The 112,760-nt window shown below is 62.4% G+C and carries 107 protein-coding genes, 2 tRNA genes and 3 pseudogenes (2 of these 112 only partly in view); 81 read left to right on the top strand and 31 right to left on the bottom strand.

Translation table 11 applies throughout. The annotated features are described in order from the left end of the window. A protein-coding gene (gene plsB, locus Q6A47_RS06710) for a glycerol-3-phosphate 1-O-acyltransferase PlsB (RefSeq protein ID WP_304483648.1) crosses the window boundary here: on the bottom strand, positions 1–2,248 show its 5' portion. The gene continues 230 nt to the left of window position 1, outside the view; the window shows 2,248 of its 2,478 coding nt (coding positions 1–2,248); the start codon lies at positions 2,246–2,248; the stop codon falls past the left edge of the window. Positions 2,249–2,479: 231 nt separating this feature from the next. Here plsB and Q6A47_RS06705 point away from each other — a divergent pair, with 231 nt between their 5' ends. Then, entirely contained in the window at positions 2,480–2,689 is a 210-nt protein-coding gene (locus Q6A47_RS06705; RefSeq protein ID WP_029614930.1) for a cold-shock protein, read from the top strand. A gap of 118 nt (positions 2,690–2,807) precedes the next feature. Here Q6A47_RS06705 and Q6A47_RS06700 read toward each other — a convergent pair whose 3' ends face one another. The 4 genes from Q6A47_RS06700 to Q6A47_RS06685 all read right to left on the bottom strand — a co-directional run bounded on the left by Q6A47_RS06700 (position 2,808) and on the right by Q6A47_RS06685 (position 7,860). Beyond that, on the bottom strand, positions 2,808–3,182 hold the full coding sequence (locus Q6A47_RS06700) for a hypothetical protein (RefSeq protein WP_304483646.1): 375 nt from the start codon (positions 3,180–3,182) through the stop codon (positions 2,808–2,810). A gap of 19 nt (positions 3,183–3,201) precedes the next feature. Beyond that, positions 3,202–4,014 carry a putative RNA methyltransferase gene (locus tag Q6A47_RS06695; protein ID WP_295485711.1) on the bottom strand — a complete coding sequence of 271 codons (813 nt, stop codon included), beginning with the start codon at positions 4,012–4,014 and terminating at the stop codon, positions 3,202–3,204. Next, a complete protein-coding gene (gene dapE, locus Q6A47_RS06690; protein WP_039579616.1) occupies positions 4,014–5,165 on the bottom strand; it encodes a succinyl-diaminopimelate desuccinylase in 1,152 nt (383 codons plus the stop codon). The genes Q6A47_RS06695 and dapE overlap by 1 nt, the downstream gene beginning before the upstream one ends. A gap of 103 nt (positions 5,166–5,268) precedes the next feature. Continuing rightward, entirely contained in the window at positions 5,269–7,860 is a 2,592-nt protein-coding gene (locus Q6A47_RS06685) for a glycosyltransferase (protein ID WP_304483643.1), read from the bottom strand. Positions 7,861–8,095: 235 nt separating this feature from the next. Between Q6A47_RS06685 and tcdA the strand changes: the two genes are divergently transcribed. Continuing rightward, positions 8,096–8,905 carry a tRNA cyclic N6-threonylcarbamoyladenosine(37) synthase TcdA gene (tcdA, locus tag Q6A47_RS06680; RefSeq protein ID WP_029614932.1) on the top strand — a complete coding sequence of 270 codons (810 nt, stop codon included), beginning with the start codon at positions 8,096–8,098 and terminating at the stop codon, positions 8,903–8,905. A 24-nt stretch (positions 8,906–8,929) separates the two neighbouring features. Here the strand turns inward: tcdA and Q6A47_RS06675 are convergent, their stop codons facing one another. The 4 genes from Q6A47_RS06675 to Q6A47_RS06660 form a co-directional block, all read right to left on the bottom strand. Continuing rightward, on the bottom strand, positions 8,930–9,340 hold the full coding sequence (locus Q6A47_RS06675; protein WP_304483642.1) for a SufE family protein: 411 nt from the start codon (positions 9,338–9,340) through the stop codon (positions 8,930–8,932). Then, on the bottom strand, positions 9,337–10,542 hold the full coding sequence (locus Q6A47_RS06670; protein WP_304483641.1) for a cysteine desulfurase: 1,206 nt from the start codon (positions 10,540–10,542) through the stop codon (positions 9,337–9,339). The genes Q6A47_RS06675 and Q6A47_RS06670 overlap by 4 nt, the downstream gene beginning before the upstream one ends. Before the next feature lie 96 nt (positions 10,543–10,638). After that, complete coding sequence (gene dapD, locus Q6A47_RS06665; protein WP_039579608.1) at positions 10,639–11,673, bottom strand: 2,3,4,5-tetrahydropyridine-2,6-dicarboxylate N-succinyltransferase; 1,035 nt, start codon at positions 11,671–11,673, stop codon at positions 10,639–10,641. 35 nt (positions 11,674–11,708) lie between these two features. After that, the gene (locus Q6A47_RS06660; protein WP_039579606.1) at positions 11,709–12,056 is read right to left on the bottom strand and encodes an ArsC family reductase; all 348 of its coding nucleotides are present in this window, start codon (positions 12,054–12,056) and stop codon (positions 11,709–11,711) included. Between the two features lie 270 nt (positions 12,057–12,326). Here Q6A47_RS06660 and Q6A47_RS06655 point away from each other — a divergent pair, with 270 nt between their 5' ends. Next, on the top strand, positions 12,327–13,973 hold the full coding sequence (locus tag Q6A47_RS06655; protein ID WP_304483639.1) for a Na+/H+ antiporter: 1,647 nt from the start codon (positions 12,327–12,329) through the stop codon (positions 13,971–13,973). A 9-nt stretch (positions 13,974–13,982) separates the two neighbouring features. On the opposite strand, the gene dapC is transcribed toward Q6A47_RS06655, so the two are convergent. The 3 genes from dapC to map are packed head-to-tail and all read right to left on the bottom strand — an operon-like array spanning position 13,983 to position 18,709. Continuing rightward, positions 13,983–15,182: a succinyldiaminopimelate transaminase gene (gene dapC / locus Q6A47_RS06650; RefSeq protein ID WP_039579601.1), complete on the bottom strand. Its 1,200-nt coding sequence runs from the start codon at positions 15,180–15,182 to the stop codon at positions 13,983–13,985. 21 nt (positions 15,183–15,203) lie between these two features. Continuing rightward, positions 15,204–17,903 (bottom strand): [protein-PII] uridylyltransferase, encoded by a 2,700-nt coding sequence (locus Q6A47_RS06645; protein WP_039579599.1) that lies wholly within the window; start codon positions 17,901–17,903, stop codon positions 15,204–15,206. A gap of 23 nt (positions 17,904–17,926) precedes the next feature. Further along, complete coding sequence (map, locus tag Q6A47_RS06640; protein WP_029613416.1) at positions 17,927–18,709, bottom strand: type I methionyl aminopeptidase; 783 nt, start codon at positions 18,707–18,709, stop codon at positions 17,927–17,929. Positions 18,710–19,063: 354 nt separating this feature from the next. Here map and rpsB point away from each other — a divergent pair, with 354 nt between their 5' ends. The 23 genes from rpsB to ispD all read left to right on the top strand — a co-directional run bounded on the left by rpsB (position 19,064) and on the right by ispD (position 44,942). Then, on the top strand, positions 19,064–19,801 hold the full coding sequence (gene rpsB / locus Q6A47_RS06635) for a 30S ribosomal protein S2 (RefSeq protein WP_039579597.1): 738 nt from the start codon (positions 19,064–19,066) through the stop codon (positions 19,799–19,801). A 186-nt stretch (positions 19,802–19,987) separates the two neighbouring features. Then, positions 19,988–20,851: a translation elongation factor Ts gene (tsf, locus tag Q6A47_RS06630; protein WP_029613418.1), complete on the top strand. Its 864-nt coding sequence runs from the start codon at positions 19,988–19,990 to the stop codon at positions 20,849–20,851. 178 nt (positions 20,852–21,029) lie between these two features. Then, on the top strand, positions 21,030–21,773 hold the full coding sequence (gene pyrH, locus Q6A47_RS06625; protein ID WP_029613419.1) for a UMP kinase: 744 nt from the start codon (positions 21,030–21,032) through the stop codon (positions 21,771–21,773). Beyond that, positions 21,770–22,327, top strand: a complete 558-nt coding sequence (gene frr / locus Q6A47_RS06620; RefSeq protein ID WP_029613420.1) for a ribosome recycling factor — start codon at positions 21,770–21,772, stop codon at positions 22,325–22,327. The genes pyrH and frr overlap by 4 nt, the downstream gene beginning before the upstream one ends. 15 nt (positions 22,328–22,342) lie before the next feature. Next, on the top strand, positions 22,343–23,098 hold the full coding sequence (uppS, locus tag Q6A47_RS06615; protein ID WP_029613421.1) for a polyprenyl diphosphate synthase: 756 nt from the start codon (positions 22,343–22,345) through the stop codon (positions 23,096–23,098). After that, complete coding sequence (locus tag Q6A47_RS06610; RefSeq protein WP_039579592.1) at positions 23,098–23,913, top strand: phosphatidate cytidylyltransferase; 816 nt, start codon at positions 23,098–23,100, stop codon at positions 23,911–23,913. The genes uppS and Q6A47_RS06610 overlap by 1 nt, the downstream gene beginning before the upstream one ends. Further along, on the top strand, positions 23,910–25,100 hold the full coding sequence (gene ispC, locus Q6A47_RS06605; protein WP_304483636.1) for a 1-deoxy-D-xylulose-5-phosphate reductoisomerase: 1,191 nt from the start codon (positions 23,910–23,912) through the stop codon (positions 25,098–25,100). Before Q6A47_RS06610 ends, ispC begins: the two co-directional genes overlap by 4 nt. A 45-nt stretch (positions 25,101–25,145) precedes the next feature. Further along, a complete protein-coding gene (rseP, locus tag Q6A47_RS06600; protein WP_304483635.1) occupies positions 25,146–26,498 on the top strand; it encodes an RIP metalloprotease RseP in 1,353 nt (450 codons plus the stop codon). Positions 26,499–26,574: 76 nt separating this feature from the next. After that, positions 26,575–28,923: an outer membrane protein assembly factor BamA gene (bamA, locus tag Q6A47_RS06595; protein WP_304483634.1), complete on the top strand. Its 2,349-nt coding sequence runs from the start codon at positions 26,575–26,577 to the stop codon at positions 28,921–28,923. A gap of 43 nt (positions 28,924–28,966) precedes the next feature. Continuing rightward, positions 28,967–29,470, top strand: a complete 504-nt coding sequence (locus Q6A47_RS06590; protein ID WP_029613426.1) for an OmpH/Skp family outer membrane protein — start codon at positions 28,967–28,969, stop codon at positions 29,468–29,470. 1 nt (position 29,471) lies between these two features. Then, positions 29,472–30,527, top strand: coding sequence for a UDP-3-O-(3-hydroxymyristoyl)glucosamine N-acyltransferase (gene lpxD / locus Q6A47_RS06585; protein WP_039579583.1), 1,056 nt, complete (start codon positions 29,472–29,474; stop codon positions 30,525–30,527). Between the two features lie 113 nt (positions 30,528–30,640). Beyond that, a complete protein-coding gene (gene fabZ, locus Q6A47_RS06580) occupies positions 30,641–31,081 on the top strand; it encodes a 3-hydroxyacyl-ACP dehydratase FabZ (RefSeq protein ID WP_029613427.1) in 441 nt (146 codons plus the stop codon). Beyond that, positions 31,078–31,854, top strand: a complete 777-nt coding sequence (gene lpxA / locus Q6A47_RS06575; protein ID WP_029613428.1) for an acyl-ACP--UDP-N-acetylglucosamine O-acyltransferase — start codon at positions 31,078–31,080, stop codon at positions 31,852–31,854. Before fabZ ends, lpxA begins: the two co-directional genes overlap by 4 nt. A gap of 1 nt (position 31,855) precedes the next feature. Beyond that, positions 31,856–32,983 carry a lipid-A-disaccharide synthase gene (gene lpxB, locus Q6A47_RS06570; protein WP_304483632.1) on the top strand — a complete coding sequence of 376 codons (1,128 nt, stop codon included), beginning with the start codon at positions 31,856–31,858 and terminating at the stop codon, positions 32,981–32,983. 1 nt (position 32,984) lies between these two features. After that, positions 32,985–33,608: a ribonuclease HII gene (rnhB, locus tag Q6A47_RS06565; RefSeq protein ID WP_304483631.1), complete on the top strand. Its 624-nt coding sequence runs from the start codon at positions 32,985–32,987 to the stop codon at positions 33,606–33,608. Positions 33,609–33,700: 92 nt separating this feature from the next. Continuing rightward, on the top strand, positions 33,701–37,225 hold the full coding sequence (dnaE, locus tag Q6A47_RS06560) for a DNA polymerase III subunit alpha (protein ID WP_304483630.1): 3,525 nt from the start codon (positions 33,701–33,703) through the stop codon (positions 37,223–37,225). A gap of 106 nt (positions 37,226–37,331) precedes the next feature. Further along, positions 37,332–38,279, top strand: a complete 948-nt coding sequence (gene accA / locus Q6A47_RS06555) for an acetyl-CoA carboxylase carboxyl transferase subunit alpha (protein WP_304483628.1) — start codon at positions 37,332–37,334, stop codon at positions 38,277–38,279. Between the two features lie 40 nt (positions 38,280–38,319). Further along, positions 38,320–39,603 (top strand): tRNA lysidine(34) synthetase TilS, encoded by a 1,284-nt coding sequence (tilS, locus tag Q6A47_RS06550; protein WP_304483627.1) that lies wholly within the window; start codon positions 38,320–38,322, stop codon positions 39,601–39,603. Positions 39,604–39,872: 269 nt separating this feature from the next. Continuing rightward, on the top strand, positions 39,873–41,501 hold the full coding sequence (pyrG, locus tag Q6A47_RS06545; RefSeq protein ID WP_295485757.1) for a CTP synthase: 1,629 nt from the start codon (positions 39,873–39,875) through the stop codon (positions 41,499–41,501). A 3-nt stretch (positions 41,502–41,504) separates the two neighbouring features. After that, a complete protein-coding gene (gene kdsA, locus Q6A47_RS06540) occupies positions 41,505–42,350 on the top strand; it encodes a 3-deoxy-8-phosphooctulonate synthase (RefSeq protein WP_039579563.1) in 846 nt (281 codons plus the stop codon). A gap of 153 nt (positions 42,351–42,503) precedes the next feature. Then, the gene (eno, locus tag Q6A47_RS06535) at positions 42,504–43,793 is read left to right on the top strand and encodes a phosphopyruvate hydratase (protein ID WP_304483625.1); all 1,290 of its coding nucleotides are present in this window, start codon (positions 42,504–42,506) and stop codon (positions 43,791–43,793) included. Positions 43,794–43,956: 163 nt separating this feature from the next. Then, complete coding sequence (gene ftsB, locus Q6A47_RS06530; RefSeq protein ID WP_029613437.1) at positions 43,957–44,238, top strand: cell division protein FtsB; 282 nt, start codon at positions 43,957–43,959, stop codon at positions 44,236–44,238. Beyond that, positions 44,235–44,942: a 2-C-methyl-D-erythritol 4-phosphate cytidylyltransferase gene (ispD, locus tag Q6A47_RS06525; RefSeq protein WP_304483624.1), complete on the top strand. Its 708-nt coding sequence runs from the start codon at positions 44,235–44,237 to the stop codon at positions 44,940–44,942. The genes ftsB and ispD overlap by 4 nt, the downstream gene beginning before the upstream one ends. Before the next feature lie 26 nt (positions 44,943–44,968). On the opposite strand, the gene Q6A47_RS06520 is transcribed toward ispD, so the two are convergent. Further along, the gene (locus tag Q6A47_RS06520; RefSeq protein WP_029613439.1) at positions 44,969–45,865 is read right to left on the bottom strand and encodes a LysR family transcriptional regulator; all 897 of its coding nucleotides are present in this window, start codon (positions 45,863–45,865) and stop codon (positions 44,969–44,971) included. Positions 45,866–45,969: 104 nt separating this feature from the next. Here Q6A47_RS06520 and Q6A47_RS06515 point away from each other — a divergent pair, with 104 nt between their 5' ends. From Q6A47_RS06515 to rpoS, 8 genes are all read left to right on the top strand, one after another. After that, positions 45,970–47,082, top strand: a complete 1,113-nt coding sequence (locus tag Q6A47_RS06515) for an S-(hydroxymethyl)glutathione dehydrogenase/class III alcohol dehydrogenase (protein WP_039579556.1) — start codon at positions 45,970–45,972, stop codon at positions 47,080–47,082. An 8-nt stretch (positions 47,083–47,090) separates the two neighbouring features. Further along, a complete protein-coding gene (gene fghA / locus Q6A47_RS06510) occupies positions 47,091–47,936 on the top strand; it encodes an S-formylglutathione hydrolase (RefSeq protein ID WP_039579554.1) in 846 nt (281 codons plus the stop codon). A gap of 169 nt (positions 47,937–48,105) precedes the next feature. Continuing rightward, positions 48,106–48,579: a 2-C-methyl-D-erythritol 2,4-cyclodiphosphate synthase gene (ispF, locus tag Q6A47_RS06505; RefSeq protein WP_039579552.1), complete on the top strand. Its 474-nt coding sequence runs from the start codon at positions 48,106–48,108 to the stop codon at positions 48,577–48,579. Then, complete coding sequence (gene truD / locus Q6A47_RS06500; RefSeq protein ID WP_304483622.1) at positions 48,576–49,634, top strand: tRNA pseudouridine(13) synthase TruD; 1,059 nt, start codon at positions 48,576–48,578, stop codon at positions 49,632–49,634. Before ispF ends, truD begins: the two co-directional genes overlap by 4 nt. Beyond that, positions 49,622–50,371: a 5'/3'-nucleotidase SurE gene (surE, locus tag Q6A47_RS06495; RefSeq protein WP_304483620.1), complete on the top strand. Its 750-nt coding sequence runs from the start codon at positions 49,622–49,624 to the stop codon at positions 50,369–50,371. The genes truD and surE overlap by 13 nt, the downstream gene beginning before the upstream one ends. A gap of 41 nt (positions 50,372–50,412) precedes the next feature. Next, the gene (locus Q6A47_RS06490) at positions 50,413–51,051 is read left to right on the top strand and encodes a protein-L-isoaspartate(D-aspartate) O-methyltransferase (protein WP_162889596.1); all 639 of its coding nucleotides are present in this window, start codon (positions 50,413–50,415) and stop codon (positions 51,049–51,051) included. Between the two features lie 199 nt (positions 51,052–51,250). After that, positions 51,251–52,111 (top strand): peptidoglycan DD-metalloendopeptidase family protein, encoded by an 861-nt coding sequence (locus tag Q6A47_RS06485; RefSeq protein WP_029613444.1) that lies wholly within the window; start codon positions 51,251–51,253, stop codon positions 52,109–52,111. Positions 52,112–52,220: 109 nt separating this feature from the next. Continuing rightward, on the top strand, positions 52,221–53,228 hold the full coding sequence (gene rpoS, locus Q6A47_RS06480) for an RNA polymerase sigma factor RpoS (RefSeq protein WP_029613445.1): 1,008 nt from the start codon (positions 52,221–52,223) through the stop codon (positions 53,226–53,228). A gap of 511 nt (positions 53,229–53,739) precedes the next feature. On the opposite strand, the gene fdxA is transcribed toward rpoS, so the two are convergent. Both fdxA and mutS read right to left on the bottom strand, forming a co-directional pair. Next, entirely contained in the window at positions 53,740–54,063 is a 324-nt protein-coding gene (gene fdxA / locus Q6A47_RS06475; protein ID WP_029613446.1) for a ferredoxin FdxA, read from the bottom strand. Between the two features lie 136 nt (positions 54,064–54,199). Further along, the gene (gene mutS / locus Q6A47_RS06470; protein WP_304483618.1) at positions 54,200–56,770 is read right to left on the bottom strand and encodes a DNA mismatch repair protein MutS; all 2,571 of its coding nucleotides are present in this window, start codon (positions 56,768–56,770) and stop codon (positions 54,200–54,202) included. A 131-nt stretch (positions 56,771–56,901) separates the two neighbouring features. Between mutS and Q6A47_RS06465 the strand changes: the two genes are divergently transcribed. From Q6A47_RS06465 to recX, 24 genes and pseudogenes are all read left to right on the top strand, one after another. After that, positions 56,902–57,636, top strand: a complete 735-nt coding sequence (locus Q6A47_RS06465; RefSeq protein WP_304483781.1) for a LexA family transcriptional regulator — start codon at positions 56,902–56,904, stop codon at positions 57,634–57,636. Positions 57,637–58,170: 534 nt separating this feature from the next. Beyond that, a complete protein-coding gene (locus Q6A47_RS06460; protein ID WP_039579545.1) occupies positions 58,171–58,494 on the top strand; it encodes a phage holin family protein in 324 nt (107 codons plus the stop codon). Between the two features lie 11 nt (positions 58,495–58,505). Further along, positions 58,506–59,003 carry a hypothetical protein gene (locus Q6A47_RS06455; RefSeq protein ID WP_304483617.1) on the top strand — a complete coding sequence of 166 codons (498 nt, stop codon included), beginning with the start codon at positions 58,506–58,508 and terminating at the stop codon, positions 59,001–59,003. Then, entirely contained in the window at positions 59,000–59,560 is a 561-nt protein-coding gene (locus Q6A47_RS06450; RefSeq protein WP_304483616.1) for a phage baseplate assembly protein V, read from the top strand. The genes Q6A47_RS06455 and Q6A47_RS06450 overlap by 4 nt, the downstream gene beginning before the upstream one ends. An 86-nt stretch (positions 59,561–59,646) precedes the next feature. Next, the gene (locus Q6A47_RS06445) at positions 59,647–59,973 is read left to right on the top strand and encodes a GPW/gp25 family protein (protein WP_039579542.1); all 327 of its coding nucleotides are present in this window, start codon (positions 59,647–59,649) and stop codon (positions 59,971–59,973) included. After that, the gene (locus Q6A47_RS06440) at positions 59,970–60,851 is read left to right on the top strand and encodes a baseplate assembly protein (RefSeq protein ID WP_304483614.1); all 882 of its coding nucleotides are present in this window, start codon (positions 59,970–59,972) and stop codon (positions 60,849–60,851) included. The genes Q6A47_RS06445 and Q6A47_RS06440 overlap by 4 nt, the downstream gene beginning before the upstream one ends. A gap of 1 nt (position 60,852) precedes the next feature. Continuing rightward, a complete protein-coding gene (locus Q6A47_RS06435) occupies positions 60,853–61,461 on the top strand; it encodes a phage tail protein I (protein WP_304483612.1) in 609 nt (202 codons plus the stop codon). Continuing rightward, positions 61,454–62,245: pseudogene (locus Q6A47_RS06430) on the top strand (phage tail protein); the annotation flags it as partial. The gene Q6A47_RS06435 and the pseudogene Q6A47_RS06430, both read left to right, overlap by 8 nt. Before the next feature lie 3 nt (positions 62,246–62,248). Beyond that, a complete protein-coding gene (locus Q6A47_RS22945; RefSeq protein ID WP_369811431.1) occupies positions 62,249–65,437 on the top strand; it encodes a tail fiber protein in 3,189 nt (1,062 codons plus the stop codon). A gap of 8 nt (positions 65,438–65,445) precedes the next feature. Continuing rightward, complete coding sequence (locus Q6A47_RS06420; protein ID WP_304483611.1) at positions 65,446–66,177, top strand: tail fiber assembly protein; 732 nt, start codon at positions 65,446–65,448, stop codon at positions 66,175–66,177. An 87-nt stretch (positions 66,178–66,264) separates the two neighbouring features. Beyond that, entirely contained in the window at positions 66,265–67,431 is a 1,167-nt protein-coding gene (locus tag Q6A47_RS06415) for a phage tail sheath subtilisin-like domain-containing protein (RefSeq protein WP_039579537.1), read from the top strand. Between the two features lie 13 nt (positions 67,432–67,444). Then, positions 67,445–67,954 carry a phage major tail tube protein gene (locus Q6A47_RS06410; protein WP_029613455.1) on the top strand — a complete coding sequence of 170 codons (510 nt, stop codon included), beginning with the start codon at positions 67,445–67,447 and terminating at the stop codon, positions 67,952–67,954. 10 nt (positions 67,955–67,964) lie between these two features. Next, complete coding sequence (locus tag Q6A47_RS06405; RefSeq protein WP_039579535.1) at positions 67,965–68,267, top strand: phage tail assembly protein; 303 nt, start codon at positions 67,965–67,967, stop codon at positions 68,265–68,267. A gap of 724 nt (positions 68,268–68,991) precedes the next feature. After that, positions 68,992–70,584: a hypothetical protein gene (locus Q6A47_RS06400; protein WP_304483607.1), complete on the top strand. Its 1,593-nt coding sequence runs from the start codon at positions 68,992–68,994 to the stop codon at positions 70,582–70,584. A 15-nt stretch (positions 70,585–70,599) separates the two neighbouring features. After that, entirely contained in the window at positions 70,600–71,445 is an 846-nt protein-coding gene (locus Q6A47_RS06395; protein WP_304483606.1) for a phage tail protein, read from the top strand. Beyond that, positions 71,420–71,626 carry a tail protein X gene (locus tag Q6A47_RS06390; RefSeq protein WP_029613458.1) on the top strand — a complete coding sequence of 69 codons (207 nt, stop codon included), beginning with the start codon at positions 71,420–71,422 and terminating at the stop codon, positions 71,624–71,626. The genes Q6A47_RS06395 and Q6A47_RS06390 overlap by 26 nt, the downstream gene beginning before the upstream one ends. Before the next feature lie 35 nt (positions 71,627–71,661). Further along, complete coding sequence (locus Q6A47_RS06385; RefSeq protein ID WP_304483603.1) at positions 71,662–72,696, top strand: phage late control D family protein; 1,035 nt, start codon at positions 71,662–71,664, stop codon at positions 72,694–72,696. A gap of 32 nt (positions 72,697–72,728) precedes the next feature. Next, a pseudogene (locus Q6A47_RS06380) lies at positions 72,729–72,872 on the top strand (Com family DNA-binding transcriptional regulator); the annotation flags it as partial. A gap of 52 nt (positions 72,873–72,924) precedes the next feature. Then, the gene (locus Q6A47_RS06375) at positions 72,925–73,281 is read left to right on the top strand and encodes a hypothetical protein (protein ID WP_304483786.1); all 357 of its coding nucleotides are present in this window, start codon (positions 72,925–72,927) and stop codon (positions 73,279–73,281) included. A gap of 73 nt (positions 73,282–73,354) precedes the next feature. Further along, positions 73,355–73,903: a glycoside hydrolase family 19 protein gene (locus Q6A47_RS06370; protein WP_304483602.1), complete on the top strand. Its 549-nt coding sequence runs from the start codon at positions 73,355–73,357 to the stop codon at positions 73,901–73,903. Between the two features lie 32 nt (positions 73,904–73,935). Then, positions 73,936–74,397, top strand: coding sequence for a lysis system i-spanin subunit Rz (locus Q6A47_RS06365; RefSeq protein WP_052192223.1), 462 nt, complete (start codon positions 73,936–73,938; stop codon positions 74,395–74,397). Between the two features lie 58 nt (positions 74,398–74,455). Continuing rightward, positions 74,456–74,938 carry a CinA family protein gene (locus Q6A47_RS06360; protein WP_029613463.1) on the top strand — a complete coding sequence of 161 codons (483 nt, stop codon included), beginning with the start codon at positions 74,456–74,458 and terminating at the stop codon, positions 74,936–74,938. Positions 74,939–75,043: 105 nt separating this feature from the next. Continuing rightward, complete coding sequence (recA, locus tag Q6A47_RS06355; RefSeq protein ID WP_039579520.1) at positions 75,044–76,111, top strand: recombinase RecA; 1,068 nt, start codon at positions 75,044–75,046, stop codon at positions 76,109–76,111. A 19-nt stretch (positions 76,112–76,130) separates the two neighbouring features. Beyond that, positions 76,131–76,598, top strand: a complete 468-nt coding sequence (recX, locus tag Q6A47_RS06350) for a recombination regulator RecX (RefSeq protein ID WP_304483600.1) — start codon at positions 76,131–76,133, stop codon at positions 76,596–76,598. Between the two features lie 58 nt (positions 76,599–76,656). Here the strand turns inward: recX and Q6A47_RS06345 are convergent, their stop codons facing one another. Then, positions 76,657–77,775: an LOG family protein gene (locus Q6A47_RS06345; RefSeq protein ID WP_029613465.1), complete on the bottom strand. Its 1,119-nt coding sequence runs from the start codon at positions 77,773–77,775 to the stop codon at positions 76,657–76,659. Between the two features lie 324 nt (positions 77,776–78,099). Beyond that, positions 78,100–78,522, bottom strand: coding sequence for a quorum-sensing-regulated virulence factor family protein (locus Q6A47_RS06340; protein ID WP_029613466.1), 423 nt, complete (start codon positions 78,520–78,522; stop codon positions 78,100–78,102). Between the two features lie 220 nt (positions 78,523–78,742). Between Q6A47_RS06340 and Q6A47_RS06335 the strand changes: the two genes are divergently transcribed. The 3 genes from Q6A47_RS06335 (at position 78,743) to Q6A47_RS06325 (ending at position 80,731) form a co-directional block, all read left to right on the top strand. Continuing rightward, positions 78,743–79,453 carry a tRNA-uridine aminocarboxypropyltransferase gene (locus tag Q6A47_RS06335; RefSeq protein ID WP_029613467.1) on the top strand — a complete coding sequence of 237 codons (711 nt, stop codon included), beginning with the start codon at positions 78,743–78,745 and terminating at the stop codon, positions 79,451–79,453. 193 nt (positions 79,454–79,646) lie between these two features. Beyond that, positions 79,647–80,297: a response regulator transcription factor ErdR gene (gene erdR, locus Q6A47_RS06330; protein ID WP_029613468.1), complete on the top strand. Its 651-nt coding sequence runs from the start codon at positions 79,647–79,649 to the stop codon at positions 80,295–80,297. Between the two features lie 68 nt (positions 80,298–80,365). Continuing rightward, on the top strand, positions 80,366–80,731 hold the full coding sequence (locus tag Q6A47_RS06325; protein WP_295485820.1) for a diacylglycerol kinase: 366 nt from the start codon (positions 80,366–80,368) through the stop codon (positions 80,729–80,731). Positions 80,732–80,734: 3 nt separating this feature from the next. On the opposite strand, the gene finR is transcribed toward Q6A47_RS06325, so the two are convergent. Further along, positions 80,735–81,661 carry a LysR family transcriptional regulator FinR gene (gene finR / locus Q6A47_RS06320; protein WP_029613470.1) on the bottom strand — a complete coding sequence of 309 codons (927 nt, stop codon included), beginning with the start codon at positions 81,659–81,661 and terminating at the stop codon, positions 80,735–80,737. 120 nt (positions 81,662–81,781) lie between these two features. Between finR and fpr the strand changes: the two genes are divergently transcribed. Next, on the top strand, positions 81,782–82,561 hold the full coding sequence (fpr, locus tag Q6A47_RS06315; RefSeq protein ID WP_029613471.1) for a ferredoxin-NADP reductase: 780 nt from the start codon (positions 81,782–81,784) through the stop codon (positions 82,559–82,561). Positions 82,562–82,667: 106 nt separating this feature from the next. On the opposite strand, the gene tsaA is transcribed toward fpr, so the two are convergent. The 5 genes from tsaA to rimO all read right to left on the bottom strand — a co-directional run bounded on the left by tsaA (position 82,668) and on the right by rimO (position 86,578). After that, the gene (gene tsaA, locus Q6A47_RS06310; RefSeq protein ID WP_029613472.1) at positions 82,668–83,363 is read right to left on the bottom strand and encodes a tRNA (N6-threonylcarbamoyladenosine(37)-N6)-methyltransferase TrmO; all 696 of its coding nucleotides are present in this window, start codon (positions 83,361–83,363) and stop codon (positions 82,668–82,670) included. A 7-nt stretch (positions 83,364–83,370) separates the two neighbouring features. After that, positions 83,371–83,832 carry a YehS family protein gene (locus tag Q6A47_RS06305; RefSeq protein ID WP_029613473.1) on the bottom strand — a complete coding sequence of 154 codons (462 nt, stop codon included), beginning with the start codon at positions 83,830–83,832 and terminating at the stop codon, positions 83,371–83,373. Positions 83,833–83,879: 47 nt separating this feature from the next. Next, positions 83,880–84,590: an rRNA pseudouridine synthase gene (locus Q6A47_RS06300; protein ID WP_039579511.1), complete on the bottom strand. Its 711-nt coding sequence runs from the start codon at positions 84,588–84,590 to the stop codon at positions 83,880–83,882. 111 nt (positions 84,591–84,701) lie between these two features. After that, the gene (locus tag Q6A47_RS06295; protein ID WP_029613474.1) at positions 84,702–85,160 is read right to left on the bottom strand and encodes a GNAT family N-acetyltransferase; all 459 of its coding nucleotides are present in this window, start codon (positions 85,158–85,160) and stop codon (positions 84,702–84,704) included. A gap of 86 nt (positions 85,161–85,246) precedes the next feature. After that, positions 85,247–86,578: a 30S ribosomal protein S12 methylthiotransferase RimO gene (gene rimO / locus Q6A47_RS06290; RefSeq protein WP_304483592.1), complete on the bottom strand. Its 1,332-nt coding sequence runs from the start codon at positions 86,576–86,578 to the stop codon at positions 85,247–85,249. Positions 86,579–86,865: 287 nt separating this feature from the next. Between rimO and Q6A47_RS06285 the strand changes: the two genes are divergently transcribed. Continuing rightward, positions 86,866–88,764, top strand: a complete 1,899-nt coding sequence (locus Q6A47_RS06285) for a potassium transporter Kup (RefSeq protein ID WP_304483590.1) — start codon at positions 86,866–86,868, stop codon at positions 88,762–88,764. 37 nt (positions 88,765–88,801) lie between these two features. Here the strand turns inward: Q6A47_RS06285 and Q6A47_RS06280 are convergent, their stop codons facing one another. The 4 genes and pseudogenes from Q6A47_RS06280 to Q6A47_RS06265 form a co-directional block, all read right to left on the bottom strand. After that, complete coding sequence (locus Q6A47_RS06280) at positions 88,802–90,094, bottom strand: virulence factor family protein (protein WP_304483588.1); 1,293 nt, start codon at positions 90,092–90,094, stop codon at positions 88,802–88,804. Further along, positions 90,094–92,717, bottom strand: a pseudogene (mprF, locus tag Q6A47_RS06275) (bifunctional lysylphosphatidylglycerol flippase/synthetase MprF). Before mprF ends, Q6A47_RS06280 begins: the two are co-directional and overlap by 1 nt. Before the next feature lie 255 nt (positions 92,718–92,972). Continuing rightward, positions 92,973–93,049 (bottom strand) — tRNA-Met (locus Q6A47_RS06270). 121 nt (positions 93,050–93,170) lie between these two features. Then, positions 93,171–93,247: transfer RNA gene (locus Q6A47_RS06265), tRNA-Met, on the bottom strand. 249 nt (positions 93,248–93,496) lie between these two features. Here Q6A47_RS06265 and dinB point away from each other — a divergent pair. After that, complete coding sequence (gene dinB / locus Q6A47_RS06260) at positions 93,497–94,555, top strand: DNA polymerase IV (RefSeq protein WP_304483779.1); 1,059 nt, start codon at positions 93,497–93,499, stop codon at positions 94,553–94,555. 39 nt (positions 94,556–94,594) lie between these two features. On the opposite strand, the gene Q6A47_RS06255 is transcribed toward dinB, so the two are convergent. The 3 genes from Q6A47_RS06255 to Q6A47_RS06245 all read right to left on the bottom strand — a co-directional run bounded on the left by Q6A47_RS06255 (position 94,595) and on the right by Q6A47_RS06245 (position 98,751). Then, the gene (locus tag Q6A47_RS06255; RefSeq protein WP_029611906.1) at positions 94,595–95,548 is read right to left on the bottom strand and encodes a hypothetical protein; all 954 of its coding nucleotides are present in this window, start codon (positions 95,546–95,548) and stop codon (positions 94,595–94,597) included. 20 nt (positions 95,549–95,568) lie between these two features. Beyond that, entirely contained in the window at positions 95,569–97,284 is a 1,716-nt protein-coding gene (locus Q6A47_RS06250; protein ID WP_116888785.1) for a proline--tRNA ligase, read from the bottom strand. Between the two features lie 159 nt (positions 97,285–97,443). Continuing rightward, complete coding sequence (locus Q6A47_RS06245; RefSeq protein WP_304483584.1) at positions 97,444–98,751, bottom strand: OprD family porin; 1,308 nt, start codon at positions 98,749–98,751, stop codon at positions 97,444–97,446. A gap of 736 nt (positions 98,752–99,487) precedes the next feature. On the opposite strand from Q6A47_RS06245, the gene Q6A47_RS06240 reads away from it, so the two are divergent. Together Q6A47_RS06240 and Q6A47_RS06235 are read left to right on the top strand one after the other, a co-directional pair. Continuing rightward, positions 99,488–99,907, top strand: a complete 420-nt coding sequence (locus Q6A47_RS06240; protein WP_304483582.1) for an HIT domain-containing protein — start codon at positions 99,488–99,490, stop codon at positions 99,905–99,907. 2 nt (positions 99,908–99,909) lie between these two features. Beyond that, a complete protein-coding gene (locus Q6A47_RS06235) occupies positions 99,910–100,116 on the top strand; it encodes a SlyX family protein (protein WP_029611904.1) in 207 nt (68 codons plus the stop codon). Between the two features lie 21 nt (positions 100,117–100,137). Here Q6A47_RS06235 and Q6A47_RS06230 read toward each other — a convergent pair whose 3' ends face one another. After that, positions 100,138–100,731 (bottom strand): cold shock domain-containing protein, encoded by a 594-nt coding sequence (locus Q6A47_RS06230; protein ID WP_304483580.1) that lies wholly within the window; start codon positions 100,729–100,731, stop codon positions 100,138–100,140. 276 nt (positions 100,732–101,007) lie between these two features. Between Q6A47_RS06230 and Q6A47_RS06225 the strand changes: the two genes are divergently transcribed. The 15 genes from Q6A47_RS06225 to ybgF all read left to right on the top strand — a co-directional run. Next, complete coding sequence (locus Q6A47_RS06225; protein ID WP_029611902.1) at positions 101,008–101,481, top strand: Dps family protein; 474 nt, start codon at positions 101,008–101,010, stop codon at positions 101,479–101,481. Between the two features lie 175 nt (positions 101,482–101,656). After that, entirely contained in the window at positions 101,657–101,974 is a 318-nt protein-coding gene (locus tag Q6A47_RS06220; protein ID WP_304483578.1) for a ribbon-helix-helix domain-containing protein, read from the top strand. 92 nt (positions 101,975–102,066) lie between these two features. Then, the gene (locus Q6A47_RS06215; RefSeq protein ID WP_304483577.1) at positions 102,067–102,285 is read left to right on the top strand and encodes an FmdB family zinc ribbon protein; all 219 of its coding nucleotides are present in this window, start codon (positions 102,067–102,069) and stop codon (positions 102,283–102,285) included. Positions 102,286–102,379: 94 nt separating this feature from the next. Next, the gene (gene aspS / locus Q6A47_RS06210; RefSeq protein WP_039579485.1) at positions 102,380–104,155 is read left to right on the top strand and encodes an aspartate--tRNA ligase; all 1,776 of its coding nucleotides are present in this window, start codon (positions 102,380–102,382) and stop codon (positions 104,153–104,155) included. Positions 104,156–104,263: 108 nt separating this feature from the next. Then, positions 104,264–105,010: a YebC/PmpR family DNA-binding transcriptional regulator gene (locus Q6A47_RS06205; RefSeq protein WP_039579483.1), complete on the top strand. Its 747-nt coding sequence runs from the start codon at positions 104,264–104,266 to the stop codon at positions 105,008–105,010. Positions 105,011–105,094: 84 nt separating this feature from the next. Continuing rightward, on the top strand, positions 105,095–105,619 hold the full coding sequence (gene ruvC / locus Q6A47_RS06200) for a crossover junction endodeoxyribonuclease RuvC (protein ID WP_029611898.1): 525 nt from the start codon (positions 105,095–105,097) through the stop codon (positions 105,617–105,619). Between the two features lie 109 nt (positions 105,620–105,728). Beyond that, the gene (gene ruvA / locus Q6A47_RS06195) at positions 105,729–106,346 is read left to right on the top strand and encodes a Holliday junction branch migration protein RuvA (RefSeq protein ID WP_029611897.1); all 618 of its coding nucleotides are present in this window, start codon (positions 105,729–105,731) and stop codon (positions 106,344–106,346) included. Continuing rightward, positions 106,343–107,389: a Holliday junction branch migration DNA helicase RuvB gene (gene ruvB, locus Q6A47_RS06190; protein WP_029611896.1), complete on the top strand. Its 1,047-nt coding sequence runs from the start codon at positions 106,343–106,345 to the stop codon at positions 107,387–107,389. Before ruvA ends, ruvB begins: the two co-directional genes overlap by 4 nt. Before the next feature lie 126 nt (positions 107,390–107,515). After that, on the top strand, positions 107,516–107,968 hold the full coding sequence (gene ybgC, locus Q6A47_RS06185) for a tol-pal system-associated acyl-CoA thioesterase (RefSeq protein WP_029611895.1): 453 nt from the start codon (positions 107,516–107,518) through the stop codon (positions 107,966–107,968). Between the two features lie 2 nt (positions 107,969–107,970). Then, the gene (tolQ, locus tag Q6A47_RS06180) at positions 107,971–108,666 is read left to right on the top strand and encodes a protein TolQ (RefSeq protein ID WP_039579479.1); all 696 of its coding nucleotides are present in this window, start codon (positions 107,971–107,973) and stop codon (positions 108,664–108,666) included. A 14-nt stretch (positions 108,667–108,680) separates the two neighbouring features. Beyond that, a complete protein-coding gene (gene tolR / locus Q6A47_RS06175; RefSeq protein ID WP_029611894.1) occupies positions 108,681–109,133 on the top strand; it encodes a protein TolR in 453 nt (150 codons plus the stop codon). Further along, positions 109,130–110,200: a cell envelope integrity protein TolA gene (gene tolA / locus Q6A47_RS06170; protein WP_029611893.1), complete on the top strand. Its 1,071-nt coding sequence runs from the start codon at positions 109,130–109,132 to the stop codon at positions 110,198–110,200. Before tolR ends, tolA begins: the two co-directional genes overlap by 4 nt. Before the next feature lie 47 nt (positions 110,201–110,247). Continuing rightward, positions 110,248–111,498: a Tol-Pal system beta propeller repeat protein TolB gene (tolB, locus tag Q6A47_RS06165; protein WP_304483777.1), complete on the top strand. Its 1,251-nt coding sequence runs from the start codon at positions 110,248–110,250 to the stop codon at positions 111,496–111,498. 53 nt (positions 111,499–111,551) lie between these two features. Continuing rightward, positions 111,552–112,052, top strand: a complete 501-nt coding sequence (gene pal / locus Q6A47_RS06160; protein WP_029611891.1) for a peptidoglycan-associated lipoprotein Pal — start codon at positions 111,552–111,554, stop codon at positions 112,050–112,052. Between the two features lie 6 nt (positions 112,053–112,058). Continuing rightward, a protein-coding gene (gene ybgF / locus Q6A47_RS06155) for a tol-pal system protein YbgF (RefSeq protein WP_039579477.1) crosses the window boundary here: on the top strand, positions 112,059–112,760 show its 5' portion. It continues 111 nt past the right edge of the window; 702 of the gene's 813 nt are visible here — the first part of the coding sequence; its start codon is at positions 112,059–112,061; the stop codon falls past the right edge of the window.

Here is a 112,760-nt window from a genome sequence, read left to right as displayed (position 1 = left end):
TCGACAAGCGCTGGGCCATCATCACGCATAGCGCTTCCAGTTCCTCGGCGTCCAGGCTGTGTTGGCCGCTGTTGAGCAGCAGCGAGGTGGCCATGTAGAAGCGTTGCAGGGTCTGGGTGATGGCGCGGGCCAGCAGGGTAAGCATCACGAACTGCCGCGAGCTCGGCGCCGGACGCAGGTACACCCCGTTCTCTTCGCGCAGCAGCCCCTGCTCCACCAGCGCAGCCAGCCATTGATCGATGGCTTCGTCGAGCGCTTCGGGTGTCCAGCGCAGGAACAGTTCGGCCTGCAGGTACGGATACAGCGCGTGCACGTACTGCCCGAGCAACTCACGGCTCATCCGTGCACTGCTGGTGAAGAAGCTCGCCAACAGCGCCGGCAGGGCGAAGATGTGCAGGATGTTGTTGCGGTAGTAGGTCATCAGCACCGCGTTGGCTTCGTCCAGGTACAGGATACGGCCCAGCGCGTCTTTCTGTTCGGACAGCAGCTCCATGCCTCTGACGTGCTCGATCAGCGTGCGACCGTCGCCCTCCGGCAGGGTGACGTGCGCGGAGTAGGGCACTTGACGCAGCAACGCCAGGTACAGGTCGAGCACGCGGATCAGCGCCCGCTCGTCCAGGGCCAGGCGGCTGGTCGACAGCAGCGCCAAGGCCACCAGGTTGACCGGATTGATCGCCGCCGCGCCGTTCAGGTGCTGGGCCACCTTCGCGCCCAGGTGCGTGGTGGTGTCGTTGAGCCAGGTCGGGCGGAACTGCGGCGCCAGGTCCTGTTCGCGCCACCCCGGTTGTTGCTGGTCGAGGAAGCCGTTCAGGTGAATGGGTTCGCCAAAATTGACGTAGACCTCGCCGAAGCGCTGCCGGAGCGCGCCGATGACCTTGAAGATGTCGAAGATCGACTCCTTCTTCTTGCTTGCCCCGCGCAACTCACCCAGGTAGGTGCGGCCTTCGAGCACGCGCTCGTAGCCGATGTACACCGGTACGAAGACGATCGGCGTGCGCGAGGAGCGCAGGAAGCTGCGCAGGGTGATCGCCAGCATGCCGGGGCGCGGCTGCAGCATGCGCCCGGTGCGCGAGCGTCCGCCCTCGACGAAGTACTCCACCGGGAAGCCCTTGGTGAACAGGGTGTGCAGGTACTCGTTGAAGACGGCGGTGTACAGCGGATTGCCCTTGAAGGTGCGGCGCATGAAGAAGGCGCCGCCACGGCGCAGCAGGCTGCCGATCACCGGCATGTTGAGGTTGATGCCCGCGGCGATGTGCGGGGGCGTCAGGCCGTTGCGGAACAGCAGGTAGGACAACAGCAGATAATCGATATGGCTGCGGTGACAGGGGACATAGATCACCTCATGGCCGGGGGCAAGTTCCTGCACCTGCTCGATGTGGTTGACCTTGATGCCGTCGTAGATCTTGTTCCAGAACCAGCTCAGCACCACTTCAAGGAAGCGAATCGCGGTGTAGGTATAGTCCGAGGCGATTTCGTTGCCATAGTGCAGGGCCTTGGCTTCGGCCTTGGCGTAGGGAATCTTCTCGCGCTCGGCCTCGTCGCTGATGGCTTGGCGAACCAGCGGGTCGTGGACCAGGCCCTTGACCAGATTGCGCCGGTGGGAAATATCCGGGCCGATGACCGCCGTGCGCAGATTGCGAAAATGCACCCGCATCACGCGCTGGGCCATGCGCACCGTGCGTTCATGGCCTTTGTTGTGCTGCACCAGTTCGCGCAGGTGGATGGGAGCGGAGAACTGCACGCGGGTCTTGCGTCCGAGGATGAGCACGGTCAGCAGCCGGCGCAAGCGCCCGGTAACTGCCCAACTGTCGGCAAACAGCAGTTTCCACGGGCTGTTCTCACTCGCGGGCGTCTGCCCCCAGAACACGCTGACCGGGATGATCTGCGCATCTTCCTCGGCGTGTTCGCTGAGGGTGGTCACCAGCCGTTGCAAGGTCGGCGGTGCGCCGCGCTTGTCCTGGCGACCGAGCCAGTCCGGGTCGGGGGTCAAGTAGAAGAACGCCGCAGGCTCGTGCAGCGGGCCGACGGCCACGGGCAGTACCGGGCGGGGCAGCCCCGCCTTGGTGCACTCGCGGTCGATCACCGCCAGGTCGGTGAGCGAGGGTGAAGGCAGGGCGTAGAACACCGGTCGGCTGCGGTCGAGGTTGAGCGTCAGCGAGGACTGGTTGATGGTCTCGGAACGCACCCACAGGTACAGGACGCGACGCAGGGCACCGAAAATCAGGCGGCGCAGGGGAGAACGGGTCATGGGGTGATTGCCCTGGGAAAATGTTTCAGGAGATATACCAGCAAGTTAGGCTGCCGTATCGGCATAAGTTCAGCAAAAATCGGCCATTTGAAGCCATGTCATAAAAATTTTTGTTATCCGACAGATACTCGGTCCGCACCTTGCAGGAAATTTCCGCAAGCTGCGTAGCCAGAGGAAGAAAATCCTCTGTCTGCACGGCAATCTTGAAAATAAAAATCCGGAGTGTTGCAGATGTCGTCTCGTGAGACTGGGAACGTAAAGTGGTTCAACGATGCCAAGGGCTTTGGCTTCATTCAGCGCGAGGGTGGAGCCGATGTCTTCGTCCACTACCGCGCCATCCGCGGTGAGGGTCACCGCACCCTGGTCGAGGGACAGCAGGTGGAATACTCCTTGGTGCAGGGCCAGAAAGGCCTGCAGGCCGAGGACGTCGTCGGCCTCTAAGCCAGCTACGAGTGGCGAGCGACAAGCTGCAAGCTATGCCAATACCGACTTAAGTTCACCGGTCTTGCCGCTTGAAGCTTGAAGCTCGCCGCTGCTTTCCTGAAGCGCGCCGCTGCTTTCACGTGCGCCAGGTGATTTCTTCTTCGCCGTCAGTGCTGATGCGGATCCAGCGGTCGGCGTCTTCTTCGCCGTCTTCTTCGGCCCAACTGCCCGGCGCGCAGCGCACTTCCACGTTGAGCGCGGCGAAGGCGGCGCGGGCGCAGGCGATGTCATCGACCCATGGGGTCTGATTGCTTTCCAGGTAGAGGCTGTTCCATTTCCCTACAGCCTTGGGTAACCAAGTGACCGGGATGTTACCGGCCATGCACTTGAAGGTCTGGCCTTTCTGCTTCCACTCGCTGCACGGGCCCAGGGCCTCGGTCAGCCAGGCGGCAATCTGCTTGTGATCGACGTCTGCGTCCTTGAGGTAGATTTCGATATCGGGTTGGCGCATTTCAGGGCTCCTGGTGTGCTCAGTCTTGGCGCACAAAATAGTCATAACGCATGGATACCGTGACCTCGAGTGGCGCGGGCTGCTCGATCACGCGACTGCGCTTTTCGGCGCTGGCGCGCCAGCCGTGCGGGGTCATGGCCAACAGGTCGGCACGGGCTTGGGCTTCGGGCAAGGTCAGGGTGAATTCCAGGACCTCGCCGTGGGCGTGCTGCATGCCTGCTGGCACCAGAGCCAGGTGCTTGTCGTCGGCGTAAGGGCGCACTTCATCGTAGAGCAGGCGACGCAGTTCCATCAGGTGGCCGTTGGTCGGCCCCACGCGCATCAGTCCGCCGCCCGGCGCCAGCAGGCGTTTCGCTTCCCGCCAGTCCAAGGGGCTGAAGACGCTGGCGATGAAGTCGCAGCTGGCATCGGCCATGGGCACACGGGCCATACTGGCGACCATCCAGGTGAGCTGCGGGGCGCGCCGGCACGCACGCTTGACCGCCTCCCGGGAAATGTCCAGGGCGTAGCCGTCGGCGGCAGGGAGCGCCTCGGCGATTCGTGCGGTGTAGTAGCCTTCGCCACAGCCGATGTCGAGCCACGCGCCGGGTGTGCGTTCGGCAGCCAGTTGCGCCAGTCGCGCGGCCACCGGCGCGTAGTGGCCGGCGTCGAGGAAATCGCGGCGGGCCTGGACCATGGCCTGGTTGTCGCCCGGGTCACGGCTGTTCTTGTGCTGCACCGGCAGCAGGTTCAGGTAGCCCTGGCGAGCGCGGTCGAAACGGTGGCCGGCCGCACAGGCCACGCCGTTGTCGAGCTGCGCCAGTGGCGCCTGGCAGAGGGGGCAGGCCAGCATCAGGCGAGCAACCGCACCAGGGTCTGGTAGTAGATTTCCGTCAACAGGTCCAGGTCACTGGCCAGGATGCGCTCGTCCACTTGGTGGATGGTGGCGTTGACCGGCCCCAGCTCGACCACCTGGGTGCCCAGGGTGGCGATGAAACGGCCATCGGAGGTGCCGCCGCTGGTCGAAGGCTGGGTGTCACGGCCGGTGACGGCCTTGATGCTCGACGACACCGCATCGAGCAACTCGCCCGGCTCGGTGAGAAACGGCAGGCCCGAGAGTGCCCAGTCGATCGACCAGTCCAACTGGTGCTTGTCGAGGATCGCCGCCACGCGCTGCTGCAGGCCTTCTACGGTCGACTCGGTGGAGAAGCGGAAGTTGAACAGCGCGGTCAATTCGCCCGGCACGACATTGGTAGCGCCGGTGCCGGCATTGAGGTTGGAGATCTGGAAGCTGGTCGGCGGGAAAAAGGCATTGCCCTGGTCCCAATGCTCGGCCGCCAGCTCGGCCAGCGCGGGGGCCGCCAGGTGGATCGGGTTGCGCGCCAGGTGTGGATAGGCAACGTGGCCCTGTTTGCCGCGCACGGTGAGGTGCGCCCCGAGCGAGCCGCGCCGGCCGTTCTTCACCACATCGCCGAGCAGGGACGTGCTCGAGGGTTCGCCGACGATGCACCAGTCCAAACGCTGCTGGCGTGCCTTGAGGCGCTCGACCACAGCCTTGGTGCCATGATGCGCCGGCCCTTCTTCGTCGCTGGTGATCAGGAACGTGACCTGCCCGCGGTGATCGGGATAGTCGCGCACGAAGCGTTCGCTGGCGACCACCATCGAGGCCAGGCTGCCCTTCATGTCGGCGGCGCCGCGGCCGCAGAGCATGCCGTCGGCATCGATCAGCGCGTCGAAGGGCTCATGCTGCCATTGCTGCACGGGGCCTGTGGGCACCACGTCGGTGTGACCGGCGAAGCACAGCACCGGACCGTCCTGCTGGCCGTGACTGGCCCAGAAGTTGTCGACATCTTCGATGCGCATCGGCTCGAGCTGGAAGCCGACCGCGCCCAGGCGATTCATCATCTGGGTCTGACAGTCGGCATCGACCGGCGTCACCGAGGGGCGGCGGATCAGGTCGCAGGCCAGTTGAAGGGTAGGCGAGAGCTCGGCTGGGGCCGTCATGGAGAACTCCGGGGGCAAGGCAAGGCGAAAAATCTGGGGGCGTTATCTTATATCAAACGGGCCGGCGCAGGGGACGCGATGCACCCCTGCGCTGCACAGGGCCTCAAGCCTGCTGCGGCTCGACCGCGGCGTGCGCCGGTTTGGGCAGCGAGGACAGGAAAGCCATTATCAAGGCCGCCAGGTACGGCAGCGACTGCACCAGCAGCATCGCCACCCAGAAGCGCATGTCGGAACTGGGCAGGCCTTGCACCAGGCAGATGCCGGCCGCCGCACTCCACAGCAAGAGCATGATGAACAGCTCTTCGCGGGCTTCGGAGATGGCCACCAGCAGACCATGGCTGTCGGCATTCTTTGGTGTGCGGAAGAACGGCATGCTGCTGGTGAAGAAGCCATAGAGCACCGCCTTGGCGATGGTGTGCGACAGCGCCAGGCCCGCCAGGGCGGCGGCGAAGGCATCGCGCAGGTCCACCCCCACCGCGCGGCGGTAGAGGAAGATGATCTTGCCGACCTTGAAGAAGAACAGCGCCAGCGGCGGGATGGCGAAAATCATCAGCGGCGGATCGACGCGGTGCGGCACGATGATCATCGCCGCCGACCACAACAGCGCCCCGACGGTGAAGAAGATGTTCATGCCATCGGCCACCCAGGGCAGCCATCCGGCGAGGAAATGGTAGCGCTGGCCACGGGTCAGTTCGCTGCCCTTGCCGCGCAGCAGGGCGCCGGCATGATGCTTGATGATCTGGATGGCGCCATAGGCCCAGCGGAAGCGCTGTTTCTTGAAATCGATGAAGGTGTCGGGCATCAAGCCCTTGCCGTAGCTGTTGTGGGCATAGGCGGCCGACAAGCCTTTCTCGAACACCCGCAGGCCGAGTTCGGCGTCTTCGCAGATGCACCATTCGGCCCAGCCCAGTTCCTCCAGCACACTACGCCGGGTCATGGTCATGGTGCCGTGCTGGATGATCGCGTCACGGTCGTTGCGAGTGACCATGCCGATGTGGAAGAAGCCCTTGTATTCGCTGTAGCACAGCTTCTTGAAAGCGCTTTCGTGCTGGTCGCGGTAGTCCTGGGGGGACTGCACCACGGCGATCTTCGGATCGGCGAAGTGCGGCACCATGTGCTTGAGCCAGTTGCGATCCACGCAGTAGTCCGAGTCGATCACCGCGATCACCTCGGCATCCTTGGCCGTGTGCGGGATCAGGTAGTTCAGTGCACCGCCCTTGAAGCCGGCCAGCGGCGCGACGTGGAAGAAGCGGAAGCGCTCGCCGAGTTTTTCGCAGTGGGCCTTGAGCGGCTCCCAGACCGCAGGGTCCTTGGTGTTGTTGTCGATCACCAGCACTTCGTAGTCCGGGTAGTCGAGGGCGGCGAGGGCGTCGAGGGTCTGCTTGACCATCTCCGGTGGCTCGTTGTAGCAGGGCACGTGCACCGACACCTTGGGCCGGTAGGCGGTGTCGCCTTGTACCGGCAGGAATTCCCTTCGTCGTTTGTGAGTCCAGACCGCTTCGGCCAGCTCATGGGCCTCGGTGAGCAGCACGATGAACACGCCGATGGCGCCCAGGGCCAGTAACACGCCCACTGTCAGGCTGAACCAGGTGCTGTATTGCTGGCTGTAGTCATAGGCGATCCACACCAGCACCGAGCCGCACAGGAAGGTGATGAAGGTGAGGAACGTGCGACCGCGCTGACGCAACGCCGAGCCGTCGATCAGCAGCACGGCCAGGGCGATCATCGCCAACACCACCGAGGCTACCGCCAAGGCGCGCCATTGCGGGATGGCCACCACGGGCCCCTCGAAGTTGAATTTCTGCTGGCGCTCGGCGTTGAACACGCCCCAGTAGGCGCCGACCGAGCCTTCGTCGCTGGCTTTCCAGGGCTGGTCATAGGCTTCGATCACGAAGTAGTTGAAGCCGCGGCGGTTCAGGGTGTTGACCAGGGTTCGCAGGTAGATCGCCTGATCCGCCTGGGTGGCATCGGCGCCGCCACGCATGCGGCCGTTGCTCGGCCAGCCCACTTCCGACAGCAGCAGGGGCTTGCGGGGGAACTGATGACGCAGGTCGCGGGCGCGGTCCAGGACAAACTGCACCGAGTCGCTCATCGGCACGAACTCCCAGTACGGCAGGATGTGCGCGGCGATCAGGTCGACATGCTTGGCCAGCTCAGGGTGCGCCTTCCAGATGTGCCACTGTTCGCTGGTCGTCACGGGCACCTTCACCGCCGCGCGCACGCGGTCCAGGTACTGGATCAGCGCCTCGGGGGTGATCTCTTCGCGGAACAGCGCTTCGTTGCCTACCACTACCCGCACCACGCTGCGCGAGCTGTTGGCCAAGCCGATGGCTTTCTCGATCTCGCGTTCGTTGCGCTCCAGGTCGGTGCTGATCCAGATGCCCAGGGTCACGCGCAGGCCCAGTTCTTCGGCCAGGTGCGGAATCTCGGCCTGGGTACCCTCGACGGTATAGATACGGATGTTGTCGGTGAACTTGCTCAGTTGCTCCAGGTCCTGGCGCATCTCGTCTTCACTGGGGTATTGGCCCTTCTGCGGGCTCTCCCCGAGGCGGAAGGGTGAATAGGAGAAACCAGAGATCTGTTCCGGCCAGGCCGGCGCCGATACCGGGCGATTGATCAGCGCCCAGAAGCCGGTGAACAGCGCGGCGATGGCCAGGACGATCACCAGGTTGAGACCGAATTTGCGTGATGACATAAGTGCGTGAGCTTCCAGGCAAGGTGCAGGCAAGAGCCAGGGCGAATCCAGGTTCGAGTGTGGGCGGTGCAGAAACAGCCCCGAGCCGGCCACAGCCGACTTACGATTGGACATTAAAGCAGGATTGACAGGCTCTTTCCTAATGCCGGGTTGCCGGGGACGCATCGCGTCGACAAGACCTGGCTGACGGGCGCGCATGGCCTATAATGCGCCCCGGTTTTTTCGGGGTAGCAGCATGAGCACAGAAGATCCACGCTTCGCCGGCGTCGCCCGGCTGTATGGCGACGAAGGGCTGCAGCGCCTGCGCCAGGCCCACGTGGCCGTGGTCGGCATCGGCGGCGTCGGCTCCTGGGCGGCGGAGGCGCTGGCCCGCAGTGGCGTCGGCGAAATCAGCCTGTTCGACCTGGACGACGTCTGCGTCAGCAACACCAACCGTCAGGCCCATGCTCTGGAGGGCCAGGTGGGGCGGCCGAAGGTCGAGGTCATGGCCGAGCGTCTGCGCGCCATCGATCCGGCTTGTACGGTGCATGCGGTGGCTGACTTCGTCACCCGAGAGACCCTGCTCGAACACATCACCGAAGACCTGGACTGCGTGATCGACTGCATCGACAGCGTGCAGGCCAAGGCGGCGCTGATCGCCTGGTGCCGGCGGCGCAAGATTGCCATCGTCACCACCGGTGGTGCAGGCGGGCAGATCGATCCGACGCAGATCCAGATCGGCGACCTCAACAAGACCTTCAACGATCCCCTGGCTTCGCGGGTGCGTTCCACCCTGCGCCGCGACTACAACTTTTCGCGCAATGTCAGCCGCAACTATGGCGTGCCCTGCGTGTTCTCCAGCGAGCAACTGCGTTACCCCAAGGGTGATGGCAGCGTGTGCCTGCAAAAGAGCTTCGTCGGCGACGGCGTACGCCTGAACTGTGCCGGCGGCTTCGGCGCGGTGATGATGGTGACCGCGACCTTCGCCATGGTGGCGGTCAGCAAGGCCGTGGAAAAGCTGGTGGCCGGTGCTCGACGGCCGTCGGAGCGGACCAAGCCCGACTGACCGTTGCGGTGCGCGTAGTGCGCCTCAGGCGTGGGCGCTCAGTTCGGCCATGCGCTGCAACACGGCATACAGCCCGTTGCTGCGCGAGGGCGACAGTTGGCGTTCCAGGCCCAGTTGGGTGAACCACGCGCGCAGGTCCACGTCGGCCAGCGCGTGGTTGCCAAGGCCTTGTACGCGCGCCAGCAGCAAGGCCAGCAGGCCGCGCAACAGGCGGGCGTCGCTGCTGGCCTTGAATTGCCAGCGGTCGTCGACGCGCTCGGCCACCAGCCACACCCGGCTTTCGCAGCCATGCACGCGGTTGGCCTCGACCTTGTGCTCATCGTCCAAGGGTTGCAGCCGATCGCCCCACTGCATCAGCAGCCTGGCACGCTGCTCCCAGCCTTGGCTGCGGGTGAACGCTTCGAGTGCCTCATGGGCCTGTTGCGGCAGACTCATCGCAGCAACTCCAGGCCTTGATCGAGGGCGTCGAAGAAGCGCTGCAGGTCGTCGCTGTCGTTGTACAGCGCCAGTGACACCCGAATCGCGCCTTCCAGTCCCATGCTTTTCAACAGCGGCATGGCGCAGTGATGCCCGGCACGCACGGCGATACCTTGTTCGGTGAGCAGATGGGCGATATCGGCGTTATGCACGCCCTCCACGACGAAACTCGCCAGGGCGACCTGCGGGCTGGCCAGCAGGCGGACACCGTCACGTTCGGTCAGGCCGCGCAGCAGGTGCCGGTGCAGCAGGCCTTCATGGGCGGCCACTGCGGCGGGGTCGAGAGCGCAAAGGTAATCGAGGGACGCGCCCAGCCCGATCACCCCGGCGATCGGCGGGGTGCCGGCTTCGAAGCCCAGTGGCGCCGGGCGGAAACTGGCCTGGTCGTAGTCGGCCACCTGCACCATCTCACCGCCGAATTGCCAATGGCGTACTTGGCGCAAGGCCTCGGTGCGGCCGTAGAGCACGCCGACGCCATCGGGGCCGTAGAGCTTGTGGCTGGAGAATACGTAGAAATCGCAGCCCAGTTGCTGGACGTCGTGACGGCCGTGGACCACCCCTTGAGCGCCGTCGACCACGCTCAACGCACCTTGGGCGCGGGCATGTGCCAGCAGAGCCGGCAGCGGTTGCCAGGTACCGAGTACGTTGGACAACTGGCTGACCGCGAGCAGGCGGGTGCGCGGGCCGATCAGTTGCAGTGCCTGGTTCAGGTCGATCTGGCCTTGGGCGTCCAGCGGCAGGACCACCAAACGCAGGTTGCGACGCTGCGCCAGTTGCTGCCAGGGCAGCAGATTGGCGTGGTGTTCCAGTGCACTGACGGCGATTTCGTCACCCGGCTGCAGGCCATGCTCCAGACCGTAGGCCAGCAGATTGAGCGCGGAGGTGGCGCCGTGGGTGAAGATGATCTGCCCGGCATCGCCCGTATTGAGCCAGGCAGCGACCTTGGCCCGGCTGGACTCGAATGCCTGGGTCGCCAGGGCGCCCGGCAGGTGTTGGGCACGATGAACGTTGGCGGCGCCCTGGGTGTAGTAATGGCTCATGGCGTCGAGCAGCGCCTGGGGCTTTTGCGTGGTGGCAGCGCTGTCCAGGTAGGTCTGGTGCTGGCGTTGCAGGGCGGCGATGGCGGGAAAATCGGCACGCCAGGGGGAGGGCTGGAACATGAGTGCGGGGCCTGGAATGAAAATCGGGTCTGACAGCAATTGCCAGACCCGATCTTAGCACTTCGAACCGCTGGGGGTGGGCGCGCGGCCTGCCACTCAGTTGTGTGCGTGCAGTGCCTCGTTCAGCTCGATCGCCGACTTGTGGGTTTTGCACTCCACGGCGCCGTTGAGCGAGTTGCGGCGGAAAAGCAGGTCGGTTTGCCCAGCCAGGTCACGGGCCTTGACCACCTTGACCAGCTCATTGTGTTCATCCAGCAGGTTCACTTTGGTGCCTGCGGTGATGTACAGACCGGCTTCGACGGTGTTGCGGTCGCCCAGCGGGATACCGATGCCGGCGTTGGCGCCGATCAGGCAGCCTTCGCCGACCTTGATGACGATGTTGCCGCCGCCGGAGAGGGTGCCCATGGTCGAGCAGCCGCCGCCCAGGTCCGAGCCCTTGCCGACGAACACACCGGCCGACACGCGGCCTTCGATCATGCCCGGGCCTTCGGTGCCGGCGTTAAAGTTGACGAAGCCTTCGTGCATGATGGTGGTGCCTTCGCCAATGTAGGCGCCCAGGCGCACGCGGGCGGTGTCGGCGATGCGCACGCCGCTCGGCACCACGTAGTCGGTCATCTTCGGGAACTTGTCCACCGAGATGACTTCCAGCAGTTCGCCTTTCAGGCGTGCTTCGAGTTGCTGCTCGGCCAGTTCGCTCAGGTCGATGGCGCCCAGGTTGGTCCAGGCGACGTTCGGCAGCAGCGGGAAGATGCCGGCCAGGGAAACGCCATGCGGCTTGACCAGGCGATGCGACAGCAGGTGCAGCTTGAGGTACGCCTCGGGGGTGGAGGTGAGCGCGGCGTCTTCGGCGATCAGCGTCGCCACCAGCGGCTTGTGGCTTTCGGCCAGGCGGGTCAGCAATGCATGCTGGTTGGCGTCCACGCTTTTTACGGCGTCAGCCAGTTGCGCGGCCTGGGCCGGGCTGAAGGCGATGGCCTGGTTGCCACCCTCGTAGCCGAGGATCGGGCTGATGGCGGCGACCAGTTCGGCGCTCGGTGCGACCAATGGCTGTGCGTAGAAGACTTCCAGCCAGGTGCCCTGGCGGTTCTGGGTGCCGACACCGAAGGCCAGGCTGAACAAAGTGGTGGACATGCAATTACCTCGTACGAAAAGGGTATGGAGCGAATTCAGGTGAGGGCTGCGGCGTACTGGTCCGGCTTGAAGCCGACCAGCGTGCGCTCGCCCAGATCGAGCACCGGACGCTTGATCATCGACGGTTGCGCCAGCATCAGCTGGACGGCCTTGGCCTGATCCAGATCGGCCTTGCTGGCGTCGTCGAGTTTGCGAAAGGTGGTGCCAGCGCGGTTGAGCACGACCTGCCAGCCATGCTCGTCGCACCAGCGCTCTAGGCTGTCACGGTCGATGCCTTGGGTCTTGTAGTCGTGGAAGGCGTAGTCGATGGCCTGTTCGTCAAGCCAGGTACGGGCCTTCTTCATGGTGTCGCAGGCTTTGATGCCGTAGAGAGTGTATGCCATTGAATGCCTGGGCCGTCGGCGCTGGCCGAGCCGACCCTATACTCCTCGAAGAATGGGTGGGGCGATTATGCGGGATCGATGCCGAGGGCGCCACGGCTGGCTGCCCTGTGCTTTGGAACCCTTTATGTCATGTCCGGTCGAGTAGCATGGGCCATAGCGCGCCATGCGCCTGCGACCATCGTTCAGCGGCAGCGCTGGCCGCGAGCCGGTAACATCGGCCATGGCCGATCCGTTGGTCAGTTCTTCACCCCGCAGTCAGGAAACCTTGCGATGCAATCAGCCTATACCGTCCTCATCCTGCTGATGCTGGTGAGCGTTTCCAAGTTGCTCGGGCGCCTGTTGCCGCTGCCGCTGCCGTTGGTGCAGATCGGCGCCGGAGCGCTGCTGGCCTGGCCGACCCTGGGCCTGCATGTGGCCCTCGATCCCGAGCTGTTCCTGTTTCTGTTCCTGCCCCCGCTGCTGTTCGCCGACGGCTGGCGCATGCCCAAGCGCGAGCTGTGGCGCCTGCGCGGGCCGGTGGTGGGGCTGGCGGTCGGGCTGGTGCTGTTCACCGTGGTGGGCGCGGGCTACTTCATCAACTGGATCCTGCCAAGCATTCCATTGCCTGTGGCCTTCGCCTTGGCCGCCGTGCTGTCGCCCACCGACGCCGTGGCCGTCTCGGCGATCACCCAGGACCGTCTGCCCAAGCCGCTGATGCACATGCTCCAGGGCGAGGCCTTGATGAACGACGCTTCGGGCCTGGTGACCTTCAAGTTCGCCCTGGCGGCGGCCATCACCGGCGTGTTTTCCCTGGCTGACGCCAGCCTGAGCTTCGTCCTGGTGGCCATCGGCGGGCTGGCGGCGGGCGTTGCGCTGAGCTGGCTGGTGGGGCGCTTGCGCGCCTGGATGATCGCCCGTGGCTGGGACGATCCGGCGACCCACGTGGTGTTCATGCTGCTGTTGCCCTTCGCGGCCTATGTGCTGGCCGAGCGCCTGGGCGTGTCGGGTATTCTGTCGGCGGTGGCGGCGGGCATGATGCAGAGCTGGCTCGACCTGCTGCCGCGCCAGACCAGTACACGCCTGCTCAACCGCAGTGTCTGGTCGCTGCTGGAATTCGCCTTCAATGGCTTGATCTTCCTGCTGCTGGGCTTGCAACTGCCGGACATCATCAAGGCGGTCGTCAGCCACGAAACGTCGCTGTGGCCAACCTTGGCCTGGCGTTGCCTGGACGTGGTGGCGATCTTCGTGGCGCTGGTGCTGCTGCGTTACATCTGGGTGCAGAGCGTCTGGCGCGCCATCGGCGCGGTGCGGCGCTGGCGTGGCAAGCCGGCCTTGGTGATGGTGCCCAGTGCACGCTCCTGCTGGCTGTTGACCCTCGGCGGCGTGCGCGGTGCGGTGACCTTGGCCGGTGTCATGTCGGTGCCGCTGCTGATCAGTGCCGGCCAGCCTTTCCCCGAGCGCGACCTGCTGATCTTCATTGCCGCCGGCGTGATCTTGCTGTCGCTGGTCAGTGCCTGCATCGCGCTGCCGCTGCTGTTGCGCGGTGTCACGCTGAGCCCCGACGAGCGCCTGCATGAGGAGGTGAAGGAGGCGTGGCGACGCACCGCCGAGGCCGCTGTGCATGCGCTGGAGGCCGAGGATGTGGTGGACGCCGGTGCCGAGCAGGACGCGGCCCTGGCCACCCAGGCCGTCGAGCTCAAGGCACGGCTGATGGCCGAGTACCGCGACCAGTTGAAAAGCTACAGTGACACGGCCGAAGCCCGCGCCCTGGCCGAGCAGATGGACCTGCTGGAGCGCCGCCTGCGCCTGCGCGCGTTGCGCGCTCAGCGCCTGGAGCTTTACAGCCTGCATCGCCAGCACCTGGTCGGCGATGAAGTGGTGCGTCAGGTGCTGGGCGAGTTGGACATGAGTGAGGCGAATCTGGGAACGGTGCGCTAGCGCAGCATTTCAGCCGCGAGCCTGGAGAAACGCGCGGATCCGCTGCGCCGCCTCGATGCACTCGGCCAGCGGTGCCACCAGCGCCATGCGCACGCGCCCGGCTCCAGGGTTGACGCCGTCCACGTCACGGGACAGATAGGAACCCGGCACTACGGTCACGTGCTCGGCCTGGAACAGGTCGCGGGTGAAGTCGGCATCGCAGCCCGGCACCTTGGCCCACAGGTAGAAGCTGCCATCGGGGCGCTGGACATCCATCACCGGCTGCAGAATCTGCAGCACCGCTTCGTACTTGGCGCGGTACTGGTCGCGGTTGGCACGCACATGGGCTTCGTCCTGCCAGGCGGCGATGCTGGCCAGTTGGGTCTGCACCGGCATGGCGCAGCCATGGTAGGTCCGGTACAGCAGGAAGGGCTTGATGATCTCGGCGTCGCCCGCCACGAAGCCTGAGCGCAGCCCTGGCAGGTTGGAGCGCTTGGACAGGCTGTGGAACACCACGCAACGCTTGAAGTCGTTGCGACCCAACTCCGCGCAGGCGCTGAGCAGACCCGGTGGCGGCGCCTCTTCGTCGAAGTACAGCTCGCTGTAGCATTCGTCGGCGGCGATCACGAAGTCATGCTCGTCGGCCAGCGCGATCAACTGCTTGAGGGTATCCATCGGCACCAGTGCGCCGGTCGGGTTGCCCGGCGAGCACAGGAACAGGATCTGGCAACGCTGCCACACCTCGGCTGGCACGGCGCCGAAGTCCGGGTTGAACCCGTTGCTTTCCAGGCACGGCAAGTAGTGCGGGGTGGCTCCGGCCAGCAACGCTGCGCCTTCGTAGATCTGATAGAAGGGGTTGGGGCTGACCACCAGGCCGTCGTCAGCCCGGTTCACCACCGCCTGGGTGAAGGCGAACAGTGCTTCGCGGGTGCCGTTGACCGGCAGGATGTGCCGCTCGGCGTCCAGCCAGCCAGCCGGTACGCCGAAGCGCCGCTCGCACCATTGGCCGATGGCCTGGCGTAGGGCGGGCAGGCCCAGGGTGCTGGGGTAGACCGCGAGCTTGTCAAGGTTGTCGGCCAGGGCCTTGGCGACGAACGCCGGGGATTCGTGCTTCGGCTCACCGATCGACAGGGCGATGGCGCGTTTGTCCGCCGCAGGCTTCACGCTGCCCAGCAGGGCGCGCAGCTTTTCGAAGGGGTAGGGCTGAAGCTGGGTCAAGGCATGGTTCATCGGCGCAAGGTCTCGTAATCGTCAGAAGGTCACGCGGGTGGCGCTGCTATCGTGGGTCTGGCCGGCCTGCAACTGCTGGACGATGGCTTCCTGCAGGCGGCTGCACAGGTGCGGGTCGGACAAGGGCTGGTTGTCGGCGTCGGTGATGAAGAACACGTCTTCCACGCGCTCGCCGAGTGTGGCGATCTTGGCGTTCTGCAGCGACAGGTCGAACTCCAGGAAGATTCGCCCCAGGCGCGCCAGCAGACCGGGGCGGTCCGGGGCGATGATCTCGAGGATGGTCACCGGCCGCTGGGCGTCGTTGTGGATGGTCACCTGCGGGGCGAAGTTGAAGTGCTTGAGCTGGCGCGGCACGCGACGCTGGATGATGGTCGGATAGTCCTCGGGGTTGCGCAGGGCTTCGGTCAGCCCTTCGCGGATCTGCTTGACCCGCTGCGGGTTGTCGCCGATCGAGCCCCCGTCATTGTCGAGCACGATGTAGGTGTCGAGGGTGAACTGGCTGCTGGAGGTGATGATGCGCGCATCGTGGATGTTCAGGTTGAGCTGGGCCATCGCTGCCACGGTCACGGCGAAGAAATCATGCTGGTCGGGGGCATAGATGAAGATCTGCGTGCCCCCTTCGAATTCGCGCTGGGTGGTTTCCTTGATCAGCACCAACGGGCCACCGTCGGCCGGCTGCTGCAGGATCGCATCGCTGTGCCAGGCCACGTCGGCGGCGGTGTGCTTGAGGAAGTAGTCATCGCCCAGTTGCGACCAGAGCTGTTCCACGTCATCCGGGTCGGTGCCCTCGCGAATCAGGATGTCCAGCGCGGCGCTCTGGGTTTGCCGGATCTGCTCTTCGCGGTCCAGCGGGTTTTCCAGGCCTCGGCGCAGCGCCCGCTTGGTCTCGGTGTAGAGCTGGCGCAGCAGGCTGGCGCGCCAGGAGTTCCACAGGCTCGGGTTGGTGGCGTTGATGTCGGCCACGGTGAGCACGTAGAGGTAGTCCAGGCGCGTTTCGTCGCCCACGTGCAAGGCGAAATCGTGGATGACCTGAGGGTCGGAGAGGTCTTTGCGCTGGGCGGTGGTGGACATCACCAAGTGGTTCTGCACCAGCCAGACGATCAGTCTGGAGTCCCACGCCGGCAACTGGTGGCGTTCGCAGAAAGCTTGGGCGTCGACGGCGCCAAGCTCGGAGTGATCGCCCTGACGGCCCTTGCCGATGTCGTGGTAGAGGCCTGCCAGGTAGATCAGCTCAGGCTTGGGCAGGCGCCCCATGAGCTTGCTGGCCAGCGGGAATTTCTCCGACACCGGGGTGTACTGCAGCTTGCGCAGGTGCTTGATCAGGTTGAGCGTGTGCGCATCGACCGTATAGATGTGGAACAGGTCGTGCTGCATCTGCCCGACGATCAGGCCGAACTCCGGCAGGTAGCGGCCAAGGATGCCGTAGCGGTTCATGCGGCGCAGGTTGCGGTGGATGCCGATCTCGCACTTGAACAGCTCGATGAACAGGCTGGTGTTGCGGATGTCGTGGCGGAACTTGTCGTCGATCAGATGACGATGCTCGCGCAGCAAGCGCACGGTATCGGCGCGAACGCCTTTTATTTCCGGGTGCTGGGCCATCAGCACAAACACTTCGAGCATGGCGAAGGGCGTGCGCTTGAACACGTTGGGGCTGACCGCTTCTATATAGCCATCGTGCACGCGAAAGCGCGCATTGAGCGGCTGAGTGCTACCGCTGTCATCGGCCAGGATCACTTCCTCGAAGTGCTGGATGATCAGGTCGCACAGCTGGCTGATGCTCATCACCACCCGGTAGTACTGCTGCATGAACTGCTCGATGGCGCGCTTGGGGTTGTCGTCGCCATAACCGAGCAGCGTGGCGATGCTGCGCTGGTGGTCGAACAGCAGGCGATCCTCGGCGCGCCCAGCGAGCATGTGCAGGGCATAGCGCACGCGCCAGAGAAAGGCCTGGGAGGAGGCCAGCAGCTCGTTCTCGCTTTCCAGCAGGAAGCCTTCGCCGGCCAGGGCGTTGAGGTTGAGCGTGCCGTATTGACGGCGCGCGACCCAGAGCACGGTCTGGATATCGCGCAGGCCGCCGGGCGAGCCTTTGACGTTGGGCTCGAGGTTATATTCGGTGTCGTTGTATTTGTGGTGCCGGGCCTGAAGTTCGGCGCGCTTGGCCAGGAAGAACGCCTTGCTCGGCCACATGTGCGCCGTACTGGTGACTTCCAGCATGCGCTGACGGAGAGATTCAGGGCCGGCCACGGTGCGACTTTCCATCAGGTTGGTGATCACCGTCAGGTCCGCTTGCGCCTGTTCGGCGCATTCCTCGACCGTGCGAACGCTCTGTCCGACTTCCAGGCCGATGTCCCACAGCAGAGTCAGGAAGCGCTCGATAGCATCGCGGTACTGTTCGTGCTCGGCACAGTCGAGCAGGATCAGCAGGTCGATGTCCGACCAGGGGTGCAGTTCGCCGCGGCCATAGCCGCCCACCGCCACCAGGGCGATGCCGTTCAGGTTGCCCCAGTCGAACTGATTCCAGGCCTGCTGCAGGATGTTGTCGACGAACCAGGCGCGATCCTCGATCAGTTGGCGAATCTCGGCGCCTTCGCGAAAGCGCCTGTCGAACACCTCGCCGGCCTGGCGCAAGGCTTTCTTGAAGGCGGGGATGGGGCTTGCCTTGAGCGCCAGCTCCGCCTGGAACTGGCCGCGATCGAACAACTCGGGATCCACCTGGGGCATCGGGTCGCCTTCCTGAATTGAATTTACGCCGAGGTTCGGGCGATGGTGTCGTCTTTGCGCAGGGTGAAGATTTCGTAGCCTGTGGCGGTCACCACGAGGGTGTGCTCCCACTGTGCCGAGAGCTTGTGGTCCTTGGTCACCGCCGTCCAGCCGTCGCCCAGCACCTTGGTGTCGGCTTTGCCTTGGTTGATCATCGGCTCGATGGTGAAGGTCATGCCTTCCTTGAGTTCCATGCCCGTGCCGGCCTTGCCGTAGTGCACGATCTGCGGCTCTTCATGGAACACTCGGCCAATGCCGTGACCGCAGAACTCGCGCACCACGGAGAAGCCGTTCTTTTCCGCATGCTTCTGGATCACTTCGCCGATGTCGCCCAGGCGGCAGCCTGGCTTGACCAGTTCAATGGCTTTGTACAGGCATTCCTGGGTGACCTTGGACAGCCGCTCGGCCCAGGGCGCGACGCTGCCGACATGGAACATGCGGCTGGTGTCGCCGTGGAAGCCGTCTTTGATCACGGTCACGTCGATGTTCAGCGTATCGCCGTTCTTGAGCGGCTTGTCGTTGGGAATGCCGTGGCAGACGACATGGTTGATCGAGGTGCAGATCGACTTGGGAAAGCCCTTGTAGTCGAGCGGAGCGGGGATCGCTTGCTGGACATCGACGATGTAGTCGTGGCAGAGGCGATTGAGCTCCTCGGTGGTCACACCGGGCTTGACGTGCTCTTCGATCATCTCCAGAACTTCGGCGGCCAGGCGGCCGGCGATGCGCATCTTCTCGATGTCTTCTGCGGTTTTGATGGTAACGGTCATGACAGGCTCTCTACGGCGCCGAGCGGCGCCCAACAAAACGGGAAAACCGGCATTCTATCAGAGCCGCCAGCGGCACGCGGCACGCGATAAGCTGCAAGCGGCAAGCTTCAAGCGGCAAGCCGCTGAGTCATCCTCCACCGCTTCCTCTTGCAGCTTGTAGCTCGAAGCTTGTAGCTCGCAGCTCTTTCTACCCGTGGGAGTCTGTGGTATAACATGCGCCGCTTTCGGGGGTGTCCTCGTCAGCTCTAACCCACACACGTGTCGACACGATGGCCTGGGTGCCCGGGATCTCAGGATCCGTGGGTTGGTCATTGGGATACGTGGAGGCCCAACCCGACTTATCAAGGAACTATCATGTCCCAAGTCAACATGCGCGATATGCTGAAGGCCGGTGTGCACTTCGGCCACCAGACCCGTTACTGGAACCCGAAAATGGGCAAGTACATTTTCGGCGCGCGCAACAAGATCCACATCATCAACCTGGAAAAAACCCTGCCGATGTTCAACGACGCACTGTCGTTCGTCGAGCGCCTGGCTCAGGGCAAGAACAAAATCCTGTTCGTCGGCACCAAGCGTTCGGCCGGCAAACTGGTCGCCGAGCAAGCAGCACGCTGCGGTTCGCCGTATGTCGACCACCGCTGGTTGGGCGGCATGCTGACCAACTACAAAACCATCCGTGCTTCGATCAAGCGTCTGCGCGACCTGGAAACCCAGGCCGACGATGGCACCTTCGCCAAGCTGACCAAGAAAGAAGCCCTGATGCGTTCGCGTGATCTGGAAAAACTGGATCGCAGCCTGGGCGGCATCAAGGACATGGGCGGTCTGCCTGACGCACTGTTCGTCATCGACGTTGATCACGAGCGCATCGCGATCACCGAAGCCAACAAGCTGGGCATCCCGGTCATCGGCGTCGTCGATACCAACAGCAGCCCGGAAGGCGTCGACTACATCATTCCAGGTAACGATGACGCCATTCGCGCTATCGAGCTGTACATGACTTCGATGGCTGACGCTGTCATCCGCGGCCGCAACAACGTTGCTGGCGGCACCGAAGTCTACGCTGAAGAAGCGGCGGCACCAGCGGCCGAGTAATTGACGCCCAGCGTCTACTTGGTACGCGAAAAGGGGGCTTGGCCCCCTTTTTGCCACCTGAAATCCTCCTGTCAGCCGACGGGCGCATCATGTGCCGGGCAGGTGTGAAGACAGTGGATTTGCAGATTTAGAACGCCCGTGATGCACGGGTGGAATGGTTGAAAAACTTTCCAAGAGGATTTTGAAATGGCAGCAATTACTGCAGCGCTGGTCAAAGAACTGCGCGAGCGTACCGGCGAAGGCATGATGGATTGCAAGAAGGCCCTGGAAAAGGCCGGCGGCGACATCGAAAAAGCCATCGACGACATGCGTGCCTCGGGCGCCATCAAGGCCGCCAAGAAAGCCGGCAACGTCGCCGCTGAAGGCGCCATCGCAGTCAAGACCGACGGTAAATCCGCCGTTCTGCTGGAAGTGAACTCGCAGACCGACTTCCTGGCCCTGCAAGACGACTTCAAGCACTTCGTCGCCGAAAGCCTGGAAGAGGCCTTCGCTCAGAAACTGACCGACGCTGCTCCGCTGATCGCTTCGCGTGAGGCTGCTCGTGAGGCCCTGGTCGCCAAGTGTGGCGAAAACGTCAACATCCGTCGCCTGGTGCGCGTTGAAGGTGACGTTGTCGGTGCTTACCTGCACGGCAACAAGATCGGCGCTGTCGTCGTTCTGAAAGGCGGTGACGTTGAGCTGGCGAAGAACATTGCCATGCACGTTGCAGCCTCGAACCCCGAGTTCCTGGATTCGTCGGAAATCTCCGCCGAGGCCATCGAGCGCGAGAAGGGTGTCTTCCTGCAACTCAACGCCGACAAGATCGCCGGTAAGCCGGAAAACATCGTCGAGAACATGATCAACGGCCGTATCACCAAGTTCAAGGCAGAAGCCTCGCTGAAAGAGCAGGCGTTCGTCATGAACCCGGAAGTCAAGGTCGGTGATCTGGCCAAGAAAGCCGGCGCCGAAATCGTTTCCTTCACCTACTTCAAAGTCGGCGAAGGCATCGAGAAGCCGGTCGACAACTTCGCTGAAGAAGTTGCCGCCCAGGTCGCTGCCGCCAAGCAGTAAGACAGCCCCGTCTGTCGCCCCGAAGAGGCTGCCCGCTCACGCGCGCAGCCTCTTTGTCAAAGCGGGCGCGGTTTATCAGGCCGCTGTTCGCTGACGCATACGCTGCGTCACGTTAGAGTTACGCGTAGGCTGATACAGCCCGCCAGATTTTTTACAAACGCCGCAGGAGAGATTCGCAATGGCTCAGCAGGGTAGTGGTCATCAGGCTCGCTATAAACGCATTCTACTCAAACTTAGCGGCGAGGCCCTGATGGGCTCGGAAGAGTTCGGGATCGACCCCAAGGTCCTGGATCGCATGGCGCTGGAAGTCGGCCAGCTGGTCGGCATCGGCGTTCAAGTCGGCCTGGTGATCGGTGGCGGCAACCTGTTCCGTGGTGCAGCCCTCAGTGCTGCCGGCATGGACCGAGTGACTGGCGACCATATGGGCATGCTGGCTACCGTGATGAACGCTCTGGCCATGCGCGATGCCCTGGAGCGGGCGAACATCACCGCCGTCGTCATGTCGGCGATTTCCATGGTGGGCGTGACCGATCATTATGATCGTCGCAAGGCCATGCGCCACTTGAACGCCAAGGAAGTGGTGATCTTCGCCGCCGGCACCGGCAACCCCTTCTTCACCACCGACTCCGCCGCTTGCCTGCGCGCCATCGAAATCGATGCCGACGTGGTATTGAAGGCAACCAAGGTGGATGGCGTATACACTGCAGACCCATTCAAAGACCCGCATGCCGAGAAGTTCGATCATCTGTCTTACGATGAAGTGCTGGATCGCAAGCTGGGCGTGATGGACCTGACGGCAATCTGCCTTTGCCGTGATCACAAGATGCCGCTGCGTGTCTTCAATATGAACAAGCCCGGCGCCCTGCTGAATATCGTGCATGGTGGTGCTGAAGGAACTCTGATCGAGGAAGTTCAAAAATGATCAACGAAATCAAGAAAGACGCTCAGGAGCGGATGAAGAAGTCGCTGGAGTCGCTGGCCCATGCCTTTGGCCAGATCCGTACCGGCAAGGCGCATCCAAGCGTACTCGGTAGCGTGATGGTGCCCTACTATGGCACCGACACCCCGCTGACCGGCGTGGCGAACGTGACCGTCAAGGACAACCAGACGCTGCAAGTGGTGCCTTTCGAGCGCAACATGCTGGCCGCAATCGACAAGGCAATCGGCAGTGCCGGTCTGAACCTCAACCCGACCAACCTGGGCGAGCTGCTGCTGGTCAAGATGGCGCCGCTGACCGAAGAGACCCGCAAGGGCTTCACCAAGCAGGCCCGAGCGGCCGCTGAAGATGCACGTGTGGCAGTGCGCAACATTCGTCGTGATGCGCTGGGCGACTTGAAGAAGCTGTCCAAGGACAAGGCAATCAGCGAGGACGAAGAGCGTCGCGCCAGCGCCGACATCGACAAGCTGATCAAGGATTTCGAGGCGCAGATCGCCAAGGCTACGGAAGACAAGGAAAAGGACCTGATGGCCGTCTGAGGCCGGGGTTTTTTCATGGATAAGACCAAGCTGGCGGCACCGTCTGTGGTGCCGCGTCATGTCGCGATCATCATGGACGGCAATAACCGCTGGGCGAAGAAGCGCCTGTTGCCCGGTGTTGCCGGGCACAAGGCGGGCGTCGATGCGGTACGTGCGGTGATCGAGGTCTGTGCCGAGGCGAAGGTCGAAGTGCTTACGCTCTTCGCCTTCTCCAGCGAGAACTGGCAGCGTCCGGCCGATGAAGTGGGGGCGTTGATGGAGCTGTTCTTTTCGGCCTTGCGCCGCGAAGCCAAGCGCCTGAACGACAACAACATCAGCCTGCGCATCATCGGCGATCGTTCGCGTTTTCATCCGGAATTGCAGGCGGCAATGCGCGAAGCCGAGGCGCTGACAGCCGGCAATGACCGCTTCATTCTTCAGGTCGCGGCCAACTATGGCGGGCAATGGGATATCGCCCAGGCGGCTCAACGTCTCGCACGCGAAGTGCAGGCTGGCCACCTGAGGGCCGATGACATTACCCCTGAGTTGTTGCAGACCTGCCTGGCGACCGGCGATCTGCCGCTGCCCGACCTGTGCATCCGCACCGGTGGCGAGCACCGCATCAGCAATTTCCTCCTTTGGCAGTTGGCGTACGCCGAACTGTATTTCTCCGACCTCTACTGGCCGGACTTCAAACACGAGGCCATGCGCACTGCGCTGGCCGATTTCGCTTCGCGCCAGCGCCGCTTCGGTAAGACCAGCGAGCAGGTCGAAGCTGGAGCCCGTGCTTAATGCTTAAACAACGCATCATTACCGCGCTGATCCTGCTGCCGGTCGCGCTGGGCGGATTCTTCCTGCTCGGCGGCGCCGACTTCGCGCTGTTCATCGGTTTCGTGGTCACCGTCGGCGCTTGGGAATGGGCACGTCTGGCCGGGCTGACCGCCCAGCCGCTGCGTCTGGCCTACGCCGCCGTGGTCGCCGGGGCGCTGATGCTGCTCTACCTCATGCCCGACCTGGCGCCCTGGGTGCTGGGCGCTTCGGTGATCTGGTGGGGGTTGGCGACCTGGCTGGTGCTGACCTATCCACGCAGCAGCGAACTGTGGGGCAGTGCCGCCTGCCGGCTGCTGATCGGCCTGCTGGTGCTGCTGCCGGCCTGGCAAGGCCTGGTGCTGCTCAAGCACTGGCCGCTGGGTAACGGCTTGATCCTGTCGGTGATGGTGCTGGTCTGGGCGGCGGATATTGGCGCTTATTTCTCCGGGCGTGCCTTCGGCAAGCGCAAGCTGGCGCCGCAGGTGAGTCCTGGCAAGAGCTGGGAAGGTGTCTACGGCGGCATGGCGGTGAGCCTGCTGATTACGCTGGTGGTCGGTCTGGTGCGCGACTGGGGCATAGGACAGATTCTGCTCGGCCTGGTCGGCGCGCTGATTGTGGTCATGTCGTCGGTGGTTGGGGATCTGACTGAAAGCATGTTCAAGCGCCGCGAAGGCATCAAGGACAGCAGTAATCTACTACCTGGGCATGGCGGCGTGCTCGACCGTATCGACAGCCTGACAGCGGCGATTCCCATGTTCGCCGTGCTGCTCTGGGCGGCCGAATGGGGTGTGATGTGAGCCAAGTGCAGCGCATCACCGTGCTCGGGGCGACCGGTTCGATCGGCCTGAGCACCCTGGACGTGATCGCCCGTCATCCCGAGCGCTATCAAGTGTTCGCCTTGACTGGCTACTCGCGTCTGGACGAGTTGCTGGCACTCTGCCTGCGACACCGTCCAGCCTATGCGGTCGTGCCCGATGCCCGTTCCGCGTCTCGCCTGCGTGACGGGCTGGCGGCGGCAGGTTGCGACTGCGAAGTGCTGGAAGGGGAGGCTGGGCTCTGTCAGGTCGCCTGCGCCAGCGAAGTGGACGCGGTAATGGCCGCCATCGTCGGTGCAGCGGGATTGCGTCCCACCCTGGCAGCCGTGCGCGCCGGCAAGAAGGTGTTACTGGCCAACAAGGAAGCGCTGGTGATGTCCGGCGCGCTGTTCATGCAAGCGGTGCGCGACAGCGGCGCCGTGCTGCTCCCCATCGACAGCGAGCACAACGCAATTTTTCAGTGCCTGCCTGGGGATTATTCCCGAGGTCTGGCGCAGGTGGGGGTGCGTCGCATCCTGCTGACGGCGTCCGGCGGGCCCTTCCGCGAAACCTCGGCGGGCGCGTTGAGGGATGTCACGCCCGAGCAGGCTTGTGCTCATCCCAATTGGTCGATGGGGCGCAAGATTTCCGTCGATTCGGCCAGCATGATGAACAAGGGGCTCGAGCTGATCGAGGCGTGCTGGCTGTTCGATGCCGCCCCTTCGATTGTGGAAGTGGTGGTGCATCCGCAAAGCGTCATTCATTCGCTGGTCGACTACGTCGACGGCTCGGTACTGGCGCAGTTGGGCAATCCTGACATGCGTACCCCGATCGCCAATGCGCTCGCTTGGCCGCAGCGAATCGATTCGGGTGTCGCGCCGCTGGACCTGTTCGCGATAGCGCGCCTGGATTTCCAGGCGCCCGACGAGCAGCGCTTCCCGTGTTTGCGACTGGCGCGTGCGGCAGCCGAAGCCGGCAATAGCGCTCCGGCCGTGCTCAATGCGGCCAACGAAGTGGCGGTGGAGGCATTCCTCCAGGGGCGTATCCGCTTCCCGGAAATCGCGAGTATGATCGAGCAGGTCCTCGAGCAGGAGCCGGTCGTCGCGCTGGCTTCGCTGGAGGCTGTGTTCGCCGCCGACCAGCGTGCCCGGGAGCATGCCCAGGCATGGTTGAGGCGCCACGGTCGCTGACCCCTGTCGGCCAAAAGCCCGGCTGAACAGCATTCGGAGATGGATATGACAGCGCTCTACATGATCATCGGCACCTTGGTGGCGTTGGGTGTACTGGTCACGTTTCATGAGTTCGGCCACTTCTGGGTGGCGCGCAAATGCGGGGTCAAAGTGCTGCGTTTTTCGGTGGGCTTCGGCACGCCGCTGCTGCGCTGGCATGATCGCCACGGCACTGAGTTCGTCGTCGCGGCGATTCCGCTGGGTGGCTACGTCAAGATGCTCGACGAACGCGAAGGCGACGTTCCACCTGCACTGCTCGGGCAGTCGTTCAATCGCAAGCCGGTGGGGCAGCGTATCGCGATCGTCGCTGCCGGTCCGATCGCCAATTTCCTGCTGGCGATCCTGTTCTTTTCGCTGGTCGCCATGCTCGGCAGTCAACAGGTGCGTCCGGTCATCGGTGCGGTGGAGTCGGGCAGCCTGGCGGCGTCAGCGGGTCTGATGCCTGGGCAGGAAATCGTTTCCATCGATGGCAAGCCGACCAACGGTTGGTCCGCAGTCAACTTGCAGTTGGTTCGGCGCCTCGGCGAGAGCGGAAGCCTGCGCGTCGGTGTGCGCGACGAGGGCGCCACGCTCGAGCGTCAGCATGAGATCAGCCTGGACCATTGGCTCAAAGGGGCCGACGAGCCTGATCCGATCCAGTCACTGGGTTTGCGCCCATGGCGTCCGGTATTGCCGCCGGTGCTGGCCGAGATCGATCCGAAAGGCCCGGCAGCCGCGGCGGGCATGAAGGCCGGTGATCGGCTGCTGGCGCTGGACGGGACGGCCGTGAGCGACTGGCAGCAAGTCGTCGACCGGGTCCGTGCCCATCCCAAGACCCAGGTTCAGGTGCGCCTCGAGCGAGACGGCGCGCAGTTGGAGCTGCCGGTGACCCTTGCCAGCAAGGGCGAGGGCCAGGCGGCAGCAGGCTACCTCGGTGCGGGCGTCAAAGGTGGCGAGTGGCCGGCGAACATGCTCCGCGAGGTCAGCTATGGACCGCTCGAAGCGGTCGGCGAGGGCTTGTCGCGGACCTGGAACATGAGTGTCCTGACCCTCGAATCGCTGAAGAAAATGCTCTTCGGCGAGCTCTCGGTAAAAAACTTGAGCGGACCGATAACCATTGCTAAAGTGGCGGGCGCTTCAGCCCAGTCGGGCGTTGGGGATTTCCTGAATTTCCTGGCCTACCTGAGCATAAGCCTGGGAGTTCTGAACCTGCTGCCCATCCCGGTACTGGATGGGGGGCATTTGCTGTTTTACCTGATCGAGTGGGCGCGCGGTCGTCCGCTTTCCGATCGGGTGCAAGGTTGGGGGGTCCAGATCGGTATCAGTTTGGTCATAGGGGTGATGTTGCTCGCCCTGATCAACGATCTGGGTCGACTTTAACGCTTCGCTCTATTGCGAACCTGCCGCCGTACTGCGGTGGCGGGTTGTTTATTGCCAGTTGGAATAAAAGGACTTCATGAAACGTCTGCTGCTAACTGCGGTGCTCTCCGCACTGATGATCGCTGAAGTTCACGCCGAGTCCTTCACCATCTCCGATATTCGTGTCAACGGCCTGCAGCGGGTTTCCGCCGGCAGCGTGTTCGGCGCGTTGCCGTTGAATGTGGGCGACCAGGTCGATGACCGGCGCTTGGTGGAGTCCACCCGTTCCCTGTTCAAGACCGGGTTCTTCCAGGACATTCAACTGGATCGCGATGGCAATGTCCTGATCATCAACGTGGTCGAGCGCCCATCGGTGTCGAGCATCGAGATCGAAGGCAACAAGGCGATCAGCACCGACGACCTGATGAAAGGCCTCAAGCAGTCCGGTCTGTCCGAAGGCGAGATCTTCCAGCGCGCGACCCTCGAAGGCGTTCGTAATGAACTGCAGCGCCAGTACGTGGCCCAAGGTCGCTACTCGGCTGAGGTGGACGCCGAAGTGGTGCCGCAGCCACGTAACCGCGTCAGCCTGAAGATCAAGATCAACGAAGGTACGGTAGCTGCCATCCAGCACATCAACGTGGTGGGCAACACCGTATTCGGCGATGATGAGCTGTCTCAACTGTTCGAGCTGAAGACCACCAACTGGCTGTCGTTCTTCAAGAACGATGACAAGTATGCACGCGAGAAATTGTCCGGTGACCTGGAACGCCTGCGTTCCTACTACCTGGACCGCGGCTACATCAACATGGACATCGCCTCCACTCAGGTGTCCATCACGCCGGACAAGAAGCACGTCTACATCACCGTCAACGTCAACGAAGGTGAAAAGTACACCGTTCGTGACGTGAAACTGTCCGGCGACCTCAAGGTGCCGGAAGACCAGGTCAAGTCGCTGATGTTGGTCCAGCCCGGTCAGGTGTTCTCGCGCAAGGTCATGACCACCACGTCCGACCTGATTACCCGACGCCTGGGTAACGAAGGCTACACCTTCGCCAACGTCAATGGCGTTCCGCAGCCCAACGATCAGGATCACACCGTCGACATCATGTTCGTCGTCGATCCGGGCAAGCGTGCCTACGTCAACCGCATCAACTACCGCGGCAACACCAAGACCCAAGACGAAGTATTGCGTCGTGAGATGCGTCAGATGGAGGGCGGCTGGGCCTCCACTTACCTCATCGACCAGTCCAAGACCCGTCTCGAGCGCCTGGGCTTCTTCAAGGAAGTCAACGTCGAGACTCCGCCTGTGCCGGGCACCGATGACCAGGTCGACGTCAACTATGCGGTCGAGGAGCAAGCGTCCGGCTCGATCACCGCCAGCGTTGGTTTCGCCCAGAGCGCCGGCCTGATTCTCGGTGGCTCGATCAGCCAGAGCAACTTCCTCGGTACCGGTAACAAGGTCTCCATCGGTTTGACCCGCAGCCAGTACCAGACCCGCTACAACTTCGGTTTCGTCGATCCCTACTTCACGCCAGACGGCGTGAGCCTGGGCTACAACGCCTTCTATCGCAAGACCGACTATGACGACCTCGACGTCGACGTGGCCAGCTATGCGGTGGACAGCCTGGGTGCCGGTGTCAGCCTGGGGTATCCGATCAGCGAAACCTCGCGCCTGACCTACGGCCTGACCGTGCAGCAGGACAAGATCAAAACCGGTCGCTATACCGTGGATGAGATCTTCGACTTCCTCAACAAGGAAGGCGATAGCTTCCTGAACTTCAAGGCGTCGATCGGCTGGTCCGAATCCACCCTGAACAAAGGCGTTCTGGCGACCCGTGGTCACTCTCAAAGCCTGACGTTGGAAACCACCGTTCCGGGCAGCGACCTGTCGTTCTACAAGCTCGACTACCGCGGCCAGGTGTTCAAGCCTCTGAGCAATGACTACACCCTGCGTCTGCACACCGAGCTGGGTTATGGCGATGGATTTGGTGGCACTTCGGGTCTACCGTTCTACGAGAACTACTACGCGGGTGGTTTCAACTCCGTGCGTGGCTTCAAAGACAATACTCTTGGGCCACGAAGCACGCCTAGCTCGGGTCGAAACCCTGGCACCATTCGTGATCCCGATCAGGATCCGTTGGCCTTCGGTGGTAACGTCCTGGTGCAGGGCGGTGTCGAGTTGCTGTTCCCGCTGCCGTTCGTCAAGGATCAGCGCTCGCTGCGCACCTCGGTATTCTGGGATGTGGGTAACGTCTTCGACACCAATTGTGGCTCCAAACCGGACTGCGCCAAGGTCGGCTTCTCGGACATGGCAAGCTCGGTGGGCCTGGGGGTAACCTGGATCACCGCGCTGGGCCCGCTGAGCTTCAGCCTGGCGATGCCGGTCAAGAAGCCGGACAACGCCGAAACCCAGGTATTCCAATTCTCTCTGGGCCAGACTTTCTAAGCAGGCCCTTGCTTAACGACAACGGTTTATCCAGGAGTGCATCGTGCGTAAGTTGACTCAACTGGCCGTAGTGGCCGCGGCGCTGGTCGCCACCCCGGCTTTCGCCGAAATGAAGGTTGCCGTTCTGAACTACCAGATGGCGCTGCTCGAGTCCGATGCGGCTAAGAAGTACGCCGTTGACGCCGAGAAAAAGTTTGGTCCACAGCTCAACCAGCTCAAGACCCTCGAAAGCAGCGCCAAAGGCATTCAAGACCGCTTGATCAAGGGCGGCGACAAGATGCAGCAGCCTGAGCGTGAGCGCCTGGAGCTTGAATTCAAGCAGAAGGCTCGCGACTTCCAGTTCCAGTCCAAGGAACTGAACGAAGCCAAGGCCGTTGCTGACCGCGACATGCTCAAGCAGCTCAAGCCCAAGCTCGATGGTGCTGTGGAAGAAGTCATCAAGAAAGGCGGTTTCGACCTGGTGCTCGAGCGTGGCGCGGTAATCGATGTCAAACCTCAGTACGACATCACCCGCCAGGTTATCGAGCGCATGAATCAAGCGCGTTGATATGACCCTGACCATCACGCTCGGCCAGCTGGCCGACACCCTCGGGGCCACACTCAGTGGCCCCGAGTCGCTTGCGATCACCGGTCTGGCGACCTTGCAGGAAGCCGGGCCCGGGCAGTTGAGCTTCCTGGCCAATCGTCAGTACCGCAAATTCCTCGACGAGAGTCAGGCGGCGGCGGTGTTGATCACGGCCGAGGATGCCGAGGGCTTCACCGGCAACGCAGTGATCGTGCCTGATCCCTATCTGGCTTACGCGCGCATCTCCCACCTGTTCGATCCGAAGCCCAAGGCTGTGGCAGGTATACATCCTAGCGCCGTGGTGGCAGAGGATGCACAGGTGGATGAAAGTGCCAGCGTCGGCGCGTTCGCGGTGATCGAGAGTGGCGCACGCATCGCGGCGAACGTCACCATCGGTGCCCACTGTTTCGTAGGTGCTCGTTGCGTTATCGGTGAGGGCGGCTGGTTGGCGCCGCGGGTCACGCTGTACCACGATGTGACCATCGGCAAGCGCGTCGTGATTCAGTCCGGCGCAGTGATTGGCGGTGAAGGCTTCGGTTTCGCCACTGAGAAAGGCATCTGGCAAAAGATCGCGCAGATTGGTGGTGTCACGCTCGGCGACGATGTAGAAATCGGTGTCAATACTGCGGTGGACCGAGGGGCGCTGTCCGATACGCGCATCGGCAATGGGGTCAAGCTCGACAACCAGATCCAGATCGCTCACAACGTGCAGGTCGGTGACCACACCGCGATGGCTGCCTGTGTCGGTATTTCAGGCAGCACCCGGATCGGCAAGCACTGCATGATCGCAGGTGGCGTCGGGATGGTCGGTCACATCGATGTCTGCGACAACGTCTTCGTCTCCGGCATGACCATGGTGACCCGCTCGATTACCGAGCCCGGTGGCTATTCTTCCGGCACCGCCATGCAGCCGTTGGCCGAATGGCGCAAGAGCGCTGCGCGGATTCGGCAGCTTGACGACATGTCCAAACGGTTGCAGCAACTGGAAAAACGTGTCGACACCGTGACCTCAGGTGGCCAGCCGGCATCAGAAGGCTGATACCATTTCCTGAGCAAGAGTGAACAGTCGCTCGCTGGCTCCTCTTTGGACTGCAAAAGGAGCGTGTGGTCAGCACCTGCGCTCCCTATTCTTATTACAGGCTTCCCCCCGAAATGATGGACATCAACGAGATTCGCGAATACCTGCCTCACCGTTATCCGTTCCTGCTGGTGGACCGGGTCACGGACCTGGACTTCGAGGCCCAGAGCATTCGTGCCTACAAGAATGTCAGCATCAATGAACCGTTCTTCAACGGTCACTTCCCGGCGCATCCGATCATGCCTGGCGTGCTGATCATCGAAGCGATGGCCCAGGCAGCCGGGATTCTCGGGTTCAAGATGCTCGATGCGAAGCCTGCCGATGGCACGCTCTACTACTTCGTCGGCTCCGACAAACTGCGCTTCCGCCAGCCGGTGCTGCCCGGCGATCAGTTGGTACTCGAAGCCACGTTCCTCAGCCGCAAAAGCATGATCTGGAAGTTCGAATGCCGCGCTCTGGTCGACGGCAAGCCGGTCTGCTCGGCCCAGATCACCTGTGCGGAACGCTCCCTATGAGTTCGATTGATCCGCGGGCGATCATCGATCCGTCGGCCAAGGTGGCTGACGGTGTCGAGATTGGCCCCTGGTCGATCGTAGGCCCTGATGTCGAAATCGGGGAGGGCACCGTCATCGGCCCGCACGTAGTGCTCAAGGGGCCGACCCGAATCGGCCGGCACAACCGCATCTACCAGTTCAGTTCCATCGGTGAAGACACTCCGGACCTCAAGTACAAGGGCGAGCCTACCCGTTTGGTGATCGGTGATCACAATGTGATCCGCGAAGGCGTCACCATTCACCGTGGAACCGTTCAGGACCGCTTCGAAACCACGCTGGGCGACCATAACCTGATCATGGCCTATGCCCATATCGGCCACGACAGCGTGATCGGCAATCACTGCATCCTGGTCAATAACACGGCGCTGGCCGGCCACGTCCATGTAGGTGACTGGGCGATCCTGTCTGGCTATACCCTGGTGCATCAGTATTGCCACATCGGCGCCCACGCCTTTTCCGGCATGGGCACGGCCATTGGCAAGGATGTGCCGGCATTCGTCACGGTGTTCGGCAGCCCGGCCGAAGCGCGCAGCATGAACTTCGAAGGCATGCGCCGTCGTGGTTTCAGCGATGACGTGATCCAGAACCTGCGACGCGCCTACAAGATCGTTTACCGTCAGGGCTTGACGGTGGAGGACGCAGTCAAGGAACTGGATGAGTTGGCGGCTCTGAATCCTGAAGTCGAGTTGTTCCGTCAGTCGATCCTCAGTTCCGCCCGCGGCATCACGCGCTGACATGGCCTCACTTTGCGTAGCGCTGGTCGCCGGTGAGGCCAGCGGCGACATCCTAGGCTCGGGTCTGATGCGTGCGCTCAAGGCACGTCACCCCGACGTCCGGTTCATTGGCGTCGGTGGTCCTCTGATGGAGGCCGAAGGGCTGCAGTCTTACTTCCCCATGGAGCGCCTGTCGGTGATGGGTCTGGTCGAGGTGCTGGGACGTTTGCGCGAACTGCTCAAGCGCCGCAAGGACCTGATCCAGACGCTGATCGGCGAGAAGCCCGACGTGTTCATCGGCATCGACGCACCGGACTTCACCCTCACTATCGAATTGAAGCTGCGTCAGGCCGGGATCAAGACCGTGCATTACGTCAGCCCCTCCGTCTGGGCTTGGCGGCAGAAGCGGGTGTTCAAGATCCGCGAAGGCTGCGACCTGATGCTCACCCTGCTGCCCTTCGAGGCGAAGTTCTACGAAGAGCAAGGCGTGCCTGTACGCTTCGTGGGTCATCCGCTGGCCGACACTATTCCCCTGCAAGCCGATCGCAGTGCTGCGCGCGCGTCTCTGGGGTTTGGCGATGGACCGCTGGTGGCACTGATGCCGGGCAGTCGCGGTGGTGAGGTCGGACGCTTGGGTGAGGTGTTCCTGGACACGGCCAAGCGCTTGCAGCACTTGATTCCTGGAGTGCGCTTCGTCTCTCCCTGTGCCAACCCGGCACGCCGTGCACAGCTCGAGCAGATGCTGCAAGGCCGCGATCTGCCACTGACGCTGCTCGACGGTCAGTCTCACCTGGCGCTGGCGGCATGTGATGCGGTGCTGATCGCTTCCGGCACGGCCACCCTTGAAGCCTTGTTGTACAAGCGTCCGATGGTGGTGGCCTATCGCTTGGCACCGTTGACGTTCTGGATTCTCAAGCGAATGGTTCGCAGCCCCTACGTGTCCTTGCCCAACCTGCTCGCCCAGCGCCTGTTGGTGCCTGAGTTGTTGCAGGACGCCGCCACGCCTGAGGCCCTTGCCACGACCTTGGCACCGCTGGTGCGCGATGGTGGCGAGCAGACCGACAGTTTTGACCGGATCCACCGCACCTTACGCCGCGACGCCTCCAACCAGGCTGCCGAGGCCGTGCTGGCCTTGCTCGGGAAGCACTGATATGCAGATGGGACTGGATTTCAAGCTGGTCGAGGAACTCGTTGCCGGTGTCGACGAAGTGGGTCGGGGTCCGCTGTGCGGTGACGTGGTCACTGCCGCGGTGATCCTCGATCCGAATCGGCCGATTCTCGGCTTGAACGACTCCAAGAAACTGACCGAAGCACGCCGCGAGGCGCTTTTCGAGGAAATCTGCGAAAAGGCGCTCGCCTTCTGCATCGCTCGCGCCAGTGTCGAAGAAATCGATCGACTGAACATCCTGCATGCCACGATGCTGGCCATGCAGCGTGCCGTCGAAGGACTGAGCATTCAGCCGAAACTGGCGTTGATCGACGGCAACCGCTGTCCGCAGCTGGCCGTGCCTGCCTCGCCGGTGGTCAAGGGCGATTCGCAAGTGCCGGCCATCGCCGCCGCGTCGATCCTGGCCAAGGTTACCCGTGATCGCGAAATGAGCGCGTTCGAGCTGATCTATCCGGGATACGGCATCGGCGGACACAAGGGTTATCCAACGCCAGTGCATCTCGAAGCCTTGGCGCGGCTGGGGCCTACGCCGATTCATCGGCGTTCCTTCGCGCCGGTTCGTGCCGCCTATGAGGCGCGGGTCGGGCACATCGCTTCGTTGATCTAACCGCTCCCGCCGCGCGAGCAGCGGTCGCAATCCTTGCGGCCAATTACGCTACAATCGCGCCTTTGTCGTTCATCGCTGTCACAGGATCCTCCATGCCGGTCTCCTTCGTTCACCTTCGCGTGCATTCCGAATTCTCCCTGGTCGATGGCCTGGTGCGGATCAAGCCGCTGGCCAAGGCCCTGGCCGGAATGAACATGCCGGCGGTGGCGATCACCGATCAAAGCAACATGTGCTCGCTGGTCAAGTTCTACAAGTCTGCCATGGGGGCTGGCATCAAGCCGATCTGTGGTGCCGACTTGTGGTTGGCCGGTGCCGAGCCGGAAGCGCCGCTGTCGCGCATCTGCTTCCTGGCCATGAGCCCGGAAGGCTATCGCAACCTCACCGAGCTGATTTCTCGCGGATGGACCGATGGGCAGCGCAACGGTCTGGTCATCATCCAGCGCGAGTGGATCGCCCCGGCCAGCGAAGGGCTGATCGGTTTGTCCGCCGCGCGTGAAGGCGATATCGGCATGGCGCTGTTGGCCGGCCGTCAGGATGAGGCCGAGGCGTTGCTGCGCGACTGGATGCAGATGCTGCCCGAGCGCTTCTATGTCGAGGTGCAGCGCACCAATCGCGCGCGTGACGAAGAATATGTCCACGCCGCCGTGGCCCTGGCAGACAAGCTCGGCGCGCCGCTGGTGGCAACCAATGATGTGCGCTTCATCAAGCAGTCCGACTTCGACGCCCACGAAACCCGTGTCTGCATCGGCGAAGGCTGGACCCTGGACGATCCGCGCCGTCCACGCCTGTACAGCGATCAGCAATACCTCAAGTCGGCTGAGGAAATGGCCGAGCTGTTCAGCGACTTGCCCGACGCCATCGCCAACACCGTGGAGATCGCCAAGCGCTGCAACATCACCGTGCAGTTGGGCAAATACTTCCTGCCCGATTTCCCGACGCCCAATGGCATGGGTATCGACGACTACCTGCGCCACGTGTCCCACGAAGGCCTGGAAGAGCGTCTGGCGGTACTCTGGCCGAAGGAAACCACGCCTGACTACGATGAGAAGCGCCAGGTCTACCTCGACCGGCTGAAGTTCGAGCTGGACATCATCATCCAGATGGGTTTCCCGGGTTACTTCCTCATCGTCATGGACTTCATCAAGTGGGCCAAGAACAACGGCGTCCCGGTGGGCCCTGGCCGTGGTTCGGGTGCCGGCTCGCTGGTGGCCTATGTCCTGAAGATCACCGACCTCGACCCGCTGGCCTATGACCTGCTGTTCGAACGTTTCCTCAACCCTGAACGTGTTTCCATGCCCGACTTCGACGTCGACTTCTGCATGGACGGCCGCGACCGGGTGATCGACTACGTGGCCGAAGCCTATGGGCGCAATGCGGTCAGCCAGATCATCACCTTCGGCACCATGGCTGCCAAGGCGGTGGTGCGTGACGTAGCGCGTGTGCAGGGCAAGTCCTATGGCCTGGCCGATCGCCTGTCGAAGATGATTCCGTTCGAAGTGGGCATGACCTTGGAGAAGGCGTACGAGCAGGAAGAAATCCTGCGCGACTTCCTCAAGGGCGATGAGGACGCCCGAGAAATCTGGGACATGGCGCTCAAGCTCGAAGGGGTCACCCGCGGCACCGGCAAGCACGCCGGGGGTGTGGTGATCGCGCCGACCAAGCTCACCGACTTCTCGCCGATCGCCTGTGATGAAGAAGGCGGCGGCCTGATTACCCAGTTCGACAAGGACGACGTCGAGGCCGCCGGCCTGGTGAAGTTCGACTTCCTCGGCCTGCGTACCCTGACCATCATCAAATGGGCGATGGAGATCATCAACCGCGAGCAGGCCAAGAAGGACCTGCCCGAGGTCAACATCGACTTCATCCCGCTCGATGACCGCAAGACCTACGAGCTGTTGCAAAAGGCCGAAACCACGGCCGTATTCCAGCTCGAATCGCGCGGCATGAAGGAGCTGATCAAGAAGCTCAAGCCCGACTGCCTGGAAGACTTGATCGCACTGGTGGCGCTGTTCCGCCCTGGCCCGCTGCAATCGGGCATGGTCGACGACTTCATCAACCGCAAGCACGGTCGCGCCGAGCTGGCTTATCCGCACCCTGACTATCAGTACGACGGTCTGCAACCGGTGCTGGCGCCGACCTACGGCATCATCCTGTATCAAGAGCAGGTGATGCAGATTGCACAGGTGATGGCCGGCTACACCCTGGGGGGCGCCGACATGCTGCGTCGGGCCATGGGCAAGAAGAAGCCCGAGGAGATGGCCAAGCAGCGTGGCGGCTTCATCGAAGGCTGTGCCAATAACGGCATCGATGCGAACCTTGCAGGAAACATCTTTGACCTGGTAGAGAAGTTCGCCGGCTACGGTTTCAACAAGTCTCACTCCGCTGCCTATGGCCTGGTTTCTTACCAGACCGCCTGGCTCAAGACCCACTACCCGGCGCCGTTCATGGCGGCGGTGCTGTCGGCGGATATGCACAACACCGACAAGGTGGTGGTGCTGGTCGAGGAAGTACGCAGCATGAAGCTGCGCCTCGACGCCCCGGACGTGAATTTTTCCGACTTCAAGTTCACCGTTAACGAGGACGGGCGCATCGTCTATGGCCTGGGTGCGATCAAAGGCGTGGGCGAGGGGCCGGTGGAAGCCATCGTCGAGGCGCGCGCCCAGGGCGGGCCGTTCAAGGACTTGTTCGATTTCTGCGCCCGCGTGGACCTCAAGCGCATCAACAAGCGCACCCTCGACGCCTTGATCCGCAGCGGTGCGCTCGACCGTCTCGGTCCGCACTTCCATGACGAGATCAAGGCCTACCACGCCAACATCGACCGCAACCGCGCCGTGTTGCTCTCGGCGCTCGAAGAGGCGATCAAGGCGGCCGAGCAGACCGCACGCACCGCCGACAGCGGTCACATCGACCTGTTTGGCGGGCTGTTCGTCGAAGAAGACTCCGACGTTTATGGCAACCACCACAGGGTGCGCGACCTGACGCTCAAGGAGCGTCTGAAAGGCGAAAAGGACACCCTTGGGCTTTACCTCACCGGTCACCCGATCGATGAGTACGAAGCCGAGATCCGCCGCTTCGCCCGCCAGCGCATCGTCGATCTCAAGCCGTCGCGCGAGACTCAGACCATCGCTGGGATGATCATTGCCCTGCGGGTCATGAAGAACAAAAAAGGCGACAAGATGGGCTTCGTCACCCTCGACGACCGCTCCGGGCGCATCGAAGCCTCGCTGTTCGCCGACGCCTTCATGGCCGCCCAGGCGCTGCTGCAAAACGACGCAATGGTGGTGGTCGAGGGCGAGGTCAGCAACGATGACTTCTCCGGTGGCCTGCGGCTGCGGGTCAAGCAGGTGATGACGCTCGAAGACGCGCGCACCAAGCTGGCCGAGAGCCTGCGCCTGAAAATTGCCCATGAGGCGCTCAAGGGCGATCGCCTGACGTGGCTGGGTGAGCTGATCACGCGTCATCGCGGTGGCTGCCCGATCACCCTCGAGTACACCGGCAGCGACGCCAAGGCCATGCTGCAGTTTGGCGACGAATGGTCGATCGACCCCGCTGATGGCTTGATTCAGACACTGCGTGACCAGTTCGGGCGTGAGAACGTCTTCCTGCAATACCGTTGAAACGACGTATTTTAATCTCGACCTCAAGGCGCCAGATCCCGTAAGGTATGGCGCCAAAACGGATCAACCGGCCGGCCGCCTGGCCGTAGACCCAAGACGGATGCCTATGAACCCGAATTTTCTCGATTTCGAACAGCCGATTGCCGACCTGCAAGCCAAGATTGAAGGCCTGCGCCTGGTTGGCAACGACAACTCGCTGAACATCAGCGATGAAATTGCCCGTCTGCAAGACAAGAGCAGCACCCTGACCGAAAGTATCTTCGGCAACCTGACCAGCTGGCAGATCGCGCGCCTGGCGCGTCACCCGCGTCGTCCTTACACCCTCGACTACATCGAGCACATCTTCACCGAGTTCGAGGAATTGCACGGCGACCGTCATTTCTCCGACGACGCTGCCATCGTTGGCGGCACCGCGCGCCTGGACGGCAAACCGGTAATGGTCATCGGTCACCAGAAAGGTCGTGAGGTGCGGGAAAAGGTGCGGCGCAACTTCGGCATGCCGCGTCCGGAGGGCTACCGCAAGGCGTGCCGTCTGATGGAGATGGCCGAACGCTTCAAGATGCCGATCCTGACCTTCATCGACACCCCGGGCGCTTATCCCGGCATCGACGCCGAAGAGCGCAACCAGAGCGAAGCGATTGCCTGGAACCTGCGGGTCATGGCGCGTCTGAAAACACCGATCATCGCCACCGTGATCGGTGAGGGTGGTTCGGGCGGCGCGCTGGCCATCGGCGTGTGCGACCAACTCAACATGCTGCAGTACTCCACCTACTCGGTCATTTCGCCGGAAGGCTGTGCCTCGATCCTGTGGAAGACCGCCGACAAAGCCGCAGACGCTGCTGAAGCCATGGGCATCACCGCAGAGCGCCTGAAGAGCCTGAATATCGTCGACAAAGTGATCGGCGAACCGCTGGGCGGCGCCCACCGTGCCCCGGCTGCCATGGCCGCCAGCATCCGTGCCGACCTGCTCGAGCAATTGGGCATGCTGGGCAAGCTTGACCAGGACGCCCTGCTCAAGCGCCGCTACGACCGCCTGATGAGCTACGGTCTCTGATAGGATCCCGGGGGCGCCATGCGCCCCTTGTGAGGCTGTGATGCTCGACCTCACCCCCTGGCTCAACGCCCCCACCTGGTTCGTCGCCTTCTCTGGCGGACTCGACTCGACCGTTCTGCTTCATCGCCTGGCGGCTCACTGTCGTCGTCATCCTGCGCCGCCCTTGCGCGCCCTGCACATTCACCATGGTCTGCAGACTGCCGCCAATGCCTGGCCCGAGCACTGTCGCGCTGTGTGCGATGCGCTGGGCGTCGAATTGGAGGTCATCCCAGTGGTGGTCGCAGCGGGTGCCAGCCTGGAGCAGGCTGCACGCGACGCGCGCTACGCCGCGTTGGCCAGTCGCCTTGGCCCGGGCGATGTCCTGTTCACTGGCCAGCACCTCGACGATCAGGCCGAGACCCTGCTGTTCAGGCTCCTGCGTGGGGCGGGTTTGCGTGGGATGACGGCCATGCCGTCGTCGCGGACGTTGGGGCAGGGGAGGTTGGTCAGGCCGCTGCTGGCCGACTCACGCGAGCACTTGCAGCGTTACGCCGAGGCGCAGGGGTTGAGCTGGATCGACGACCCGTCGAATCAGGACGTCGGATTTTCGCGCAACTACCTGCGGGCTCAGGTGATGCCGCAACTGCGCCAGCGTTGGCCGCAAGCCAGTCAGCAGATGGCCCGCAGTGCCGAGCACCTGGGCGAGGCGCTGGGGCTGCTCGATGAACTGGCTGCCGAGGATTTGCGTTCGGCCGAGCAGGGCGCGCCCTTCGCTTGGCTGGGGCTCGCGTCTCTGGATCTGGACGCCGTGCGTGCGTTGTCGCCGGCGCGTCAGCGCAATGCGTTGCAGTACTGGCTCAGTCGCCGTACCCGGCTGCCTGACGCCAGGCACTGGGCCGGTTGGAACGCGCTGCGCGACGCTGCGCCCGATGCCCAGCCGATCTGGCGCCTGACCGATGGCGAGTTGCAGCGCAGCCACGGGCGGCTCTGGTGGCTGGCCGATGATTGGCGTCAATGGAAGTCAGGCCAATGGTATTGGCCTGATCCCGATCAGCCGTTGATCCTGCCTGGCAATGGCATGGTTTGGCTGCAGGGGGCAAAGCCGCCCGAAGGGCTGCGCATTGCCTATCGCCAGGGCGGCGAGCGGCTGAATGTGCCCGGGCGTGGCGAGCGCGATCTCAAGCGTCTGCTCAATGAGCGCCAGCTTCCGCACTTCGTCCGCCAACGCCTGCCGCTACTCTATCAAGGCCCGCGCCTGCTGGCCGTGGCCAACCTGCCGGAGCTTGTGCAGAGCGACTGGCAACTGCAGTGGCAGCCGCCGGGCCGCGTGCAAGGTTTGAGCTGATGCCGACATTCCGGTAGACTACCCTCCCTTCTTGATACAACTTCTGTGGCTTCCTCGAAATCACAGCGGTTGCCGATTACCAAGCAGTTTTTTGCTGGGCTGATTCTTAAAATGACGAGCGAACTCCACACTGGGGATACCCCCGGTCTGTACAGACGCGGCAGTTGTTCGAGATGCACTGTGATTGACGCAGGTGATCGGGGGCTTCGGCCTTCCTTCGCTTTCTCCGGCGGCGCTGACCGCCTTAACGCAGACTTCTAGGGTTTTTCATGACGCGCTACATATTCGTCACGGGCGGTGTTGTTTCTTCATTGGGGAAAGGCATTGCCTCGGCTTCCCTGGCGGCCATCCTGGAAGCGCGGGGGCTCAAGGTCACCATGCTCAAGCTGGACCCGTATATCAACGTCGATCCGGGGACCATGAGCCCTTTCCAGCACGGTGAAGTATTCGTCACCCAGGATGGCGCCGAGACCGACCTCGACCTGGGCCACTACGAGCGGTTCATCCGCACCACCATGACCCAGAACAACAACTTCACCACCGGCCGTATCTACGAGCACGTGCTGCGCAAGGAGCGCCGTGGTGATTACCTGGGCGCCACCATTCAGGTCATTCCGCACATCACCGACGAGATCAAGCGCCGCATCATCAAGGGTGCCGGCGATGCCGACGTGGCCCTGGTGGAAATCGGCGGTACCGTGGGTGACATCGAGTCGCAACCGTTCCTCGAAGCGATTCGCCAGTTGCGCGTCGAAGTGGGCTCCAAGCGCGCCATGCTGATGCACCTGACCCTGGTGCCCTACATCGCCACGGCCGGCGAGACCAAGACCAAGCCGACCCAGCACTCGGTGAAGGAGCTGCGCTCCATTGGCCTGCAGCCTGACGTCCTGATCTGCCGCTCCGACCATCCGGTCGATGCGTCTTCGCGTCGCAAGATCGCCCTGTTCACCAACGTTGAAGAGCGCGCGGTGATCTCCCTGGAAGACGTCGACACCATCTACAAGATCCCAGGCGTGCTGCATGCCCAGGGGCTGGACGATTTCGTCGTCGAGCGCTTCGGTCTGCAGTGCAACGGTGCCGATCTGTCCGAGTGGGACAAGGTGGTGGATGCCAAGCTCAACCCTGAGCACGAAGTCACCATCGCCATGGTCGGCAAGTACATGGAACTGCTGGATGCTTACAAGTCGCTGATCGAAGCGATGAGCCACGCCGGCATCACCAATCGCACCAAGGTCAACCTGCGCTACATCGATTCCGAAGACATCGAGAACCAGGGCACCCGCCTGCTCGAAGGCGCCGATGCCATTCTGGTACCGGGCGGTTTTGGCCTGCGCGGCGTTGAAGGCAAGATCACTGCGGTGCAGTACGCCCGTGAGAACAAGGTGCCGTACCTGGGCATCTGCCTGGGGATGCAGGTGGCCGTGATCGAGTTCGCCCGTAACGTGATGGGCTGGAAGGATGCCAACTCCACCGAGTTCGATCGCAACAGCGGCCACCCGGTCGTGGGCTTGATCACCGAGTGGGCCGATGCCACCGGTGCAGTCGAAACCCGCAGCGAAGCCTCCGACCTGGGCGGCACCATGCGCCTGGGCGCGCAGGACTGCCAACTGGCGGCCGGCTCCAACGTGCACGATTGCTACGGCAAGGACGTGATCACCGAGCGTCACCGCCACCGCTACGAAGTGAACAACAACCTGCTGCCGCAATTGGTTGATGCGGGTCTGGTGGTTTCCGGTCGTTCCGAAGATGGCGCACTGGTCGAAGTGGTCGAGTCCAAGGATCACCCATGGTTCGTCGCCTGTCAGTTCCACCCGGAGTTCACCTCGACCCCGCGCGACGGCCACCCGCTGTTCAGTGGTTTCGTCAAGGCTGCCCTGAAGCAGAAGAACAAGGCCTGATCCATGACCCAGAAGATCATTCGCGTCGGCAACATCGAGATCGCCAACGACAAGCCGTTCGTCCTGTTCGGCGGCATGAACGTTCTGGAGTCCCGTGACCTGGCTCTGAAGGTCTGCGAAGCATATGTACGGGTGACCGAGAAACTCGGTATCCCGTATGTGTTCAAGGCCAGCTTCGACAAGGCCAATCGATCCTCGGTCACGTCCTACCGAGGCCCGGGCATGGAAGAAGGGCTGAAGATCTTCGAAGAGATCAAGCGCACCTTCGACGTGCCGGTGATCACCGATGTGCACGAGCCCTACCAGTGCGAACCGGTAGCCAAGGTCTGCGACATCATTCAGTTGCCGGCGTTTCTCTCGCGCCAGACCGACCTGGTGGTGGCCATGGCCAAGACCGGCGCGGTGATCAACATCAAGAAGGCGCAGTTCCTGGCGCCGCACGAGATGAAGCACATCCTCGCCAAGTGCGTGGAGGCCGGCAACGATCAGCTCATTCTGTGCGAGCGTGGTTCGAGCTTCGGCTACAACAACCTGGTGGTCGACATGCTCGGCTTCGGCATCATGAAGCAGTTCGAGTACCCGGTGTTCTTCGACGTCACCCATTCGCTGCAGACCCCGGGCGGTCGCGCCGACTCGGCCGGTGGCCGTCGTGCCCAGGTCACCGACCTGGCCAAGGCCGGCATGAGCCAGGGCCTGGCCGGACTGTTCCTCGAGGCGCACCCGGATCCTGACAACGCCAAATGCGATGGTCCTTGCGCGCTTCGTCTGGACAAACTGGAGCCGTTCCTGGCGCAGCTCAAGCAACTGGACGACCTGGTGAAGAGTTTTCCGACGGTAGAAACCGCGTAAAACCCATTTCTCGGGTAAAGTACCGCCCGTTCCGCCTCCGACCTGCCGGTCGGAGGCGTCCTTGGCCCGGCCTGCCGCTCGCATGTCCGCCTGGCGCAAGGCAAGAATTCCTCAAGCTGCGTTGTTTTCGTCAATTCTGGAGTGCTTACAACAATGGCAAAGATCGTCGACATCAAAGGTCGTGAAGTTCTCGACTCGCGTGGCAACCCCACCGTGGAAGCCGATGTACTGCTCGACAACGGCATCATCGGCAGCGCCTGTGCGCCGTCCGGTGCTTCCACCGGCTCGCGCGAAGCGCTCGAGCTGCGTGATGGCGACAAGAGCCGTTACCTGGGCAAGGGTGTGCTCAAAGCCGTCGGCAATATCAACGGTCCGATCCGTGATCTGTTGCTGGGCAAGGACCCTTGCGACCAGAAAGCACTCGACCGTGCGATGATCGAACTCGACGGCACCGAGAACAAAGCAAAACTCGGCGCCAATGCCATCCTCGCCGTGTCGCTGGCGGCCGCCAAGGCTGCTGCACAGGACCAGGACCTGCCGCTGTACGCGCACATCGCCAACCTCAATGGCACCCCAGGTCAGTACTCCATGCCGGTGCCGATGATGAACATCATCAATGGCGGCGAGCACGCCGACAACAACGTCGACATTCAGGAGTTCATGGTCCAGCCGGTCGGCGCCAAGACCTTCTCCGACGGTCTGCGCATGGGTACCGAGATCTTCCACCACCTCAAGGCCGTGCTCAAGGCCCGTGGTCTGAGCACCGCCGTGGGTGACGAAGGTGGCTTCGCCCCGAACCTGGCCTCGAACGAAGATGCACTGGCCGCCATCGCCGAAGCAGTCGAGAAAGCGGGCTACACCCTCGGCACCGATGTGACACTGGCCTTGGACTGCGCCGCTTCCGAGTTCTACGAAGACGGCAAGTACAAGCTGTCCGGTGAAGGCAAGTCGTTCGACGCCGAAGGCTTCGCCGACTACCTCAAAGGTCTCACCGAGCGCTTCCCGATCATCTCGATCGAAGACGGCCTGGACGAGTCCGATTGGGCGGGCTGGAAAATCCTCACCGACAAGATCGGCGCCAAGGTGCAACTGGTCGGCGACGACCTGTTCGTGACCAACACCAAGATCCTCAAGGAAGGCATCGAGAAAGGCATCGGTAACTCGATCCTGATCAAGTTCAACCAGATCGGCTCGCTGACCGAAACCCTGGAAGCCATCCAGATGGCCAAGGCGGCTGGGTACACTGCGGTCATTTCGCACCGTTCCGGTGAGACCGAAGACTCCACCATCGCCGACCTGGCTGTGGGCACTGCTGCTGGCCAGATCAAGACCGGCTCGCTGTGCCGCTCCGACCGCGTCTCGAAGTACAACCAGCTGCTGCGTATCGAGGAACAATTGGGTGCCAAGGCCGTCTACCGTGGCCGCGCCGAGTTTCGCGGCTGAGCGAGAGATGGTAAAAAGGCAGCAGCCGTGGCTGTCTGAACGCTCTTACTGAGCGTTCAGCGCTTTCAGACTGGTTTCTGTCATCGAAGCCTGGCCTCGGCCAGGCTTCGTGCTATCGGAAGCTCGCTGCGGCCTGCGGCGGCCTTTTATCCTGGATACCTTCATGCGCAGTCCCTATTGGTTGTTCCTCGTTCTGCTGTTGCTGCTTGCAGGCTTGCAGTATCGCCTGTGGGTAGGCAATGGCAGTCTGGCGCAAGTGGCCGAGTTGCAGCAGCAGATCGCCGACCAGCATGCTGAAAATGAGCGGCTGCTGGAGCGCAATCGCGTGCTCGACGCTGAAGTGCTGGAGTTGAAGAAAGGTATGGAAACCGTGGAAGAACGGGCTCGCCACGAATTGGGAATGGTGAAGGAGGGCGAAACCCTCTACCAGTTGCCACAGAAATGACCCAACAGACGCCGGCCTTCTGGGCCGTGATTCCTGCCGCGGGCGTTGGTGCCCGCATGGCTGCCGACCGTCCCAAGCAGTATCTGCAACTGGGTCGGCAGACACTCCTCGAGCATAGCCTCGACTGTTTTCTCGATCACCCGCTGCTCAAGGGCGTGGTGGTCAGCGTTGCCGAAGACGACCCCTTCTGGCCAGGCTTGCCCTGCGCTCGCGACACGCGCATCCGCCGCGCGACAGGCGGGCGCGAGCGTGCCGATTCGGTGCTCAATGCATTGCTGCTTTTGCATGCGCAAGGCGCTGCCGATGATGACTGGGTGCTGGTACATGATGCGGCCAGGCCGAACTTGGCTCGCGGTGACCTGGACAAACTGCTGTCGGAACTGGCTGACGATCCTGTCGGCGGGCTGCTGGCTGTACCGGCTCGCGACACCCTCAAGCGTGCTGACGCCCAAGGCCGCGTCAGTGCCACGATCGATCGCAGTACCGTGTGGCAAGCCTATACACCGCAAATGTTCAGGCTCGGTCTGCTGCATCGTGCACTGGCCGAGTGTCTGGTCGCGGATGTGGCGGTGACCGACGAAGCGTCCGCCGTCGAGTGGGCCGGGCTGGCTCCACGCCTGGTCGAAGGGCGCAGTGACAATATCAAGGTCACTCGCCCGGAGGATCTGGAATGGTTGCGCCAGCGCTGGGCTGGTCGGCGCTGAGGCGCCTGCGCTCCAAACGCCGTGCGTCAGTCTTGTCGATACTCCGGTAATCCCGCCAACGCCTCTTTCAAGTAATCCACCAATCGTCGAACCTTCGGCGAGAGATGCCGCTGCTGCGGGTACAGCGCCCACACGGCAGTATTGGGTGGCTGGTGCGCCTGCAACAGTGACACCAGCGCGCCGCTGTGCAGATGTTCGAGCACATAATAGTCCGGCAGTTGGCACAGCCCCATGCCCTGTAGCGCAGCGTCCAGTACTGCCTGACCGCTGTTGCAGCGCCAGTTGCCTTGCACGCGCTGGCTGATTTCTCGTCCATCCTGCTGCAGCACCCACAGGTCCGAACTGCCGACCAGGCAGTTGTGTCGGGCCAGTTCCGACAAGCTGTGGGGACGGCCATAGCGTTCCAGATAGGCCGGCGAGGCACACAGGTACATGCGCCGCGGTGCCAACCGCGTGGCGATCAGCCTGGAGTCCTGCAGACGACCCAGGCGGATGGCCAGGTCCATGCCTTCGTGTAGCAGGTCGAGGGTACGGTTGCTCAATTCCACGTCCACCCGCAGCTGTGGGTAGCGCGCCATGAAGCGTGTCACCAGCGGCACGATGAAGCGTTCGCCATAGGCCACGGCGCACGTCATGCGCAGCAAGCCCTTGGGTTCGCTGGCCAGATCGCCCATCGCTCGCAGCGCCTCTTCACGTCCGTCCTGCAGGCGCTGACAGTGCTGTAGAAAGGTTTGCCCGGCTTCGCTCAGGGTCACTCGCCGCGTGCTGCGATACAGCAGGCGGGTCTGTAGACGCTCTTCCAGTCGGACGATCTGTCGACTGATATGTGAAGAAGACACACCCAAGCGCTCGGCCGCTGCGGTGAATTGTCCGGCCTCTGCAACGGCTACGAATTCATCGATCCCTTCCCAGCGGCTGCTCATTGATTATCCCTGCATGGCAATAATGTTTTGCTAGTGCTGGGATTATTTATCAAAAGTTGGTGAATTACACTGCCTCTCTCAATAGAACCCTGCTGGAGAGCCTGATGATCAAGTCCCGCGCTGCCGTTGCCTTCGAAGCGAAGAAACCCCTGGAAATCGTCGAAGTCGACGTGGCCATGCCCAAGGCGGGCGAAGTGCTGCTGCGCGTGGTGGCCAGTGGCGTTTGCCACACCGACGCCTATACCCTCTCCGGCGCGGATCCGGAAGGTATTTTCCCCTCGATCCTTGGCCACGAAGGCGGCGCCATCGTCGAGGCGGTAGGTGAGGGTGTCACTTCGGTTGCCGTGGGCGATCATGTCATTCCGCTGTACACGCCTGAGTGCGGCAAATGCAAATTCTGTCTCTCCGGCAAGACCAACTTGTGTCAGGCCATCCGTGCCACGCAAGGCAAGGGCCTGATGCCGGACGGCACCACTCGCTTCAGCTACAAAGGCCAGCAACTGTTCCACTACATGGGCACCTCGACCTTCTCCGAGTACACCGTGCTGCCGGAGATTTCGGTGGCCAAGATCCAGAAGGAGGCTCCGCTGGAGAAGGTCTGCCTGCTGGGCTGCGGCGTAACCACGGGTATCGGCGCGGTACTGAACACTGCCAAGGTCAAACCGGGTGATACCGTGGCTGTCTTTGGTCTGGGCGGCATTGGTCTGTCGGCAATCATCGGTGCGGTGAAGGCCAAGGCCTCGCGCATCATCGCGATCGACATCAACCCGGCCAAGTTCGAGATCGCTCGCCAGTTGGGCGCCACTGATTGCATCAACCCCAAGGAATACGATCGTCCGATCCAGGAAGTGATCGTCGATCTCACCGATGGTGGTGTGGACTTCTCCTTCGAGTGCATCGGCAATGTCCAGTTGATGCGTGCGGCGCTGGAATGCTGCCACAAAGGGTGGGGCGAGTCGGTGATCATCGGTGTCGCTGGCGCTGGCCAGGAAATCGCCACCCGGCCATTCCAGTTGGTCACCGGGCGCGTCTGGCGCGGCTCGGCGTTCGGCGGCGTGCGCGGTCGCAGCGAGCTGCCGAGCTACGTGGAAATGTCCGAAAAGGGCGAAATTCCGCTGGACACCTTCATCACCCACACGATGGGTCTGGAAGACATCAACAAAGCCTTCGACCTGATGCATGAAGGCAAGAGCATTCGCAGCGTGATCCACTTCTGAGGTCAGCCATGAGCCTGGAAAACATCTCCTGTCAAAAAAGCTTCGGCGGCTGGCACAAGCGCTATCGGCACACGTCCAAAGTGCTGGGCTGCGACATGGTATTCGCCGTCTATCTGCCTCCTCAGGCTGAGCTGGGCGGGAAACTGCCGGTGCTGTACTGGCTTAGTGGCCTGACCTGCACCGACGAGAACTTCATGCAGAAGGCCGGCGCCCAGCGCCTGGCCGCCGAGCTGGGGTTGATCATCGTCGCGCCGGATACCAGCCCGCGTGGCGAACAGGTGCCGGGCGACCCTGATGGGGCCTGGGACTTCGGCCTCGGTGCCGGTTTCTACCTCAATGCCACCCAGCAGCCATGGGCTCAGCATTACCGGATGCACGACTACGTGGTGCATGAGTTGCCGGCCTTGATCGAGGCGCATTTCCCGGCCTCCGAGCAGCGCAGCATCAGTGGTCATTCCATGGGCGGGCACGGCGCGTTGGTGTGCGCGCTGCGCAATCCGGGGCGCTATCGCTCGATTTCGGCGTTCTCGCCGATCAGTAATCCCATGGACTGCCCCTGGGGCGAGAAGGCCTTCTCCCGCTACCTGGGCGAAGACCGCTCGCGCTGGCGCGAGTGGGACGCCAGTGTGTTGCTGGCAGAGTCGAGCGACTGCCCGCCGCTGCTGGTCGATCAGGGCGATCGCGACGATTTCCTCGACAAACAGCTCAAGCCCCAGGCGCTCGAGCAGGCCGCTCGCAAGGCCGGGCATGCCCTGACCCTGCGCCTGCAACCGGGCTATGACCACAGCTACTACTTCATCGCCAGCTTCATCGATGACCACCTGCGCCATCACGCCCGTGCCTTGCACGGTTGAAAAACAGCGGCAAGCGGCAAGCTGCAAGAGAGAAGCAGCCCGCGCTAGGCTTGGCTTCTTCTTGTAGCTTGTAGCTTGTAGCTTGTAGCGTGCAGCGTGCCGTTTCCGAGCAGCCTGCGGCTGCAAATACAGGTAGAATCCCGCCCTGACTCAATCAGGGCGTTTTTCTATGCGTATTGGCCACGGCTACGATGTGCACCGTTTTGCCGACGGTGATTTCATTACCTTGGGTGGGGTGCGTATTGCCCATAAATACGGCCTGCTGGCCCATTCCGATGGCGACGTGCTGCTGCATGCCCTGAGCGATGCCTTGCTCGGCGCGGCTGCGTTGGGCGACATCGGCAAACACTTTCCCGATACCGACCCGCAATTCAAAGGGGCGGACAGCCGCGTGCTGTTGCGTCACGTCCTGGCCGTCGTGCAGGCCAAGGGCTGGAAGGTCGGTAACGTCGACGCCACCATCGTCGCCCAGGCGCCGAAGATGGCGCCGCACATCGAAACCATGCGCCAGTTGATCGCCGAAGACCTGCAGGTCGAACTCGACCAGGTCAACGTCAAGGCCACCACCACCGAGAAGCTGGGCTTCACCGGGCGGGAGGAGGGGATCGCCGTCCATGCGGTCGCCCTGCTGCTGGCCTCATGACCGAATTGGAACTGCTGGGTCCGCGCGCAAGCGGTGAGGCCCTGGGCTGCGCGGTGCTCAAGGCGACTGCCGAAGACTTTCAAGTCGACGAAGTCTTGGACATTCCCCTGTCTGGCCAGGGCGAGCACCTGTGGCTGTGGGTGGAAAAGCGTGAGCTCAATACCGAGGAGGCGGCTCGCCGCCTGGCTCGTGCCGCAGGCGTGCCGTTGCGTGCCATCAGCTATGCCGGGCTGAAAGATCGCCAGGCCTTGACCCGCCAGTGGTTCAGTCTTCACCTGCCGGGCAAGGCCGACCCGGACCTGTCCCGGGCCGAGGATGAGAGCCTGCGGGTGCTCGAACGGGTGCGCCATCAGCGCAAGCTGCAGCGTGGCGCGCATTCGGCCAATGGTTTCAGGTTGCGGCTCACGGCGCTCGATGCCGATCATTCGGCGCTGGATGCGCGTCTGGAACGGATCAAGTCGCATGGCGTGCCGAATTATTTCGGTAGCCAGCGCTTTGGTCATGCCGGTGGCAATGTCCACGACGCCCTGAGCTGGGCCGCTCGCGAAGCGTTGCCGGAACAGCGCAACGTGCGTTCGCGGTTGCTCTCCACGGCGCGCAGTTATCTGTTCAATCAGGTGCTGGCTGCGCGAGTGACCGAGGGGACTTGGAACCTCGCTCAGGTCGGGGACCTGCTGGCATTCACCGATAGCCGTAGTTTCTTTCCGGCGAGCGAAGCGGAATGTTCTGATCCAAGGCTGGCCATTCTGGATCTGCATCCCACTGGACCGATGTGGGGCGCAGGGCTGCCGCCCACTCGCGACGCCGTGGCGGCGCTGGAAAGCGCCGTCGGTGCACGGCAACCGGCGCTGTGTCAGTGGCTGGGCAAGGCGGGACTGGATCACGAACGGCGCATACTGCGGCTCCCTATTGCACGCCTGACGTGGCATTATCCCGAGCCTGATATCCTGCAACTGGAATTCGTCCTTCCGGCCGGATGCTTCGCCACCGTCGTGGTGCGCGAGCTTGTGGATCTGGTGCCGGCAGGGCAGACGGACAGCCCATGCGTATTCTGATTTCCAACGACGACGGTGTCACCGCTCCCGGCCTCGCTGCGCTCTACGATGCGCTCAAGGATCATGCCGAATGCACGGTGATCGCCCCGGACCAAGACAAGAGCGGTGCTGGCAGTTCGCTGACGCTCGACCGCCCGCTGCACCCCACGCGGCTGGGCAACGGCTTCATCAGCCTCAACGGCACGCCGACCGATTGCGTTCACTTGGGGATCAATGGCCTGTTGCCAGAAACCCCCGACATGGTGGTGTCCGGTATTAACCTGGGCGCGAACCTGGGGGACGACGTGCTGTATTCCGGTACGGTCGGCGCTGCGCTGGAGGGACGCTTTCTCGGCGGTACGTCGCTGGCGTTCTCCCTGTTGTCGCGCCAGCCAGACAACTTGCCGACGGCGGCCCATGTGGCTCGACGGGTCGTGGAGGCGCAGTCGCGTCTGCAACTGCCGCCACGCACCGTGCTCAACGTCAACATTCCCAATCTGCCGCTGGAGCATATCCGTGGTGTGCGCCTGACCCGCCTGGGTCATCGTGCGCGTGCGGCAGTCCCGACCCAGGTGATCAACCCACGGGGCAAGGAGGGCTATTGGATCGCAGCGGTCGGTGACGCCGAGGATGGTGGTCCGGGCACCGATTTCCATGCGGTGATGCAGGGCTACGTCTCCATTACCCCGTTGCAGTTGGATCGAACCTTCAAGGAGGTTTTCGAAGGCCTGGAGAGCTGGCTGGAGGGCTTGCTCTGATGCGCGATCAGGACGATCTGCAACGCCGCGGCGGTATCGGCATGACCTCGCAGCGTACCCGCGAGCGGCTGATTCAGCGCCTGTACGAGGAGGGCGTGTCCAACACGCAAGTGCTCGAGACGATCCGCCGCACACCGCGCCATCTGTTCGTCGACGAAGCCCTGGCGCACCGGGCCTACGAAGACACCGCGCTGCCTATCGGCCATAACCAGACGATCTCTCAGCCATTCATGGTTGCGCACATGAGCGAATTGCTGCTCGAGGCCGGCCCGCTGGACAAGGTGCTGGAGATTGGCACCGGTTCGGGCTACCAGACCGCCATTCTGGCGCAGTTGGTGGAGCGGGTGTTTTCGGTCGAGCGCATCAAGGTACTGCAAGATCGCGCCAAGGAGCGACTGGTCGAGTTGAACCTGCGCAACGTGGTGTTCCGTTGGGGGGATGGGTGCGAGGGCTGGCCTGCTTTGGCGCCCTATAACGGCATCATCGTCACCGCAGTGGCAGCGGAAGTGCCGCAGGCGCTGCTCGATCAGTTGGCACCGGGTGGCCGTCTGGTGATTCCGGTCGGTCCAGCGGGGGAGGCTCAGCAACTGCTGCTCATCGTGCGTGAGGAGCACGGTTTCTCTCGACGGGCGCTGGGCGCTGTGCGTTTCGTGCCTTTGCTCAATGGACCGCTGGCCTGAAGGCCAGCGTCGAATCGTCAATATTTGCATCCGTAACGAATTCTTGCGGCGCCTGCCTGTCTATCAGGCGGTATGAGGCAATCCCACTTACAATTGCCGCACGCGTGAGCGCAGCAGCCAATCACGCTGGCCTCGGTTATAATTGCAACAATATTGCATATCGTCTTATCCAGATTTCGGCACCATGAGGGGAGCGCGGGTGGGTCACACAATCATTCGGCAGCGCAAGGATTGGTCGGGTTTCAAGCTACTGGTGATTGCGCTGGCCATGGGAACCCTGCTGGCGGGATGCTCCAGCACCGGTTCCAGTGGCGCCCGGGTGGTCGATCGCAATAGCGCGGCGCCCAAGCGTCCCACCGTGACGTCCGGCCAGTATGTGGTCAAGCCGGGTGACACCTTGTTCTCCATCGCTTTCCGTTATGGCTGGGATTACAAAGAGCTGGCCGCGCGCAACGGTATCGCACCGCCTTACACCATTCGTCCTGGTCAGCCGATTCGCTTCAGCAGCGGCTCCGGTGGCAGCACCACGGTAGTCACTTCAGGCCCATCCTCGTCGAGCCGTACCACGGTCACTCGGCGCCCAGTTGGCGCATCCTCTTCTCCAGCAACAAATCGTGACAAGTCGGCAACTGCCCCCTCTGTTGCCACTGCGCCAGTCGTGACTCAAGTGCCAGCGGCTGAACGTGCTGTCGGTGGCTGGACCTGGCCGGCCAATGGCGTGTTGATTGGAAAATTTGCTTCAAACGGTAGTTTGAATAAAGGCATTGATATCGCCGGGGATTTGGGACAGCCTGTTTTTGCTGCATCTGACGGTGCTGTGGTTTACGCCGGGAGCGGTTTGAGGGGCTACGGCGAGCTCATCATCATCAAGCACAACGATACCTACGTCAGTGCCTACGGCCATAACCGCAGGCTCGTGGTTCGGGAGGGGCAGCAGGTCAAGGCAGGGCAGACGATCGCGGAAATGGGGTCCACAGGCACTGATCGGGTAAAGCTGCATTTCGAGATTCGCCGCCAGGGCAAACCCGTCGACCCTCTACAATTTCTGCCACGCCGTTGATTGTTGCACCAGCCTGTTCCTGAGGACGTAACGGGGACAGGCTTTAGCGCTGCCAGGGAATCAGGTGACGCTAGAGTCTGAGGTTCGAACTCAGCAAAGGACTATAACAATGGCTCTCAGCAAAGAAGCGCCGGAGTTTGACATCGACGATGACCTCCTAGTGATGGAGACAGGCATCGTTTTGGAAACGGATGTGGTGTCAGACGAACCTGTAGTACCTCCGGTTCGGACCAGGGCCAAGTCCGGCTCATCGCTCAAACAGCACAAGTACATCGATTACAGCCGTGCGCTCGACGCTACGCAGCTGTACCTCAACGAAATCGGTTTTTCACCGCTGCTCTCTCCTGAAGAAGAGGTGCATTTCGCGCGTCTTTCCCAGAAGGGTGATCCTGCAGGTCGCAAGCGCATGATCGAGAGCAACCTGCGCTTGGTGGTGAAGATCGCTCGGCGTTACGTCAATCGTGGTCTTTCGCTCCTGGATCTCATCGAAGAGGGCAATCTGGGCCTTATCCGCGCGGTCGAGAAGTTCGACCCCGAGCGTGGGTTCCGTTTCTCCACCTATGCCACTTGGTGGATTCGCCAGACCATCGAGCGGGCGATCATGAACCAGACCCGCACCATTCGTCTTCCGATCCACGTGGTCAAAGAGCTCAACGTGTATCTTCGGGCGGCGCGCGAGCTTACCCAGAAGCTCGATCACGAGCCATCCCCAGAGGAAATCGCCGGGTTGTTGGAAAAGCCGGTGGCCGAGGTCAAGCGCATGCTGGGCCTCAACGAGCGAGTTTCCTCTGTAGACGTATCACTGGGCCCTGATTCGGACAAAACCCTGCTCGATACGCTCACCGATGACCGCCCCACCGATCCTTGCGAACTGCTGCAAGATGATGACCTCTCCCAGAGCATCGACCAATGGCTGGGCGAACTCACCGACAAACAGCGTGAAGTCGTGATCCGCCGCTTCGGCCTGCGTGGCCACGAGAGCAGTACCCTGGAGGATGTTGGCTTGGAAATTGGTCTGACCCGGGAGCGGGTTCGCCAGATCCAGGTCGAAGGTCTCAAGCGTCTGCGTGAAATTCTTGAGAAGAATGGGCTCTCCAGCGAATCCTTGTTCCAGTAACCGCCTGCAGGCCAGTCGACAATGCCCCGCTGATTCCGGGGCATTTTTGTGGGCGATGGAAATGTTTCATGCTGGTCGCTTTGCAGTTTGGGCTGTAGGAGATCACTTACCAAAGCTGTAAGCCTTCATGGGTAGTGTAAGTAAAGTATTGTCGTTTTCAGCTTGGGTATTTTTATAACTTTATGATTTATAAGTACTTTATAGGTATGTAAATGTGTTGCTGTCGTAGCATCTTGTAAGGTGCGCTGGTTGCTCCCCTCAGGGAAAACAGTAGTATCTGAACTGCGCCGACGGACTGGCGCAGGCTTTCAAGGATGATTGCCAAGGACATCGCAGGATGCGATTCATCAGGATGATGAAAGGGACAAGCAGGGACTACGGAAAAAATGTGGGCGGGTCAAACCGCCCCTTTTTTTGTCTGCGATTCAGCCTCCGGTCCGGTGTAATTCCGAATCCGAGACATCAAAAAAGGCCCTGACGGGCCTTTTTTCGTTCTGCAACGCTGAGTGGATCAACGTTCCAGATCAGCGATCTTGCCAGTCTTGCCATCCCACTCTTCGGCATCCGGCAGCGGATCCTTACGCTCGGTAATGTTCGGCCAGATTTCGGCCAGCTCGGCGTTGAGCTCGAGGAAGTTCTCCATACCCGATGGCACTTCATCTTCGGAGAAGATCGCCTGGGCCGGGCACTCGGGTTCGCACAGTGCGCAGTCGATGCACTCGTCCGGGTGGATGACCAGGAAATTCGGGCCTTCGTAGAAGCAGTCCACCGGACAGACTTCCACGCAGTCGGTGTACTTGCATTTGATGCAGTTGTCGGTGACGACGAAGGTCATTTCTAATTCTCTCCTCAGGCGACGGCGGCGCACCCTTCCTTTGAGGGCGGCGCGGTTCACGGTGACTGCTGGCCAGGCTAATAACCTGCAGCTCCGGCAAACCGCGGCGGATTCTACCAGCTTGCGCGGATCGCCGTTATAACAGGTTTTTCAGTTGATATAGCATTTCGATAGCTTGACGCGGCGTCATGTCGTCCAGATCCAGCTTGCCCAGCTTCTCGATGGCGGGGTGCGGGAGGCTGGCGAACAGATCGCTCTGATGCGGTACCTGCGGCTCGCTCGTGCTCCGAGTCATCGGCGGTTCGTGGGGCAGGCTCGCGGTTTCCAAGCGACCGAGATGTTCGCGGGCGCGCTGGATGACCGGCGTCGGCACGCCTGCCAACTGCGCCACTGCCAGGCCGTAGCTCTGGCTGGCTGGACCTGGCAGGACATGGTGTAGGAAGACGATGCGCTCGTTGTGCTCAGTGGCATTGAGGTGCACGTTGGCCACCAGCGGCTCACTGTCCGGCAATACGGTGAGCTCGAAGTAATGGGTCGCGAACAGCGTGTAGGCGCGTAATTGCGCCAGGCGCTCGGCAGCAGCCCATGCCAGGGAGAGGCCATCGAAGGTGCTGGTACCGCGGCCCACCTCGTCCATCAGTACCAGGCTGCGCTCGGTCGCGTTATGCAGAATGTTCGCGGTTTCGCTCATCTCCACCATGAAGGTCGAACGACCGCCGGCGAGGTCGTCGCTCGAGCCGATGCGGGTGAAGATGCGGTCCACTGGCGACAGCTCGCAGCGCGCGGCTGGGACAAAGCTGCCGATGTGGGCCATCAGCACGATGAGTGCGGTCTGGCGCATGTAGGTGGATTTACCACCCATGTTCGGTCCGGTGATAATCAGCATCCGGGTGCGATCATCCAACCCCAGGTCATTGGCCACGAAGGGCGTGGTCAGCACTTGCTCGACCACCAGGTGGCGACCCTGCTCGATGCGCATGCACGGCTCGTCGACAAAGCGTGGGCAGTTCAAGTCGAGGTTCAGCGCACGCTCGGCGAGGTTGCTCAGCACGTCCAGCTCGGCCAACGCGGCCGCGCTGTCCTGCAGCGGAGCAAGGTGGCTGATCAAGGTTTCAAGCAGCCCGTCGTAGAGCATCTTCTCTCGTGCCAGGGCGCGACTCTTGGCCGACAGCGCTTTGTCTTCGAAGGTCTTGAGTTCAGGCGTGATGAAGCGTTCGGCACCCTTGAGCGTCTGGCGACGGATATAGTCGGCTGGAGCCTGTTCGGCCTGCTTGGTTGGCAGCTCGATGAAGTAACCGTGTACGCGGTTGTAACCCACCTTCAGGTTGGCAAGGCCGGTGCGGGCTTTCTCGCGGGTTTCAAGGTCGATCAGGAATTGCCCGGCGTTTTCGCTGATGGCCAGCAGTTCGTCGAGCTCGCTGTCATAGCCGGTCTTGAGTACGCCGCCATCACGGATCACTGCGGGAGGATTGTCGATGATCGCCCGTTCGAGCAGGCTCGCCAGCTCGGGGTAGGTGCCGGTGATCGCCGCCAGACGCGCCAGGTGCGGCGCCTCCAGTTCGGCCATGGCGTTCTGCAATTCTGGTAGGGCGCCGAGGGCGTCACGCAGTCGCGCCAGGTCGCGCGGGCGCGCATTGCGCAGGCCGATCCGCGCGAGGATGCGCTCGATGTCACCGATTTCCTTGAGCTGCGGTTGCAGCTTTTCGAAACGGTAGCCATCGAGGAAGCAGCGAATCGAGTCCTGGCGCGCCTGTAGCACCTTGAGGTCACGCAGAGGACGGTTCAGCCAGCGGCTGAGCAGGCGACTGGCCATGGCCGTCTGACAGCGGTCGATGACCGACTGCAAGGTGTTGTCGCGACCACCAGACAGGTTGATGTCCAGCTCCAGGTTACGGCGACTGGCGCCGTCGAGGATCACGGTGTCGTCCATGCGCTCATGGCGCAGGCTGCGCAAGTGCGGCAGGCTGGTGCGCTGGGTTTCCTTGGCGTAGGTCAGCAGGCAACCGGCAGCGCCGATGGCCAAGGTCAGTTTGTCGCAGCCGAAGCCTTTCAGGTCCTGGGTCGCGAACTGCTGGCACAAGCTTTTGCGCGCCGAATCGCGGTCGAAGTCCCAGGGGGCGCGGCGCCGCGCGCCTGGACGCTTCTCCGCCGGCAGGCCTTGCGGCCAATCGTCGGGAATCAGCAGCTCGACCGGATTCAGACGCTCCAGCTCGGCCAGCAAATTCTCCCAGCCTTTGATTTCCTGAACGCCGAAGTTGCCGCTGGTGATGTCCAGCACTGCCAGCCCGAACAGGCGTTCATCGCCCAGAACGGCGGCGATCAGGTTGTCGCGGCGCTCGTCCAGCAAAGCCTCGTCGCTGACGGTGCCAGGCGTGATGATACGCACCACCTGACGCTCGACCGGCCCTTTGCTGGTGGCCGGGTCACCGATCTGCTCGCAGATCACCACCGACTCGCCGAGCTTGACCAACTTGGCCAGATAACCCTCGAGCGAGTGGAAGGGAATCCCGCACATGGGAATCGACTGACCTGCCGACTGACCCCGTGCGGTCAGGGTGATATCCAGCAGTTTCGCGGCTTTTTTCGCATCTTCGTAGAAGATTTCGTAGAAGTCGCCCATGCGGTAGAACATCAGCTGGTCTGGATGCTGGTTTTTCAGCTTCCAATACTGCTGCATCATCGGGGTGTGTGCGGAGAGATCAGACATTCAGGGCCTTGGAGCAGTGGTCTGGTGGCTATTTCGAAACCGGCAATGGTACAGACTTTTGTCGGCCACTGCAGGGCAGCAGGCTGAACATGCATTTGCATTTCTGGAAAAACCCGAGCATTATGCATTTTATGCAAAAGCGCAACGTAGCCTCAGTACTCAGAGCATTGCTCGATCGCCACGGCCTGTCCCCGACGGAGCTGCATCGGCGCACGGGCGTCCCTCAATCCACCTTGTCGCGGATTCTCAGCGAGAAAATCGTCGATCCGTCGGACAAGCACGTCTCGAGGATCGCCGAGTATTTCGGCGTGAGCACCGATCAATTGCGCGGTCGCCTGGAGCTGGGCGACTCCCGTGCTGCTGAGCCCCTCCCAGGCCATGCGGAATTGAGCGATATCAGCTTGTGGGACGATGAAACACCCGTCGAGGACGACGAGGTGTCCGTGCCCTTCCTTCGAGAGGTCGAATTGGCAGCAGGATCAGGAAGATTCGTGATAGAGGAAAGCGAGCGTGCCCGCTTGCGTTTCGGCAAGCGCAGTTTGCGCCACAACGGTGTGCAGTTCGACCAGGCCAAGTGTGTCACGGTGCGTGGCAACAGCATGCTACCGGTGCTGCGTGACGGCGCCACCGTCGGCGTCAACACGGGTAAATGCGCCATCGGCGATATCATCGATGGCGACCTGTATGCCATCAATCACAATGGTCAACTGCGGGTCAAACAGGTGTATCGCCTGCCGACCGGCATCCGTCTGCGCAGCTTCAACCGGGACGAGCACCCCGACGAGGATTACAGCTTCCAACAGATGCAGGATGAGCAGATCAGCTTGCTCGGCCACGTTTTCTGGTGGGGCATGTACGCACGCTGACTGTGTATGGCTTCACTAAAACCCGCTTAGGCGGGTTTTTTTATGCCTGTTGAATGGCCATACCGACCGGCTGCGATGTCCTCACGCCCCTCCGCTGCACCAGCCCCGCTTTCTACCTAGCGAAAACCCCTACAAGCCACAGCTCCCAAAGCTTTCATGCATATAAGCATTTCCCGGTGCAAAAATATTTTCAAAAATGCATTGACTGCATATGCGTTGATGCATAATCTGTGTCCCAAGCCGGTCAGTTACCGGTTGATACACAGGCAGCGATGAACAGGCCTTGACTGTTCAGAGGGTTGGCAACTGGCCCGGGTGTGCAGCGTAAAGCACCACGATCAGTTATCCGGCGGGCAGGCGGCCGCGGTCGGAGTCACCAATTTGAAGCGGAACCGTCCGGCGTCACCAGCTGTGGCCGGCGGTTCGACAACGCATTACTGAAGGGCCTGTGCCAACGGACCCTTTGGAATGCCGCGTGATACGGCAAGGGATCCGTCGGCAGTCGCCGACGGCCATTACACAGGAGACAGGACAGTGACGAGCGAGCAACAGACGTTACTGGAAATGCCGCTCTGGCTAGTAATCGTCCTGGCACTGCTGGGCGGTTTGTCCGGCGAGATGTGGCGGGCCGACAAAGCCGGTGCTCGCGGGTGGTCGCTGCTGCGGCGTCTGGCGTTGCGATCGGGGGCCTGCATGGTGTGCGGGGTCTCGACGGTGATGCTGCTGTACGCCAGCGGCATGTCGATCTGGAGCGCGAGCGCCTTCGGTTGCCTCACCGCCATGGCCGGTGCCGATGTCGCCATCGGCCTTTACGAGCGCTGGGCAGCCAAGCGCCTTGGCTTGAGGGAAGAGCAATAGGAGCGATGTTCATGAGCGAATTGGCCACGTTGCACGCGGCTTTAACTGCAACCATTCGAGAGGCGATTCCGGAGCTGGCGTCGGTCGATACCTACACCGAAGCAGAAAAGGTACCGGCGTTGCCGTCACTGCGCCACGGCATCGTGCGCATGGTCGCCGACTCAGCGCCCAGGGATGGTCGGTCGGTGCTGGTCACCACCTTCGAGGCGGACATCACCCCGGCTGCCTCGAACCCTCAGGCGCGTCTGCAGGGCAGCGTCCTGGCGGCGCAAGTGATGGACCTGTTGCGCCAGCAACTCTGGGGCCTGGAATTCGTCGAGCCGAGTCGCAACGTGCGGGCTTTCTTCGCAGGCTCAGGCTGGCGAGTACGATGGGACCAACCCGTGCTGCTCGGCGAGCTGCAATGGGATTGGCCCGATGAGCCGGCTGGTAGCCTCAAGCTGGGCTTCAGCCCTGACACCGGTAAAGGCAACGAACCGCACTATTTCGCCCCGGAGGACCTGGCATGAGCTATGTGAGTGCCTTGCATGATCGCATGCTCGCCAGCCTGGTCATCCCGTGTCGAGTGGTGGCGGTTGACCTGGCCGCGGCCAGGGTCCGGGTGTCCGACGGCAGCGGTTGGACCAGCGCTTGGGTGCGCTGGCATGCCCAGGCCGCCGGTCAGGCCCGTCACTGGCGGGCGCCAAGCCTGGGCGAGCAGGGGGTTCTGCTTAGCCCCAGCGGCGAACCCGCCCAAGGAACGTTTTTCGCGGGCCTCTACGGCAACGCTGGCAATGCGCCGGACACCCGCGAACATGCCGAAGGCTGGCGCTTCGCCGACGGTGGCTCGCTGATCTACGACTGGCAGGCCAAGCGCTACGACATCGACCTGCCCACCGGCACCGTCCGCATCAAGGTGGGCGCCAGCACCCTGGTACTGACGGACGGCGCCGTCACCCTCGACGCCGCCAACATCACCCTTACCGGCAAGGTCGCCATCAACGGCCCGCTGACCGTCAGTGCCGACATCCTCGGCGGCGCACGCATCATCGATACCGCCGGCAACACACCTAATCACAAACACTGAAACCCGCCCGCAACGCGGGCATTTCTACGCCAGGAGAATGCCATGGATGCCTATCAACGCGCCCAGGCTTTACCGGGAGGCGCCCCATGATCGGCCTGGACCGCCGCACCGGTCAGCCGCTGGCCGGTATCGCCCATCTGCGCCAGTCCATCGAGGACATCCTCACCACGCCCCTGGGCAGCCGGCGCATGCGCCCCGAATACGGCAGTCAGCTGCGTCGCTATGTCGACTTGCCGGTCAATGAAGGTTGGAAAAGTGCCGTTCAGGCCGAGGTCGCCCGCGCTTTGGGGCGCTGGGAGCCGCGCCTCGAGCTGGAGCGGGTCAAGGTCGTGGCGGTGCTCGATGGCCAGGTCAGCCTGGCGCTGAGCGGCCGCTACCTGGGCGATGAAGCCCTGGTGGAGGTGAGCGTATGAGTCAGGTCGACCTGTCGAAATTGCCGGCGCCGCAACTGCTCGAAGACCTGGACTTCGAGGCGCTCTACCAGGCGGACCTCGACACCTTCCGTGCACACATGGGCGATGACTGGACCGCGCAACTGGAGAGCGATCCGGTGACCAAGCTGCTCGAAGTCGGGGCCTACCGCAAACTGCTCAACCGCGCCCGTGTCAACGATGCCGCCAAGGCCTTGCTGCTGGCGTACGCCCAAGGCAGCGACCTCGATCAACTGGCCGCCAACGTCGCCCTGCAGCGCCTGGTGGTCCAGCCCGCCGACTCGACCAGTCTGCCACCTACCGAGGCCATTCTCGAGTCCGACGACGCCCTGCGCGAGCGTGTGCAACTGGTCTACGAAGGCCTCACCACTGCCGGTCCGCGCAACAGCTACATCCTCCACGCTCGTAACGCTTCGGGACGGGTCGCTGACGCGACCGCCGAAAGTCCGTCGCCGGCGGTGGTCGATGTCACGGTGTTGAGCATCGATGACCAAGGCGTGGCCACCCAGGCGCTGCTCAACGAAGTCAGCGCCTACCTCAACGACGACGACATCCGTCCGGTCGCTGACCGGGTCAATGTGCGCAGCGCCCAGGTGCTGCCGTATCGAATCAACGCGGTGCTGCACATGGCCGACAGCGGTCCGGAATATGAGGCCATCCTCAGCGAGTGCCAACGCCGCTTGCAGGCCTGGCTCAACCCTCGCCGTCGGCTGGGCGTCGAGGTAGCCCGCTCGGGCATCGATGCGCAATTGCACATCGACGGCGTCAGCCGGGTCGAGCTGATCGACTGGACCGACATTCGCCCGAGCAAGGCTCAGGCAGCGTGGTGCACCGGTTTCGATCTCAAGCGCGGGGGCTGATATGAACAGTCTCCTGCCCCTGAATCGCACACCGCTGGAGCGGGCTCTGGAACGCGCGAGCGACGAGGACCTGAAAGTCACCCTGCGCCAGTTGTACAACCCCGACACCTGCCCGGCGCATCTGCTTTACCAATTGGCCTGGGCCTGGTCGGTGGACCGCTGGGACGACAGTTGGAGCGAGGCGATCAAGCGTTCGGTGATCCGCTCCACCTTCTTCGTCCACGCCCATAAGGGCACCCTCGGCGCCCTCAGGCGAGTGGTCGAGCCATTCGGTTACCTCATCGAGGTGCAGGAGTGGTGGCAGGCCAAGCCTGCCGGCGTGCCTGGCGCCTTCGCGCTGAAGGTCGGCGTTGCCGACGCCGGTATCAGCGAACGGACCTACAACGAGCTGTCGGCGCTGATCGACGACGCGCGCCCGGTCAGTCGGCACTTGATCGGGCTGGTGATCAGCCTGGAGAGCAAGGGCGCGTTGTACTTGGGCTGCGCGTTGCAGGACGGCGACGAGCTCGACATCTATCCACCTGCGGCTCGCGATATCGACATCGTCGGCACTATCGGCCGCGGCGGCCGCGAACACATCATCGATACCTTGGACATTGCACATGGTTGATCAGAATTCCCAGTTCTACGCCATCCTCACCAACGTGGGCGCGGCGAAGCAGGCCAACGCGGATGCCTTGGGCATCCCATGGACCATCACTCACATGGGCGTAGGCGATGCCAACGGCACCGACCCCACGCCCAATGCCACCCAGACCAAGCTGATCAACGAGTGGCGCCGGGCGCCACTGAATCAGCTCAAGGTGGACGACAAGAACAGCGCGATCATCGTGGCCGAACAGGTCATCCCGGCCGAAGTCGGTGGCAAATGGATCCGCGAGATCGGCTTGTACGATGCCAATGGCGATATGGTCGCCGTGGCCAACTGCGCGCCGACCTACAAACCGCTGCTCAGTCAGGGTTCTGGCCGTACCCAGGTGGTGCGAATGAGTCTGGTGGTGAGCAGCGCCAGCAACGTGCAGTTGAAAATCGACCCGGCAGTGGTGCTGGCGACCCGCGAGTGGGTCACCGAGGAACTGGCCCGCCAGGACTTCAAGCATTCGGTGCTGGTCGCTACCACAACCGGCATCAACCTGACGGGCCTGCAGACCATTGACGGCGTGGCCCTTACGGCGGGCGCTCGAGTGCTGGTCAAGAACCAGGTCTCGGCCAAGGAAAACGGCATCTACACGGTGGTGGCGGGGGCCTGGAAGCGGGCCCCTGACGCCGACAGCAGCGCCAAGGTCACCCCTGGGCTTCTGGTGTTGGTGGAGTCGGGAACGGTCAACGGCGATAGCGCCTGGCAACTGGTGACCGATGCGCCGATCACACTTGGCGTGACCGCCCTGTCATTCGATATGGCGTTTGGCCGCACCGGCATCGCGGTGGGTACCTACCGCAGCGTACAAGTGGACAAGTACGGGCGTGTGGTCGCGGCCACCAATCCCACGACGGCCAGCGGTTATGGGCTGACCGACGTCTATACCAAATCGGAAACCTATAACCGTAGCGAAATTGCCAAAGCCATTCTCGATGCAGTCACCAGTGCTGTGAACGGACTGGTCGATTCCGCGCCTGGTGCTCTGGACACCCTCAAAGAGCTGGCCGCTGCCATTGGCAACGACCCGAACTTTGCCACGAGCATGGTCAACGAGTTGGCGAAGAAGGCCCCGCTGCTGTCGCCCAAGTTCACCGGCGCACCGGAAGCGCCCACGCCCTCGGCGAGTAGCACGGGTCTGCAAGTCGCCAACATGAGCGCTCTGGCAACTGCTATCGCGGCTTCGTCTCGACAGTTCAAGACGGCCGTGATCGGACTGAGCACCAACACCACGTTGACCGCGGCGCAGATGGGCAACGCCGTACAGTTCAATTCCGGTGCCTTGACCCTGACCTTGCCGGCACTGGCTGACGTAGGCAATGGGGCGTCGGTGATGTTGCGCAACCCATCGGCGACCGCGACGCAGACCATCGTGGTGGCGTCATCCGGCTCGATTGTGGACGGCGGTAGCACCAGCGGGTCGCTTGCATTGAAACCCTTCGAGTGGGCGGAACTGGCTTCCTCCGGCAGTGCGTGGTTCGTGGTAGGGCGCGGGAAGTTGAAGGAAGTGGCGCAGATCGACTCGCCGTCGTTCAGCGGATCGCCCACCGCGCCGACGCTCGGTGCCACAGACGTCTCCAATGGTTTGGCGACGATGTCGGCCGCGCGCTCCATCTTGGCCTACTTCGGGCTCGGCTCTACGGAGCCTGGCAAAGGCTTGCCCGGCTCGGTTGCAGACGTGGCGAAGTTACCGGCGGGTAACTACTACTACCCGCCGGCCATTTCGCCCTACGGCGACTTCGCGTTCGTGCAGCGCATGGTGTTCGCTGGCAACAAGGGCTTCGAGATCGGCAACATCCCCTACACGGATCGGTTCCTGGGGCGTGCCAGCAATCAGGACGGGACCTGGCGCGATCCAGTGGAGCTCGCCAGGAAAGACAGCCCGGCCTTCACCGGCACGCCCACGGCGCCCACCCAGCCGCTCGGTAACAATACCGACAGGTTGGCCACCATGGCCGCGCTGTTCCAGGCGGTGAATACCTACAAGCGCAACTATACCGGCAACGTTATGCAGGTCGGAGCGAACATCACGCTCCAAGGTACGCAGACTGGTTATGCCTTCAACGTCACGGCGCCGGTGACCATCACGCTGCCCAGCGCAGAAGAGGCCGGGGCGGGTGGCACGTTCGTCATCCGCAACGTCAGCCCTGGTGTCGTCACCATCACTACTGCGATCAGCCAATTGTTCGAGCGCAACAGCGGCGCATCGTCGATGACCATGCAACCCGGCGAATGGCTCGAACTGCAGGCCTCGCGTAGCAGCTACGTGGTCAATCAACGCGGCATCCTCGACGAAATCGGAAAAACCGTGGCCGATGCACTGGCGGCCGTCGGGTTGGGCACTCAAGTCGCGCCGTTGTGTGGCGACTGTAATGCACAAGCCACCAGTGGCTTCTTCTTCGTCAGCTCCAGCCAGACGACCAACCTGCCGTTTCAGAGCAACGGTTTCCTGCTGCAATGCCCTTGGAACGGCAACTCTGCGGCGCTGCAGATCTATGCGGCTGCTTCGGTCGACAAGTTGATGTACCGCACCAAGTCTTCCGGGGCTTGGCGTGCATGGAAAGAGCTCCCGTCACTGGACGGTGTGCTCGGTGCGATCAACAACAACTCGCGCAGTTTCCGTACGCAGGCGGCCGTTGGTATTTCAGCCAACATCACGCTGAACACCTCGACCCATTTGGGCGCATTGTTCCAGTTCAACGCCGACGCCCTCACGGCTACGTTACCGTCCTCGGCGAGCGTGCCAGACGGTTCCGTCGTGACGTTGCGTAACCCTCGCGTCAGCACTCAAACCCTGGCCGTCTCGGCAGGGGCGATTGTCGAAGAGGGGGTCGCCGCCGCGAAGATGACGCTACGGGCCTATGAGTGGGCAGAGTTCACGTCTTCGGCAACAGAGTGGTTCGTGAGCGCCCGCGGCAAGCTCAAGGAAGCGGCCACGGTCGAGTACGTCCAGGACATCTACGCCCCGCTGAAAGATCCGGTGTTCAGCGGCAAGCCGAGCGTGCCGACGCAGAAAGCCAACGATGCCTCCAAGAGCGTGGCCAACACTGAGTATGTCGAGCAGGCCAAGCGGAGTTTCTCAGGACCGGTACTGGGGCTCAGCTCCAGCATGACCTTGAGCGCTGCGCAGTCGGGGCGGCTGTATCAGGCCAATGCGAACAACCTGACCGTCACCCTGCCGGCGCCGGCCGATGCACCCTCCGGTACGACATACGCGTTTCGCAATCCAAGCGGCGGCACGCTCTCGATCACTACCGCCAGCGGCACCATCGCGGCCGGCGTTGCACTGACCACACTGGTGCTGCAAAGCGGTGAGTATGTCGAGATGGTCAACAACACCAGCACCGGCTGGTTCGTGTCCAGTCGGGGGAAGTTGGCCGAGACGCCAACGGTCGACGCGATGAAAGCGGCAGATGCTGCGGCCATCGCGACAGCGGCGCCGCCCGGCCAGGTCGCATTTTTTGCGCGCAGCGCGCCGCCTGCGGGCTGGCTCAAGCGTAACGGAGCAGCCTACTCGCGCACCGCCTATGCCGACCTGTTCGCGGTGATCGGGACCAGCTTCGGCGCCGGCGACGGCTCGACCACCTTCAATGTGCCGGACGACCGGGAACTGATCGATCGCGCGTGGACCGATGGCCTCAACGCGGCCGATGCGGGACGGGCATTGTTCTCGACCCAGGCGGGGCAGAACCAGGCGCATACCCACACGGGCACCACCAACAGCGCCGGTGCGCACCAGCACACCACGCAGTTCATCCGTGAGCGGATCGGTTCGGGCTTCGTGGAGGAGGGTGGGAACGCTGTGTTGGGTGATCAGCTGAGCGACGGCATTCAAACGATGACGTCCTCAGTCAGTGGTGCGCATGCACACACCCTCAGCATCAGCAGCACCGGTGGCAATGAGACGCGCATGGCTAACCGGGCCTACCTGGCCTGTATCAAGTATTGAGGTGATGTATGAGTGACGAAGTAAGCGGCCAGCAGGCGCCGCAAGCACCGCAGGAGCACGACGAGCTGGCGGCGCAATCGGATTCGTCCGGCCCTGCCAAGACTTTGCCCTGGTGGCAGTTGGCGGGTGTCGAAGCCCCCAAGGTCTGCAATGTGCACCGTGATACCGGCGAGTACGTCGGCCTCGGCGAGGCGGACCCCAGTCCGCTGGAGCCGGGCGTCTGGGTACTACCGGCCTGCAGCTACCGACTCGAGGCGCCAGTGTTCGAAGCGGGCTTCGCTGCCCTGATCAATCGCGACGGCACCGGCTGGGAGCGCGTCGCTGACCATCGCGGCGCCACGGTGTACAGCACCGGCACCGGTGAGCCCCAACAATGGCAGGCCTTGGGCGATCTGCCCCAGGGCTACACCCTGCAGGCGCCGACAACGGCGTTCGACACCTGGGAGGGCGAGCAGTGGGTGCCGGATGAGGCCGCTATGGCCGAGGCGGCTCGACGCAGTGCCTACCTCAAGCAATCGCTGGCCAGCCAGTACGCCACTTCACGCATCAACACGCTGCAGGATGCCGTGGATCTGGGTATGGCCACCGACAGCGAAACCGACGCGCTCAAAGCGTGGAAAGTCTATCGCGTAAAACTAGGGCGTCTGGACATCAACGTCAGCGTTCCGGCTGACGACGAATGGCCAAACAGCCCCAATGATCAAGCGCTGGTCGCCTGGCTGGCCTCGCAAACCGAATGAACGCCCCGCACTGCCGGGGCGTTTTCTTTCCTGCTGTACCACTAGGGCCCCGCATGCGGGGCTTTCTCTTATCTGGAGATTAGTTCTATGAGTGGATTCTTCCACGGCGTCACCGTCACCAACGTCGACACCGGCGCCCGCAACATTGCCCTGCCGTCGTCCTCGATCATCGGCCTGGTCGACACCTTCACCGAAGGGGCCGGCGTCTCGGCCAAGGCCAACGACCTGGTGCTCATCACCAGCGAACGCGAAGCGGTCGCCGCCTTCGGCGCCGATGCGGCGATCACCAAGGCCTGCCGCGCCATCTACAGCCGCGCCAAGGCGGTGATCGTCGCCTGTGGCGTGGCCAAGCTCGACGACTCGGCCGAACAGACCGCCGCCGTCATCGGCAGCGTGCTGGCCGATGGCAAGCGTACTGGCCTGCAGGCCCTGCTCGACGGCAAGAGCCGGTTCAACGCCCAGCCTCGTTTGCTGGTCGCCCCCAAGCACAGCGCCACCCAGGCGGTCGGTACCGCGCTGGTGGCCTTGGCCGACAAGCTGCGTGGCATCGCCATCATCGACGGTCCGGCGACCACCGATGAAGCGGCCGTGGCCTACGCCAAGAACTTCGGTGCCAAGCGTGCCTTCCTGGTCGACCCAGGCGTGCGCTACTTCGACACCGCTGCCGAAGCCACCGTCGATGCGCCGAGCTCGGCGTGGGTCGCGGGCCTGTTCGCCTGGACCGACCGCGAGTACGGCTTCTGGGCCTCGCCGTCGAACAAGGAGCTGGTCGGCATCACCGGCACCACCCGTCCGGTGGAGTTCCTCGATGGCGATGACAGCTGCCGCGCCAACCTGCTGAACAACGCCAACATCGCCACCATCATCCGCGACGACGGCTTCCGTCTGTGGGGCAACCGCACCCTGTCCAGTGATCCGAAGTGGGCCTTCGTCACCCGCGTGCGCACCCTGGACATCGTCATGGACGCGATCCTCTACGGCCACAAATGGGCCGTCGACCGCTCCATCACCGCCACCTACGTCAAGGACGTCACCGAGGGCCTGCAGGCCTTCATGCGCGACCTGAAGAACCAGGGCGCGATCATCAACTTCGAGGTCTTCGCCGACCCGGAGCTGAACACCGCCGGCCAGCTGGAGCAGGGCAAGGTGTACTGGAACATCCGCTTCACCGACGTCCCGCCTGCCGAAAACCCCAATTTCCGCGTCGAAGTCACCAACCAGTGGCTGACCGAAGTCCTCGATACCGCCGCTTAAGGAGCGCATCTACATGGCAATGATTCCCGAAACCCTGGCCAACCTGAACCTGTTCGTCGACGGTGTGAGCTTCCAGGGCGATGTCCCCAGCCTGACCCTGCCCAAGCTCACCCTGAAGATGGAAGAGCACCGTCCCGGTGGCATGGACATGCCGGTCCACATGGACCAGGGCATGGAAAAGCAAGAGGCAGCCTTCACCACCACCGGCGTGCGCCGCGAGTCGCTGAAGTTCTTCGGCCTGGCCGACGGCACCGCGTTCAACGGCACGTTCCGCGGTGCCTTCAAGGGCCTGAAGGGCCAGATCAACCCGGTCATCGTCACCCTGCGCGGTTCGCTCAAGGAAATCGACATGGGCGACTGGAAGTCCGGCGACAAGGCCGAGATCAAGCACAGCGTCGCGCTGACCTACTACAAGCTGGAGGTCGACGGTCGCCTGGTCTACGAAATCGATGCCCTGGGCATGAAGCGGGTCATCGACGGCGTCGATCAACTGGCGGCGCAGCGTGCTGCGCTGGGCCTGTAAGGAGCGCCGGATGACTGAGCAGACTACGCAGCCGTCCTGGCTGCACCTGACCGCCGAGCGCGTCACCGTGCGCCTGTCGCGTCCCAGTGAGGCCAATGGCGTGCAGGTCGACAGCCTGTCGCTGCGCGCCCCGACGGTGCGTGACATGCGTAACGCCCAGGCTGGCGGTGCCAAGGATGACGAGCAGCGCGAACTGAACCTGTTCGCGTCGTTGGCCGAAGTCGGCATCAAGGACCTCGAAGGCCTGACGCTGAAGGACTACGGCCGCTTGCAGGCCGGGTACTTTCGCCTGGTGCAGGACGACGCGGTTTGACCCTGCCCGGCAGAAGGCCGCCGCCAGGCGGCTGGCCAAGGAGCTGAACTTTTCCGCAAGCGAAATCATGGCCATGTCGTTCAGCGACATGGCCTGGTGGCTGTCGGATTGAGAGGAATACTGCATGGCGAAACAACCAGAGATTGTTCTGGGGGAGGCCTACGCATCCCGTTCGGCCTCCCCGAATGCGTTCGAGGCCTACCGCGCCAGGTTTGCTGATCACTGGGCGTCTTACGATTATGCGCCTGTGCAGGCATACCCGGTTGCGGGGCAGTGGCATCCCCCTTGGAGCGCGATGGGGGACACCCACGCGTCTGGACCCGCATCAACCGCTGCGCAGGGGGGCTACAGGCCGGCGTTTGCCGGCCTCGGTGCACCTTATGCTGCTGCGTCCTTCCCGGACGGCAAAGCGCAGCCCAGTGTCCCTGGAATGGGCAGCCCGACTGCCTCGGTTGCTAACGTCAATTCAGGCGTCGAGGGGGCGGTACCAAAGGGCGCCGTTGTTCTTGCGCCGACCGTGGTTACCGCTGAACCTGAGCCAAGAGTCCGGCCCTCCAGATCGCGAAACAGGGCTAAGCGGACCAAGCGAAGCGCATCGCGCCCGGTGAAGTCCGCAGCCGCAGTTGCGCAGTCACCCCGGACTGCCGCAGTCGAGCCCTCCCGTGTACACAGGGCGCTTGAGGAAGCCATAGGTGCACGATCCGGTACGGCTCTGGACATCGCATTGAAGGGTACTTTCACTACCTTGAATGCCAAGACGCCCGAGCAACAGGTTGCCGGCTATATCAGCGCGTTCGGAGCGCCTTTGGCAGGGCTGCTAGGCAAGGCGGCAGGCGCGTTCCTGTTCAAGCGGACTGCTGGCAAGGTAGCGTCGGAGGTAGGCGGTATCGGTCTCAGCATGGCCGCCGACAAAGCAGGGCCGGTCATCGGCAAAGCACTGATGGCTACGCCCGCCGTGGGAGCAAGCAACATCGATTCTTCGCCACAGGTCGAGGCTGCCCCGCCGCAGATCGATCCGTACTCGAAGATGATGCACACCATCAAGGATGCGGTCGCCACGACTGGCATTGTCGCCAGCGGCGCAGCGCTCTGGGAGTCGGCCAAGCAACGTCTCTGGCGTGGGCCGCTGCCCTCACTCACTTCCGCACTGAGCAAGGGGCTGGCTTACAATCCTGTGACCTGGCTGGCCGTTGAAGGGGCTGCCAAGTGGGCGTACACCGCCGCGACCGCCAAAACGGCCGAGGAGCGCGGTGCCGGTTATGGTGGTGCAGTGGGCGGTGTGTTGTTGGGCGCCGGAGCAGGGGCGGCGCTCACCTGGATGGGCTTGCCTCAAGCCGCACCGATGGGCGTCATGATTGGTAATTTTCTCGGCGACCAACTCGGTTCGGCCATCGGTGGCTACATTGGCGCGACGTTCTTTTCATCCGAGGCAGAAGCTGCAAAAGGCGCTGACGAGCCAGCGGCGTCACCGCCACAAGCGATTTCGCTACAACCGCAGGACGGCTCTGTGCGTGTGACCGAGGGTCCTGAACCCGTGATGGCCAGCACCACCGAACAGCGCGCCCAGTCGATCGTCATGCCCGACGGACCGCTGTGGTCACCCAAGATCCCCAGCCCTTCGCTCGTCCCTGGCATCGCACCCTTGCCACCACTCGACATTCAGATTCCCGGTCACGCGGCGGCAGGCACCAAGCCCCGGCCCGTCCAACCCCGTCAGAAACCGTCAAGGCCGGCTTCTACGGTGGGGCTACCGAAGATTGAGGCGCAGGCCTCTGAGGCGGCAGCAAAGGGTGGAATGGTCAAAGCCGGCGTGTCGTCAGAGCCAACGCCGGTCCGAGTAAAACCTGTCGTTTCGCTGGGACGTGTCGTCGACAAGCCGTCTTCCCACGCGCCTCGCCAGGCGCCGAATCCCACGCGCGATCAGCGACCTGCCGAATCGTCTTCCAGCGCAGTGGGCAACCCGACATGGCCACCGACCCTGCCCGGCATGTCGATCCTGCCAGGCATCGCGCCAGTACCGGTTCGCTTCCCGCTGCCGGTGAGTCTGCAACGACCGGCGGCGCAGGTCACCGTGCCCGCAACCAGCAGCAGGCTGCCCGAAGACGTGTCGCCGCCGCCCGTCGCCGTCAATGCGACTGCGCAGGCCGTGGTCAGTCAGCCACTCAATTTCACCACCCACATCCCCATCACGGTGCAAGGCCCGGCCGTTGACCACGACCAGTTGACGCTGGACCTGGAAGCGGCCGTGCGCAGCGTGCTGGAGAAACGGCAAAGGGCCGAGGAGGCCCGCTTGGCGGATCCTCTGCGAGGCTTTTGAACGGGAGCGACATTCATGACCTACCTGGAGCAGTTGCAAGGTGCACTGCACGCCCTGGTCAAGGCGGGCGAGGAGGGTCGCCGGCGTGCCGGTGCCATGCTCGATCCGATGGATCAGGCGGTGGACCACGTCAAGCAGGCGGCAAGCGAACTCGAAGCCTTGCCTTGGGTCGGGCCGGCGATTGGCAAGCGCCTGCAGCGCACGATGCGCGCCCTCGACTCGGCGCACGGGCGAGTGAACAAAGTGATCGCCCGCTATGACAAGACGGTCGATGAGGTGCGCAAGGTCCAGGCACGCATCGACACCTTCTCAGAGCACTTGGGCAAGGCGGGGGCGGCGATCCGCAAAGTGGTCGGCGACGTTCGCGCCGTCGGCCGCGGGGTACTGGCCGCGTTCGGTTTCGCGCCGCTTACCACCCCGGCCGCCGAGGCGGTCAAACCCTTTCCTCATCTATTGGTGCTGCAGCCACTCAAGCCCAATGCAGCGCCTTACTACTTCAACCTCGACACCGCCGCGTTCGACCAACTGCGCCGACAGACCTGTTTCCGCTGGGCTGCGCAGGAGCGTTTGAGTCGTGACAGCGCCCAGCAGGCCGTCGCCCAAGGCGAGGAAACCATCAGCATTCGGGGGGCGATTTTTCCTTCCTTCAAAGGTGGCCTGGGTCAGTTGCAGACCCTGCGCAGCATCGGTCGGCAATTGCTGCCGTTGAGCCTGACCACCGGTTACGGCGAGGTGCTCGGCAACTGGTGCCTGACCAGCATCGACGAAGACCAGAGCAACCTGCTGGCCGGTGGCATTCCACGCAAACAGGGTTTCTCACTGGAGTTCACACGCTATGGCGAAGATCTGCAAAACGTCTGACGGCGATCTGCTCGACACCCTCTGCCAGCACTATTACGGCCATCTGCAGGGCACGGTGGAAGCCGTGCTGCAGGCCAATCAAGGACTGGCGGACGTCCCCCAACCGCTGCCTGCCGAGGTGGTCATCCTGCTGCCGGACCTACCGACCTCCATGGCCAGCGCCGTGCAGCTTTGGGACTGAGTGCCCCTGTTTTTTTCGCAATGGAGACCTGAATCATGAGACCCGTCTTCAGCATCCGCGCCGACGGCCAGGACATCACCGCGCTGATCAACGACCGTCTACTGTCGCTGCGTACCACCGACAAGCCGGGGCTGGACTCCGACGACTTCGAATTGCGCATCGACGCGCGTGATGGCGCCTTGGCCCTGCCGTCACGTGGCGCGGTGCTGGAGGTGCACCTGGGTTATGCCGGTCAGCCGCTAACCTTGCTCGGCCGCTTCACGGTCGATGAGGTGGAGCTGTCCGGTCCACCGGACACCCTCGTCATTCGCGGCAAGGCCAGCGACCTGTGCGGCAGTGGCAGGACCATTCGCAGTGGCAGTTGGGAGAATGTCTCGTTGCAGCGCATCGTCGCCGAGATCGGTGCGCGCAACGGCTGGCAGGCCATCTGCCCAGTCACGCGGGTGGTACCGCGGGTCGATCAGTTTCGCGAGTCGGACTTCAACTTCATTACCCGACTGGCTCGCCAGTACGACAGCACCGCCAAGCTTGCCAACGGCCAGTTGCTGGTGCTGCCGCGCCAAGGCGGCCAGAGCGCCAGCGGCCAGGCGTTGGGGGTGGTGACGCTCAAGCGCAGCGAGGTCAGCCAGTGGCAGTTTCGCCTGGACGACAAGGCTTCGCGCAAGGCGGTGCGCACCTGCCATCAGAGTCCGGCCAGCGGCGCCCGCGAGGTGGTCGAGTTGGTTAACGACAACACTTCGGGCAGCGCCCGGCCGGTGCACATGGACCGTCATCTGTACCCCAACCGCGCCGCTGCCGAGCAGGCCGCGCGTGCGCACCTGGCCAGCTTCAACCGCGACACGGCCCATGTGCGTCTGGACATGCCAGGGCGCACCGACCTGTTCGTCGAGCGCAGCCTCGATATCAGCGGTTTCGTCGACGGCCTCGATGGCCAGTACCTGATCGATTCGGTCGAGCAGGTGTTCACCCCGTCGGGCTGGCGCACCACCGTGCAGTGCAATGGTGGCAAGACCGGCAAGGCTGCAAGCAAAGGCCAGCGACCCCGCAACGCCGGCTCGCTCAAGGCGTGAGCCGGTCCAATCCATCCGCAAAGGAGCCGCCGATGTTCGTCGACTTTCGCTGCGGCCAGTGCAAGAAGCTGCTGGCGCGCATCACCCCCGCTTCCGAGCTCCAGATCAAATGCGGTCGCTGCCGCACCTTGAATCATGTGAAAGCCTCGTGCTTCGAGCCTTCGCCTTCGAGCGATCACTTGGCGGAGATGTCCGCCGATCCCACTGATAGCAATGGAGAATGTCATCATGTCGCTCACCGCACAGGAAATTCAGGACTGCAAGGCGCTGGTCACCAGCATTTGGGGGGCCAGCGTGGCCAATAGCCTCGACTACAACGAGGAGGTGGTGGAAGTGGTGCGTACCACCGTCGAGCAGATCAGCCTTTGTTCGCAACGGCTGGCCGAGCTCTTCTCCAACTTGATCGTCGTTGTCGGCGGCGTCGCCGCCGCCGTGTACTCTCGGATGTGGATGCTCAAGGAAGCGCAACGGATTGCCGATCTCATCGATGATCTGAGCCAGGCCAACCTTCAGGCCCGCGCCTGCATCGCGCAGGCAGCGGCGACCTATCGCTCGCCGTTGGAAATGGCCTCGCTGGGCATCTGACCCGACGCCTTCAATCACTCTCTGAAACCGCCCAGGCATTGCCTGGGCTTTTTTCGTGATACGGAGGTGGCGCATGCTCACCGAGATGCAACTCACTCAGATTTTTCCCCTGGCCGGCCAACGTGCCGGTCTGTTCATCGATCCGCTCAACGCCGCCATGGCTCACTGGCAGATCGATCATCCCAAGCGTATGGCCGCCTTCCTGGCTCAGATCGGCCATGAGTCAGGGCAACTGCGCTACGTCAGGGAGTTGGGCAGTGATGCCTATTTGGCGCGTTACGACACCGGTGCGCTGGCGCAGCGCCTGGGTAATACGCCACAGGCCGATGGCGACGGTCAGCTGTACCGTGGCCGAGGTCTGATCCAGGTGACCGGGCGCAACAACTACCAGGCCTGCAGTCGTGCGCTGTTCGGCGACGAGCGCCTGCTGGCGCAACCGCAACTGCTCGAGCAACCACGCTGGGCCTGCGAATCAGCGGCGTGGTTCTGGCAGTCGCGAGGGCTCAATGCCCTGGCTGACCAGGGTGAGTTCAACCGCATTACCCGACATATCAACGGCGGCCTGAACGGCCTCGACGAGCGCCTCAAGCTCTGGGCCCGTGCCCGGGAGGTGCTGTGCTGAGCCGCTGGCAGGGTGCCGTGTGCGCCGTGCTGATGCTGGCGGCGGCCACCTTGGCCTGGCAGGTGCAGGGCTGGCGCTGCGAGCGATTGCTGGCCGAGTCCGAGCAGTTGCAGGCGCAGCAGCGGGTCGAGCAGGCCGAGGTGCTGCATGCCCAACTGCGTCGCGAGCAGGAACAGCGCCTGGGGCTCGAGGCCCGCCTGAGCGACAGTGAATCCAGACATTTCCAGGAATTGACCGATGCCCAACGCCATCAAGCTCGCCTGCGTGACCGCCTTGCTACTGCCGATCTGCGCCTGTCGGTCCTGGTCGAGCGCGACACCGCCTGCACCCCAGTGCCCGCCGCCACCGGCGCCGGCGGCGTGGATCATGGCGCCGTACGCGCCCGACTTGACCCGGCGCATGCTCGACGAATTATCGCCATCACCGACGACGGCGACCGCGGACTGATCGCCCTGCGTGCCTGTCAGGCCTACATTCGCGCGCTGGCACCTTGAACACTTGCCTGGGCGGGCGAGGGTGGTAGGGTAGTGCGCTGTCACCCAGGAGCCTGTCATGGACCCCATCACCGTTCTTTCTGCACGCCTGGGCGAGCACCTGAGCCGTCTCGAGGCACAGGTGAGCACCGCCGAATCCTGCACCGGCGGTGGCATCGCCGAGGCCATTACCCGCGTGTCCGGCAGTTCGGCCTGGTTCGAAGCCGGATATGTGACCTACTCCAATGCTCAGAAAACGCGCCAGCTTGGCGTGCCGCCGCTGCTGTTCGAGCAGGTCGGTGCGGTCAGCCAGGAAGTGGTCGAGGCCATGGTGCGTGGCGCGCAGGCCGCTAGCGGTGCACGTTTCGCCGTGGCCGTCAGTGGTATTGCAGGACCGGGCGGGGGCTCGCCGCTCAAGCCTGTGGGTACCGTATGGCTGGCTTGGGCCGATGGCGCGCGCGTCGTCAGCGAGCGCCGCCAGTTCGACGGCGACCGCGAAGCGGTGCGGCGGCAAACGGTACTGGCCGCGTTAGACGGCTTGTTACAGCTTGGCGGGGAGTAAATCGCTGGACGGGGGTAGGCGGAAAGAATTCCCTGTGGAATAATACTGGCTACTTATACAGGTATTCCCGGCCATCAGGGCCAAGTCGAACACGTGAGGATTTCAATGGACGACAACAAGAAGCGCGCCTTGGCTGCGGCCCTGGGTCAAATCGAACGCCAATTCGGCAAGGGCGCAGTCATGCGCATGGGCGACCACGAGCGCCAAGCGATTCCCGCCATTTCCACCGGCTCCCTGGGGCTGGACATCGCCCTCGGCATTGGCGGCCTGCCAAAGGGCCGGATCGTCGAGATCTACGGTCCGGAGTCCTCGGGTAAGACCACACTGACGCTGTCGGTCATTGCCGAAGCTCAGAGAAGTGGTGCCACCTGCGCCTTCGTCGATGCCGAGCACGCCCTTGATCCCGAGTACGCTGGCAAGCTGGGCGTTAACGTCGACGATCTGCTGGTTTCCCAGCCAGACACTGGCGAGCAGGCCCTGGAAATCACCGACATGCTGGTGCGCTCCAACGCCGTTGACGTGATCATCGTCGACTCCGTGGCGGCCCTGGTGCCCAAGGCTGAAATCGAAGGCGAGATGGGTGACATGCACGTCGGCCTGCAGGCCCGTTTGATGTCCCAGGCGCTGCGCAAGATCACCGGTAACATCAAGAACGCCAACTGCCTGGTCATCTTCATCAACCAGATCCGTATGAAGATCGGCGTGATGTTCGGTAGCCCGGAAACCACCACCGGTGGTAACGCGCTGAAGTTCTACGCCTCCGTACGTCTCGACATCCGCCGCACCGGCGCGGTGAAGGAAGGCGACGAAGTGGTCGGTAGCGAGACCCGCGTCAAAGTGGTCAAGAACAAGGTCTCGCCACCGTTCCGTCAGGCCGAGTTCCAGATTCTGTACGGCAAGGGTATCTACCGTAATGGTGAGATCATCGACCTGGGCGTTTCTCAAGGCTTGGTCGAAAAATCCGGTGCCTGGTACAGCTACCAAGGCAACAAGATCGGTCAGGGCAAGGCCAATGCTGCCAAATACTTGCAAGAAAACCCAGCCATCGGTGCTGAAATCGAGAAGCAGATTCGCGACAAGCTGCTCAATGCTGGCGCGGTAGCTGCTGCGGGCAAGACTGCAGCCGCCCAGGCAGATGCCAGCGACGTAGCCGATGCAGACGCCGGTTACTGATCCACACGGTTGAGCGCCAATGTCCGTCGTACTCGACACGCCTGTCGCCGTTCGGCGCACTGCCATGGATCTACTCGCCCGCCGCGAACATGGTCGGGTTGAGTTGACACGCAAGCTGCGCAAGCGTGGCGCTACAGATGAGCTGATCGAGCCTGCCCTTGATCGGCTCGCTGAAGAAGGGCTCTTGAGTGAGGCCCGCTATCTGGAAAGCTTCATCAATTATCGGTCCAATGCTGGCTACGGTCCCTCGCGAATTCGTGAGGAACTGGGCCAGCGTGGGTTGGACCGGGGTGATGTGGAGCAAGCGCTGCATGATAGCGGCGTCGACTGGGCAGCTCGATTGCGCGACGTTTGGCAACGGAAATTCAGCGGCGAGCGCCCTCAAGACCCACGCAGCAGGGCGCAGCAAACACGTTTTTTGGCGTACCGAGGTTTTTCTCTGGACATGATCGGTCGGCTGCTTAGCGGGCGCGATCTTGATGACTGACGGCCGTAGGGCTGACCTGACAGGTGCTTGTCAGGTCAGCCCTACGGCCGTTTTTCATTCAGCCACTCTTCAAGGCTCCCTGATTGGGTTCAGTCGCATGCTTTGGCATGGACTCAGACCAGTTTTCCGGCAGGTTGATGAAATCCACCAGTTCTCGTAAGCGGCCTTGATCTCGTCCTGTGAAGGCGAAGGTCAGGCGGGCCAAGTGACTGTAACGATCATCCTCGTGTTCCGCACTGCTAGCGGGCATTTGCTCGAAGCTTGCGCTCAGACACAAGTCAGCAAATGTATCCCGAACCTCGTTTAGTGCTGCCTCGCTCAAGGGATGCTGTATGCGCAGCACGAACTGGCTCTTCAGCCAGCGGCTTGAGTGGTAGTTGCTGTAGAACTGATTGATCTCCTGCACGGCCTCTTCGGCGCTGTGTACCAGGCGTACCAGTTTCAGGTCTCGCGGCAGAATGTAGCGGTTCTCTTCCAACTGACGGCTGATGAAGCCCAGCGCTTCCTGCCAGAAGCTGCCATCGTGCGAGTCCAGCAAGACCACCGGCACCAAGGGGCTTTTACCGGTCTGGATCAACGTCAGTACTTCGAGTGCTTCATCGAGGGTGCCGAATCCGCCAGGGCAGAGCACCAAGGCATCGGCCTCTTTGACGAAGAACAGTTTGCGGATGAAGAAGAAGTGAAAGGGCAGCAGCTTGTCCGTGCCGTCCACTGTCGCATTGGCATGTTGCTCGAACGGCAACCTGATATTGAAACCCAGACTGTTTTCAGCCCCTGCGCCTTCATGGGCCGCAGCCATGATGCCGCCCCCGGCGCCTGTGATGACCATGAGCTCCGAACGCGCCAGCGTGGCACCGAGCTCACGCGCGAGGGAATACATAGGATGTTCCTGGGGCGTGCGCGCGGAGCCGAATACGGTGACTTTGCGTCGCCCTTTGTAGCGCTCCAGTATTCGGAATGAATGCTCCAGTTCACGCAGCGCCTGTAGCGTGATCTTGGCGTTCCAGCGGTCGGCATCATCACAGGCCATGCGCAGGATGGTCAGCATCATGTCGCGATAGAGTGGCAGGTTGGGGCTGTCCGGCGCCGCTTGCTGGAGCAGCCCGTCGACGGCGCTCAGGTCGAGGCCTTGTCCGCTGAAGTACTCGGATAACTGCTCATTGGATGAATAGGGCATTCAACGTCTCCTTGTGCAGCAAAACCTTCGACCGGATGACCTCATGTCCCGATCACAACGCTGCATGTGTCAATAATGGCTGACGCTGGAGTGTACAGGCGGAGTATTGCATTGGGTTTGTACCCTGCGCGCGAACCGTGGCCCGCTCGCTCGGTCAGCAAGGTTGCGGCCGACGTTGATTTTCAATCTAGCCGCTAGGCGACAGTCTCGCCGATTGAGGGACTCAGCGCGAACAGATGGAGTGATGGGAGGGCAAGATGGGGAGGGCATGAATTTGCGCGCCGATGAACCTCAACGGCGCGCGGGGAACCGACGAGTGTCGAGTTACTTCTTCTTGTTGCCGGCCTGGCAGCTGGCGGAATCGAACGCCTGATCCATGACCGGCTGATTGGTCTTGTACACCGTGAAGCGGTACACCATCACCGCGCCTTTGGTCATCAACTGACGGTAACCGGTGTTGTGGCACACGCTCTGGCCCAGTTGGTCGCGAACCTGCTCAGGATTCTGCTGCATGCGCGCAGCATGTTGAGCACGCACACTCAGATGATTGACCAGCGCCTTGCCCTTCTCCACGGTGTAGCCCTGGTCGAGGATGTCCTCATTGATGGCGCGAGGTGTGCCGACACTGCTCTCCTTGGCAACCTTCTGCAGCATCTGCTCCAGCTCGTAGTCCTGCTTGGACGCCGCCTGGGCTGCCAGCGGCAGGGCGAGCATCAGGCTCAGGGTCGGGACGATAAGACGCAGCATGAATCTCTCCTGGTTCGGTGACTGGCGCTTGGACAGGTGCAGAGGGGCGGCGTTCCATGAACTGACCGGGTCTGAGCGTCGGGCGCCGCGAGGGGTCGATTATAGGCGCGGGCGGCAGGGGTCTGCACGCCAATCCTGTATGCGCTCTGGTAAACTGCGGCCTTTGTTCCCGTCGAGTCGCCTCCGTGTTCGTCCCGATCTCCGCTGCAGGCTTGCAGCCATGAGTCACGCAGTCGCGCGTCTGCGCGCCGAGCGTCTGGCTCGCAGCAATAAACCCTTTATCGCCCGTGGTTCGCGCGCCGAGCGCTGCCCGGACTGTCGAGTAATTGCCAGCCATTGCCTGTGCGCCTGGAAGCCCCGTGTCGATGCGCGTGCGGGTATGTGCCTGGTGATGCATGATACCGAACCGCTGAAACCGACCAACACAGGTTGGCTGATCGCCGACCTGATCCAGGACACCTGGGCCTTTGGCTGGCAGCGCACAGATGTGGATCCGCGTCTGCTGGCACTGCTCGAGCATCCCCATTGGCAGCCCTATATCGTATTTCCCGGCGAGTTCGTCGAGCCGCAGCGCGTGGTCAACGAGGTGGCATGCGATCCCGGCAAACGGCCGTTGTTCATCCTGCTCGACGCCACCTGGACCGAGGCGCGCAAGATGTTTCGCAAGAGCCCTTACCTCGACCGCTTTCCGGTCTTGAGTCTGGAGGCCGAGCAGATGTCGCGCTATCGCCTGCGCCGTTCCAAGCGCGATGATCATTTCTGTACTGCCGAAGTGGCCGCCATGTGCCTGGATCTGGCCGGCGATCAACGCGCCTCTCAAGCGCTGGACGCCTACCTCGATGTATTCAGCCTTCATTACCTGAGTGGCAAACGGCACTTGGCACTGGACCCCGACGATGAGGCGCATCGGCGCTTGCATACCTTCCTATAGTCCAAGGTGCAGGCCGGCCGGACAGGTTCATACTGTGAGGACGGCCTGTGAGGACGGCCTGTCAGGACGGCCGCAGGCGCCAAACCGCTGGGTAATTGGCTTGACCCTCTGCACGGTGCTCGGCATCCTTGGCGCCGATTCGGCCACGAAGTCGCCGTTGCCGTGCTCGACACAGAACAGGACCCCTGGATCGATGGCTACATACGAAATCCTGATTGCCGATGACCACCCGCTGTTTCGCAGCGCGTTGCGCCAGGCCGTGACCCTCGGTCTCGGGCCACAGGTGCGCTTGGTGGAAGTCGCCAGCATCGCCGAGCTGGAAACCCGTCTCACTGAAAAAGCCGACTGGGACCTGGTCTTGCTCGATTTGAACATGCCGGGCGCCTACGGTTTTTCCGGGCTTGTCCTGCTGCGTGGGCAGTATCCGCAGATTCCGGTGGTGATGGTGTCCGCACAGGAAGAAGCGGCGGTGGTGGTCAAGTCCCGTGAATTCGGTGCCAGCGGCTTCATTCCCAAGTCCAGCCCCTTGGAAACCATTCAAGATGCGGTGCAGAAGGTACTGGACGGCGAGGTGTGGTGGCCGCCCCAGGCGTTCGACAAAGTCGATGTTTCGGCCGAGGCCAAGGCTGCCAGCGAGGGGCTCGCCAGCCTTACGCCGCAGCAGTTCCGGGTGCTGACCATGGTCTGCGAAGGCTTGCTGAACAAGCAGATCGCCTATGAACTGAACGTTTCCGAGGCCACCATCAAGGCCCACGTCACGGCCATCTTCCGCAAGTTGGGTGTGCGCACCCGGACGCAGGCTGCGCTGCTGCTGCAACAACTTGAATCGGTATCGACGCACTGACGCGAGCGGCTTCACGCTTTTTTGACCCGGCCTGCACTAGCCTGCCGGCTTTTCTCAGGTGGACCTTCATGTCGCCATTCAAGGGCCAGACCGGCCTGAAACGTATCTTCAATGCAGCTGGCTACTCCCTGGACGGCCTGCGCGCCGCTTTCAAGGGCGAGGCGGCCTTTCGCCAACTGGTACTGCTCAATGTGCTGTTGATTCCCGCGGCCTTCTGGTTGCCGGTCAGCCGGGGCGAGCGCGCCATTCTCATTGCCGTGTGCTTGTTGGGGCTGATCGTCGAATTGCTCAACTCGGCAGTCGAGGCTGCCATCGATCGCATCTCGCTGGAGCGCCATCCCTTGTCGAAGAACGCCAAGGACATGGGCAGCGCGGCGCAATTGGTGGCGCTGAGCATGGTTGCGCTGGTCTGGGGTGTGATCCTGCTCGGCTAGAGCTCAGGCGATGGCCGGTAGCACGATCTCATCGCTACGTCGCACGCCGGCCGTGAAATTGCGGCACAGTTCGAGAAACTCGCGCATGGCCGAGGTCTGGTACTTCTGTTTGTGCCAGATGAAATAGAACTGCCGCAGTAGATCCAGCTCCGGTGTTTCCACCGCCACCAGGCTGCCGCGCCGAAAGGCATCGCGCAGGGCCAGTCGGGAAATGCAGCCGATGCCAAGGCCCGATTCCACGGCGCGCTTGATCGCCTCGGTGTGTTCGAGTTCCAGGCGAATGTTCAGGTTGGCACGGTGATGGCGCATGGCCTGATCGAAGGTCAGACGCGTGCCCGAGCCTTGCTCGCGCAAGATCCAGGCTTCCTGGGAGAGCGCCGCGATGTCGGCCCGGCCGGTTTTCGCCATTGGATGCTGGGGCGCGCAGAACACCACCAATTCGTCTTCGACCCAGGGCTGCACCTCTAGGTCAGGATGGCTACAGTCGCCTTCGATCAGACCCAGGTCAATTTCGTAGTGCGCCACCTGGTGCACAATGTGCGCGGTATTTTGCACGTGCAGCTTAACCTGGCTTTCCGGGTGCACCTGCATGAAGCTGCCAATCAGCAGGGTCGCCAGGTAGTTGCCGATGGTGAGGGTTGCGCCGACCGCCAGCGAGCCGAAGCCAGACTTGCCATTGAGCAGGTCTTCGATCTCCTTGGCCTGGTCGAGCAACGCCACGGCTTGCGGCAGCAGTTGGTGTCCCAGGGCATTGAGACTCAGGCGCTTGCCGGCGCGATCGAACAACTGGCAACTGGATTGGCGTTCCAACTCAGTGATCGAGGTACTCGCGGCCGACTGCGACAGCGCCAGCAGATGAGCAGCCCGCGACACGCTCTGATGCTGGGCGACGGCGACGAAGACCTGAAGTTGACGAAGCGTGAATCGCATATCTATATAACCGATAACACTTATCTTGATAATTAAGTTAACAGATATTCTCGCTGCCCCTAAACTATCGCGCAATTGTGCGCCCGTGCGCGCTGCGTTTTTCTTCAGGAGCCCCACTCGATGAGCAACATGAACCACGAACGTGTCCTCAGTGTGCACCACTGGAACGACACCCTGTTCAGCTTCAAGTGCACCCGCGACCCGGGCCTGCGCTTCGAGAACGGTCAGTTCGTGATGATCGGCCTACAGCAGGAAGGCGGCCGTCCGCTCATGCGTGCCTACTCGATCGCCTCGCCCAACTGGGAAGAGCATCTCGAGTTCTTCAGCATCAAGGTGCCTGATGGTCCACTGACCTCCCAACTGCAGCATTTGAAGGAAGGCGACGAGATCATCATCAGCAAGAAGCCCACCGGCACCTTGGTGCTGGATGACCTGAATCCGGGCAAGCACCTCTATCTGCTGAGCACCGGCACCGGCCTGGCGCCGTTCATGAGCGTGATTCAGGATCCTGAAACCTATGAGCGCTTCGAGAAGGTCATCCTGGTTCACGGCGTACGCTACGTGAATGAAGTCGCGTACCGCGAGTTCATCACCGAGCACCTGCCGCAGAACGAGTTCTTTGGTGAGGCGGTTAGGGAAAAGCTGATTTACTACCCCACTGTGACCCGTGAACCGTTCGAGAATCAGGGCCGACTGACCGATCTGATGCGCAGCGGCAAGCTGTTCACCGACATCGGTCTGCCGCCGATCAACCCGCAGGATGACCGTGCGATGATCTGCGGTAGCCCGAGCATGCTCGATGAGACCAGCGAAGTGCTGGATAGCTTTGGCTTGAAGATCTCCCCGCGCATGCGCGAGCCAGGTGATTACCTGATCGAGCGGGCCTTCGTCGAGAAGTAAGGCGAGTCCAGCAAAAAAAACGCAGACCCAGTCTGCGTTTTTTTATGCCTGCAAGTTTCTATCGCACTGGGTTCACCCGCGGCAGGGCCGGTGGCGAAGGCAGCATTCAGCCTTCGCTTACAACTTCCAGCACCTTGATCAGCGCTGGGTGCGGATAATGCCACCGCACCTGTACATCCCAGAACTTCACACCATACACGCGCTCCGGCGATGGCACCTGGTAAGCCGGACGTGGATCCTGTGCCAGGCATTGCTCGATGAGCTCAACCAACGGTTCTGCCAAACGCAGAGCGTGCTCGCGCGCCTGGGACAAAGCACTTTCGCCCCACTGAACAGCGATCGCCTGTGGCGCATCGCTGGCCATCTGGTTGCGTGCATCCTCGATACAGTCGGCATAAGGCACGTAGGGCTTGATGTCGAGCACCGGCGTGCCGTCCAGCAAATCGATCCCTGACAGCAGCAGCCGCCCGGGCGCTATGCCGTCAAGACGCACGACTGACTGACCGATGCCGTTGGGTCGGTGGGTTGCGCGGGTGGCAAACACCCCCATGCTTTTGTTACCGCCCAGGCGTGGAGGACGCACTTTCAAGCGTGGTGTGTCTTCCAAGGCCTGGTGGAACAGGAACAGCAGCCAGACATGGCTGACCTGCTCCAGGCCCTGCACCGCTTCGCCTTGATCGAACGGTGGCAGCAGTTCCAGCACGCCGCGAGCCGCAGGCGCCAGGCGCGGCTGACGGGGAATGGCGAACTTTTCCTTGAAGCAGGAGCGAACGATGCCGACTGGCGAGACGCTGTGTTGCATGGTCGTCTCAGCCACGCACGCGAAGGGTCAGACCCTTGAGGAAGTTGCGCAGCAACTGGTCGCCGCAGGCGCGGTAGTTGTCGTGGCCGACTTTACGGAACAGGGCACTGAGCTCGGGCTTGGATACGGGGAAATCGACCGACTTGAGAATGACGTGCAGATCGTCTTCCTTCAGTTCGAAGGCCACTCGCAGTTTTTTCAGGACGGTGTTGTTGGTCACCGGCAACTCCACCGGCTGCGGCGCACGGGTGTCGTCCTTGCCGCGACGGTGAATCACCAGGCCGTCGAGAAAATGCGCCATGACCCGCTCCGGGCAGCGCACGAAACCGGCCTCGTCTTCTTTCTTGATATAGCCAGCCAGCACCACCGGGTTCACTTCGAGGCCGGACAGGGCGATGATCTCGGCCATCTTGGCGTCGTTCAGCTTGAGCATGTAGCGCAGGCTGCGCAGGACATCGTTGTGGATCATGTGAGTCGAATCCTTTTCAGGGCCACCCAGAAGGGCGGCGGTATTGCTTAGAAACGTTCGCTGCCAGCCAGGTAGCGCCATTGCCCAAGTGCCAGCTTGCCCATCGACACACCGCCGAGCCGGATGCGACGCAGGCTGAGCATCTCCAGGCGCAGGTAGGCACATAGTTCGGAAATCTGCCCAGGTTGTGGGTGCTTGATGGCCAGGCGCAAGTGGGTTTCGTTCTGCCAACTGGCCTTGGCACGAGGCAGCTCACGGTCGTTGCGTGTGGCGCCTCGCGCCAGCCGCTCCAGGGCCTGTGGGGTCGCCTGGCCGCGCACCTCGATGATGTATTCCTGCTCGAGGCGACGCAGGTCGGCTTCCACCTTGCGGGTCACCCGCCAGTCCTGGGTGAAGACCTGCAGGCCGCTGGCACCGCGCTCCAGCGGGGCCAGGCAGTTGAGGCGGGCGAAATGACCATGCAGTGGCCGCACACCCTCGCGATGGGCTTCGCTGAGTGTGGCCATATTCAGGCTGCTGCGGGCCGTTTCACTGTCCATCCCAGCGGGTTGGTTGAGCAGCAGTGTCACCGGTTCCAGGCTCTCGGCACGTGCGCCAGGCAGCAACGCCACCTGTTGCGACTCGACCTTGAACTGCGGTTGCTCGATGACCACGCCGTCGACGGTGACCCAGCCTCCCTCGATATACAGTTCGGCCTCGCGGCGGGAGCAGCCGAGCTGTTCGATGAGGCGTTTTGACAGGCGGACGGGTTCGGACATGAGCAGGTATTCGCAGGGCAGGAAAAGGTGCTCATTGTACCCGTCCCTGCTGGACTGCGGCGGGCAATCTGCGCGAGCCGGACCCTTTCATGCGATGTTCAAGGCCCGGTCCTACCCGGCGATCGCCCGCAGTTGCATGTGCAGCAGCGGATACGGCTGACCCAGCCCGTCGGTGTCCGAGCGTCCCGTCACCTCGAAGCCTTCGTGCAGGTAGAAAGCCAAAGCTTGCGTATTCTGCTCGTTGACATCCAGACGCTCGGCGCCGAGCACCTCGATGGCGTGGCGCAGCAATTTCTTGCCGACGCCTTGACCGCGGGACTCCGGTGCGACGAACAGCATGTCGACATGGCCCTTGGACACGCCGGCGAAACCGAGGATGCGGCCTGCGCCATCACGGCAGCAAGTCAGCATCACAGCGTCCAGGTAGCGGTTCAGGACCTGCTCGCGCAACAGCACGATGTAGTGCTCCGGCAGGAAATCGTGGGTGGCTCGGACGGAGGCTTCCCAGACGCGTACCAGCTCCGGATAGTCCGTGTAGTGCGGCGTATGGAGCGTCAACGTCGAGGTCATGGTCAGCGCCTGGGATTATCGAAGAGGCCACAGCAGCGGGCGAGGCGGTTGGAAAACCGTCACGCCGCCGCCACCGGGGATGTCGCTCAGATGGGTTCGGCCCACATGTCGTACTCGTCGGCATCGACGATGCGGCAGCGCACCTTGTCGCCGGGCTTGAAGCCGTGATCGCCGTCGATGAACACGCTGCCGTCGATCTCCGGCGCATCGAAGAAGCTGCGGCCGACCGAACCCTGCTCCTCGACTTCATCGATCAACACCTCGATTTCCTTGCCGATACGCAGTTGCAGGCGTGCGCTGCTGATGGCTTGCTGGTGAGCCATGAAGCGGTCCCAGCGATCCTGCTTGACGTCGTCCGGCACCTCTTCGAGGCCCAGATCATTGGCCGGGGCGCCTTCGACCGGCGAATACTGGAAGCAGCCGACGCGGTCGAGCTGGGCTTCGGTGAGCCAGTCGAGCAGGTACTGGAAGTCTTCCTCGGTTTCGCCGGGGAAACCGACGATGAAGGTCGAGCGGATGACCAGTTCCGGGCACTGCTCACGCCACTGCTTGATGCGCGCCAAGGTGCGGTCCTCGAAGGCCGGGCGCTTCATGGCCTTGAGCACTTTCGGGCTGGCGTGCTGGAAGGGGATGTCCAGGTACGGCAGGATCTTGCCGGCGGCCATCATCGGGATCACGTCGTCGACATTGGGGTAGGGGTACACGTAGTGCAGGCGCACCCAGGCACCCAGGCTGCTCAAGGCTTCGCACAGTTCGAGCATGCGCGTCTTCACCGGACGGCCGTTCCAGAAGTCGGTCTTGTACTTGACGTCCACGCCGTAGGCGCTGGTGTCCTGGGAGATCACCAGGATCTCCTTGACGCCCGCCTTGACCAGCCGCTCGGCTTCACTCAGCACTTCACCGACCGGGCGGCTGACCAGTTTGCCGCGCATCGAGGGAATGATGCAGAAACTGCAGCTGTGGTTGCAGCCTTCGGAAATCTTCAGGTACGCGTAGTGGCGCGGGGTCAGCTTGACGCCCTGAGGCGGTACCAGGTCGATCAGCGGGTTGTGGTCCTGGCGCGGCGGGACCACTTCGTGAACGGCGTTGACCACCTGCTCGTACTGCTGAGGGCCGGTGACCGACAGCACACTGGGGTGCACGTCGCGGATAGTGCCTTCCTCGACGCCCATGCAGCCGGTGACGATGACCTTGCCGTTCTCCTTGATTGCTTCGCCGATCACTTCCAGCGATTCGGCCTTGGCGCTGTCGATGAAGCCGCAGGTATTGACCACCACCACGTCGGCGTCTTCGTAGGTCGGCACGACTTCGTAGCCTTCCATGCGCAGTTGGGTGAGGATGCGCTCGGAGTCGACCAGGGCTTTCGGGCAACCCAGGGAGACGAAGCCGACCTTCGGCGTGGCGGGAGTGGTGGACATGGCTAACCTCGGTATTGAAACAGGTCGCCCCGGCCGTTGGCGGAGCGATCCAGGCGGGCGTTTTCAGCGCCTCTGATCAAAAAGTGCGCAATTCTAGCGAGCACGGGGTCGCTTGACCAGCACAAAAGCGACGAGCGCTGCGCTATGCTTCGCGCCGTCGACTCTGGCTGTCGCCAATGGCTGGAGCACGACGGCGGTTCGGACGTCTCAGGCTGTGCTTTGAAGTCTGCGCAGTGCGTCCGGTGCGAATACTATCGGCCCGGTGGGGCCGTCTGCGGGAGTGGTCGATGGTTCAGGCAAGCAGTCACGCCGAGGGCGGGCACGGGGCGGCACGGCCGTTGGGCCTGCTGGTGGCAGCTGTGGGGGTGGTCTATGGCGATATCGGCACCAGCCCGTTGTATACGCTCAAGGAAGTCTTCACCGGTGGTTACGGCGTACAGGTCGACCATGACGGGGTGCTGGGCATTTTGTCGCTGATTCTCTGGTCGCTGCTGTGGGTCGTGTCGTTCAAGTACGTCATGTTCATCCTGCGCGCGGATAACCAGGGCGAGGGCGGCACCATGGCACTCACCGCGCTGGCGCGACGCGCCACGGCCGAATATCCGCGCTTGCGCATGCTGATGGTCGGCTGCGGGCTGGTCGGCGCTTCGCTGTTCTATGGCGACAGCATGATCACGCCGGCGGTTTCCGTGCTGTCGGCGGTTGAAGGTATGGGGCTGGCATTCGAGGGTATCGACCATTGGGTGGTGCCGATCTCGCTGGTGGTGCTGGTGGCGTTGTTCTTGGTGCAGAAGCACGGTACCGAGAAGATCGGCAAGGCATTCGGACCGATCATGGTGGTGTGGTTCCTGGTGCTCGCGGTGCTCGGCGTGCACGGCATCCAGCAGAGCCCTGAGGTACTCAAGGCGTTCAATCCGGGATGGGCGCTGAACTTCTTCATCGTCCATCCGGGCATGGGCGTGGCCATTCTTGGGGCCGTGGTGCTGGCACTGACCGGCGCCGAAGCCCTCTACGCCGACATGGGCCATTTCGGCCGCAAGCCCATTGCCCGGGCCTGGTTCGCCCTGGTGCTGCCGGCACTGGTGCTCAACTATTTCGGCCAGGGTGCGATGCTGTTGCAGAACCCGGAAGCGGCGCGCAACCCCTTCTACCTGCTGGCCCCGAACTGGGCCTTGCTGCCGCTGGTGGCGCTGTCCACCCTGGCCACGGTGATCGCTTCGCAGGCGGTGATTTCCGGGGCCTTCTCCCTGACTCGCCAAGCCATCCAGCTCGGTTATGTGCCGCGCATGCAGATCCAGCACACCTCCAGCGATGAGCAGGGCCAGATTTATATCGGCGCGGTGAATTGGACGCTGATGGTGGGCGTGGTGTTGCTGGTCATCGGGTTCGAGTCGTCTGGCGCCTTGGCTGCGGCCTACGGCGTCGCGGTGACGGGCACCATGCTGATGACCACCATCCTGGTCGCTGCGGTGATGCTGCTGCTGTGGAAGTGGCCGCCGCTGCTGGCCGTCCCCTTGTTGGTGGGCTTCCTGCTGGTAGACGGGCTGTTCTTCGCTGCCAACGTGCCAAAGATCGTCCAGGGCGGTGCCTTCCCGGTGTTGGCGGGGATCGTGCTGTTCGTGTTGATGAGTACCTGGAAGCGTGGCAAGCAGATCCTGGTGGAGCGCATCGACGAGGGCGCGCTGCCGTTGCCCGTGTTCATCGGCAGTATCCGTGTCCAGCCACCGCACCGGGTCGAAGGCACCGCAGTGTTCCTGACTGCGCGGGCGGACGCTGTGCCCCACGCGCTGTTGCACAACATGCTGCACAACCAGGTGCTGCACAGCCAGGTGGTGCTGTTGACGGTGGTTAGCGAGGACCGTCCACGGGTGCCGGAGGCCGAGCGCTTCGAGGTGGAAGCCTATGGCGACGGCTTCTTCCGGGTGCTGCTGCATTTCGGTTTCATGGATGAGCCGGACGTGCCGGCAGCGCTGCGCCTGTGCCATCTCGATGCGCTGGATTTCAGCCCCATGCGTACCACCTACTTCCTCAGCCGCGAGACGGTGATCGCCTCACGTCTGGTAGGCATGTCGCGCTGGCGCAGCAACCTGTTCGCCTTCTTGCTGAAGAATGCCAACGGCAATCTGCGCTTCTTCAACCTGCCGCTGAACCGGGTGATCGAGCTGGGCACCCAGGTCGAGATCTGACTGAAACCACAAGGGCCGCGATGCGGCCCTTGTGATGTTACTGCTCGGCGACGTTCGATTTGCCCTGGCGGGTCTCGATCTCACCGATCAGGCGTTTGGCCAACGCCGGGTAGTTCTCGTCGAAATGGTGGCCGCCTGGCAGTTTCAGACGCTCGCCCACCGCGGTCTTGTCGGTGCAGCCGCTTTCGTCGGTCTCTTCCTCGCCGTAGATGCACACCACCTTGGCGGCCGGCAACTTGGCCATGTCCGGGCCGGTCGGCGCCTCCTGACCTTCCTTGCCGAGCCAGCCTTCGACTTCGATCTCGAAGCTGCCGCTGCGGGCAAAGGCCAGCAGGATGACGGCGTCGATACGTTTTTGATCGGCTTCAGGCAGGCGATTGTAGATGGCCGGCAACACGTCGGCACCGAACGAGTAGCCGGTCAGCACGAAGCGCTTGGTGCCCCATTTCTGGCGGTAGTGCTGCATCAGTTCCGACAGGTCGGCGGCGCTCTGCTCAGGGGTTTTGTGCTGCCAGTAGTAACGCAGCGTATCGATACCAACCACCGGATAGCCCAGCTTGGCCATCTCGCCGGCGACATCGCGGTCCAGGTCGCGCCAGCCGCCGTCGCCGGAGAGGAACAGGGTGACGGTGTCCGTGGTTTGTCCGGCCGGCACCTCGACCACGGGAATGGCCAGTGCATTGCCGTCGCGGCCTACCAAGACCTGCGTCAGTTGGGCCTTGAGCACTTGCGGCAAGTGAATGTCGTAGTCGCTGATGCTGGTCTCGGCATTGGGCTGATCACGCACGAAGGCGGCGCTGGCGTCATCCGGATTGTCGTTCCAGGCCACGTTCCAGTGACCGTGCGCAGCCGTCTTGGGCATCGCCACCTGGCAGCCAGGCTGTTCGAGATTGAAGTCCACCGAGATGGCGCGCGCCTTGTCGTCGCGTTGCGCGGCGAGCCAGCGCCACGCTTGGGAGGCGCCTGGACCGATGCCGGCGACGAGGGTCGGTTTCCCGGACAGCTTGGCCATGGCCTGGTCCAGCGCCACTTGCTGTTTGCCGCAGTCGCCAGTCGGCAGGATCACCTGCACCAGCTGCGCTTCGCCGGCTTGGCTGAGGTCGAGCAGTTGCTTGTCGGTCAGTGCCTGATCGTGCGGCACGCCGACGGCCACCAGGCTCTTGGCACGCACGCCGGGCGTGACCCGGGTCAGGTTGCTGCCATCGTCCAGCGTGAGGTGTTCGATTCGGGCTTCGGGCGCAGGGCGAGTCCACATCCAGAAGGCCACGCCGCCGGCCAATGCGGCCAGCAGCACGGGGATCAGCAGGTACAGCCAGTAACGTCGGATCATCAGCGTTTCACCAATCCAGTCAGGCCGCCAGCAATCAGGGCGGCGGTATCGGCCAGTGCGACCAGGGGATCAAGCCCGGCAGGCACTGCCATGTAACGAGGTTCCCAGTCCGGCTGGAACTTGTCCTTGAAGCGCCGTAGCCCCTGGAAGTTGTACAACTGCTCGCCGCGCTGGAACACCATCGAGCCCAGGCGTTGGGTCAGGGGGGCGCCGCGGCGTGGTTGCAGACCAGACAGCGGCACCATGCCCAGGCTGAAGCGGGCGTAGTCGTGGCTTTTGTAATGCAGGATCAGGCCGAGCATCATGAATTCCATGGTCAGCTTCGGCGCTTCAGGATGGGCGCGCATCAGGTCCAGGCTGGCCAACTCGTTGCTGTGGGTTTCCAGCAGGTTGGCGAACGCCACCGGGCGGCCTTGGAAGCGGATCAGGGCGATACGGAAGTGCTGGAGGTACTCCGGGCTGAAGCGGCCGAGGGAGAAGCCTTTTTCGCGTACGTTCTTGCCGGCCAGCCAGGCATTGGAGATTTCCCGCAGTTCCTCGAGAGGTGCCAGGCCCGGCTCGTGGACTTCCAGGGTGAGGCCGTCGCGTCCGCCTCGGTTCCAGGTGTAGCGCAGGTCCTTCATCTCCTTGCCCTTGGCTTCCAGGTCGAAGCGGCGCAGGTCGACCCGCGCCTCCTCGCCGAGCTTGATCGCGGTCAGGCCGATGTCCATGTAGAACGGCAGGTTCTCGGCGCGGACCTGGTAGAACACGGGGCGAGCATGGTGCAGGTCGCACAGGTCGCGGAACTGCCAGATCATCTCGGCGCGCTCCTGGGCCGGACCGATCGGATCGTACAGCGCGACCAGGCTGCGGCCGCGACGGGCATACATGAGGAACGCATTGTCGTTGGGGTGGAATAGCAGCGCTTTGTCGCCGGTCAGCGCCAGACCACCGTCGGGCTGGTCGGAGGCCAGCAGGACGCGGTTGGCGCGCTGCAGTTCTTCTTCAGTGGGCAGGTGGATAACCGGACGCGCAGTGCGCAACAGCCAGGTCAGCGCGACGATCACCAGCAGTACCGCACTGCCCAGCGCGGCGCGCAGGCCACGCGGGGCATCGGCGTCGAGGGTGAACTGCCACCAGAGCCTGTGGCTGTAAGGCACGTCTTGGTAGGCGAACAGCAGCAGCCAGACCGAGGCGCCGACCACGCAGGCACTGGCCACCAGGTAAATGGGCGAGAAGGGCAGTTCGAGCAGGCGGCTGGGTCGGTAGAACGAGCGGCGGAACAGCGCAAGGAGGGCGGTGGTGAAGATCATCATCGACGCCTCTTCCCAGTCGAAGCCCTTGAGCAGCGAAAGCAAGGCGCCGGCCAGCAGCAGGATGGTAGTCAGCAGCCAGGCTGCCGACAGGCGTCGCCGCAGCCCCTGGGCCAGCAGCAGGCACAGTACGCCGATCAGGCTGGCACCGAAGTGCGAAGCGTCGATCAGTCGATGCGGAATGAGAAAGCCCATGTGCTCCAGGCGGCTGTCGATCTCAGGGGTCACGCCGGAGAACAGCAGCACCACTCCGGAGAGAAAGACCAGGATGGCCAGTACCGGAGCGGCCAGCCCCGAGGCGGCCTTGATCGCTTGCTGCGTGAACAGCAGGCGACGGGCCTCGTTGACCAGCAACAGCACGCAGGCGACCAGCAGCGGCAGTACCACGTAGATCAGCCGATACAGCAGCAGCGCGGCAGCCAAGGGCGCAGCACCCAACTGATTGGCGAAGGCTGCCAGCAGGATGGCTTCGAACACGCCGACACCGCCAGGAACGTGACTGAGTACCCCGGCCGCCAGGGCCAACAGGTACACCAGGACGAACGCGCCGAAGGGGGGCGCCTCGGGCAGCAGCAGGTAGAGCACCGTGGCAGCCGCGGCCACGTCTAGTGCGGTGATCAGCAGTTGCAGGCCGGTCAGGCGCGCGCTGGGCAGGCGCAGCGTGCGACGGCCCAGCTTGACCAGCAGGTTGTCGGCCAGCGGCTGCTCTTCGGCACGGCGACGATACAGGCCGATGGCGAGGATCGCGCTCGCCAGCAGCACCGCAGTGGCAATACTGCCTAGCAGAAGTGGCGACAGCCGCAGCGCAGTAGAGGCCGATTGCAGATCGCTCAGCGTTGCCAGCGCAGCCAAGGGTGGCAGAGCACAACCCAACGACAAGCTGGCGAAAACGGTCATCCGCGCCACTTCGGCAGCGCCGATGCCCTGCCTTGCGTAAAGCCGATAGCGCACCGACCCACCTGACAGCATGGACAGGCCGATGGCGTTGCCGATGGCGAACGCGCTGAAGCCGCCCAGCACCATGATCCTGGGCGGCAGCTTGACGCCCGCATAGCGGGCCGCCGACCACTCGTAGCCCAGCAGAATGACGAAACCTGCCGCTGTGGCGACGAACGCACCGAGCAATGCCTCGCGCGGCACGCTGAGCATGGCGTCGTGCAGCGCATAGATGTCCAGCTCGCTGAGCAGGTGGCGGCAGGCGATCAAGGCCATGGCGAACAGCAGCAGCGTGATTGCCAGCCCTATAGGTTGGCGATATTTGCTCAGTCGCTCCAGCCACGGCAGGCGCTGTGCGGCAGTGGGCAGCGCGGCGGTGATGGGGGCCTGGGAATCGGGAGAGCTGGAAGTCATGAGATACCTCGGACAACGGGCGCGAGGCAGAGGAGACGTGCGGCCAAGTGAAAGTCCCTTTGGAAAACGTGTCCAGATAGTACTCCGGGTGGAGCAGCTTTATCCGTTTCAGGTTAGTTAAAGTTAGTTCATTGAGGTGGCAGACGGCTACAGCGTGCGCAGGCGAAATTTTTTAAACGCCGAACGCAACAAGCCCCGCACTATCCTGGGATAGGCGGGGCCTGTTCTGACGAATATGGTTGCGGGAGCCGGATTTGAACCGACGACCTTCGGGTTATGAGCCCGACGAGCTACCAGGCTGCTCCATCCCGCGTCAGTGGTGCGCATTCTACGCAATGTAGCTGGGGTGTCAAGCGTTAATCTTTGATTTTAAGGAATATTTTTCCAGGGCAAAGAAAAAGGCCACTGTGTGAACAGTGGCCTTCTCTCGAATCTGGTTGCGGGAGCCGGATTTGAACCGACGACCTTCGGGTTATGAGCCCGACGAGCTACCAGGCTGCTCCATCCCGCGCCTGTGGAAACGAATTCTACGCAGATCCTTGAGGGAGTCAAGCTTTATTTCAAAAAAACCTTTTTTGTTCAATCTCTTAGCGTTGTGCGGGTGAGCATCGCCCGATGTTGCCTCTTGGGCAATGCTGTTTCAGCGGTGTCGCTAGGTGCGCACGGATGCGTTTGACAGTGCATGTCGGGGGCTGACGGCACATGGAAGCCATGCTGTAATATCTGTATGAATTTACAGTGGTAACTGTCATCCATGTCTCTGCGCAAGATCATCCACATCGATTGCGACTGCTTTTATGCGGCCATCGAGATGCGTGACGACCCGCGTCTGGCAGGTCGGCCCATGGCCGTGGGCGGGCAGCCGGGTCAGCGCGGGGTGATCGCCACCTGCAATTATGAGGCGCGGGCCTACGGGGTACGTTCGGCAATGTCCTCAGGGCACGCCGTGAAGCTGTGCCCCGACTTGTTGATCGTCAAGCCGCGCTTCGAGGCCTATCGTGAAGCCTCCAGGGAGATTCACACGATCTTTCGCGACTACACCGACCAGATCGAGCCCTTGTCGCTCGATGAGGCGTATCTGGATGTCACCGACAGCCAGTGGTTTTCCGGCAGCGCCACGCGCATTGCCGAAGATATCCGCCGGCGTGTCGCGAAAACCCTGCACATCACCGTGTCTGCCGGAGTGGCGCCCAACAAGTTCCTCGCCAAGATCGCCAGCGACTGGCGCAAGCCCAACGGGCTGTTCGTGATCAGGCCGGAGCAGGTCGAAGCGTTCGTCGCCGAGTTGCCAGTTGCCCGCTTGCATGGCGTCGGCAAGGTCACTGCCGACAAGTTGTCGCGGCTTGGCATCGATACGTGCCAGGCGTTGCGCGCGTGGTCACGTCTGAGCCTGGTGCGCGAATTCGGCAGCTTCGGCGAACGGCTGTGGGGGCTGGCCCATGGAATCGACGAGCGTGCCGTGCAGACCGACAGCCGGCGTCAGTCCGTCAGCGTGGAGAACACCTACGATAATGACCTGCCGGATCTGGGCAGTTGTCTGGAGAAATTGCCAGACCTGCTCGAGACCTTGAATCAGCGGATCGCGCGGATGGACGCGAGCTACCGGCCGGACAAGCCCTTCGTCAAGGTCAAGTTCCATGATTTCAGTCAGACCACCTTGGAGCAGGCAGGGGCGGGCAGGGATCTGGAGAGCTACCGGCAAATGCTCAGTCAGGCGTTCGCTCGCGGCGGCAAGCCGGTGAGATTGCTAGGGGTCGGGGTGCGGCTTCGTGACTTGCGCGGAGCCCATGAGCAGCTGGAGTTATTTTCCACGCTATAAAGGAAGGGCCGCATTGCGGCCCTTTCAGGGTGCTGGCGGCTATCGCTCGCCTGGATCGGCAACCAGTCGGCCCGTTTCCTTGGTCAGGGTCTTGAGGAATTCCTGCTGCAGCTCCGGATCGTTACGGGTCAGTTCGATCAGACTCTGCTCCAGCTCGCTGGCTTCCTCTTCCAGGCCCAGCTCCGAAAGGCGCTTGACCCGGTGTACCCACTGACCCACGTCATCGTCCTCGAGATCGTCGAAGATCAGCTCGCGCGCCTCCACCAGCTTGCTGCGCAGGCCGGCGCTCACCAGCAGGCTGGCGTCGCCGCGAATACCGCTGTCCTCGTCGACGACCGCCAGGTGCAGCGTGCCGACACGATTGAGGTTCTGCTCGGCGAACGGGCTGTCGAGCAGGTTCAGGCGCAGTACGCCATTCTTGTCAGTGGTCAGTTCATGGGTTTTGCTGCCGGCCTTGACCTCGACCAGACGCTCGTTCCATGGCAGGCGAGTGAATTCCTCGCGTTGGTCCTTCTGCACTTCGCTGATGCCCGCCAGGTTCTGCTGGGCGCGCCCGTTGGACTGCACGTTCATGAACGGATTGAGCCCAGCAAGGCCATAGCTCAGCCAATCGTGGGTGACGCTTTCGGGCAAGCTATCGAAGGTGAGCACGTTGACCACATTGGCACCGATGCCGGCCACCACGGCCACCGCGCCCAGCGGAATCTCGTAGATCTCCCGCCAGGGTTGGTAGGGCGTGTAGCGGTCGTAGCGGCGAGTGACCTCGAACTCGGTGACTTCGAAGCGCCGCTGCTCGTTGACGCGCACGCGTCGTTGCGGCAGCTCCATGACCTTGGGCTCGCCGACATCGATCTGCAGACTGTGTTCGAGCAGTTTGCGCTCGACACGCTCCTCGTGTTCGCTGCGCTGGGACATCTGGTTGGCGCAGCCGCTGAGGAACAGGGCGCCGCAGAGTGCGGCGCCCCCCAGGGTAAAGGTACTTCGCTTGGACATGGTCACTCGTGCAGTATGGGTCAGCGGCGGATGCGGGCCTGCAGGAAGGTCAGCACTTCGTTCAGTGGCAGCGGTTGTGCGTCCTGCTCGGTACGGTGCTTGTACTCCAGGTTGCCGTCGGCCAAGCCTCGGTCGCTGACGACGATGCGATGTGGGATGCCGATCAGTTCCATGTCGGCGAACTTGATGCCGGGGCTGGTCTTCTTGTCGCGGTCGTCCAACAGCACCTCGAAGCCGGCCGCCGTCAGCTCGGCATACAGTTTGTCGGTGGCTTCGCGTACGGCGTCGGTTTCGTAGCGCAGGGGTACCAGGGCGATCTGGAACGGCGCCAGGGCGTCATTCCAGATGATGCCCTTGTCGTCGTGGCTCTGCTCGATGGCCGCAGCAACCACGCGAGAGACACCGATGCCATAGCAGCCCATGGAAAGCACTACGGGCTTGCCGTTTTCGCCCAGTACCTGGCACTTCAGCGCTTCGCTGTACTTGGTGCCGAGCTGGAAGATGTGCCCCACCTCGATACCGCGCTTGATCACCAGCGTGCCTTGGCCATCCGGGCTCGGGTCGCCTTCGACCACATTACGCAGGTCGGCCACCTGTGGCACCGGCAGATCGCGCTCCCAGTTCACGCCAAAGTAGTGTTTATCGTCGATGTTGGCGCCGATGCCGAAGTCGCTCATCAACGCGACCGAGCGGTCGATGACGCATTCCAGTGGCAGGTTCAGCGGGCCCAGCGAGCCGGCGCCGGCGCCGATGGCGTCGCGCAATTCCGCGTCGCTGGCCATGACCAGTGGGTCGGCGACCTGTTCGAGCTTGGCGGCCTTGATTTCGTTGAGCTCATGATCACCACGTACCACGAGGGCAACCAGCTTGCCTTCCTCGCTGCCGCGCACGATCAAGGTCTTGACGGTCTTCTCGATCGGCAGGCCGAAGCTCTCCACCAATTGGGCGATGGTCTTGGCGTTGGGCGTATCGACCAGGCGCAGTTCTTCGGTGGGCGCCGGGCGCACGGTTTCGCGCGGAATCGCTTCGGCTTTCTCGATGTTGGCAGCGTAGTCGGAGCTGTCGCTGAAGATCACATCGTCCTCGCCGGAAGAGGCCAGGACATGGAATTCGTGGGAGTAGCTACCGCCAATGGAGCCGGTGTCGGCTTGCACGGGCCGGAAGTCCAGGCCCAGGCGGGTGAAGACGTTGGTGTAGGCCTGGTGCATGCGGTCGTAGGTTTCCTGCAGCGAAGCCTGGTCGGCATGGAAGGAGTAGGCGTCCTTCATGATGAACTCGCGGCCACGCATCAGCCCGAAGCGCGGACGGATTTCGTCGCGGAACTTGGTCTGGATCTGATACATGTTCAGTGGCAATTGCTTGTAGCTGGACAGCTCGTTGCGCGCCAGGTCGGTGATCACTTCCTCGTGGGTCGGGCCCACGCAGAACTCACGGTCATGACGGTCCTTCACCCGCAGCAGCTCAGGGCCGTACTGCTCCCAGCGCCCTGACTCCTGCCACAGTTCAGCGGGCTGGATGCTGGGCATGAGCACTTCGAGGGCGCCGGCAGCGTTCATTTCTTCGCGCACGACCTGCTCGACCTTGCGCATTACCCGCAGGCCCATCGGCAGCCAGGTGTACAGGCCGGAGGCCAGCTTGCGGATCATGCCGGCGCGCAGCATGAGCTGGTGGCTGATGACGACGGCGTCTGCCGGAGTTTCTTTCTGGGTGGCGAGCAAATATTGACTGGTGCGCATGGGAAGCCGTGTCGATTGCCTGAGTATTTGAAAAGACCCCGCATTGTACGGGCGTCAGAGGAAGGCGTACAGGATGCCGCAGGGCGCCTGCCTTTGTCAGCCATGAAAAAGCCCGGCGAATGCCGGGCTTCTTCGTGGCGCAACGATGCAAGCCGGGGCTTACAGGATGCTTAGCGGGTATTCGACGATCAGGCGCAGTTCGTCGAGCGAGCCCGAACCGTAGTAGACGCGGTCGCTGGAGCGGTAGGTGGCCTGGCGGACGCGGAAGCTCAGATCCTTGGCAGGGCCTTCCTGCAGGACGTACTTCACGTCGATGTCACGTTCCCACTCTTTGCCGTTGCTTATAGAAACAGTGGGGTCGTTTGGAGAAGCAACGTTGGCGCCGGTCCCGCGCACGTACCGGGTCATGAAGCTCAGGCCGGGCACGCCGAATTCGGCGAAGTTCAGGTCATAGCGCGCCTGCCAGGATTTTTCACCTTCAGCGTTGAAGTCGGATCGGGCCACGGAGTTGGCGAGGAACACGGTACCGCCGCCATCGACGCCGTAACCATAGTCGCCGTCGCCGGTGACTTTCTGGTAAGCCACTGTGAAGGTGTGCGCGCCGAGATTGTAGGCGGCCGAGAGGCTGAAAGCACGGTTGTCCAGCTTGTCACCATCGTAGGCTTTGTACTCGGCGCTGCCAACGCTCTTGGTGTCGTAGATGTTGAAGTCGAACGTCAGGCTCTGTTTGTCGGAGAGCGGCACCGCCCAGTTCACGTTGCCATAGTATTTGCGCCAGTAGTCCTCGACCTTAGAGTAGTAGAGGCTGGTGCTCAGGCCGTCGGTGATGAGGTAAGTACCGCCCAGGACATTGGCCGACTTCAGGTTCAGGCTGTCGTGATTGGTTTCGGCCTGGGCATTCAGTGCGGTGAAGCGACCGGCGTGCAGGGTCAGCCCTTTGATTTCGTTGCTGGTGATCAACGCGCCTTCAGCGGTTTCCGGCAGCAGGCGGCTGTCGTCGGTGGCGAAGACAGGCAGTGCGGTGAATTGCTGGCCGACTTTCAGCACGGTGTCGGAGATGCGGAATTTGACTGCGGCTCCACCCTTGGAGTAATCGTCCTGGGAGCGACGGTCCGAGCCAGTAGGGAACAGGCCGGTGCCCGAATAGCCGCGACCGCTGTCGAGCTTGAGGCCCAGCAGGCCGATGGCGTCGACACCCACGCCGATGGTGCCCTGGGTAAAGCCCGATTCAAAGGTACCGATGAAGCCCTGGCCCCATTCGCGCTGGTCATGACGAACACGGTTGGTGCGATTGGCTGCGGTTTCGGCGTTTCGGTAGTCACGGCTGAAATACAGGTTTCGCATCTTGACGTTCAGCTTGCTGTCTTCGACGAAGCCCTTGGACTCGTCCTGCGAAGAGGCGACAGCCATCTGCGAAGTCCCTGCTGCAACAGCCAGGGCGATCATGCTCCACTTCATCACGCGCATCGTGATTTGCTCCTTTGGTTTAGGAAGAGTACCGCTACGCCCAACTGTTTTTGGTTATACGGGGCAGCGCTTTCTTTTTATGTCCGCGAAAAATGTATATCACGCTGGGTAATCTTGGCGACACCAAAAACGGAACCTTTCGGTAAGTTTATGGTCGTGTCGCTGACAGTTATTTCCATGTCGCAAATCACGCCCCCTTGATCAGGGTTATACAAACTCGGCGCTGCTTGTTCCTCGTAACGCAGCCGTAATGGCAGGGAAGCAAGTCTCGTGGCAAATCCTGCCGCTGTTGTCATTTACCGCGCCTGTGCTGTCTGCGCGGATGACCTGTCGACCTGGCTTTTGCTGAATGCAACAAGCATGCACAAAAACTGTTCCCGTTGATGAAATTTTCACAAATGGCGTGTGGGCACCTCAGATCGCCCGGAAACATGGGGTGTCGAGTGTCTGATGGTATGCCGTGCGTTGAGTGCTGGCTGCGTTTGAATGCTGGCTTTCAGGTCAAGGTGTTACCGTCGACTGTTCATGCTGAGTAGTTTGTGCTGCGTCGCTGTTGGATGGCTGTTTTCTTCGCCTCATTTTGGTGCGAAAAGTAGCGCAGTGTTACCGCTTACGGTGCAGTGGGTTCCAGCGGCTTCATCATGGGGGCGCATGGCCTGCCTGGGACGCCGTCGTCAAGGTATGCTTGCGCTTTTTCGGCGCCCGAGCCGGATCGTGACGAATGGGGAGGTTTGTGGTGTTTGTTCTGGATACGCGTCTACAGCAAGATTCACTGGTGCTGGGGGAGTTGCCGTTGTGCCGTCTGTTGGTCAGTCGGGATGCCAATTATCCCTGGTTCATTCTCGTGCCCCGGCGCCCCGATGTTTGCGAGCTATTCGAGCTGAACGAAGTTGATCGCCAGCAATTGTGGACCGAGGTGACGGCGTTGGCCGAGGCACTGAAGGTCGAGTTTGCGGCTGACAAGATGAACGTCGCCACGCTGGGCAATGTGGTGAGCCAGTTGCACATGCACGTCGTCGTCCGCCACCGCACGGATCCAGCATGGCCCGCGCCAGTGTGGGGGAAGGTGGCTGCGCGCGATTATGCGCCAGGTCAGGTGGACGCCCTGCGTCAACGCATCAAGGCGCTGGCGCTCGATGGTTTCGTGGAGATTTGAAAATGTCGCTGGAGTCACGCGTCATAGAGCTGGAAACGCGCCAAGCTTTTCAGGACGACACTATTCAGGCGCTCAACGATGAATTGGCGGGACAGAGTCGAGTGATCGAGCGCCTGCAATTGCAGATGGCTGAACTGCTCAAGCGCTATGAGGAAATGGTTGGCCAGTACGAAGCCGGAGAGGATGAGCCTCCACCGCCTCATTACTGAGGGCGGCGGAGGCGGCTGGGGTCAGCGGCGTGACACCGCGACCACGTCTTCGGCCTGCAGGCCTTTGTCGCGATGCATCACTGAGAACTCCACGCGCTGGCCTTCGACCAGGACGCGGTGGCCTTCGCCACGGATGGCGCGAAAGTGCACGAAGATGTCATCGCCGCTATCACGCGAGATGAATCCGAAACCTTTCGAGGTGTTGAACCACTTCACGGTTCCGGTATCGCGCTTGCTGGTCTGCGCCGCGTCGGCAGGGTTGCTGCGTGCGAGGCGCGGGCCGCGGGCGAAACCGGCGAACAGGTGCAGAAGCACCGCCAGGGCTGCGCAGAGCAACGCCCACAGGCTGCCGAGTTCGGGGCGGGCAAGCAGGGTAATGGTCTGAAGGATGACCGCGGCCACTAGCAAAGCGCTGGCCAGATTCTGTACCCGTTGACGCATGGTGCGGTAGTAAAGCGGTACTACGGGCGCCAATACCAGGTTGAGTAGCCCAAGCAGGGCCAGGTAAAGGGCGTCAGGCTGTTGCAGTAGAGGTGCAGCGTCGGTTCTGAGGCTGGGTATGAGCGAGAGCAGCAAAGCCGCGACGCCCGTCACCAGATGGACGATCTTGAACATTAGGTGGGCTCACATGGTGGATAAGGCCGATCACAGGAAGAGCTGATGGCACGGTGCGCGAAAGCTGAGGGCGCGATCACGTGACAGTCAGCCTATGCACCCGGCAATAACGGTCCGCACGGGTGGCACGATGCCTATTTAACAGTAAAGCCATGGGCTTCTCAAACCGGCTACCGTAAACGGGTCGATTGAATCGTTTCATGGGAAGCGTCCTACGCGTGTTGGTACAGTCGTTTGGTCTGCTTGATCGTCAAGCCTTATGGAAAGGGGAGATTCATGGCTATTGATATCGGTATCAGTGAAGAAGACCGTAAGTCCATTGTCGAAGGGCTGTCGCGCCTGTTGTCGGACACCTATGTGCTGTATCTGAAGACCCACAACTTCCATTGGAACGTCACTGGGCCTTCATTTCGTACGCTGCACCTGATGTTCGAGGAGCAGTACAACGAACTGGCTCTGGCCGTCGACTCGATTGCCGAGCGTATTCGTGCGCTGGGCTTTCCGGCACCGGGTTCCTACGCGTTCTATGCCCGTCATTCTTCGATCGAAGAGGAGGCCGGGGTGCCGCCCGCCGACGAAATGATCCGTCAGTTGGTGCAGGGGCAGGAAGCTGTAGTGCGCACTGCGCGTAGCATCTTCCCGGTGGTGGACAAGGTCAGCGATGAGCCTACCGCCGATCTGCTCACCCAGCGCATGCAGGTCCATGAGAAAACTGCCTGGATGCTGCGGGTGCTGCTTGACGGTCAGTAACGCTGTACTGCCGGTGTGATTGTGCGCCAGATGGCCCGGGGTCGCGTGTGGGCTCCGGGCCTTTTCGTTGGTGGGAAACGCTTGCTGCTGCTCTGCAACGCCTCAACGGCGCTTCATTGCGCCATCCTGGCGCTGTTGCTCCAGGGGTGATCGATCAGCGACGAGGGGCGCATCTATGGGGCAGGGGAGCAGAAATGGTGGTTGGCCGAGCAAGGATTGCAAGGACCCTTTCAGGGCAGACTTCAACATGATGCTGGTCGTGCCGGTTTCGCGTTCGGTCAGGCTCAATGGTTTCGCCACCTGCCTGCGTCTGGAGGCCGTCTACTGGCGAATTCTCGAGGGTATCGCTCAGGCCAACGGTTGCTCGGTCAGCGCCGTGCTGTCCTATGTCGACCGCGAAGTGCATCTGCGCCAAGGCGGTGTGCGCAACTTCAGTGGGTTGATCCGGGTGATCTGCGTCGCATGGCTGCTGGATCCGCCTCAGACGCACTGATCGCAGGGCGGGCTGCGCTGTACGGCACAACCATATATAATCGCGCTTTTTGCTGCCATGGCAGCCTGCGTTGTGGTTGACGAGAGACCTCCATGCCCCTTTATGACTATCAATGCGCGTCTTGCGACCATCGCCTGGAGGCGTTGCAGAAGATCAGCGCAGCGCCGTTGACCAAGTGTCCCGCCTGCCAGGCACCCGCCTTGAAGAAATTGCTCTCGGTTCCCGGCTTCCGCCTGAGCGGCAGTGGCTGGTATGAAACCGACTTCAAGACCGGCGCGAAAAAGAACCTGGCCGGCGACAAGGCCGACTGAGTTGAATTGCAGCGACAGGGTCTTGCACTATTAGCCTTTAGGGCATGCAAGACCGCCACCGATTACACGAATCACGAGAAGCGAAACCACGATCATGATGCGCAGCCATTATTGCGGCCAACTGAACGAGAGCCTGGACGGCCAGGAAGTCACCCTTTGCGGCTGGGTCCACCGTCGTCGCGACCACGGCGGGGTGATCTTCCTCGATATCCGTGATCGCGAAGGCATGGCCCAGGTCGTGTTCGATCCGGATCGCGCCGACACCTTCGCCGCCGCCGACCGCGTGCGCAGCGAGTACGTGGTGCAGATCACCGGCAAGGTGCGCAAGCGTCCTGACGGCGCAGTGAATGCGAACATGGCCTCCGGCGCCATCGAAGTGCTGGGCTATCAGTTGAACGTGCTCAACGAAGCCGAAACGCCGCCGTTCCCGCTGAACGAGTATTCCGATGTCGGCGAGGAAACCCGCCTGCGGTACCGCTTCATTGACCTGCGCCGTCCGGAAATGGCCGACAAGCTGCGTCTGCGTTCACGCATCACCAGCAGCATCCGCCGCTTCCTCGACGAAAACGGCTTCCTGGACGTCGAAACGCCGATCCTGACTCGCGCCACGCCAGAAGGCGCCCGCGACTATCTGGTGCCCAGCCGCACCCACCCCGGCAGCTTCTTCGCACTGCCGCAGTCGCCCCAGCTGTTCAAGCAGTTGCTGATGGTGGCGGGTTTCGACCGTTACTACCAGATTGCCAAGTGCTTCCGCGACGAAGACCTGCGCGCTGACCGCCAGCCAGAGTTTACCCAGATCGACATCGAGACCAGCTTCCTCGACGAGTCCGAGATCATGGGCCTGACCGAGGGCATGATCCGCAAGCTGTTCAAGGAAGTGCTGGATCTGGAGTTCGGCGACTTCCCGCACATGACCTTCGAAGAAGCCATGCGCCGTTACGGCTCCGACAAGCCTGACCTGCGTAACCCGCTGGAACTGGTGGATGTCGCCGACCAGTTGAAGGATGTCGACTTCAAGGTCTTCGCCGGTCCTGCCAACGATCCAAAATGCCGCGTCACCGCCCTGCGCGTACCGGGCGGCGCTGCCATGCCGCGCAGCAAGATCGATGAGTACACCAAGTTCGTCGGCATCTATGGTGCCAAGGGCCTGGCGTACATCAAGGTCAATGAACGTGCCAAGGGTGTCGAAGGTCTGCAGTCGCCCATCGTCAAGAACATTCCTGAGGCCAACCTCGAGGTGATCCTCGATCGCGTCGGCGCGGTCGATGGCGATATCGTGTTCTTCGGTGCCGACAAGTTCAAGGTCGTCAGTGAAGCCTTGGGCGCGCTGCGCATCCGTCTGGGTCACGATTTCGATCTGCTGACCTGCGAGTGGGCGCCAATGTGGGTCGTCGACTTCCCGATGTTCGAAGAGAACGATGACGGTAGCTTCAGCGCACTTCACCACCCGTTCACCGCGCCCAAGTGCACCCCTGAAGAGCTCGAAGCCAATCCGGCCGGTGCCCTGTCGCGCGCTTACGACATGGTGCTCAACGGCACCGAGCTGGGCGGTGGTTCGATCCGTATCCACCGCAAGGAAATGCAGCAGGCCGTGTTCCGCCTGTTGGGTATCGAGGCCGCGGAGCAGGAAGAGAAATTCGGCTTCCTGCTCGATGCCCTGAAGTTCGGTGCGCCGCCCCATGGTGGTCTGGCCTTCGGTCTGGATCGCCTGGTCATGCTGATGACCGGCGCTCAGTCGATCCGAGAAGTGATCGCCTTCCCGAAAACCCAGAGCGCCGCCGATGTGATGACCCAGGCTCCAGGCCAGGTCGATGCCAAGGCGCTGCGTGAGTTGCACATCCGCCTGCGCGAGCAGACCAAGGTCGAGTGATCGATCTGTGCGCCCCGTGAGCGGGGCGCCTCGCGCTGTCGCGCAGGATTCTTCGCGTTCCGCCCTTCGGGGCGGAACCTGTTTTTGTTTCAAGAATTTGGAGTCGTTATGGCCGGTCATTCCAAGTGGGCGAACATCAAGCACCGCAAAGAACGCCAGGATGCCAAGAGAGGCAAGATCTTCACCAAGTGGATCCGCGAACTGACCGTCGCGGCCAAGCAGGGCGGCGGCGATCCGGCCTCCAACCCGCGTTTGCGTCTGGCGCTGGACAAGGCCCTGGGTGCCAACATGAGTCGCGACATCATCGATCGCGCAGTGGCGCGGGGCGCCGGCACCAACGAAAGCGACAACGTCGAAGAGCTCAGCTACGAAGGCTATGGTCCGGGTGGCGTGGCAATCATGGTCGAGGCCATGACCGACAACCGCAACCGCACCGCTGCCGCCGTGCGCCACGCGTTCGCCAAGTGCGGCGGTAACCTGGGCACCGATGGGTCGGTGGCCTACCTGTTCGAGCGCAAAGGCCAGATCAGCTTCGCGCCGGGTGTCGAGGAAGACGCTTTGATGGAAGCGGCCATGGAGGCCGATGCCGATGATGTGGTCGGCAATGACGACGGCTCCTTCGATGTCTTCACCTCCTTCGGCGCTTTCTACGCCGTGCGGAGCGCCTTGGAGGAGGCCGGCTTCAAGGCTGCGGACGCGGAAATCGTCATGCAGCCGACCACCAGTGCGGAGCTGGATGAAGACGCTGCACAGAAGGTGCTCAAGTTGATCGATATGCTCGAGGACTTGGACGATGTCCAGAACGTCTATTCCAACGCGCAGATCAGCGACGAGATCATGGACAAACTCGGCTAAGGTTTCCTTGGCCTTCAGGGCTGCTTCGCGGGCAAGTCGCCGCAGCGAAGCAGCCGACGCAACGTGTTGACAACTGCAGGCCTTATGACGCTGATTTTAGGTATCGACCCCGGTTCGCGCATCACCGGGTACGGCGTTGTACGCCATACGCCGCGTGGCTGCGAGTACGTGGCTTCGGGATGTATCCGCACCGGCGGTGGTGAGCTGCATGAACGGCTGCAGATCGTCTTTCGCGGTGTCAGCGAGGTCATCCGCTTGCACGGTCCCGTCACCATGGGCATCGAGCGGGTGTTCATGGCGCGCAACGCCGACTCGGCGCTTAAACTGGGCCAGGCCCGTGGTGCCGCCATCGTCGCTGCCGCCGAGGCGGGACTCGAGATCGCCGAATACACCGCCAGTCAGGTCAAGCAGTCGGTGGCCGGAAGCGGCGGGGCCAACAAGGAGCAGGTGATGCTGATGGTGATGCACCTGCTCAAGCTGACTCAGAAACCTCAGATCGATGCCTCCGATGCGCTGGCGATCGCCCTGTGCCACGCCCATACACGCTCCAGTCTGGTGCCGCACGGCCTGACGACTGCGCGTCGACGCGCAGGCCGCTTGCGCCTGTAACCACTTCATGCGCTGATACACATTTTGTCCGGGTGGCGCGTTCACCCGCCGTATTTGCTGATAGGGTTGACCGGTCACTGGCCGGGCAGTCTAGAGAAAGGATCGGAACGTGATTGGACGTTTGCGTGGCACCCTGGCGGAGAAACAGCCGCCGCACCTGATTATCGATGTCAATGGCCTGGGCTACGAGCTGGAGGTGCCGATGACGACGCTGTACCGCCTGCCCAAGGTCGGTGAAACGGTGACCTTGCATACCCATCTGGTGGTTCGCGAGGACGCTCACCTGCTCTATGGCTTCTTCGAAAAACGCGAGCGCGAGCTGTTCCGCGAGCTGATCCGGCTCAATGGTGTCGGTCCGAAATTGGCGCTGGCACTGATGTCGGGCCTGGAGGTGGATGAGCTGGTGCGCTGCGTGCAGGCTCAGGACGCCTCTGCCCTGGTGCGTGTGCCCGGTGTTGGCAAGAAGACCGCCGAGCGCCTGCTGGTGGAACTCAAGGACCGCTTCAAGGCCTGGGAATCGTCCCCTGCCATGTTCACCCTGGTGTCCGATGGACCGCTGCCGGTGGCCAGCACCTCCAGCGCCGAAGCCGATGCGGTCAGTGCGCTCATCTCGCTGGGATACAAGCCGCAGGAAGCGAGCAAGGCGGTGTCGGCGATCAAGGACAAGGCGAGCATGAGCAGTGAAGAGCTCATCCGTCACAGCCTCAAGGGGATGATCGTCAAGTGATCGAAGCCGACCGTCTCATCGCCGCCAGCGGGCGGGATCGCGAAGAGGTCCAGGACCGCGCCATCCGTCCTTTGAGCCTGGACGACTATATCGGCCAGCCAGTCGTGCGCGAGCAGATGGGGTTGTTCATCCAGGCCGCGCGCGGCCGCCACGAATCGCTCGACCATACCCTCATCTTCGGTCCGCCAGGCTTGGGCAAGACCACGCTGGCCAATATCATCGCCCATGAGATGGGCGTTTCGGTCAAGAGCACATCCGGCCCCATCCTTGAGCGCCCTGGCGACCTGGCGGCGATGCTGACCAACCTGGAACCGCACGATGTGTTGTTCATCGACGAAATCCACCGCCTGTCTCCGGTGGTCGAGGAAGTGCTCTATCCCGCCATGGAGGATTTCCAGCTCGACATCATGATCGGTGAAGGGCCGGCGGCACGCTCGATCAAGCTCGACTTGCCGCCCTTCACGCTTGTCGGCGCCACCACGCGCGCTGGCATGCTCACCAATCCACTGCGCGATCGCTTCGGTATCGTCCAGCGCCTCGAGTTCTACAGCAATCAAGACCTGGCAACCATCGTCAGCCGCTCCGCGCACATTCTCGGTCTGGTCATCGAAGACAAGGGCGCCTTCGAGATCGCCCGTCGTGCCCGTGGTACGCCACGTATCGCCAATCGGCTACTGCGCCGTGTACGTGACTATGCCGAGGTTCGCGGCAAAGGCCAGATCAGCAAAGACATCGCTGACATGGCGCTCAACCTGCTGGACGTGGACGAGCGCGGTTTCGATCACTCCGACCGACGCCTGCTGCTGACCATGATCGAGAAGTTCGACGGCGGTCCGGTGGGCGTCGACAACCTGGCTGCGGCCATCAGCGAGGAGCGCCATACCATCGAGGATGTGCTGGAGCCTTATCTGATTCAGCAGGGCTATATCATGCGCACGCCACGCGGTCGTGTGGTCACCCGCCATGCCTACCTGCATTTTGGTCTGAACATTCCTGGACGCTTTGCCGAGGGAGGAGAATTTTCCGATCCTGACGATCTGTAATCGATCAAATCGGGCATTTCGTGGTCATAGCGCCAGCACCTTGAGGCAGAGCGAACATCATCCCATTTCCAGGCAAAAAAACAGTTGCCGGAGCGGATTGGCAAGCTGAGGAGTAAGCACTAGAGTATGCGCGCGCAAAATCGGCCAGAGCCGTTCGCACATCGCTGTCGGGTTTATTACGAAGATACCGATGCGGGTGGGGTGGTGTACTACGTCAACTATCTGAAATTCATGGAGCGTGCTCGCACAGAGTGCCTGCGCCATCTGGGGTTTTCCCAGTTTGAGCTGGCAGAGCAGGGCCTGTTGTTCGTCGTCCACTCCAGTGAGGCCCGCTATCATGCGCCTGCGCGACTGGACGATGCGCTTCGAGTGACTGCGCAAGTGCTTGAACTCAATCGCGCCAGCCTGCGCTTCGTGCAGCAGGTGTGGCGGGAAAAGGATGAAACGCTGCTCTGCGAAGGGCAGTTCCTGGTGGCCGCCGTGCGCGCCGACACTTTCAAACCCCGGGCCATTCCCGTCGAACTGCGCGACGCGTTCATCGCGCACGGCTCGGGTACTCAATCGAACGCAGGAGAATAAGCGTGGAAGCAAACGTCGTCGACCATACCTCCATGTGGAGCCTGGTCGCCAATGCCAGTGTGGTGGTTCAGCTGGTGATGCTGACTCTCGTGGCAGCCTCGGTGACCTCTTGGATCATGATCTTCCAGCGCAGCACCATGCTGCGCGCCGGTCGTCGTGCGCTGGACGCTTTCGAGGAGCGCTTCTGGTCGGGTATCGACCTGTCCAAACTGTATCGTCAGGCAGGCAGCAACCCTGATCCGGATTCCGGTGTGGAGCAGGTTTTCCGTGCCGGTTTCAAGGAGTTCTCGCGCCTGCGTCAGCAGCCGGGGGTCGACCCTGATGCGGTCATGGAAGGCGTAGGGCGCGCCATGCGCGTGGCCATCTCGCGCGAGGAAGAAAAGCTCGAGCAGAGCCTGCCGTTCCTGGCGACTGTCGGTTCCACCAGTCCGTACATCGGTCTGTTCGGTACCGTCTGGGGCATCATGAACTCCTTCCGCGGACTGGCCAGCGCCCAGCAGGCGACCCTGGCCACTGTGGCTCCGGGTATCGCCGAGGCGCTGGTCGCCACTGCGATCGGCCTGTTCGCCGCGATTCCTGCGGTCATCGCCTACAACCGCTTCGCCGCGCGCAGCGAGACCTTGATCGGTCGCTATTACACGTTCGCCGACGAGTTCCAGGCGATTCTGCACCGCAAAGTGCACACCAGCGAAGAGTAATCAGGTAGACATCCATGGCCCGAGTTCGCCACAAACGCAAGCCGGTCGCCGAGATGAACGTGGTGCCCTACATCGACGTGATGCTGGTGCTGCTGGTCATCTTCATGGTGACTGCACCCATGCTCAACCAGGGCGTGAAGGTCGACCTGCCCAAGGTTTCCAGCGAAGCCTTGCCGCAGGACAACAACGTCCAGATCCTCACCATCTCGATCAAGGCCGACAAGACCTACTACTGGAACCTGGGCAGCGAAGTCGATACCGACAAGCAGATGGCCAAGGCCATGACACTGCCAGAGATGACCGGCGCGGTGACCAAGATCATCGCTGCTGGTCGTGACCAGGGCAAGCAGACCCAGGTGTTCATTCGCGGTGACAAGGCCGTCGACTACGGCGCAGTGATGGGCGCCATGGGCGGTTTGCAGAAGGCCGGTGTCGGTAACGTTGGCCTGATTACCGAGGCGCCCTGATGCAACAGCGAGAGCCATCCGCCTCGGAAAGCTACTTCTGGCCCAGCGTCTGGGCCATCGGCCTGCATGTCCTGGTCTTCGCCCTGCTGTTCGTCAGCTTTGCCATGACGCCGGAGCTGCCGCCGTCCAAACCGATCGTCCAGGCTACGCTCTATCAGCTCAAGTCCAAGAGTCAGGCAACCACCCAGACCAATCAGAAGATTGCCGGGGAGGCGAAGAAAACCGCCTCGCGCCAGACTGAAGTCGAGCAGATGGAGCAGAAGAAGGTCGAGCAGGAAGCGGTGAAGGCGGCGGAACAAAAGAAAGCCGACGCTGCTCAAAAGGCCGAAGAAGCTCGTGAGGCCGCTGAGGCCAAGAAAGCCGAAGAGGCTGCCAAGGCCGCCGACGCGAAAAAAGCCGCCGAGCAGAAGAAGGCAGAAGAGGCCAAGAAACAGCAGGCCGACATCGCCAAGAAGAAGGCCGAGGACGAAGCCAAGAAGCAGGCTGAGGAAGAGGCCAAGAAAGCGGCTGCCGAAGAGGCCAAGAAGAAAGCCGCTGAAGACGCCAAGAAAAAAGCGGCCGAGGACGCCAAGAAGAAAGCGGCGGCAGCCGAGGACGCGAAAAAGAAAGCAGCCGAGGAGGCCAAGAAAAAGGCCGCTGCGGATGCGCAGAAGAAAAAGGCCCAGGAAGCGGCTCGCAAGGCGGCTGAGGACAAGAAGGCGCAGGCGCTGGCCGAATTGTTGTCCGACACCACCGAGCGACAGCAGGCGCTGGCCGACGAGCAGGGCGACCAAGTGGCGGGTGATTTCGATGACCTGATCCGTATGCGCGCTGCCGAGGGTTGGGCAAGGCCGCCTTCGGCTCGCAAAGGCATGACGGTCGTGCTGCAGATCAACATGCTCCCGGACGGCACCATCACCAACGTGAGTGTGGCCAAGTCCAGTGGCGACGGGCCGTTCGACAGCTCGGCGGTAGCGGCGGTGAAGAACATCGGCCGATTGACTGAAATGCAGGGCTTGAAGCCGAACGAATTCAATCCGTATCGTTCGTTCAAGATGACATTTACACCTGAGGATCTTGCGTTGTGATTAAACGTCTGAGAGGACTGCTGGTCGTGCTCTGCTGCGTGGCAGGCATGGCGGTGGCAGAGGAAAAAAACATCCTGGTCACCAGCGGTAGCGACCGGGCAACGCCTATCGCAGTGGTGCCATTCGGCCTGCAAGGCGGCAGCGTGCTGCCCGAGGACATGGCCGACATCATTGGCAACGACCTGCGTAACTCGGGTTACTACGCGCCTATTCCACGGCAGAACATGATCAGCCAGCCGACCCAGGCCAGCGAAGTCATCTTCCGTGACTGGAAGGCGCTGGGCGCGCAGTATGTGATGGTTGGCAACGTGGTGCCCTCAGGCGGTCGCCTGCAGGTGAGCTACGCGCTGTTCAACGTCGCCACCGAGCAGCAGGTGCTGACCGGCAGCGTCGGCGGCAGCATCGATCAGTTGCGTGACATGGCGCACTACATCGCCGACCAGTCGTTCGAGAAACTCACCGGTATCAAGGGCGCGTTCTCCACACGCATGCTCTACGTGACCGCCGAGCGCTTCTCGACCAACAACACCCGCTACACCCTGCAGCGGTCCGACTATGACGGTGCGCGTGCGGTGACCTTGCTGCAGTCTCGCGAACCGATCCTGTCGCCACGTTTCGCACCCGATGGCAAGCGCATCGCCTATGTCTCGTTCGAGCAGCGACGTCCGCGCATCTTCGTGCAGAACATCGACACCGGTCGTCGTGAGCAGATCACCAACTTCGAAGGCCTCAACGGTGCGCCGGCCTGGTCGCCGGATGGCAATCGCCTGGCGTTCGTGCTGTCCAAGGACGGTAATCCCGACATCTACGTGATGAACATGGGTTCGCGTCAGATCAGCCGCGTCACTGCTGGCCCGGGCATCAACACCGAGCCATTCTGGGGTAAAGATGGCAACACCCTCTACTTCACCTCCGACCGTGGCGGCAAGCCGCAGATCTACAAAACGTCGGTCAGTGGTGGTGGTGCCGAACGTGTGACCTTCGTCGGTAATTACAACGCCAACCCGAAACTCTCGGCAGATGAAAAAACGCTGGTGATGATCCATCGTCAGGACGGTTTCACCAACTTCAAGGTGGCGGCACAGGACTTGCAGCGCGGAAGTGTAAAGATTCTCTCCGAAACCAGTCTTGATGAGTCTCCCACTGTTGCACCCAACGGCACCATGCTAATCTACGCCACCCGCCAGCAGGGCCGGGGAGTCTTGATGCTCGTGTCGCTTAACGGCCGTGTGAGGCTCCCACTTCCTACCGCTCAAGGCGAAGTCAGAGAACCGTCCTGGTCCCCCTACCTGAACTGATTGCGGCGTAACAATATTGCTTAACACACTGGGGTTTCATTAGGAGTTTCACGATGGAAATGCTGAAGTTTGGTAAATTCGCTGCGCTGGCTCTGGCCATGGCTGTGGCCGTAGGTTGCTCCTCCAAGGGCGGTGACAATGCTGGCGAAGGCGCAGCAGTTGATCCTAACGCTGGCTACGGTGCAAACACCGGCGCTGTCGACGGTTCCCTGAGCGAAGAAGCCGCTCTGCGCGCTATCACCACCTTCTACTTCGAATACGACAGCTCGGACCTGAAGCCAGAAGCCATGCGCGCTCTGGACGTTCACGCCAAGGACCTGAAAGCCAACGGCAATCGCGTTGTTCTGGAAGGCAACACCGACGAGCGTGGTACCCGCGAGTACAACATGGCTCTGGGTGAGCGTCGTGCCAAGGCTGTTCAGCGCTATCTGGTTCTGCAGGGCGTTTCCCCTGCTCAGCTGGAACTGGTTTCCTACGGTGAAGAGCGTCCGGTTGCCACCGGCCACGACGAGCAGTCCTGGGCTCAGAACCGTCGCGTAGAACTGCGTAAGTAAGTTCTCATGCGTATGGGCCGCCGTGTAGTAACCGTCCTCGCCCTCAGCCTGCCGCTCTCGGCACTGGCTGCGGTTCCTGTAGTAGATGACAACGGGGGCAGCTATCCGCCCTCGGGTTATGGCACGAGCGGCGCCTATGCCGGCGCAGGGGCTTCGGCCCCTGCGTCCGCGCAGGGCCAGCTGTTCCTGCAGCTGCAACAGATGCAGGACCAGATCTCCCGCCAGCAAGGCATCATCGAAGAACTGCAGAACGATGTGTCGCGCATGAAGCAGGAAAACCTGGAGCGTTACCAGGATCTGGACAAGCGCATCAACAGCGGTGCAGCCGCTGCACCCGCCGCAACACCCGATAATTCCTCCACCGGTGGTGCCTCCGGCGCCGCAGGTGCTGCTGCCGGTGCAAGCGCCGCGCAGCAACCGGCAGCCAATGCCGAGCCAGCCGATCCGGCGAAAGAAAAGCTGTTCTATGACGCCGCTTTCGATCTGATCAAGCAGAAAGACTTCGACAAGGCCAGCCAGGCTTTCGCGGCCTTCCTGCGCAAGTACCCCAATAGCCAGTACGCCGGAAACGCGCAGTATTGGCTGGGTGAGGTGAATCTGGCCAAAGGCGACTTACAAGGTGCCAGCCAGGCTTTCGCCAAGGTCAGTCAGCTGTACCCCAAGCACAGCAAGGTTCCTGACTCCCTGTACAAACTGGCTGACGTCGAG

The organism is Pseudomonas boreofloridensis (genome assembly GCF_030580795.1).
GTDB lineage: Bacteria > Pseudomonadota > Gammaproteobacteria > Pseudomonadales > Pseudomonadaceae > Aquipseudomonas > Aquipseudomonas boreofloridensis.
Note: the sequence above shows the minus strand (reverse complement) of the source record. Positions and strands in the feature narration are given on the sequence as shown.

What these genes read in the sequence shown, in the direction of transcription:
- Q6A47_RS06295 (WP_029613474.1), bottom strand. Translation starts at nt 85,160, where the DNA reads ATGACCTCGACGTTGACGCTCCATACGCCGCACTACACGGACTATCCG.
- Q6A47_RS22945 (WP_369811431.1), top strand. Translation starts at nt 62,249, where the DNA reads ATGGCGTTTGGCCGCACCGGCATCGCGGTGGGTACCTACCGCAGCGTA.
- Q6A47_RS06215 (WP_304483577.1), top strand. Translation starts at nt 102,067, where the DNA reads ATGCCCCTTTATGACTATCAATGCGCGTCTTGCGACCATCGCCTGGAG.
- pyrG (WP_295485757.1), top strand. Translation starts at nt 39,873, where the DNA reads ATGACGCGCTACATATTCGTCACGGGCGGTGTTGTTTCTTCATTGGGG.
- rpsB (WP_039579597.1), top strand. Translation starts at nt 19,064, where the DNA reads ATGTCCCAAGTCAACATGCGCGATATGCTGAAGGCCGGTGTGCACTTC.
- Q6A47_RS06670 (WP_304483641.1), bottom strand. Translation starts at nt 10,542, where the DNA reads ATGTTCCAGCCCTCCCCCTGGCGTGCCGATTTTCCCGCCATCGCCGCC.
- Q6A47_RS06220 (WP_304483578.1), top strand. Translation starts at nt 101,657, where the DNA reads ATGGGGCAGGGGAGCAGAAATGGTGGTTGGCCGAGCAAGGATTGCAAG.
- bamA (WP_304483634.1), top strand. Translation starts at nt 26,575, where the DNA reads ATGAAACGTCTGCTGCTAACTGCGGTGCTCTCCGCACTGATGATCGCT.
- Q6A47_RS06365 (WP_052192223.1), top strand. Translation starts at nt 73,936, where the DNA reads ATGCTGGCGGCGGCCACCTTGGCCTGGCAGGTGCAGGGCTGGCGCTGC.
- tolR (WP_029611894.1), top strand. Translation starts at nt 108,681, where the DNA reads ATGGCCCGAGTTCGCCACAAACGCAAGCCGGTCGCCGAGATGAACGTG.
- tsaA (WP_029613472.1), bottom strand. Translation starts at nt 83,363, where the DNA reads ATGCAACACAGCGTCTCGCCAGTCGGCATCGTTCGCTCCTGCTTCAAG.
- Q6A47_RS06465 (WP_304483781.1), top strand. Translation starts at nt 56,902, where the DNA reads ATGCAAAAGCGCAACGTAGCCTCAGTACTCAGAGCATTGCTCGATCGC.
- Q6A47_RS06340 (WP_029613466.1), bottom strand. Translation starts at nt 78,522, where the DNA reads ATGCTGCGTCTTATCGTCCCGACCCTGAGCCTGATGCTCGCCCTGCCG.
- erdR (WP_029613468.1), top strand. Translation starts at nt 79,647, where the DNA reads ATGGCTACATACGAAATCCTGATTGCCGATGACCACCCGCTGTTTCGC.
- Q6A47_RS06285 (WP_304483590.1), top strand. Translation starts at nt 86,866, where the DNA reads ATGGTTCAGGCAAGCAGTCACGCCGAGGGCGGGCACGGGGCGGCACGG.
- pal (WP_029611891.1), top strand. Translation starts at nt 111,552, where the DNA reads ATGGAAATGCTGAAGTTTGGTAAATTCGCTGCGCTGGCTCTGGCCATG.
- Q6A47_RS06445 (WP_039579542.1), top strand. Translation starts at nt 59,647, where the DNA reads ATGATCGGCCTGGACCGCCGCACCGGTCAGCCGCTGGCCGGTATCGCC.
- Q6A47_RS06700 (WP_304483646.1), bottom strand. Translation starts at nt 3,182, where the DNA reads ATGCGCCAACCCGATATCGAAATCTACCTCAAGGACGCAGACGTCGAT.
- dapC (WP_039579601.1), bottom strand. Translation starts at nt 15,182, where the DNA reads ATGAACCATGCCTTGACCCAGCTTCAGCCCTACCCCTTCGAAAAGCTG.
- Q6A47_RS06375 (WP_304483786.1), top strand. Translation starts at nt 72,925, where the DNA reads ATGTCGCTCACCGCACAGGAAATTCAGGACTGCAAGGCGCTGGTCACC.
- mutS (WP_304483618.1), bottom strand. Translation starts at nt 56,770, where the DNA reads ATGTCTGATCTCTCCGCACACACCCCGATGATGCAGCAGTATTGGAAG.
- Q6A47_RS06450 (WP_304483616.1), top strand. Translation starts at nt 59,000, where the DNA reads ATGAGCTATGTGAGTGCCTTGCATGATCGCATGCTCGCCAGCCTGGTC.
- fpr (WP_029613471.1), top strand. Translation starts at nt 81,782, where the DNA reads ATGAGCAACATGAACCACGAACGTGTCCTCAGTGTGCACCACTGGAAC.
- Q6A47_RS06685 (WP_304483643.1), bottom strand. Translation starts at nt 7,860, where the DNA reads ATGTCATCACGCAAATTCGGTCTCAACCTGGTGATCGTCCTGGCCATC.
- Q6A47_RS06245 (WP_304483584.1), bottom strand. Translation starts at nt 98,751, where the DNA reads ATGCGCGTGATGAAGTGGAGCATGATCGCCCTGGCTGTTGCAGCAGGG.
- Q6A47_RS06645 (WP_039579599.1), bottom strand. Translation starts at nt 17,903, where the DNA reads ATGCCCCAGGTGGATCCCGAGTTGTTCGATCGCGGCCAGTTCCAGGCG.
- ruvC (WP_029611898.1), top strand. Translation starts at nt 105,095, where the DNA reads ATGACGCTGATTTTAGGTATCGACCCCGGTTCGCGCATCACCGGGTAC.
- lpxB (WP_304483632.1), top strand. Translation starts at nt 31,856, where the DNA reads ATGGCCTCACTTTGCGTAGCGCTGGTCGCCGGTGAGGCCAGCGGCGAC.
- Q6A47_RS06395 (WP_304483606.1), top strand. Translation starts at nt 70,600, where the DNA reads ATGACCTACCTGGAGCAGTTGCAAGGTGCACTGCACGCCCTGGTCAAG.
- kdsA (WP_039579563.1), top strand. Translation starts at nt 41,505, where the DNA reads ATGACCCAGAAGATCATTCGCGTCGGCAACATCGAGATCGCCAACGAC.
- Q6A47_RS06515 (WP_039579556.1), top strand. Translation starts at nt 45,970, where the DNA reads ATGATCAAGTCCCGCGCTGCCGTTGCCTTCGAAGCGAAGAAACCCCTG.
- Q6A47_RS06280 (WP_304483588.1), bottom strand. Translation starts at nt 90,094, where the DNA reads ATGATCCGACGTTACTGGCTGTACCTGCTGATCCCCGTGCTGCTGGCC.
- lpxA (WP_029613428.1), top strand. Translation starts at nt 31,078, where the DNA reads ATGAGTTCGATTGATCCGCGGGCGATCATCGATCCGTCGGCCAAGGTG.
- Q6A47_RS06675 (WP_304483642.1), bottom strand. Translation starts at nt 9,340, where the DNA reads ATGAGTCTGCCGCAACAGGCCCATGAGGCACTCGAAGCGTTCACCCGC.
- Q6A47_RS06490 (WP_162889596.1), top strand. Translation starts at nt 50,413, where the DNA reads ATGACCTCGCAGCGTACCCGCGAGCGGCTGATTCAGCGCCTGTACGAG.
- Q6A47_RS06695 (WP_295485711.1), bottom strand. Translation starts at nt 4,014, where the DNA reads ATGCTGGCCTGCCCCCTCTGCCAGGCGCCACTGGCGCAGCTCGACAAC.
- ftsB (WP_029613437.1), top strand. Translation starts at nt 43,957, where the DNA reads ATGCGCAGTCCCTATTGGTTGTTCCTCGTTCTGCTGTTGCTGCTTGCA.
- Q6A47_RS06405 (WP_039579535.1), top strand. Translation starts at nt 67,965, where the DNA reads ATGACTGAGCAGACTACGCAGCCGTCCTGGCTGCACCTGACCGCCGAG.
- Q6A47_RS06705 (WP_029614930.1), top strand. Translation starts at nt 2,480, where the DNA reads ATGTCGTCTCGTGAGACTGGGAACGTAAAGTGGTTCAACGATGCCAAG.
- finR (WP_029613470.1), bottom strand. Translation starts at nt 81,661, where the DNA reads ATGCGATTCACGCTTCGTCAACTTCAGGTCTTCGTCGCCGTCGCCCAG.
- Q6A47_RS06325 (WP_295485820.1), top strand. Translation starts at nt 80,366, where the DNA reads ATGTCGCCATTCAAGGGCCAGACCGGCCTGAAACGTATCTTCAATGCA.
- fghA (WP_039579554.1), top strand. Translation starts at nt 47,091, where the DNA reads ATGAGCCTGGAAAACATCTCCTGTCAAAAAAGCTTCGGCGGCTGGCAC.
- Q6A47_RS06610 (WP_039579592.1), top strand. Translation starts at nt 23,098, where the DNA reads ATGCTTAAACAACGCATCATTACCGCGCTGATCCTGCTGCCGGTCGCG.
- Q6A47_RS06385 (WP_304483603.1), top strand. Translation starts at nt 71,662, where the DNA reads ATGAGACCCGTCTTCAGCATCCGCGCCGACGGCCAGGACATCACCGCG.
- tsf (WP_029613418.1), top strand. Translation starts at nt 19,988, where the DNA reads ATGGCAGCAATTACTGCAGCGCTGGTCAAAGAACTGCGCGAGCGTACC.
- Q6A47_RS06455 (WP_304483617.1), top strand. Translation starts at nt 58,506, where the DNA reads ATGAGCGAATTGGCCACGTTGCACGCGGCTTTAACTGCAACCATTCGA.
- Q6A47_RS06345 (WP_029613465.1), bottom strand. Translation starts at nt 77,775, where the DNA reads ATGCCCTATTCATCCAATGAGCAGTTATCCGAGTACTTCAGCGGACAA.
- fdxA (WP_029613446.1), bottom strand. Translation starts at nt 54,063, where the DNA reads ATGACCTTCGTCGTCACCGACAACTGCATCAAATGCAAGTACACCGAC.
- eno (WP_304483625.1), top strand. Translation starts at nt 42,504, where the DNA reads ATGGCAAAGATCGTCGACATCAAAGGTCGTGAAGTTCTCGACTCGCGT.
- Q6A47_RS06305 (WP_029613473.1), bottom strand. Translation starts at nt 83,832, where the DNA reads ATGATCCACAACGATGTCCTGCGCAGCCTGCGCTACATGCTCAAGCTG.
- Q6A47_RS06420 (WP_304483611.1), top strand. Translation starts at nt 65,446, where the DNA reads ATGAGTGACGAAGTAAGCGGCCAGCAGGCGCCGCAAGCACCGCAGGAG.
- fabZ (WP_029613427.1), top strand. Translation starts at nt 30,641, where the DNA reads ATGATGGACATCAACGAGATTCGCGAATACCTGCCTCACCGTTATCCG.
- surE (WP_304483620.1), top strand. Translation starts at nt 49,622, where the DNA reads ATGCGTATTCTGATTTCCAACGACGACGGTGTCACCGCTCCCGGCCTC.
- rnhB (WP_304483631.1), top strand. Translation starts at nt 32,985, where the DNA reads ATGCAGATGGGACTGGATTTCAAGCTGGTCGAGGAACTCGTTGCCGGT.
- ispF (WP_039579552.1), top strand. Translation starts at nt 48,106, where the DNA reads ATGCGTATTGGCCACGGCTACGATGTGCACCGTTTTGCCGACGGTGAT.
- Q6A47_RS06440 (WP_304483614.1), top strand. Translation starts at nt 59,970, where the DNA reads ATGAGTCAGGTCGACCTGTCGAAATTGCCGGCGCCGCAACTGCTCGAA.
- rimO (WP_304483592.1), bottom strand. Translation starts at nt 86,578, where the DNA reads ATGTCCACCACTCCCGCCACGCCGAAGGTCGGCTTCGTCTCCCTGGGT.
- Q6A47_RS06435 (WP_304483612.1), top strand. Translation starts at nt 60,853, where the DNA reads ATGAACAGTCTCCTGCCCCTGAATCGCACACCGCTGGAGCGGGCTCTG.
- ybgC (WP_029611895.1), top strand. Translation starts at nt 107,516, where the DNA reads ATGCGCGCGCAAAATCGGCCAGAGCCGTTCGCACATCGCTGTCGGGTT.
- Q6A47_RS06520 (WP_029613439.1), bottom strand. Translation starts at nt 45,865, where the DNA reads ATGAGCAGCCGCTGGGAAGGGATCGATGAATTCGTAGCCGTTGCAGAG.
- rpoS (WP_029613445.1), top strand. Translation starts at nt 52,221, where the DNA reads ATGGCTCTCAGCAAAGAAGCGCCGGAGTTTGACATCGACGATGACCTC.
- tolB (WP_304483777.1), top strand. Translation starts at nt 110,248, where the DNA reads ATGGCGGTGGCAGAGGAAAAAAACATCCTGGTCACCAGCGGTAGCGAC.
- truD (WP_304483622.1), top strand. Translation starts at nt 48,576, where the DNA reads ATGACCGAATTGGAACTGCTGGGTCCGCGCGCAAGCGGTGAGGCCCTG.
- aspS (WP_039579485.1), top strand. Translation starts at nt 102,380, where the DNA reads ATGATGCGCAGCCATTATTGCGGCCAACTGAACGAGAGCCTGGACGGC.
- Q6A47_RS06410 (WP_029613455.1), top strand. Translation starts at nt 67,445, where the DNA reads ATGGCAATGATTCCCGAAACCCTGGCCAACCTGAACCTGTTCGTCGAC.
- pyrH (WP_029613419.1), top strand. Translation starts at nt 21,030, where the DNA reads ATGGCTCAGCAGGGTAGTGGTCATCAGGCTCGCTATAAACGCATTCTA.
- rseP (WP_304483635.1), top strand. Translation starts at nt 25,146, where the DNA reads ATGACAGCGCTCTACATGATCATCGGCACCTTGGTGGCGTTGGGTGTA.
- Q6A47_RS06300 (WP_039579511.1), bottom strand. Translation starts at nt 84,590, where the DNA reads ATGTCCGAACCCGTCCGCCTGTCAAAACGCCTCATCGAACAGCTCGGC.
- Q6A47_RS06360 (WP_029613463.1), top strand. Translation starts at nt 74,456, where the DNA reads ATGGACCCCATCACCGTTCTTTCTGCACGCCTGGGCGAGCACCTGAGC.
- dapD (WP_039579608.1), bottom strand. Translation starts at nt 11,673, where the DNA reads ATGTCCACCACTTTGTTCAGCCTGGCCTTCGGTGTCGGCACCCAGAAC.
- tilS (WP_304483627.1), top strand. Translation starts at nt 38,320, where the DNA reads ATGCTCGACCTCACCCCCTGGCTCAACGCCCCCACCTGGTTCGTCGCC.
- dnaE (WP_304483630.1), top strand. Translation starts at nt 33,701, where the DNA reads ATGCCGGTCTCCTTCGTTCACCTTCGCGTGCATTCCGAATTCTCCCTG.
- Q6A47_RS06415 (WP_039579537.1), top strand. Translation starts at nt 66,265, where the DNA reads ATGAGTGGATTCTTCCACGGCGTCACCGTCACCAACGTCGACACCGGC.
- dapE (WP_039579616.1), bottom strand. Translation starts at nt 5,165, where the DNA reads ATGACGGCCCCAGCCGAGCTCTCGCCTACCCTTCAACTGGCCTGCGAC.
- Q6A47_RS06250 (WP_116888785.1), bottom strand. Translation starts at nt 97,284, where the DNA reads ATGCGCACCAGTCAATATTTGCTCGCCACCCAGAAAGAAACTCCGGCA.
- Q6A47_RS06655 (WP_304483639.1), top strand. Translation starts at nt 12,327, where the DNA reads ATGCAATCAGCCTATACCGTCCTCATCCTGCTGATGCTGGTGAGCGTT.
- Q6A47_RS06225 (WP_029611902.1), top strand. Translation starts at nt 101,008, where the DNA reads ATGGCTATTGATATCGGTATCAGTGAAGAAGACCGTAAGTCCATTGTC.
- recX (WP_304483600.1), top strand. Translation starts at nt 76,131, where the DNA reads ATGTCCGTCGTACTCGACACGCCTGTCGCCGTTCGGCGCACTGCCATG.
- Q6A47_RS06660 (WP_039579606.1), bottom strand. Translation starts at nt 12,056, where the DNA reads ATGGCATACACTCTCTACGGCATCAAAGCCTGCGACACCATGAAGAAG.
- recA (WP_039579520.1), top strand. Translation starts at nt 75,044, where the DNA reads ATGGACGACAACAAGAAGCGCGCCTTGGCTGCGGCCCTGGGTCAAATC.
- Q6A47_RS06205 (WP_039579483.1), top strand. Translation starts at nt 104,264, where the DNA reads ATGGCCGGTCATTCCAAGTGGGCGAACATCAAGCACCGCAAAGAACGC.
- Q6A47_RS06255 (WP_029611906.1), bottom strand. Translation starts at nt 95,548, where the DNA reads ATGTCCAAGCGAAGTACCTTTACCCTGGGGGGCGCCGCACTCTGCGGC.
- uppS (WP_029613421.1), top strand. Translation starts at nt 22,343, where the DNA reads ATGGATAAGACCAAGCTGGCGGCACCGTCTGTGGTGCCGCGTCATGTC.
- Q6A47_RS06390 (WP_029613458.1), top strand. Translation starts at nt 71,420, where the DNA reads ATGGCGAAGATCTGCAAAACGTCTGACGGCGATCTGCTCGACACCCTC.
- accA (WP_304483628.1), top strand. Translation starts at nt 37,332, where the DNA reads ATGAACCCGAATTTTCTCGATTTCGAACAGCCGATTGCCGACCTGCAA.
- Q6A47_RS06230 (WP_304483580.1), bottom strand. Translation starts at nt 100,731, where the DNA reads ATGTTCAAGATCGTCCATCTGGTGACGGGCGTCGCGGCTTTGCTGCTC.
- lpxD (WP_039579583.1), top strand. Translation starts at nt 29,472, where the DNA reads ATGACCCTGACCATCACGCTCGGCCAGCTGGCCGACACCCTCGGGGCC.
- ispD (WP_304483624.1), top strand. Translation starts at nt 44,235, where the DNA reads ATGACCCAACAGACGCCGGCCTTCTGGGCCGTGATTCCTGCCGCGGGC.
- Q6A47_RS06335 (WP_029613467.1), top strand. Translation starts at nt 78,743, where the DNA reads ATGAGTCACGCAGTCGCGCGTCTGCGCGCCGAGCGTCTGGCTCGCAGC.
- tcdA (WP_029614932.1), top strand. Translation starts at nt 8,096, where the DNA reads ATGAGCACAGAAGATCCACGCTTCGCCGGCGTCGCCCGGCTGTATGGC.
- map (WP_029613416.1), bottom strand. Translation starts at nt 18,709, where the DNA reads ATGACCGTTACCATCAAAACCGCAGAAGACATCGAGAAGATGCGCATC.
- Q6A47_RS06370 (WP_304483602.1), top strand. Translation starts at nt 73,355, where the DNA reads ATGCTCACCGAGATGCAACTCACTCAGATTTTTCCCCTGGCCGGCCAA.
- Q6A47_RS06235 (WP_029611904.1), top strand. Translation starts at nt 99,910, where the DNA reads ATGTCGCTGGAGTCACGCGTCATAGAGCTGGAAACGCGCCAAGCTTTT.
- frr (WP_029613420.1), top strand. Translation starts at nt 21,770, where the DNA reads ATGATCAACGAAATCAAGAAAGACGCTCAGGAGCGGATGAAGAAGTCG.